116 protein-coding genes, 1 riboswitch and 1 other annotated feature (2 of these 118 only partly in view) are annotated in these 114,276 nt (G+C 44.7%); of the genes, 84 read left to right on the top strand and 32 right to left on the bottom strand.

Annotated features, from left to right (window positions below):
* The 3 genes in view from cotSA to AC07VD_RS13240 are tightly spaced (at most 14 nt apart) and all read left to right on the top strand, a layout consistent with a single transcriptional unit that may run on beyond the window.
* A protein-coding gene (gene cotSA / locus AC07VD_RS13250) for a spore coat protein CotSA (RefSeq protein ID WP_494721745.1) crosses the window boundary here: on the top strand, positions 1 to 44 show its final stretch. Its footprint begins 1,090 nt before the window's first position; 44 of the gene's 1,134 nt are visible here — the last part of the coding sequence; its start codon lies beyond the left edge, outside the window; its stop codon occupies positions 42 to 44.
* A gap of 14 nt (positions 45 to 58) precedes the next feature.
* Entirely contained in the window at positions 59 to 1,114 is a 1,056-nt protein-coding gene (gene cotS, locus AC07VD_RS13245; RefSeq protein ID WP_494721746.1) for a spore coat putative kinase CotS, read from the top strand.
* Between the two features lies 1 nt (position 1,115).
* The gene (locus AC07VD_RS13240) at positions 1,116 to 1,547 is read left to right on the top strand and encodes a hypothetical protein (RefSeq protein ID WP_461728839.1); all 432 of its coding nucleotides are present in this window, start codon (positions 1,116 to 1,118) and stop codon (positions 1,545 to 1,547) included.
* Positions 1,548 to 1,620: 73 nt separating this feature from the next.
* Here the strand turns inward: AC07VD_RS13240 and AC07VD_RS13235 are convergent, their stop codons facing one another.
* From AC07VD_RS13235 to AC07VD_RS13225, 3 genes are read right to left on the bottom strand one after another with little or no spacing between them, the layout of a single operon-like run.
* Positions 1,621 to 2,844: a glycosyltransferase family 4 protein gene (locus tag AC07VD_RS13235; protein ID WP_124058893.1), complete on the bottom strand. Its 1,224-nt coding sequence runs from the start codon at positions 2,842 to 2,844 to the stop codon at positions 1,621 to 1,623.
* A 2-nt stretch (positions 2,845 to 2,846) separates the two neighbouring features.
* Positions 2,847 to 3,797, bottom strand: a complete 951-nt coding sequence (locus AC07VD_RS13230; RefSeq protein WP_494721747.1) for an NAD-dependent epimerase/dehydratase family protein — start codon at positions 3,795 to 3,797, stop codon at positions 2,847 to 2,849.
* Entirely contained in the window at positions 3,794 to 5,080 is a 1,287-nt protein-coding gene (locus AC07VD_RS13225; RefSeq protein WP_485919048.1) for a UDP-glucose dehydrogenase family protein, read from the bottom strand. Before AC07VD_RS13225 ends, AC07VD_RS13230 begins: the two co-directional genes overlap by 4 nt.
* A gap of 171 nt (positions 5,081 to 5,251) precedes the next feature.
* Between AC07VD_RS13225 and AC07VD_RS13220 the strand changes: the two genes are divergently transcribed.
* Positions 5,252 to 6,070, top strand: coding sequence for a UTP--glucose-1-phosphate uridylyltransferase (locus tag AC07VD_RS13220; RefSeq protein ID WP_003229044.1), 819 nt, complete (start codon positions 5,252 to 5,254; stop codon positions 6,068 to 6,070).
* Positions 6,071 to 6,078: 8 nt separating this feature from the next.
* On the opposite strand, the gene AC07VD_RS13215 is transcribed toward AC07VD_RS13220, so the two are convergent.
* Positions 6,079 to 6,798, bottom strand: a complete 720-nt coding sequence (locus AC07VD_RS13215; protein ID WP_003229046.1) for a yteA family sporulation protein — start codon at positions 6,796 to 6,798, stop codon at positions 6,079 to 6,081.
* A gap of 289 nt (positions 6,799 to 7,087) precedes the next feature.
* Here AC07VD_RS13215 and AC07VD_RS13210 point away from each other — a divergent pair, with 289 nt between their 5' ends.
* The 10 genes from AC07VD_RS13210 to mntD all read left to right on the top strand — a co-directional run bounded on the left by AC07VD_RS13210 (position 7,088) and on the right by mntD (position 18,728).
* Positions 7,088 to 8,503: an isochorismate synthase gene (locus AC07VD_RS13210; protein WP_285299628.1), complete on the top strand. Its 1,416-nt coding sequence runs from the start codon at positions 7,088 to 7,090 to the stop codon at positions 8,501 to 8,503.
* Positions 8,500 to 10,242, top strand: a complete 1,743-nt coding sequence (gene menD / locus AC07VD_RS13205; protein ID WP_015714576.1) for a 2-succinyl-5-enolpyruvyl-6-hydroxy-3-cyclohexene-1-carboxylic-acid synthase — start codon at positions 8,500 to 8,502, stop codon at positions 10,240 to 10,242. The genes AC07VD_RS13210 and menD overlap by 4 nt, the downstream gene beginning before the upstream one ends.
* Entirely contained in the window at positions 10,230 to 11,054 is an 825-nt protein-coding gene (gene menH / locus AC07VD_RS13200; protein WP_494721748.1) for a 2-succinyl-6-hydroxy-2,4-cyclohexadiene-1-carboxylate synthase, read from the top strand. The genes menD and menH overlap by 13 nt, the downstream gene beginning before the upstream one ends.
* A gap of 34 nt (positions 11,055 to 11,088) precedes the next feature.
* Positions 11,089 to 11,904, top strand: a complete 816-nt coding sequence (gene menB, locus AC07VD_RS13195; RefSeq protein ID WP_003229054.1) for a 1,4-dihydroxy-2-naphthoyl-CoA synthase — start codon at positions 11,089 to 11,091, stop codon at positions 11,902 to 11,904.
* Positions 11,905 to 11,994: 90 nt separating this feature from the next.
* Positions 11,995 to 13,455, top strand: a complete 1,461-nt coding sequence (locus AC07VD_RS13190) for an o-succinylbenzoate--CoA ligase (protein ID WP_494721749.1) — start codon at positions 11,995 to 11,997, stop codon at positions 13,453 to 13,455.
* On the top strand, positions 13,452 to 14,567 hold the full coding sequence (gene menC, locus AC07VD_RS13185) for an o-succinylbenzoate synthase (protein ID WP_494721750.1): 1,116 nt from the start codon (positions 13,452 to 13,454) through the stop codon (positions 14,565 to 14,567). The genes AC07VD_RS13190 and menC overlap by 4 nt, the downstream gene beginning before the upstream one ends.
* A gap of 279 nt (positions 14,568 to 14,846) precedes the next feature.
* Positions 14,847 to 15,767, top strand: coding sequence for a manganese ABC transporter substrate-binding protein/adhesin MntA (gene mntA / locus AC07VD_RS13180; RefSeq protein WP_494721751.1), 921 nt, complete (start codon positions 14,847 to 14,849; stop codon positions 15,765 to 15,767).
* 18 nt (positions 15,768 to 15,785) lie between these two features.
* The gene (gene mntB, locus AC07VD_RS13175) at positions 15,786 to 16,538 is read left to right on the top strand and encodes a manganese ABC transporter ATP-binding protein MntB (protein ID WP_070547671.1); all 753 of its coding nucleotides are present in this window, start codon (positions 15,786 to 15,788) and stop codon (positions 16,536 to 16,538) included.
* A gap of 5 nt (positions 16,539 to 16,543) precedes the next feature.
* Entirely contained in the window at positions 16,544 to 17,851 is a 1,308-nt protein-coding gene (gene mntC, locus AC07VD_RS13170; RefSeq protein ID WP_494721752.1) for a manganese ABC transporter permease MntC, read from the top strand.
* A complete protein-coding gene (gene mntD, locus AC07VD_RS13165; RefSeq protein WP_076458300.1) occupies positions 17,841 to 18,728 on the top strand; it encodes a manganese ABC transporter permease MntD in 888 nt (295 codons plus the stop codon). The genes mntC and mntD overlap by 11 nt, the downstream gene beginning before the upstream one ends.
* A gap of 18 nt (positions 18,729 to 18,746) precedes the next feature.
* Here the strand turns inward: mntD and AC07VD_RS13160 are convergent, their stop codons facing one another.
* From AC07VD_RS13160 to AC07VD_RS13150, 3 genes are read right to left on the bottom strand one after another with little or no spacing between them, the layout of a single operon-like run.
* On the bottom strand, positions 18,747 to 18,905 hold the full coding sequence (locus tag AC07VD_RS13160; RefSeq protein WP_003229069.1) for a DUF1540 domain-containing protein: 159 nt from the start codon (positions 18,903 to 18,905) through the stop codon (positions 18,747 to 18,749).
* Between the two features lie 53 nt (positions 18,906 to 18,958).
* Positions 18,959 to 19,999 (bottom strand): cytochrome d ubiquinol oxidase subunit II, encoded by a 1,041-nt coding sequence (locus tag AC07VD_RS13155; RefSeq protein ID WP_015714571.1) that lies wholly within the window; start codon positions 19,997 to 19,999, stop codon positions 18,959 to 18,961.
* A 43-nt stretch (positions 20,000 to 20,042) separates the two neighbouring features.
* Positions 20,043 to 21,374: a cytochrome ubiquinol oxidase subunit I gene (locus AC07VD_RS13150; RefSeq protein ID WP_003229073.1), complete on the bottom strand. Its 1,332-nt coding sequence runs from the start codon at positions 21,372 to 21,374 to the stop codon at positions 20,043 to 20,045.
* A gap of 205 nt (positions 21,375 to 21,579) precedes the next feature.
* Between AC07VD_RS13150 and AC07VD_RS13145 the strand changes: the two genes are divergently transcribed.
* Both AC07VD_RS13145 and AC07VD_RS13140 read left to right on the top strand, forming a co-directional pair.
* Entirely contained in the window at positions 21,580 to 21,828 is a 249-nt protein-coding gene (locus AC07VD_RS13145; protein WP_003219346.1) for a type B 50S ribosomal protein L31, read from the top strand.
* A 93-nt stretch (positions 21,829 to 21,921) separates the two neighbouring features.
* Entirely contained in the window at positions 21,922 to 22,485 is a 564-nt protein-coding gene (locus AC07VD_RS13140; RefSeq protein WP_003229074.1) for a beta-class carbonic anhydrase, read from the top strand.
* Here the strand turns inward: AC07VD_RS13140 and yidD are convergent.
* Entirely contained in the window at positions 22,482 to 22,709 is a 228-nt protein-coding gene (yidD, locus tag AC07VD_RS13135; RefSeq protein ID WP_003229076.1) for a membrane protein insertion efficiency factor YidD, read from the bottom strand. The genes AC07VD_RS13140 and yidD overlap by 4 nt on opposite strands.
* A gap of 128 nt (positions 22,710 to 22,837) precedes the next feature.
* Between yidD and AC07VD_RS13130 the strand changes: the two genes are divergently transcribed.
* Complete coding sequence (locus tag AC07VD_RS13130) at positions 22,838 to 23,311, top strand: S-ribosylhomocysteine lyase (RefSeq protein ID WP_003219361.1); 474 nt, start codon at positions 22,838 to 22,840, stop codon at positions 23,309 to 23,311.
* A gap of 119 nt (positions 23,312 to 23,430) precedes the next feature.
* Positions 23,431 to 23,868 carry a FixH family protein gene (locus AC07VD_RS13125; RefSeq protein WP_024573053.1) on the top strand — a complete coding sequence of 146 codons (438 nt, stop codon included), beginning with the start codon at positions 23,431 to 23,433 and terminating at the stop codon, positions 23,866 to 23,868.
* Here the strand turns inward: AC07VD_RS13125 and ytzI are convergent.
* Positions 23,862 to 24,002: a YtzI protein gene (ytzI, locus tag AC07VD_RS13120; RefSeq protein ID WP_003229081.1), complete on the bottom strand. Its 141-nt coding sequence runs from the start codon at positions 24,000 to 24,002 to the stop codon at positions 23,862 to 23,864. The genes AC07VD_RS13125 and ytzI overlap by 7 nt on opposite strands.
* 128 nt (positions 24,003 to 24,130) lie before the next feature.
* On the opposite strand from ytzI, the gene AC07VD_RS13115 reads away from it, so the two are divergent.
* The 3 genes from AC07VD_RS13115 to ytkD all read left to right on the top strand — a co-directional run bounded on the left by AC07VD_RS13115 (position 24,131) and on the right by ytkD (position 25,824).
* The gene (locus AC07VD_RS13115; RefSeq protein WP_003229083.1) at positions 24,131 to 24,568 is read left to right on the top strand and encodes a Dps family protein; all 438 of its coding nucleotides are present in this window, start codon (positions 24,131 to 24,133) and stop codon (positions 24,566 to 24,568) included.
* A gap of 165 nt (positions 24,569 to 24,733) precedes the next feature.
* Positions 24,734 to 25,138 carry a phage holin family protein gene (locus AC07VD_RS13110; protein WP_024573054.1) on the top strand — a complete coding sequence of 135 codons (405 nt, stop codon included), beginning with the start codon at positions 24,734 to 24,736 and terminating at the stop codon, positions 25,136 to 25,138.
* 209 nt (positions 25,139 to 25,347) lie between these two features.
* Positions 25,348 to 25,824, top strand: coding sequence for an RNA deprotection pyrophosphohydrolase (gene ytkD, locus AC07VD_RS13105; RefSeq protein WP_003229087.1), 477 nt, complete (start codon positions 25,348 to 25,350; stop codon positions 25,822 to 25,824).
* 26 nt (positions 25,825 to 25,850) lie between these two features.
* Here the strand turns inward: ytkD and AC07VD_RS13100 are convergent, their stop codons facing one another.
* From AC07VD_RS13100 to AC07VD_RS13090, 3 genes are read right to left on the bottom strand one after another with little or no spacing between them, the layout of a single operon-like run.
* Positions 25,851 to 26,663: an ABC transporter permease gene (locus tag AC07VD_RS13100; RefSeq protein WP_494721753.1), complete on the bottom strand. Its 813-nt coding sequence runs from the start codon at positions 26,661 to 26,663 to the stop codon at positions 25,851 to 25,853.
* A complete protein-coding gene (locus AC07VD_RS13095) occupies positions 26,638 to 27,420 on the bottom strand; it encodes an ABC transporter ATP-binding protein (RefSeq protein WP_003229092.1) in 783 nt (260 codons plus the stop codon). The genes AC07VD_RS13100 and AC07VD_RS13095 overlap by 26 nt, the downstream gene beginning before the upstream one ends.
* A gap of 12 nt (positions 27,421 to 27,432) precedes the next feature.
* The gene (locus AC07VD_RS13090; RefSeq protein ID WP_024572900.1) at positions 27,433 to 28,437 is read right to left on the bottom strand and encodes an ABC transporter substrate-binding protein; all 1,005 of its coding nucleotides are present in this window, start codon (positions 28,435 to 28,437) and stop codon (positions 27,433 to 27,435) included.
* A gap of 151 nt (positions 28,438 to 28,588) precedes the next feature.
* Between AC07VD_RS13090 and AC07VD_RS13085 the strand changes: the two genes are divergently transcribed.
* Both AC07VD_RS13085 and AC07VD_RS13080 read left to right on the top strand, forming a co-directional pair.
* Positions 28,589 to 29,362: an alpha/beta hydrolase family protein gene (locus tag AC07VD_RS13085; RefSeq protein WP_494721754.1), complete on the top strand. Its 774-nt coding sequence runs from the start codon at positions 28,589 to 28,591 to the stop codon at positions 29,360 to 29,362.
* 51 nt (positions 29,363 to 29,413) lie between these two features.
* Positions 29,414 to 29,656 carry a DUF2584 domain-containing protein gene (locus AC07VD_RS13080; RefSeq protein WP_003223304.1) on the top strand — a complete coding sequence of 81 codons (243 nt, stop codon included), beginning with the start codon at positions 29,414 to 29,416 and terminating at the stop codon, positions 29,654 to 29,656.
* Between the two features lie 38 nt (positions 29,657 to 29,694).
* On the opposite strand, the gene pckA is transcribed toward AC07VD_RS13080, so the two are convergent.
* Positions 29,695 to 31,278 carry a phosphoenolpyruvate carboxykinase (ATP) gene (gene pckA, locus AC07VD_RS13075; protein WP_029726916.1) on the bottom strand — a complete coding sequence of 528 codons (1,584 nt, stop codon included), beginning with the start codon at positions 31,276 to 31,278 and terminating at the stop codon, positions 29,695 to 29,697.
* A 196-nt stretch (positions 31,279 to 31,474) separates the two neighbouring features.
* Positions 31,475 to 31,613: riboswitch (SAM riboswitch) on the top strand.
* A 167-nt stretch (positions 31,614 to 31,780) separates the two neighbouring features.
* Between pckA and metK the strand changes: the two genes are divergently transcribed.
* The 3 genes from metK (at position 31,781) to alaP (ending at position 36,559) form a co-directional block, all read left to right on the top strand.
* Positions 31,781 to 32,983: a methionine adenosyltransferase gene (gene metK, locus AC07VD_RS13070; RefSeq protein WP_003229102.1), complete on the top strand. Its 1,203-nt coding sequence runs from the start codon at positions 31,781 to 31,783 to the stop codon at positions 32,981 to 32,983.
* Between the two features lie 149 nt (positions 32,984 to 33,132).
* Positions 33,133 to 35,031, top strand: coding sequence for an asparagine synthase (glutamine-hydrolyzing) (gene asnB / locus AC07VD_RS13065; RefSeq protein WP_494721755.1), 1,899 nt, complete (start codon positions 33,133 to 33,135; stop codon positions 35,029 to 35,031).
* Between the two features lie 136 nt (positions 35,032 to 35,167).
* Positions 35,168 to 36,559 carry an alanine permease AlaP gene (gene alaP / locus AC07VD_RS13060; RefSeq protein ID WP_038429497.1) on the top strand — a complete coding sequence of 464 codons (1,392 nt, stop codon included), beginning with the start codon at positions 35,168 to 35,170 and terminating at the stop codon, positions 36,557 to 36,559.
* Between the two features lie 245 nt (positions 36,560 to 36,804).
* Here the strand turns inward: alaP and AC07VD_RS13055 are convergent, their stop codons facing one another.
* Positions 36,805 to 37,320: a gamma carbonic anhydrase gene (locus tag AC07VD_RS13055; protein ID WP_004399093.1), complete on the bottom strand. Its 516-nt coding sequence runs from the start codon at positions 37,318 to 37,320 to the stop codon at positions 36,805 to 36,807.
* Between the two features lie 48 nt (positions 37,321 to 37,368).
* Between AC07VD_RS13055 and ytpA the strand changes: the two genes are divergently transcribed.
* On the top strand, positions 37,369 to 38,148 hold the full coding sequence (gene ytpA, locus AC07VD_RS13050; RefSeq protein ID WP_004398545.1) for a phospholipase YtpA: 780 nt from the start codon (positions 37,369 to 37,371) through the stop codon (positions 38,146 to 38,148).
* A 20-nt stretch (positions 38,149 to 38,168) separates the two neighbouring features.
* Positions 38,169 to 39,272, top strand: a complete 1,104-nt coding sequence (locus AC07VD_RS13045) for a tetraprenyl-beta-curcumene synthase (RefSeq protein ID WP_029318290.1) — start codon at positions 38,169 to 38,171, stop codon at positions 39,270 to 39,272.
* Here the strand turns inward: AC07VD_RS13045 and mnmM are convergent.
* Entirely contained in the window at positions 39,262 to 39,846 is a 585-nt protein-coding gene (gene mnmM / locus AC07VD_RS13040; RefSeq protein ID WP_494721756.1) for a tRNA 5-(aminomethyl)-2-thiouridylate-methyltransferase MnmM, read from the bottom strand. The genes AC07VD_RS13045 and mnmM overlap by 11 nt on opposite strands.
* Positions 39,843 to 40,811, bottom strand: a complete 969-nt coding sequence (mnmL, locus tag AC07VD_RS13035) for a tRNA modification radical SAM protein MnmL/YtqA (protein ID WP_494721757.1) — start codon at positions 40,809 to 40,811, stop codon at positions 39,843 to 39,845. The genes mnmM and mnmL overlap by 4 nt, the downstream gene beginning before the upstream one ends.
* 161 nt (positions 40,812 to 40,972) lie before the next feature.
* Between mnmL and AC07VD_RS13030 the strand changes: the two genes are divergently transcribed.
* The 12 genes from AC07VD_RS13030 to bceB all read left to right on the top strand — a co-directional run bounded on the left by AC07VD_RS13030 (position 40,973) and on the right by bceB (position 51,413).
* Positions 40,973 to 41,245, top strand: a complete 273-nt coding sequence (locus AC07VD_RS13030; RefSeq protein ID WP_003229117.1) for a YtzC family protein — start codon at positions 40,973 to 40,975, stop codon at positions 41,243 to 41,245.
* A gap of 154 nt (positions 41,246 to 41,399) precedes the next feature.
* Positions 41,400 to 41,537, top strand: a complete 138-nt coding sequence (locus tag AC07VD_RS13025; RefSeq protein WP_017695451.1) for a hypothetical protein — start codon at positions 41,400 to 41,402, stop codon at positions 41,535 to 41,537.
* A gap of 33 nt (positions 41,538 to 41,570) precedes the next feature.
* The gene (ytrA, locus tag AC07VD_RS13020) at positions 41,571 to 41,963 is read left to right on the top strand and encodes a GntR family transcriptional regulator YtrA (RefSeq protein WP_003229121.1); all 393 of its coding nucleotides are present in this window, start codon (positions 41,571 to 41,573) and stop codon (positions 41,961 to 41,963) included.
* Positions 41,956 to 42,834 (top strand): ABC transporter ATP-binding protein YtrB, encoded by an 879-nt coding sequence (gene ytrB, locus AC07VD_RS13015; RefSeq protein ID WP_494721758.1) that lies wholly within the window; start codon positions 41,956 to 41,958, stop codon positions 42,832 to 42,834. Before ytrA ends, ytrB begins: the two co-directional genes overlap by 8 nt.
* Positions 42,828 to 43,814: an ABC transporter permease YtrC gene (ytrC, locus tag AC07VD_RS13010; RefSeq protein WP_124058871.1), complete on the top strand. Its 987-nt coding sequence runs from the start codon at positions 42,828 to 42,830 to the stop codon at positions 43,812 to 43,814. Before ytrB ends, ytrC begins: the two co-directional genes overlap by 7 nt.
* A 29-nt stretch (positions 43,815 to 43,843) precedes the next feature.
* Positions 43,844 to 44,821, top strand: a complete 978-nt coding sequence (ytrD, locus tag AC07VD_RS13005; protein WP_086344222.1) for an ABC transporter permease YtrD — start codon at positions 43,844 to 43,846, stop codon at positions 44,819 to 44,821.
* 14 nt (positions 44,822 to 44,835) lie between these two features.
* Complete coding sequence (gene ytrE, locus AC07VD_RS13000) at positions 44,836 to 45,531, top strand: ABC transporter ATP-binding protein YtrE (protein WP_014477726.1); 696 nt, start codon at positions 44,836 to 44,838, stop codon at positions 45,529 to 45,531.
* Positions 45,521 to 46,831 carry an ABC transporter permease YtrF gene (gene ytrF / locus AC07VD_RS12995; RefSeq protein ID WP_038429494.1) on the top strand — a complete coding sequence of 437 codons (1,311 nt, stop codon included), beginning with the start codon at positions 45,521 to 45,523 and terminating at the stop codon, positions 46,829 to 46,831. Before ytrE ends, ytrF begins: the two co-directional genes overlap by 11 nt.
* A gap of 96 nt (positions 46,832 to 46,927) precedes the next feature.
* The gene (gene bceR, locus AC07VD_RS12990) at positions 46,928 to 47,623 is read left to right on the top strand and encodes a two-component response regulator BceR (RefSeq protein WP_048655237.1); all 696 of its coding nucleotides are present in this window, start codon (positions 46,928 to 46,930) and stop codon (positions 47,621 to 47,623) included.
* Positions 47,616 to 48,620 carry a two-component sensor histidine kinase BceS gene (bceS, locus tag AC07VD_RS12985; RefSeq protein WP_015384427.1) on the top strand — a complete coding sequence of 335 codons (1,005 nt, stop codon included), beginning with the start codon at positions 47,616 to 47,618 and terminating at the stop codon, positions 48,618 to 48,620. The genes bceR and bceS overlap by 8 nt, the downstream gene beginning before the upstream one ends.
* 101 nt (positions 48,621 to 48,721) lie before the next feature.
* Positions 48,722 to 49,483, top strand: coding sequence for a bacitracin ABC transporter ATP-binding protein BceA (bceA, locus tag AC07VD_RS12980; protein WP_029946123.1), 762 nt, complete (start codon positions 48,722 to 48,724; stop codon positions 49,481 to 49,483).
* Positions 49,473 to 51,413: a bacitracin ABC transporter permease BceB gene (gene bceB, locus AC07VD_RS12975; RefSeq protein WP_086344221.1), complete on the top strand. Its 1,941-nt coding sequence runs from the start codon at positions 49,473 to 49,475 to the stop codon at positions 51,411 to 51,413. Before bceA ends, bceB begins: the two co-directional genes overlap by 11 nt.
* A gap of 36 nt (positions 51,414 to 51,449) precedes the next feature.
* Here bceB and AC07VD_RS12970 read toward each other — a convergent pair whose 3' ends face one another.
* On the bottom strand, positions 51,450 to 52,196 hold the full coding sequence (locus AC07VD_RS12970; protein WP_086344220.1) for an LMBR1 domain-containing protein: 747 nt from the start codon (positions 52,194 to 52,196) through the stop codon (positions 51,450 to 51,452).
* Between the two features lie 188 nt (positions 52,197 to 52,384).
* Here AC07VD_RS12970 and AC07VD_RS12965 point away from each other — a divergent pair, with 188 nt between their 5' ends.
* The gene (locus AC07VD_RS12965; protein ID WP_017695458.1) at positions 52,385 to 53,578 is read left to right on the top strand and encodes an MDR family MFS transporter; all 1,194 of its coding nucleotides are present in this window, start codon (positions 52,385 to 52,387) and stop codon (positions 53,576 to 53,578) included.
* A 31-nt stretch (positions 53,579 to 53,609) separates the two neighbouring features.
* On the opposite strand, the gene ytvA is transcribed toward AC07VD_RS12965, so the two are convergent.
* The gene (ytvA, locus tag AC07VD_RS12960) at positions 53,610 to 54,395 is read right to left on the bottom strand and encodes a YtvA family blue-light photoreceptor (RefSeq protein WP_319620146.1); all 786 of its coding nucleotides are present in this window, start codon (positions 54,393 to 54,395) and stop codon (positions 53,610 to 53,612) included.
* A 404-nt stretch (positions 54,396 to 54,799) separates the two neighbouring features.
* On the opposite strand from ytvA, the gene AC07VD_RS12955 reads away from it, so the two are divergent.
* The 3 genes from AC07VD_RS12955 (at position 54,800) to AC07VD_RS12945 (ending at position 58,403) form a co-directional block, all read left to right on the top strand.
* Complete coding sequence (locus tag AC07VD_RS12955; protein ID WP_003246114.1) at positions 54,800 to 55,135, top strand: DUF4257 domain-containing protein; 336 nt, start codon at positions 54,800 to 54,802, stop codon at positions 55,133 to 55,135.
* 102 nt (positions 55,136 to 55,237) lie between these two features.
* Positions 55,238 to 55,452, top strand: a binding site (T-box leader).
* A 109-nt stretch (positions 55,453 to 55,561) separates the two neighbouring features.
* A complete protein-coding gene (leuS, locus tag AC07VD_RS12950; RefSeq protein ID WP_003246072.1) occupies positions 55,562 to 57,976 on the top strand; it encodes a leucine--tRNA ligase in 2,415 nt (804 codons plus the stop codon).
* Between the two features lie 115 nt (positions 57,977 to 58,091).
* Positions 58,092 to 58,403: a rhodanese-like domain-containing protein gene (locus AC07VD_RS12945; protein ID WP_004398993.1), complete on the top strand. Its 312-nt coding sequence runs from the start codon at positions 58,092 to 58,094 to the stop codon at positions 58,401 to 58,403.
* 21 nt (positions 58,404 to 58,424) lie between these two features.
* Here AC07VD_RS12945 and melA read toward each other — a convergent pair whose 3' ends face one another.
* Genes melA through AC07VD_RS12920 form a run of 5 tightly spaced genes read right to left on the bottom strand, consistent with a single transcriptional unit; the run spans position 58,425 to position 63,822 of the window.
* Positions 58,425 to 59,723: an alpha-galactosidase MelA gene (gene melA, locus AC07VD_RS12940; protein WP_024572927.1), complete on the bottom strand. Its 1,299-nt coding sequence runs from the start codon at positions 59,721 to 59,723 to the stop codon at positions 58,425 to 58,427.
* Between the two features lie 19 nt (positions 59,724 to 59,742).
* Complete coding sequence (locus AC07VD_RS12935; RefSeq protein ID WP_014480612.1) at positions 59,743 to 60,573, bottom strand: carbohydrate ABC transporter permease; 831 nt, start codon at positions 60,571 to 60,573, stop codon at positions 59,743 to 59,745.
* Positions 60,570 to 61,481: a carbohydrate ABC transporter permease gene (locus AC07VD_RS12930; RefSeq protein WP_015251409.1), complete on the bottom strand. Its 912-nt coding sequence runs from the start codon at positions 61,479 to 61,481 to the stop codon at positions 60,570 to 60,572. The genes AC07VD_RS12935 and AC07VD_RS12930 overlap by 4 nt, the downstream gene beginning before the upstream one ends.
* The gene (locus AC07VD_RS12925) at positions 61,474 to 62,754 is read right to left on the bottom strand and encodes an ABC transporter substrate-binding protein (protein WP_494721759.1); all 1,281 of its coding nucleotides are present in this window, start codon (positions 62,752 to 62,754) and stop codon (positions 61,474 to 61,476) included. Before AC07VD_RS12925 ends, AC07VD_RS12930 begins: the two co-directional genes overlap by 8 nt.
* 33 nt (positions 62,755 to 62,787) lie before the next feature.
* On the bottom strand, positions 62,788 to 63,822 hold the full coding sequence (locus AC07VD_RS12920) for a LacI family DNA-binding transcriptional regulator (RefSeq protein WP_038828885.1): 1,035 nt from the start codon (positions 63,820 to 63,822) through the stop codon (positions 62,788 to 62,790).
* Between the two features lie 218 nt (positions 63,823 to 64,040).
* Here AC07VD_RS12920 and AC07VD_RS12915 point away from each other — a divergent pair, with 218 nt between their 5' ends.
* From AC07VD_RS12915 to AC07VD_RS12870, 10 genes are all read left to right on the top strand, one after another.
* A complete protein-coding gene (locus AC07VD_RS12915; protein ID WP_167408373.1) occupies positions 64,041 to 64,940 on the top strand; it encodes a dienelactone hydrolase family protein in 900 nt (299 codons plus the stop codon).
* 209 nt (positions 64,941 to 65,149) lie between these two features.
* Positions 65,150 to 65,926, top strand: coding sequence for a 6-carboxyhexanoate--CoA ligase (gene bioW, locus AC07VD_RS12910; RefSeq protein WP_494721803.1), 777 nt, complete (start codon positions 65,150 to 65,152; stop codon positions 65,924 to 65,926).
* Positions 65,916 to 67,262: an adenosylmethionine--8-amino-7-oxononanoate transaminase gene (bioA, locus tag AC07VD_RS12905; RefSeq protein WP_326045832.1), complete on the top strand. Its 1,347-nt coding sequence runs from the start codon at positions 65,916 to 65,918 to the stop codon at positions 67,260 to 67,262. The genes bioW and bioA overlap by 11 nt, the downstream gene beginning before the upstream one ends.
* Positions 67,252 to 68,421, top strand: a complete 1,170-nt coding sequence (bioF, locus tag AC07VD_RS12900) for an 8-amino-7-oxononanoate synthase (RefSeq protein WP_494721760.1) — start codon at positions 67,252 to 67,254, stop codon at positions 68,419 to 68,421. The genes bioA and bioF overlap by 11 nt, the downstream gene beginning before the upstream one ends.
* Complete coding sequence (gene bioD, locus AC07VD_RS12895) at positions 68,418 to 69,113, top strand: dethiobiotin synthase (protein ID WP_494721761.1); 696 nt, start codon at positions 68,418 to 68,420, stop codon at positions 69,111 to 69,113. Before bioF ends, bioD begins: the two co-directional genes overlap by 4 nt.
* Before the next feature lie 2 nt (positions 69,114 to 69,115).
* Complete coding sequence (bioB, locus tag AC07VD_RS12890) at positions 69,116 to 70,123, top strand: biotin synthase BioB (RefSeq protein WP_494721762.1); 1,008 nt, start codon at positions 69,116 to 69,118, stop codon at positions 70,121 to 70,123.
* A gap of 68 nt (positions 70,124 to 70,191) precedes the next feature.
* A complete protein-coding gene (gene bioI, locus AC07VD_RS12885; RefSeq protein ID WP_494721763.1) occupies positions 70,192 to 71,379 on the top strand; it encodes a biotin biosynthesis cytochrome P450 in 1,188 nt (395 codons plus the stop codon).
* A 76-nt stretch (positions 71,380 to 71,455) separates the two neighbouring features.
* A complete protein-coding gene (locus tag AC07VD_RS12880) occupies positions 71,456 to 72,217 on the top strand; it encodes an NAD-dependent epimerase/dehydratase family protein (RefSeq protein WP_041351158.1) in 762 nt (253 codons plus the stop codon).
* 205 nt (positions 72,218 to 72,422) lie between these two features.
* Positions 72,423 to 73,283 carry a carbohydrate ABC transporter permease gene (locus AC07VD_RS12875; RefSeq protein WP_010886597.1) on the top strand — a complete coding sequence of 287 codons (861 nt, stop codon included), beginning with the start codon at positions 72,423 to 72,425 and terminating at the stop codon, positions 73,281 to 73,283.
* Between the two features lie 24 nt (positions 73,284 to 73,307).
* Positions 73,308 to 74,804, top strand: a complete 1,497-nt coding sequence (locus AC07VD_RS12870) for an extracellular solute-binding protein (RefSeq protein ID WP_494721764.1) — start codon at positions 73,308 to 73,310, stop codon at positions 74,802 to 74,804.
* A 40-nt stretch (positions 74,805 to 74,844) separates the two neighbouring features.
* Here the strand turns inward: AC07VD_RS12870 and AC07VD_RS12865 are convergent, their stop codons facing one another.
* The gene (locus AC07VD_RS12865; RefSeq protein ID WP_494721765.1) at positions 74,845 to 77,163 is read right to left on the bottom strand and encodes a helix-turn-helix domain-containing protein; all 2,319 of its coding nucleotides are present in this window, start codon (positions 77,161 to 77,163) and stop codon (positions 74,845 to 74,847) included.
* 215 nt (positions 77,164 to 77,378) lie between these two features.
* On the opposite strand from AC07VD_RS12865, the gene rmgP reads away from it, so the two are divergent.
* From rmgP to AC07VD_RS12835, 6 genes are all read left to right on the top strand, one after another.
* Positions 77,379 to 78,344: a polygalacturonan/rhamnogalacturonan ABC transporter permease gene (rmgP, locus tag AC07VD_RS12860; protein ID WP_029946384.1), complete on the top strand. Its 966-nt coding sequence runs from the start codon at positions 77,379 to 77,381 to the stop codon at positions 78,342 to 78,344.
* A 7-nt stretch (positions 78,345 to 78,351) separates the two neighbouring features.
* Positions 78,352 to 79,473, top strand: a complete 1,122-nt coding sequence (rmgQ, locus tag AC07VD_RS12855) for an unsaturated rhamnogalacturonyl hydrolase (protein ID WP_494721766.1) — start codon at positions 78,352 to 78,354, stop codon at positions 79,471 to 79,473.
* Positions 79,470 to 79,973: a rhamnogalaturonan transport/degradation protein RmgS gene (gene rmgS / locus AC07VD_RS12850; RefSeq protein ID WP_010886596.1), complete on the top strand. Its 504-nt coding sequence runs from the start codon at positions 79,470 to 79,472 to the stop codon at positions 79,971 to 79,973. The genes rmgQ and rmgS overlap by 4 nt, the downstream gene beginning before the upstream one ends.
* Positions 79,974 to 79,984: 11 nt before the next feature.
* Positions 79,985 to 81,271, top strand: coding sequence for a Gfo/Idh/MocA family protein (locus AC07VD_RS12845; protein WP_161619624.1), 1,287 nt, complete (start codon positions 79,985 to 79,987; stop codon positions 81,269 to 81,271).
* Positions 81,272 to 81,292: 21 nt separating this feature from the next.
* A complete protein-coding gene (locus tag AC07VD_RS12840; protein ID WP_015251427.1) occupies positions 81,293 to 81,961 on the top strand; it encodes a YesL family protein in 669 nt (222 codons plus the stop codon).
* 67 nt (positions 81,962 to 82,028) lie between these two features.
* Positions 82,029 to 82,211: a sporulation protein Cse60 gene (locus tag AC07VD_RS12835; RefSeq protein WP_003223398.1), complete on the top strand. Its 183-nt coding sequence runs from the start codon at positions 82,029 to 82,031 to the stop codon at positions 82,209 to 82,211.
* Between the two features lie 36 nt (positions 82,212 to 82,247).
* Here AC07VD_RS12835 and opuD read toward each other — a convergent pair whose 3' ends face one another.
* Positions 82,248 to 83,786: a glycine betaine transporter OpuD gene (gene opuD, locus AC07VD_RS12830; RefSeq protein WP_015384403.1), complete on the bottom strand. Its 1,539-nt coding sequence runs from the start codon at positions 83,784 to 83,786 to the stop codon at positions 82,248 to 82,250.
* A gap of 188 nt (positions 83,787 to 83,974) precedes the next feature.
* The gene (locus tag AC07VD_RS12825) at positions 83,975 to 85,237 is read right to left on the bottom strand and encodes a BaiN/RdsA family NAD(P)/FAD-dependent oxidoreductase (protein ID WP_072173641.1); all 1,263 of its coding nucleotides are present in this window, start codon (positions 85,235 to 85,237) and stop codon (positions 83,975 to 83,977) included.
* Between the two features lie 202 nt (positions 85,238 to 85,439).
* On the opposite strand from AC07VD_RS12825, the gene murJ reads away from it, so the two are divergent.
* Both murJ and AC07VD_RS12815 read left to right on the top strand, forming a co-directional pair.
* Positions 85,440 to 87,074, top strand: a complete 1,635-nt coding sequence (gene murJ / locus AC07VD_RS12820) for a lipid II flippase MurJ (RefSeq protein ID WP_014480588.1) — start codon at positions 85,440 to 85,442, stop codon at positions 87,072 to 87,074.
* A 68-nt stretch (positions 87,075 to 87,142) separates the two neighbouring features.
* Positions 87,143 to 87,862, top strand: coding sequence for a pseudouridine synthase (locus AC07VD_RS12815; RefSeq protein WP_017695479.1), 720 nt, complete (start codon positions 87,143 to 87,145; stop codon positions 87,860 to 87,862).
* Between the two features lie 122 nt (positions 87,863 to 87,984).
* Here the strand turns inward: AC07VD_RS12815 and AC07VD_RS12810 are convergent, their stop codons facing one another.
* Positions 87,985 to 88,206 carry a DeoR family transcriptional regulator gene (locus tag AC07VD_RS12810; protein WP_003152337.1) on the bottom strand — a complete coding sequence of 74 codons (222 nt, stop codon included), beginning with the start codon at positions 88,204 to 88,206 and terminating at the stop codon, positions 87,985 to 87,987.
* A gap of 290 nt (positions 88,207 to 88,496) precedes the next feature.
* Between AC07VD_RS12810 and AC07VD_RS12805 the strand changes: the two genes are divergently transcribed.
* Together AC07VD_RS12805 and AC07VD_RS12800 are read left to right on the top strand one after the other, a co-directional pair.
* On the top strand, positions 88,497 to 89,207 hold the full coding sequence (locus tag AC07VD_RS12805; protein WP_251233291.1) for an ABC transporter ATP-binding protein: 711 nt from the start codon (positions 88,497 to 88,499) through the stop codon (positions 89,205 to 89,207).
* The gene (locus AC07VD_RS12800) at positions 89,204 to 90,361 is read left to right on the top strand and encodes an ABC transporter permease (RefSeq protein ID WP_426723176.1); all 1,158 of its coding nucleotides are present in this window, start codon (positions 89,204 to 89,206) and stop codon (positions 90,359 to 90,361) included. Before AC07VD_RS12805 ends, AC07VD_RS12800 begins: the two co-directional genes overlap by 4 nt.
* Before the next feature lie 39 nt (positions 90,362 to 90,400).
* Here the strand turns inward: AC07VD_RS12800 and pbuO are convergent, their stop codons facing one another.
* Positions 90,401 to 91,699, bottom strand: a complete 1,299-nt coding sequence (pbuO, locus tag AC07VD_RS12795) for a hypoxanthine/guanine permease PbuO (RefSeq protein WP_003229234.1) — start codon at positions 91,697 to 91,699, stop codon at positions 90,401 to 90,403.
* Positions 91,700 to 91,795: 96 nt separating this feature from the next.
* On the opposite strand from pbuO, the gene pepV reads away from it, so the two are divergent.
* On the top strand, positions 91,796 to 93,187 hold the full coding sequence (gene pepV / locus AC07VD_RS12790; RefSeq protein ID WP_116316205.1) for a dipeptidase PepV: 1,392 nt from the start codon (positions 91,796 to 91,798) through the stop codon (positions 93,185 to 93,187).
* Between the two features lie 33 nt (positions 93,188 to 93,220).
* On the opposite strand, the gene cysK is transcribed toward pepV, so the two are convergent.
* Positions 93,221 to 94,156 carry a cysteine synthase A gene (cysK, locus tag AC07VD_RS12785; RefSeq protein WP_003229237.1) on the bottom strand — a complete coding sequence of 312 codons (936 nt, stop codon included), beginning with the start codon at positions 94,154 to 94,156 and terminating at the stop codon, positions 93,221 to 93,223.
* A 148-nt stretch (positions 94,157 to 94,304) separates the two neighbouring features.
* Here cysK and thpR point away from each other — a divergent pair, with 148 nt between their 5' ends.
* The 5 genes from thpR (at position 94,305) to AC07VD_RS12760 (ending at position 99,933) form a co-directional block, all read left to right on the top strand.
* A complete protein-coding gene (thpR, locus tag AC07VD_RS12780; RefSeq protein ID WP_128738127.1) occupies positions 94,305 to 94,856 on the top strand; it encodes an RNA 2',3'-cyclic phosphodiesterase in 552 nt (183 codons plus the stop codon).
* 25 nt (positions 94,857 to 94,881) lie between these two features.
* Positions 94,882 to 95,796 (top strand): hypothetical protein, encoded by a 915-nt coding sequence (locus tag AC07VD_RS12775; protein WP_003229241.1) that lies wholly within the window; start codon positions 94,882 to 94,884, stop codon positions 95,794 to 95,796.
* Positions 95,797 to 95,844: 48 nt separating this feature from the next.
* The gene (locus AC07VD_RS12770; protein WP_185183625.1) at positions 95,845 to 96,774 is read left to right on the top strand and encodes a YegS/Rv2252/BmrU family lipid kinase; all 930 of its coding nucleotides are present in this window, start codon (positions 95,845 to 95,847) and stop codon (positions 96,772 to 96,774) included.
* Between the two features lie 25 nt (positions 96,775 to 96,799).
* Positions 96,800 to 98,956 (top strand): type I pullulanase, encoded by a 2,157-nt coding sequence (pulA, locus tag AC07VD_RS12765; protein WP_461728867.1) that lies wholly within the window; start codon positions 96,800 to 96,802, stop codon positions 98,954 to 98,956.
* 179 nt (positions 98,957 to 99,135) lie between these two features.
* The gene (locus AC07VD_RS12760) at positions 99,136 to 99,933 is read left to right on the top strand and encodes a phosphotransferase family protein (protein WP_009967993.1); all 798 of its coding nucleotides are present in this window, start codon (positions 99,136 to 99,138) and stop codon (positions 99,931 to 99,933) included.
* Here AC07VD_RS12760 and AC07VD_RS12755 read toward each other — a convergent pair whose 3' ends face one another.
* Positions 99,934 to 100,212: a YtzH-like family protein gene (locus tag AC07VD_RS12755; RefSeq protein WP_003237926.1), complete on the bottom strand. Its 279-nt coding sequence runs from the start codon at positions 100,210 to 100,212 to the stop codon at positions 99,934 to 99,936.
* Between the two features lie 206 nt (positions 100,213 to 100,418).
* Between AC07VD_RS12755 and trmB the strand changes: the two genes are divergently transcribed.
* From trmB to AC07VD_RS12740, 3 genes are all read left to right on the top strand, one after another.
* Entirely contained in the window at positions 100,419 to 101,060 is a 642-nt protein-coding gene (gene trmB, locus AC07VD_RS12750) for a tRNA (guanosine(46)-N7)-methyltransferase TrmB (protein ID WP_021480321.1), read from the top strand.
* A gap of 69 nt (positions 101,061 to 101,129) precedes the next feature.
* The gene (locus AC07VD_RS12745; protein ID WP_024572201.1) at positions 101,130 to 101,975 is read left to right on the top strand and encodes a YtnP family quorum-quenching lactonase; all 846 of its coding nucleotides are present in this window, start codon (positions 101,130 to 101,132) and stop codon (positions 101,973 to 101,975) included.
* 82 nt (positions 101,976 to 102,057) lie between these two features.
* A complete protein-coding gene (locus tag AC07VD_RS12740; protein ID WP_494721767.1) occupies positions 102,058 to 103,758 on the top strand; it encodes an NAD-dependent malic enzyme in 1,701 nt (566 codons plus the stop codon).
* A 52-nt stretch (positions 103,759 to 103,810) separates the two neighbouring features.
* On the opposite strand, the gene AC07VD_RS12735 is transcribed toward AC07VD_RS12740, so the two are convergent.
* Positions 103,811 to 104,128, bottom strand: coding sequence for a PepSY domain-containing protein (locus tag AC07VD_RS12735; protein WP_014477682.1), 318 nt, complete (start codon positions 104,126 to 104,128; stop codon positions 103,811 to 103,813).
* Positions 104,129 to 104,286: 158 nt separating this feature from the next.
* Between AC07VD_RS12735 and AC07VD_RS12730 the strand changes: the two genes are divergently transcribed.
* Positions 104,287 to 105,360 carry a M42 family metallopeptidase gene (locus AC07VD_RS12730; protein WP_014480574.1) on the top strand — a complete coding sequence of 358 codons (1,074 nt, stop codon included), beginning with the start codon at positions 104,287 to 104,289 and terminating at the stop codon, positions 105,358 to 105,360.
* Positions 105,361 to 105,414: 54 nt separating this feature from the next.
* Here AC07VD_RS12730 and AC07VD_RS12725 read toward each other — a convergent pair whose 3' ends face one another.
* Positions 105,415 to 105,861, bottom strand: coding sequence for a YtoQ family protein (locus AC07VD_RS12725; RefSeq protein WP_003229263.1), 447 nt, complete (start codon positions 105,859 to 105,861; stop codon positions 105,415 to 105,417).
* A 79-nt stretch (positions 105,862 to 105,940) separates the two neighbouring features.
* Here AC07VD_RS12725 and AC07VD_RS12720 point away from each other — a divergent pair, with 79 nt between their 5' ends.
* The 10 genes from AC07VD_RS12720 to AC07VD_RS12675 form a co-directional block, all read left to right on the top strand.
* Positions 105,941 to 106,057, top strand: coding sequence for a hypothetical protein (locus AC07VD_RS12720; RefSeq protein WP_494721768.1), 117 nt, complete (start codon positions 105,941 to 105,943; stop codon positions 106,055 to 106,057).
* 38 nt (positions 106,058 to 106,095) lie between these two features.
* Positions 106,096 to 106,419: a thioredoxin family protein gene (locus tag AC07VD_RS12715; protein WP_024572891.1), complete on the top strand. Its 324-nt coding sequence runs from the start codon at positions 106,096 to 106,098 to the stop codon at positions 106,417 to 106,419.
* A 14-nt stretch (positions 106,420 to 106,433) separates the two neighbouring features.
* A complete protein-coding gene (locus tag AC07VD_RS12710) occupies positions 106,434 to 107,243 on the top strand; it encodes a DUF1444 domain-containing protein (protein WP_009967991.1) in 810 nt (269 codons plus the stop codon).
* Positions 107,244 to 107,258: 15 nt separating this feature from the next.
* Positions 107,259 to 107,864 (top strand): YtpR family tRNA-binding protein, encoded by a 606-nt coding sequence (gene ytpR / locus AC07VD_RS12705; RefSeq protein ID WP_003229269.1) that lies wholly within the window; start codon positions 107,259 to 107,261, stop codon positions 107,862 to 107,864.
* Positions 107,865 to 108,023: 159 nt separating this feature from the next.
* Complete coding sequence (sftA, locus tag AC07VD_RS12700) at positions 108,024 to 110,882, top strand: DNA translocase SftA (protein ID WP_494721769.1); 2,859 nt, start codon at positions 108,024 to 108,026, stop codon at positions 110,880 to 110,882.
* Positions 110,883 to 111,131: 249 nt separating this feature from the next.
* Positions 111,132 to 112,430, top strand: coding sequence for a UDP-N-acetylmuramate--L-alanine ligase (gene murC, locus AC07VD_RS12695; protein ID WP_003229274.1), 1,299 nt, complete (start codon positions 111,132 to 111,134; stop codon positions 112,428 to 112,430).
* Positions 112,431 to 112,591: 161 nt separating this feature from the next.
* The gene (locus AC07VD_RS12690; protein ID WP_024572894.1) at positions 112,592 to 113,014 is read left to right on the top strand and encodes a DUF948 domain-containing protein; all 423 of its coding nucleotides are present in this window, start codon (positions 112,592 to 112,594) and stop codon (positions 113,012 to 113,014) included.
* Between the two features lie 30 nt (positions 113,015 to 113,044).
* On the top strand, positions 113,045 to 113,500 hold the full coding sequence (locus tag AC07VD_RS12685) for a YtxH domain-containing protein (RefSeq protein ID WP_004398549.1): 456 nt from the start codon (positions 113,045 to 113,047) through the stop codon (positions 113,498 to 113,500).
* Positions 113,501 to 113,523: 23 nt separating this feature from the next.
* Complete coding sequence (gene ytxJ / locus AC07VD_RS12680; protein ID WP_014480571.1) at positions 113,524 to 113,850, top strand: bacillithiol system redox-active protein YtxJ; 327 nt, start codon at positions 113,524 to 113,526, stop codon at positions 113,848 to 113,850.
* Between the two features lie 235 nt (positions 113,851 to 114,085).
* On the top strand, positions 114,086 to 114,276 hold the start of the coding sequence (locus AC07VD_RS12675) for a bifunctional 3-deoxy-7-phosphoheptulonate synthase/chorismate mutase (RefSeq protein WP_003223454.1). Its footprint extends 886 nt past the window's final position; only the first 191 of its 1,077 coding nucleotides appear in the window; its start codon is at positions 114,086 to 114,088; its stop codon lies off the right edge, out of view.

Below are 114,276 nucleotides of genomic sequence, written 5' to 3'. Positions count from 1 at the left end.
GGGTGGCTGAAAATCTGCTCAGCGTCTATGAAAAGAACAGATAGAAGGGGTGAACAGAGTGTACCAAAAAGAGCATGAAGAACAGATTGTGTCCGAAATTCTCAGTTATTATCCGTTTCATATCGACCATGTGGCGCTGAAATCGAACAAAAGCGGGCGCAAAATCTGGGAAGTCGAAACTGATCATGGCCCAAAGCTGCTAAAAGAAGCGCAAATGAAACCGGAGCGGATGCTTTTTATCACTCAGGCACACGCCCATTTACAAGAGAAAGGGCTGCCGATAGCGCCGATTCATCAAACAAAAAATGGCGGTAGCTGCTTGGGCACGGATCAGGTTTCTTACAGCTTATATGACAAAGTGACAGGAAAAGAAATGATTTACTATGATGCAGAGCAAATGAAAAAAGTCATGTCATTTGCCGGCCATTTTCATCATGCCTCAAAAGGATATGTTTGCACAGATGAAAGCAAGAAGAGAAGCAGGCTGGGAAAATGGCACAAATTGTACCGTTGGAAGCTGCAGGAACTGGAGGGGAATATGCAGATCGCAGCATCCTATCCTGATGACGTATTTTCGCAAACTTTCTTAAAACATGCTGATAAAATGCTGGCAAGAGGAAAAGAAGCTCTCAGAGCGCTTGAAGACTCAGAATACGAAACCTGGACAAAAGAGACGCTCGAGCATGGCGGATTCTGTTTTCAGGATTTTACATTGGCACGTTTGACTGAGATCGAAGGGGAGCCTTTTTTAAAGGAGCTTCACTCGATTACCTACGATTTGCCGTCAAGAGACCTTCGTATTCTGCTGAATAAAGTGATGGTTAAGCTTTCTGTATGGGATACTGATTTCATGGTTGCACTGCTTGCGGCCTACGACGCAGTGTATCCGCTCACAGAAAAACAGTACGAGGTACTTTGGATTGATCTCGCGTTTCCGCATTTGTTCTGTGCAATCGGGCACAAATATTATTTGAAGCAAAAGAAAACATGGTCAGATGAGAAGTATAACTGGGCGTTGCAAAACATGATTTCTGTTGAAGAATCTAAAGATTCGTTTTTGGATAAACTGCCGGAACTGTATAAAAAGATAAAAGCGTATCGGGAGGCGAATTGACATGAGGTCATCGAGACAAAAAGCCTCTATTTCTAAACTGGATCTCGACCAATTCGTATTTACACCGCCTGGACCGATGGGATGGCAGGCTCATGACTCAATCTCAGCTGAGAAGGAAGAAGAGGAGAAGCATTTAGATGTGGGCAGCATTCGAGAGCTCCCTCACATCAATGCACCGAAAGAATATCAAAAAGAAACGAAGGAAAAGGAAACAGATCACAAAATCTTCGATGATGAAGAAGAAACAAAATTCGAAACCACTCTGGAGCCTGAGGAGGAGCGTGATTCGAAACGCTCAGCGCCCCCATATGAAGAAGAGGATGAAGATGAAGAACCAGACTTAGCGGAAGAAGCTAAAGTGGAAATCATCATTCTTCCAAGTGAATCTAAACCAGCTCCATGGTTTTCTCAAACCGTAAAGCGCAAGGCATAAAGTCACATTTATGCCTTTTTTTATATTTTCTGCAGCGAAAAAACAGCCCGTTTTGCAACACGAGCTGTAGGTTTTATGTTTTTGCTTTCACAAAAAGCTGATTGATAGATGATAAATCAAAATTTTGCGTCAGAAAAGGCGGCGGAAATTGTTTGTTTTTCGGGGTCAGAACGGATTGGTAAACAGTATTGAGCCTTTTGGCAGCATGGGTAAAGGTAAATAAAGCTTCTACATGCTTTCGGGCGTTTTTTGTCATTTTGTTCATTAATTCTTGATCTGTAAAGGCTCTGTCAATTGCTTTTGCAAATGAAGAAGGTTTGTTGTATCTGTCGATGACAAGGCCAGTAACTTCGTGTTTTACGACTTCACCGTTTCCGCCCCGGTTTGTGGTAATTAAGGGCGTGCCGGCCGCCATTGCTTCATAATTCACACGGGCGAGGGGTTCGTTCCACTGAGAGCTGCACACAAATACATCTGCCATCAGAAAAAGGTTTGGGATGTCGTCTGCGGGAATGAATTTTGTAAAGATTATGTGGTCTCTGTATGGCAGCGCCAGCGTGCGCAGATAGGTGACATATTGGTTTTCGCTGTCATCGCTGAACCACTTCCCGCCTGCTATGACCAGTACAGCATCAGGGTGCTGCTGCAAAATCCGTCTCATGCTGTGAATGAGAAGGTGAGGCCCTTTTGTCGGGCTTAAGCGGCCGGCGAATAAAATAACTTTTTTATCTTCAATACCGTATTTTTTCCGGTATGTTTTTCTGACAGCCGAGCCTTTCATCGTCCAGACGGGCGGATAAGAGTTTAAATCAACGCCGGAATACACAACTTTTGTGATGTCCTCGGCTTCAGGGAAACGTTCAATGACGGTTTGTTTAATAAATTCGCTCACAGTTGTGATCATGGAGACATTGTCGAGTACTTCTTTTCCTTGCGCGAAGGTCATCTTTTTTTCAGAAAACATTTCGTTATGCAGGCTCAGAACGATCTTGCTGTTTGGTGAGGCTTTTTTATATAAAGAGACATTTAAAGGCCTGTTGAACACATGAATGAGGTCAAAGGAAGAGGCTCGCAGCTCTTCGGCTACCGCCTCGCGGTAATGTTCTTTTGGCAGATGGATATAATGTACGCCGTCTTTTGTTTCTCTTTTTGGAAGCGATGGATCTTCTATTGAAAAAATGGTTAGGTCGTACCTGCTGCTGAAATAGGGCGTGACACCGTCAATCATCATTTGAATAGCGCCGCCGCGTACTGCGGGCGCCGGCAGCTTTTCTGTACAGATAAAGGCAAGCTTCATTTTTATTCCCCCTGATACAGCGACGATAAATAGGTGATTTCGTTGGTCAAGCCATCCTTTAAGGATGTAGCGGGATCATAATGCAAGAGCTGTTTTGCTTTTGAAATATCCGCCCACGTGTTGCTCGGTTCCCCTGCTATTTTGTCCGAAAAGTGCAGTGTTGCTTTTCTGCCGGAAATATCCTCAATGAGGGAGACAACCTTTAAGACTGAGGCACGCTCTGCGCCGCCGATATTTACTGTTTCACCAATAAGGTGGGGTTTCCCAAGAACAGCGGTGATGCCTTTGACACAGTCGCTGATATAAGTGAAATCTCTTGACTGCTGCCCATCACCGAAGATGGTAAGCGGCTTTTGCTGAAGGTGCTGCTTAATGAGCCGGTGAAAAGCCATATCCGGCCGCTGTCTTGACCCGTATACGGTAAAAAAACGGAGAATCACAATTGGAATGCCAAAGCTCTGTTGATACACATGGCAAAGCTTTTCTCCCGTAAGCTTTGTTACCCCGTACGGAGATAAAGGAGAAAGCGACGTGTTTTCGCTGACTTTTCCTTGTTTTTCGCCATAGACGGAAGAGGTGGATGCAAAGACGAACGTTTGAATAGAATGTTCCCGGCACGCCTCGAGGAGCCTTTGGAGCGCTTGGATATTATGTGCGGCATATGGGTGAAAATGATTGCCCCAGCTTGACCGGACACCCGGTATGGCCGCCAAATGAAAGATGACGTCCACTCCTTCCAGTAAGGGAGCAAGATCCGCTGTCAGCAGATTTTCCTTTATGAACGTAAATCGCTTTTCCGGCAGCAGGTTTTTAAGGTTTTTTAATTTCAAGGAAAATGGAGTAGGACCGATAAAGTCATCGATTCCAATAACGTTATGTTTCTTATCTTTTAGTAATTCTTCGCAGAGGTGGGAGCCGATAAAGCCCGCTGCTCCCGTGACGAGTATTTTCATGGACGGCCAACTCCCATACAGATCAGGCCGCAAGCCTCGATCAGTTCTTTTTTTAGTACGTTGCGCCCGTCAATCACAAGACGCCCTTTCATGATATCTGCAGCCTTTTTCCAATCAAACGCTAAAAACTCAGGCCATTCTGTCGCCAAAAATAAAAAGTCACTCTCTTCGATCGCATCAAAAGCTTGAGAATGCTGAGTTACATGTTGCCGCAAATGTTCTGGAAGTACAGCTTCAGGATCATATGCATGAACATCACATCCCAGCTCCGCCAGCCTTTCCATCAGTCTGACAGCCTGAGAATTCCGGATGTCATCAGTATTCGGTTTGAAGGAAATGCCGAGTACAGCCGCTTTCTTGCCTTGAAGTGTTTCGAAGAATGACTGTATTTTTTTGATATACAGGCCAAGCTGGGTGTCATTAATGTGCTGCACGGCCCGGAGCAGGAAGGTCTCCGTGTTTTTTTCCTGGGCAGCAAATTGCAGCGCCTGCAGATCCTTTGGAAAACAAGAGCCTCCGTATCCGATGCCTGCCTGCAAAAAGTGCTTCCCGATCCTTGGGTCTAGACCGATAGCGCGGGAAATATCTGAGATATCTGATTGATAGGCTTCACATATGCGGGCCATTTCGTTAATGAACGAAATTTTGGCCGCTAAAAAGAAATTGTTGGCATATTTGATCAGCTCTGCTCCCGCTAAGCTTGTAACGATAAAAGGGGTATCAATGTGTTTGTAAATGGATTTGACGATGGCTGCCGATACGTGATCTTCTTCCTGAACACCGATGACTGTTTTGTCAGGATGCAGCATGTCATATAAGGCATTGCCTTCCCGCAGAAACTCCGGATTGGATACGATATTAAAGAGGTTTTTAGACACTCCGGAGGCAATCAGCTGTTTTGCTATGTTTTCATTTGTCCCGGGCGGAACAGTGCTTTTCGTAATAATGGTTTTATACGATCGGATCGCCTCGCTTAAATCACCGATGACGGACTGCAGGGCTTTCGTATCAGCTGATCCGTCCGAACGCGGCGGAGTTCCGACTGCGATAAAAATAACGGGACATTCCTCCATGCTCGATTTCACTTCAGAAGAAAACGAGAGATTGCCGCAACGAAGTATTGCATCTGAAAGCCCAGGCTCGTAAAAGGGAATGACTCCTTTTTTCAGCTGCCCGATTTTTTTGACGTCTTTGTCTGTGCATATCATGTCATGTCCGATGGATGCCAGTGCCGCTGATAGGGTTAAACCGACATACCCGGCGCCAACCACACAAATTTTCATCACCTGAGCTCCTTTACAAGATTACTGGTCATATATCAATATCCTATTAAAAAAGGGCTGGTTCGTGATTCCGCTTTCTGCCCAGTTGCTTCCGCCTAATTTCAGATGTACAAACATCGGGATGCGCTCTTGGAATATCATGTAATAAACATGAGCTGAGGGGAAAATACCATGATAAAAAAAGCGATCATTCCTGCAGGCGGATTCGGCACGAGAAATCTGCCGGTGACGAAGGTGATTCCGAAAGAAATGTTTCCAGTAGGATCTAAGCCTGTGATTCATTATCTTGTTGAAGAATTAAAGGAGTCAGGCATTGAGGACATTTTGATGGTTGTATCGAGCCATAAAAATCTGATTGTCGACTATTTTGATTCCTCTTTGGCACTTGAGGCTTTTTTGGCCTCTAAGAATAAACTGCATTTGCTTAGAGAGCATCCCATTCCGGATATACGGATTCACTATGTGCGGCAGCCTTATGCAAAGGGTCTTGGCGACGCCATTTCTTTCGGAAAGCAATTTGCAGGCGGAGAGCCTTTTGCCGTCGTTTTGCCAGATGATCTGATTTTTTCCGCCAATCAGCCGGCTTTGGGGCAGCTGATTGAAGCATATACGAAATATCAGTCCAGTGTAATCGGCTTAAAAGAAACAAAAACGGAGGATTTACATCATTACGGGGTGATAAAAGGGGAGCCTGTTGAAAAAGGGCTTTATCGCATACAGGATATTGTGGAAAAGCCTAAACAAAACCCTCCGTCTCATTTTGCAGCAGCAGGGCGTTATATTTTCACACCGGATATTTTTAATGAGCTGGAGGCATTAGAAGCTGATAGCGGAGGAGAAGTGCAGGTAACGGATGCGATAAAAGCTTCGCTCGGGGCATGTACCGTATACGGGAAATTGCTAGAGGGCGAGCGGTATGACATCGGCCTGCAAAAGGATTATCTGAAGCTGATTTACGATATGCTGAAAACTGAAAAGAACCCCCAATAATCGGGGGTTCAATCAGCGTGGAGATCGCCGAATGTGGTCATGATTCCCTCTTCGTCAAGTTCTTCTTCATAGCGCTCATGGGCTCTGCTTTGATAAACGGTAATTTCTTTTCCAGTGATATCTGTAGCGATGAAATTTTCGTAAGACTCCGTATTGCCGATATTCTCTTCGGCATTCATCGTCATATCATCATAGCTGAGCGGAGGGTTTTCCATATCCTGCGGCGTTTGTGAGTTACCATATTTTTCGACATCCTGATAGGAATCCTCACTGTCATATGGCGCTCTGATTTCTTCATCATCATCAAATTCAAATTGCCCGAATGGTGTTTCTTCTTCAATCGGACGGTCTTTGGAAACCACGTCCTGTGACGAATACTCCGCGAGGGTTGTGGCAGTCGGAAGCGCTTCAAGTCGTTCGAAAGGGATTTCCTTTCCGCTGACTTCACAAATGCCATACGTACCGTTTTCTATCGCCTTCAATGAATGCTCAATGTCCCGAAGGTGCTCTCGCTCATGCAAGTCTAGAGCGATGTCTTTCTCACGCTCGTAAAGTTCTGTCGCCTGATCGCCGGGATGGTTGTCGTATGCCGAAAGCTCACCCCACGAATCATAAGGAAAGGCTGAGTTAAGCTGAAAATGATCATTGTCTTTGAAACGGTTTAAGATATCTTTTTTCGTTTGTTCCAGTTCATTTTTTAAATGCTGAAGCTGTTCTTTCGTAAGCAATGTGATCGCCTCGTTTCTCTGTGATGCATACCTTTAGTATGAACAGATCGCCTGAGAACTTTCATAAATGGCGGCTGGAGGAATATAGGAGGTTTTCCTTTTATGGTAAGCGGATACAACCTTTGCTATCAGTGGAGAAAGAAATTTAAGCTTTGTTTCTTTTTCATTTCTGAAATTAGGTTTATAATAGGTAAGGCAGGCCATTTGGACTGCATGATCTGTGTTTGACACAAAGGAGACACAGGTGTATGGTATTAAAAGCATTTTAAGGATTATGGAGGAATGTCTCATGGTGACAACGGTGCAGCGTACGTTCCGAAAGGAAGTTCTACATGCATTACATAAAGCCAAAGAAGTCAACCATGCTGTCTTAATAAGCTATTCGAGACAAATCGAGTCTCTTGACCCTCTATCATTTTTCAATTACGGAGCAAAAAAATATACAGGCAATCGATTTTTTTGGTCAGATCCTGAAAGTGAATTGACAATAGTCGGTCTTGGCAAAGAAGCGGTTTTCCAGACAAATCAAAAAAACAGCGAGCGGTATCGTGAGGTTTTTGAACAATGGGAGCGCTTTAAAAAGACGGCTTTTCATATTTATGAAGAAGAAAAGCTGCAGCATTCTGCAGTGGGACCTGTGTTATTCGGAGGATTTTCTTTTGACCCTTGCGAAGAAAGAGGTTCACAATGGGACCATTTCTCGGAAGGGGATTTCTTTGTGCCTGCGCTTATGCTGACGATGACTGCTGAAGGCCCGTTCTTAACAGTTAACAGATGGGTAAGCGGAGGAGAAGACGCAGAAGCTGTTTTAGAAGGTTTAAAAGCTTTTGCGGCGGAATTTATGGTTCCCGATTTCAAGCAAGAAGATCAGGCTGTGATTGCAGCAGCCGAAGAGCTGGATAAGGATGATTGGCTGAAAGCAATCGAAACGGCCACAAGCCAAATTAAAGAGAAACAATATGATAAGGTTGTTCTTGCCCGAGAGCTGCTGCTCACGTTTGACGGTCCAATCCAAATTGAACCGGTGCTTAAAACGCTTGTGGACGATCAGCAGACAAGCTATGTTTTTGCAATTGAACAAGAAGGCAAAACTTTTGTCGGCGCGTCTCCGGAAAGACTGATCAAAAGAGACGGCGGCACTGTCATGTCTTCCTGTCTGGCAGGCTCCATTAAACGAGGCGTGAATGAAGAAGACGACCGCCGGATAGGCCTTGAATTATTAAACGATGAGAAAAACCTGCTTGAGCATGATATTGTGGTAGGTATGATTCATAATGCTTTTGTATCAAGCTGTTCAGAGGTTGAAAAGCCTGATGGACCTGTTTTGTACAAAACAAAAAGCGTTCAGCACCTGTTTACGCCGATTGTCGGACAGCTGCGCGAGTCTGCTTCAATTTTTGACTTAATTGAGAAGCTGCATCCCACTCCGGCGCTCGGGGGAGCACCTCAGGAAAAAGCTGTTGACGTGATCAGAGAGATTGAACCGATGTCTCGCGGCTGGTATGCTGCCCCTATCGGCTGGATTGACAGCCAGGATAACGGGGAATTCGCGGTAGCCATTCGTTCAGGGCTGATCGAAGGAAGCACTGCAAGGCTGTTTGCCGGATGCGGTATTGTGGAAGACTCGGAACCAATCTCGGAATATGAAGAAACACAGATTAAATTGAAGCCGATGATCTCTGCATTAGGAGGTGAGAGGCGTTGACAGTCAACCCGATTACTCATTACATCGGAAGTTTTATTGATGAATTCGCCCTTTCCGGAATTACGGACGCCGTCGTTTGTCCGGGCTCAAGATCTACACCGCTGGCTGTTCTTTGTGCTGCGCATCCCGATATCAGCGTCCATGTCCAAATTGATGAAAGATCTGCCGGATTTTTTGCCTTAGGTTTGGCAAAAGCGAAGCAGCGTCCCGTACTATTGATCTGTACATCTGGAACAGCCGCGGCCAACTTTTATCCGGCTGTGGTTGAAGCCCATTATTCAAGGGTGCCTATTATTGTGTTAACTGCTGATCGGCCTCATGAGCTGCGCGAAGTAGGCGCACCGCAGGCTATTAATCAGCACTTCTTATTCGGTAACTTTGTTAAGTTTTTCACAGACTCTGCTCTTCCTGAAGAGTCTCCGCAAATGCTGAGATACATCCGAACGCTGGCAAGCCGCGCTGCCGGAGAAGCACAAAAGCGCCCGATGGGGCCTGTCCATGTGAATGTGCCGCTGCGCGAACCGCTGATGCCGGATCTTTCAGATGAGCCGTTTGGAAGAATGAGAACAGGCCGTCATGTGTCTGTGAAAACGGGTACGCAGTCTGTTGACCGAGAGTCCCTGTCTGATGTGGCTGAGATGCTCGCAGAGGCTGAAAAAGGAATGATCGTCTGCGGAGAGCTCCATAGTGATGCGGATAAGGAAAACATTATTGCGCTGTCAAAAGCGCTTCAGTATCCAATTTTAGCGGATCCGCTGTCTAATCTGCGGAATGGTGTTCATGATAAAAGCACTGTTATTGATGCGTATGATTCGTTTTTAAAAGATGATGAGCTGAAGCGGAAACTTCGTCCTGATGTTGTCATTCGGTTTGGACCGATGCCTGTTTCAAAACCGGTTTTCTTATGGCTTAAGGATGATCCTGCGATTCAGCAAATAGTGATTGACGAGGATGGAGGGTGGAGAGACCCGACACAGGCAAGCGCGCATATGATTCATTGTAATGCGTCTGTTTTTGCTGAGGAGATCATGGGAGGCCTTACTGCTGCTGCCAGATCCTCAGAGTGGCTGGAAAAGTGGCAGTTTGTCAATGGGCGGTTCCGCGAGCATCTGCAAACAATCAGCAGTGAAGATGTTTCGTTTGAAGGCAATCTCTATCGAATCCTTCAGCATCTTGTGCCTGAAAACAGCTCGCTGTTTGTGGGAAACAGCATGCCGATCAGGGATGTTGATACGTTTTTCGAAAAGCAGGACCGCCCTTTCCGGATTTATTCAAACCGGGGAGCAAACGGGATAGACGGTGTCGTCTCCTCTGCCATGGGGGTATGTGAAGGAACAAAAGCGCCTGTTACCCTTGTGATTGGAGATTTATCTTTTTATCACGATTTAAACGGCCTGCTGGCGGCCAAAAAGCTGGGTATTCCTCTTACTGTGATTCTTGTCAATAATGACGGAGGAGGGATTTTCTCCTTTTTGCCGCAGGCTTCTGAGAAGACACACTTTGAAGATTTGTTCGGCACACCGACAGGGCTCGATTTCAAGCATGCGGCTGCACTTTACGGCGGAACGTATTCATGCCCGGCTTCTTGGGATGAATTCAAAACAGCTTACGCGCCGCAGGCAGACAAGCCCGGACTCCATTTGATTGAAATCAAAACGGATCGCCAATCAAGAGTCCAGCTTCATCGCGATATGCTGAATGAGGCTGTGCGGGAAGTGAAAAAACAATGGGAACTGTAAACATAACGGTATCAGATGGTGTCCGATATGCAGTGGCAGACGAGGGACCGAATGCTTCCGAAGCCGTCGTCTGTCTGCACGGGTTTACCGGCAGCAGACAATCATGGACTTTTCTTGATGAAATGCTGCCTGATTCCCGTTTGATCAAAATTGATTGTTTAGGGCATGGGGAAACCGATGCCCCGCTGAATGGGAAAAGATACAGCACAAGCCGGCAAGTTTCTGACCTTGCCGAGATTTTTGATCAATTAAAACTTCACAAAGTGAAATTGATTGGGTATTCTATGGGAGGAAGGCTTGCTTACTCTTTTGCGATGACAAATCCCGAGCGGGTATCGGCACTTGTGCTTGAAAGCACGACGCCGGGGCTCAAAACACTTGGGGAACGGCGGGAACGAATCATGCGGGACCGGAAGCTTGCTGATTTTATTTTACGAGACGGGCTCAAAGCGTTTGTTGCGTATTGGGAGAATATCCCTTTGTTTTCATCTCAGCAGAGGCTGGCTGAAGATATTCGGCACAGGATACGATCGGGCCGTCTGCGGAACAATAAGATTGGGCTTGCGAACAGTTTAACCGGCATGGGCACCGGTTCACAGCCTTCCTTGTGGAGCCGTGTAGAGGAAATAGATGTTCCTGTGCTTCTTATCTGCGGGGAGTGGGACGAAAAATTTTGCGCCATCAATCAAGAGGTGCATAAGATGCTTCCTTCTAGTAGAATAGAGATTGTTCCAAAAGCAGGACATACGGTCCATGTGGAACAGCCGCGATTGTTTGGTAAAATAGTGAGTGAGTTCTTGACAAGCATCTGACTCATTCACATAGAGAATAAAAGGAGGTCATCATATGGCTGAATGGAAAACAAAACGGACATACGATGAGATATTGTATGAAACGTATAATGGCATTGCAAAAATAACAATCAACCGACCTGAGGTACATAATGCGTTTACCCCTAAAACGGTTGCTGAAATGATTGATGCGTTTGCTGACGCAAGAGACGACCAAAACGTTGGGGTTATCGTGCTTGCCGGTGCAGGGGACAAGGCATTTTGTTCTGGCGGAGACCAAAAAGTGCGCGGCCACGGTGGATATGTAGGAGACGACCAGATCCCGCGTCTTAACGTATTGGATCTTCAGCGTTTAATCCGCGTCATCCCGAAACCGGTTGTTGCGATGGTGTCCGGATATGCGATCGGCGGAGGCCATGTGCTTCACATCGTATGTGACTTGACAATTGCTGCGGACAACGCAATTTTTGGACAAACAGGCCCTAAAGTGGGAAGCTTCGATGCAGGTTACGGTTCTGGCTACCTGGCTCGAATTGTAGGACATAAAAAAGCACGTGAAATCTGGTACCTATGCCGTCAGTACAACGCACAGGAAGCACTGGACATGGGTCTTGTCAACACAGTCGTTCCTTTGGAACAGCTTGAAGAAGAAACGATTAAATGGTGTGAAGAAATGCTTGAAAAAAGCCCGACCGCACTGCGCTTTCTTAAAGCTGCGTTTAACGCGGACACAGACGGACTTGCTGGAATTCAGCAGTTTGCAGGGGATGCTACCCTTCTTTACTACACAACAGATGAAGCAAAAGAAGGCCGTGATTCCTTTAAGGAAAAACGCAAACCTGATTTCGGACAGTTCCCTCGTTTCCCGTGATCAGCAATACTTAGTAAACCAACAGCTTGAGACTTTGCGGTCCAAGCTGTTTTCTTTTCAATACAGACATTTTACCTCGGAGATGATGACATGCTGACAGAACAGCCTAACTGGCTCATGCAGCGGGCACAGCTGACACCTGAGAGAATCGCTCTCATCTATAGAGACCAAACAGTGACATTTGCAGAATTATTTGCCGCGTCTAAGCGAATGGCGGCACAGCTTGCCGCTCATTCGGTTCGGAAAGGGGATACTGCGGCTATTTTGCTCCAAAACCGTGCAGAAATGGTATACGCCGTTCACGCTTGTTTTTTGCTTGGTGTTAAGGCGGTGCTTTTGAATACGAAGCTGTCAACACATGAAAGGGTGTTTCAGCTGGAGGATTCCGGATCCGGCTTTTTACTGACAGATTCAAGCTTTAACAAGAAAGAGTATGAACACATCGTTAAAACGATTGATGTGGATGAATTGATGAAAGAAGCAGCACAGGAAATTGAGATCCAAGCTTATATGCAAATGGATGCAACGGCAACGCTGATGTATACGTCGGGTACGACAGGAAAGCCCAAGGGAGTTCAGCAAACGTTCGGAAACCACTATTTCAGTGCGGTGTCGTCCGCGCTTAATTTGGGTATAACAGAACAAGACCGCTGGCTTATCGCATTGCCGCTCTTTCATATCAGCGGCTTGTCCGCATTATTCAAATCTGTCATCTATGGAATGACTGTCGTGCTTCACCAGCGTTTTTCCGTAAGTGATGTGCTGGATTCTATCAATAGGCATGAAGTGACAATGATATCTGCGGTGCAGACTATGCTGGCCAGTCTTTTGGAAGAAACAAGCAGCTGCCCTGAATCCATCAGATGCATTCTTCTCGGCGGCGGCCCTGCACCTCTGCCATTGCTTGAGGAATGCCGTGAGAAAGGATTCCCTGTCTTTCAGTCATATGGAATGACAGAAACATGCTCACAAATTGTTACCCTGTCGCCGGAATTCAGTATGGAAAAGCTCGGATCTGCGGGGAAACCGCTGTTTTCATGTGAAATCAAAATAGAGCGGGACGGACAGGCATGTGAACCGTTTGTACACGGTGAAATCATGGTCAAAGGCCCGAATGTCATGAAAAGCTATTTTAACCGGGAGAGCGCAAACGAAGCCTCCTTTCAAAATGGCTGGCTGAAAACAGGTGATCTTGGTTATTTGGACAGCGAAGGCTTTTTATATGTATTAGACAGACGTTCAGATCTGATCATATCCGGCGGAGAAAACATTTATCCGGCCGAAGTGGAGTCAGTGCTGCTTTCACACCCCGCTGTGGCCGAAGCCGGGGTTTCAGGGGCTGAGGACAAAAAATGGGGGAAAGTGCCTCACGCCTATCTTGTCCTTCACACGCCTGTGAGCGCAGAAGAATTGACTGACTACTGCAAAGAACGCTTGGCGAAGTATAAAATTCCGGCAAAATTCTATGTGCTTGACCGCCTGCCGCGCAATGCGTCTAATAAGCTCTTGCGAAATCAGCTGAAGGATGCGCGTAAAGGAGAACTGTTATGATCGAAATAGAAAAAATCACGCTTTACCATTTGAGCATGAACTTAAAGAAACCGTTTAAAAACAGTATCGAAACGCTTCAAGAGCGTAAATTTCTGATCGTGGAAGCCATTGATACATCAGGTGTCACAGGCTGGGGAGAAGTTTCCGCTTTCTCTTCGCCTTGGTACACCGAGGAAACCATTGGAACATGTTTGCATCTGCTAAAAGATTTTTTTATCCCAAATGTCGTCGGCCGTGAATTCAATCACCCTTCAGAAGTGCCGGACAGCCTGGCGCGGTATAAAGGAAACCGGATGGCAAAAGCGGGACTTGAATCGGCTGTATGGGATATCTATGCCAAAAAGAAGGGCGTATCCCTTGCTGAGGCATTGGGCGGAACAAGAGATAAAGTCCCTGCCGGGGTGGTAGTCGGCCTGGCGCCTCTTGACGATATGCTGAAGGAAATTGAGAGCTATCAAAAAGAAGGTTATCAAAGAATAAAAATTAAAATTCAGCCTGGGCAGGATGTGGAATTGGTCAAGGCCATCCGCAGCCGATTCCCAAACATCCCGCTCATGGCTGATGCCAATTCATCCTATGAGCTGAAGGATATCAGCCGTTTGAAGGAGCTTGATGACTATCATTTAATGATGATTGAGCAGCCGCTCCAAGCTGACGATATCGTTGACCACCGCCACTTGCAGAAACATTTGAAAACGGCCATTTGCCTTGATGAGAGCATTTGTTCAGTTGATGATGCGAGACGGGCGATTGAGCTAGGAAGCTGCAAAATTATTAATATAAAACCTTCTCGTGTCGGCGGCTTAACAGAAGCCTTAAAAATTCATGATTTATGCAAAGAGCATCATATGCAGGTTTGGTGCGGAGGAATGCTGGAAACAGGCATATCAAGAGCGCAGAACGTGGCGCTTGCTTCACTGCCTCAATTCACAATACCTGGCGATATATCTTCATCCTCACGCTATTGGGATGAAGATATTGTAACCCCTGATATTCGTATTGATAATGGATTTATTTCTGTGTCAAAACAGCCTGGTTTAGGGGTTGAGGTAAACCAAGATATTATGCGAAAATATGTGACCAAAATGGATGTTTTCACACAGCATGGTTAAGAAAAAAGCATTTTGCTATTTTGAATAAATGACACTGTGCTGTTACAGTAAAAGTGTTCGTTGAATACATCCCTTCTCGTTTGGACCGGCTGCTGACCCAGCCGGTTTTTTTATGTAAATCAGCTTGACAAAAATGGCCAAACGCGATAATTTTGCACAAAGGAAACTTTTTGTCCTGTGTAAATAAAACATGCTTTTGGCTAATTTAATGTCACATGTCTAAGAACTGACAACATAAGATAAAACAATCGGACATTGATGGCAAAGAGGAGGAGAAATATGAGACGAGGGCTGATGGCAGCAGTACTTTTTGCGACCTTTGCTTTAACGGGATGCGGAACGGATTCAGCCGGAAAAAGCGCTGATCAGCAATTACAAGTGACAGCGACAACATCTCAAATTGCCGATGCAGCAGAAAACATCGGAGGTAAGCATGTAAAAGTCACCTCTTTAATGGGACCGGGGGTTGATCCGCACCTTTACAAAGCTTCCCAAGGTGACACGAAAAAATTAATGTCTGCCGATGTTGTTCTGTACAGCGGGTTGCATTTGGAAGGGAAAATGGAGGATGTCCTCCAAAAAATCGGTGAACAAAAACAATCGGCGGCAGTAGCTGAGGCCATTCCGAAAAATAAGCTTATTCCCGCGGGGGAAGGCAAGACGTTTGATCCCCACGTCTGGTTCAGCATTCCGTTATGGATCTATGCGGTGGATGAAATTGAAGCGCAATTCAGCAAAGCAATGCCTCAGCACGCAGATGCCTTTCGGAAAAATGCCAAAGAGTACAAAGAAGATTTGCAATATTTAGATAAGTGGTCGCGTAAGGAGATCGCACATATTCCGGAGAAAAGCCGTGTGCTTGTGACTGCTCATGATGCGTTTGCGTACTTTGGGAATGAGTATGGATTTAAGGTAAAAGGCCTGCAGGGACTCAGCACAGATTCGGACTATGGATTAAGGGATGTTCAGGATCTGGTTGATCTTCTGACAGACAAACAAATAAAAGCTGTGTTCGTAGAAAGCAGTGTATCTGAAAAATCAATCAATGCAGTGGTGGATGGCGCTAAAGAAAAAGGCCATACAGTCACAATTGGCGGTCAGCTTTATTCGGATGCCATGGGTGAAAAGGGCACAAAAGAAGGCACATACGAAGGAATGTTCCGCCACAATATCAACACGATTACTAAAGCGCTTAAATAAAGAAAAGAGGTGGAGGATATGTTCCCTGTTGAGCTTGATAATGTGACGGTTGCTTATCATAAAAAGCCTGTACTGCAGGACATTTCGCTGCAGGTGCCGGAAGGAAAACTCATTGGCATTATCGGCCCGAACGGCGCGGGAAAATCAACCTTGATCAAAACGATTCTCGGTCTTGTGCCCCGAGCTTCCGGAGACATCTCTATTTACGGCAAAGACTATAAGGATCAGCGGACCAGAATCGGATATGTTCCGCAGCGCGGCTCGGTTGACTGGGATTTCCCCACAAGCGCGCTCGATGTCGTCCTAATGGGAAGATACGGGAGAATCGGTTTATTAAAGAGGCCAAAGAAAGCGGATGTGGAGATGGCGAAGGCCGCATTAACAAAAGTCGGGATGCTTGATTATGCAAAGAGGCAAATCAGCCAGCTGTCAGGCGGACAGCAGCAGCGGGTGTTTCTTGCCCGGGCACTCTGCCAGAACGCTGACATTTATTTTATGGATGAACCGTTTGCAGGTGTCGATGCAGCGACGGAGCGCGCGATTATGACGCTGTTGGCAGAACTCAAAGAAAAAGGAAAAACCGTGCTTGTCGTCCATCATGATCTGCAGACCGCCGAGGATTATTTCGATTGGATCTTACTGCTTCATTTAAGAAAAATCGCTTTCGGACCGGCGGAAAACGTTTTTACGATCGAAAACCTGCAAAAAACATATGGAGGAAGGCTTACGTTTTTAAAAGATAAAGTGCTGGCAGAAGGACATAAGGAGTGAACGCAATGTTTGAAAGTTTGTGGCTGCAGCTCCAGCATCCGAATACACAGTGGGTGCTGGCCGGTACGCTTTTGCTCGGGACGGCAAGCGGTGTTTTGGGCAGCTTTGTGCTGCTGAGAAAGCAAAGTTTAATCGGCGATGCGATGGCCCATTCAGCTCTGCCGGGAGTGTGCCTCGCTTTTCTGTTCACCGGGCAAAAATCACTGCCTTTCTTTTTGCTGGGTGCGGCGCTAGCCGGACTGCTCGGAACGTTTTGTATTCAGCTGATTCCTCGGCTTTCAAAAACAAAGGAGGACTCGGCGATCGGGATTGTTCTTTCTGTGTTTTTTGGCGTCGGGATCATTCTGCTGACATATATTCAGCAACAGGGGGCGGGAAGCCAAAGCGGGCTTGATTCTTTTTTATTCGGTCAGGCTGCTTCATTGGTCAGGCAGGATATCATCCTTATTGCAGGGATATCCGCTGTTCTACTGCTTCTATGTATTGTTTTCTTTAAGGAATTTACATTGATTACTTTTGATATCGCGTTTGCAAAGGGATTAGGAATCCCGGTGCGTTTTTTAAACGGGCTTTTGGCTTGTCTGATTGTCTGTGCTGTCGTCATTGGGCTTCAGACTGTTGGTGTGATATTAATGGCGGCTATGCTGATTACACCTGCCATAACCGCGAGATATTGGACCGAACGATTAACCGGGATGATCGTCATTGCCGGGATTACAGGCGGGGTCAGCGGAGTGGCCGGAACCCTGCTTAGCACCACGATGAAGGGAATGGCGACAGGGCCATTAATGATCTTATCTGCAACGCTGCTCTTTCTTTTTTCAATGATTTGCGCACCTAAGCGGGGATTGGCTGCTAAAGCCATAAGGCTGATGAGGCTGCGGCGCAGAACAAGCAGGGAGCAAGTGCTTTTGGCGATTTATGAACAGTATGAAAAGAAAATTCTTTGTGTAACTGTTGAAAGTGTAAGAAAGAAAAGACGCCTATCCCCTTCATTATGCCTTAAGGCATTAAATGACTTGGAACAAGAGAGTTGCATTGAGCGTATCGAAAATGGGATTTGGGAAATCACAAGCAAAGGGATAGAAAAAGGCTATCACACAGCTTTGAAGCAGCGAATGTATGAAGTGTATCTCATGCATGAAATGGAACTTGCCAATATAGAATCCGGTCAGGACTACTTTGACCCGGACCGTTTACCGAGAGAAACGAGAGAGCGGCTTTATTCACTCTTAAAGCTGTATGGACGGATGCCTGAGCGTCGAAAAGCGTCTCATGATGCCGAGAAGGGACAGATCGCAAATGAGTTTTGAAGCATGGATTATAGCTACCGGTGTATTAGTCGGTGTAAGCTGCGGATTGATCGGCACATTTCTTGTGCTGAGAAGCATGGCGATGCTGGCCGACGCAATCAGTCATACAGTGTTGCTTGGCATTGTCGGCGCTTTTCTAGTGACGGGAAGTCTCGATGGGATTTCTATGTTTATCGGCGCAGCCGCAACCGGTCTGTTAACGGCTTTCTTGGTTCAGCTTCTTCATAGCAAGGGGGTTCAATCAGATGCTGCCATAGGAGTTGTGTTTACATCTTTATTTGCAATCGGGGTTATATTGCTTTCTGTGTATGGAGCGAATGTCCATCTCGATATTGAGCACTCGTTAATGGGAGAAATCGCTTTTGTGCCGTGGAATACGATGACGGTATTCGGGGTTGATATTGGGCCGAAAGCGTTTTGGATGCTGGCATCTGTTCTGGTTTTAAACGTAGTGTTGATCAGTGTGTGCTATAAGGAGTTTAAAATCGCTTCGTTTGATCCTCAAATGGCTTTAGCCTTGGGAATACCGGTTTTGCTCATTCATTACGTGCAAATGGGCATGCTGTCCTTGACGACTGTTGCTTCCTTTGATTCGGTGGGTGCTGTATTGGTTGTGGCCATGCTGATTGTTCCGCCTGCTGCGGCACATTTGCTGACAGACCGGCTTCTTTATATGCTGATTCTCAGCGCGTTGATTGGCGGGCTGTCGGCGGTCATGGGCTATTTCTTCGCAACGTGGCTTAATGTTTCGATTTCAGGAGCGATGGCGGCCATGACAGGTGTATGTTATGCAAGCGCCTTTTTGTTTTCACCTGCAAACGGGGTCATAACTAAAAAGCTGAGAACACTCAACATGCAAAAAGAAAGAGCTGGCTGATGCAGCTCTTTCTTTTAATTACAAATCATGCGGCTTAAACGTTTTGCAGTCTGTTTCCCGGCTGTTTTCAGCCGTTTCACCAGTATGGCTGACAACATAAATGGCATCAGCGGTGCATTTGTTACCTTTGCCCCAATAAGAACAGTTGTTGACCTCACATAGAATTTTCTGCTCCATGCCATCCCCTCCTTATAAAGGTTCTGGATTAGTATAGCCGGCTGGCTTGCCCTCTATTCCTCCTGGCGGATATAGCGTTTATCTCGCATAAACATTTTCCAGAAGAAAAAGAAGCCCGGAAATAGAATGATAAATGCAACGATATACGTTGCAAACAGCGCTCTGAACGTTGCTGGCTCTGTGAAGCCTGACATGACTGTCACATCGGGATAAATCATATACGGAAGATGCGCCCGCCCGTACGCGTAGCTTGCGAGAAAATACTGTATCCCAATCGCAACAAGTGCGAGACGCGGTTTTCCGATGTTTTGACCAAAGCTTTTGTTAGGCAGAAAAAGAGCGATTCCAGCAATGACAAATGTAATGAACGATGCAATAATCCAAGAAAAATCATTCATCATTCCGCTGTACAGCCAGTTTGCTTCATTCCGCATAGTTACCATAATGCATACAGCAAACAACAGTGAAATCGGGCCGGTAATCAGGGCGCTTTTTCTGTAGGCTCGGTACGCATCCTGTTCCTCTGCCACATTTGAAACATCTGCAAGCAGCAGCGAGGACAAAAATAAGGTGCTTAAAATCGCAAACCCGATAAATGAATAGGCGTTGGGGCTTGAAAAGATTTTAGACATATTTAAGTTATAGATTCCATCCGTTTTTTCTATAAACCCTCCGTGTGTCACAGGAAGCACCAAAATTAAAATAGCAGGAATGATAAAGCCGGAGATGCCGGAAATATATCTTAGCGTTTTCCGCTCCTTTGCTGTATTTGAAAACACGAGAAATCCGCTTCGAATCGCTAAAAGCAGTAAAATCATGCTTCCGGGAATTAATAAAACGGTGCCGAGCACAAATGTCGCGCCGGGGAAAAAACTGAAAAGCGCCACGACGATGGCCACAATAAAGACGTTTGTGACCTCCCAAGTCGGGGACAAAAAGCGATTCGCAATATCGGTGGCCTTCATATGCTCCTTGTTTAAATAGATCATAGACCAAAATCCTGCTCCAAAATCCATTGTCGCCATGACGGCGTAAATAAACACAAAGCCCCAGATAATTGAGATGGCGATCAGAGCGTCAGTTGAAATCTCCATTTGTACGATCTTCCTTCCATTTGGTTTCCTGTTTGCGGAGCCATTACGACTCCGCTGTATTTAAATCTTCGTCAACCGGGTGCTTGCGGAAATAATACAGCAGCACGTAGACGACAGCTGCGCCTAACACGGCATAAACAAATGTGAAAAATAAGAACAGCACCCCGATCGAGCCAGTCGTTGTTACGACATCTGACGTTTTCAGCAAATGATAGATGACCCAAGGCTGCCTCCCCGTACATGCGAAAATCCAGCCGAATTCAATGCCGATGAGACTAAAAGGGCCTGCTGTCATGAAAATGACCAAAAGCCACGTTGGGAAACGGTCTTTCTTGAGCACCTTTCTCCAGACCACACCAATAATAGAATAAAGAATAAGCAGCATGCCTACACCGACCATCGCATTAAACAGCGTGTGAATGAAAAGCGGCGGCCATTCATCTCTCGGAAATGCATTTAATCCTTTTACAACAGTGTCAAAACGGTTCGCTGCCAAAAAGCTTAAAGCCCATGGAATCTCGATTGCCCATTTTACTTTTTCTTCATTCGGGTCGGTAAAACCGCCGATAGCGAGCGGGGCGTGGGATCTTGTTTCAAACAGGCCTTCCGCACCGGCTAATTTTTCGGGCTGGTATTCGTACAGCATCTGTGCAGATTCGTGTCCGTTCAAAGCGGTCAGCAATGAAAAAATACCGCCGATCGTCAGTGCGAGCAAAAGGGCTTTCCGGTGAAAGCGATAGACCTTTTCCTTTTTCCTCGTCCGGATCATTTTATACGCCGCAACAGAAGCCACGATAAACGCACCGGTCATAAACGCGGACAGCACGACATGGCCGGCAGTGATAAAAAAGCTAGGATTAAAAAACGCAGCCCACGGGTCAACATCTGTAATTTTTCCGTTTAAAATTTTAAAACCGGCGGGCGTTCCTTCAAAAGCATGAACATTCGTAATCAGAACAGCGGATGCTGCTGCCCCGACTAACACAAAGAAAACAGCAACAATCCTCATTGCAGGTGACAAACGGTCTGCAGCGTATACATAAATCGACATGAATAGGGCTTCAACAAAAAAAGCATAGATTTCAATTTGAAATGGCAGGGACATCACCCGGCCGATGACTTCCATAAATCCCGGCCATAAAAGCGCGAGCTGAGTGCCCGCGATCGTTCCGGTCGGTATGGCGACCCCCAGCAAAACGGCTTGTGCTTTCGTCCATCTTTTCGCCATGATCGCATAATGGTCATCTTTCGTTTTTTGATAGATCAATTCCGCCACTAAAATCATGAGCGGGAGACCGACTCCAAGCGTTGCGAAAATGATATGAAAGCCCATTGTCGTGCCAAAGAGGCTTCTGGCCAAAACTAAATCATCCACAATCGTAAACCACCTTTCTAAAAAGACGTTCTGTATGTATTTTGGGTTTATTATTTGCTTCCTCGGTTAGATTATTCTTCCTATTCTTAAATGCCATGAGGTTTACGATGCGAAAACAGAGGGAAGGATATAAGAAGATTGACAAAACGTTTGTAAGGTTATAAAATAAAACGTAATTATTACGATTTATTGAAAGGAGATTCACATGAAAGAAGGAATTCATCCGAAGAACCACAAAGTGATATTTCAGGATGTCAACAGCGGCTACCGTTTTCTCAGCACCTCTACGAAAACATCTAATGAAACAGCAGAGTGGGAAGACGGCAACACATATCCTGTCATTAAAGTAGAGGTAAGTTCTGACACGCATCCGTTTTATACAGGCCGCCAGAAATTCAATGAAAAAGGCGGACGAGTTGAGCAGTTCAAAAAACGCTATAACATGGGGAAATAAGGCAGACCAGAGGGTTTGTCTTTTTTTATTATGACGAATAAACAAGGGTTGTGATATATTGAAGAGTAAAAAGAATAGAAAGGGACAACGAACATGAGTCTTCTAAATGATATTCTTGAATTTAACAAGACATTTACTGAACAAAGAGAGTATGAAAAGTATCAAACATCAAAATTTCCAGATAAAAAAATGGCGATTCTTTCTTGCATGGACACTCGTCTGGTTGAACTGCTGCCGCATGCGATGAATTTGCGAAATGGTGATGTGAAAATCATTAAAAGTGCCGGTGCGCTTGTGACACACCCATTCGGAAGCATCATGAGAAGTATACTCGTCGCAGTGTACGAGCTGAATGCAGATGAGGTGTGTGTGATCGGGCATCACGATTGCGGCATGAGCAAAATCAGCAGCAAAAGCATGCTTGAAAAAATCAAAGCAAGAGGGATTCCGGAAGAACGCATCGAAACAATAAAGTACTCCGGTGTAGACTTTGATCAATGGTTTAAAAGCTTTGATTCAGTGGAAGCGAGTGTGAAAGACAGCGTAGACGTTATTAAACATCACCCGCTGTTCCCGGAAAACGTTCCGGTCCATGGCTTAGTCATTGATCCTAAAACAGGAAAACTGGATCTTATCGTAAACGGCTATAACAATTAATGTTTTTGTTTTTTTTCAGGAACGGGATCGACTCCTCCCGGATGGAACGGGTGGCATTTCAAAATCCGTTTGATTGTCAGCCATCCGCCTTTTAAAGCGCCGTGCGTTTTAATCGCTTCGATTCCATATTGGGAACAGGTCGGATAAAAGCGGCATGTTGGCGGCGTCAGGGGCGAGATGAATTTTTGATATCCTCTGATCAAAGCGATGAATAGGGTTTTCATATTTCTTCAGCAACCTTTCTGATGCAAGTATAAGAAAAAAAACACAGATTGAAAAGTTAATCAATAATTCTTATCGGAAAAGTATGTTATAATAAAATTACATTTTTAAAAAAGGGGAGAGTGCCATTATGCCTTCAGTAGAAAGTTTTGAGCTTGATCATAATGCGGTTGTTGCTCCATATGTAAGACATTGCGGCGTGCATAAAGTGGGAACAGACGGCGTTGTAAATAAATTTGACATTCGTTTTTGCCAGCCAAATAAACAGGCGATGAAGCCTGACACCATTCACACACTCGAGCATTTGCTCGCGTTTACGATTCGTTCTCACGCTGAGAAATACGATCATTTTGATATCATTGATATTTCTCCAATGGGCTGCCAGACAGGCTATTATCTAGTTGTGAGCGGAGAGCCGACATCAGCGGAAATCGTTGATCTGCTTGAAGACACAATGAAGGAAGCGGTAGAGATTACAGAAATACCAGCTGCGAATGAAAAGCAGTGCGGCCAAGCGAAGCTTCATGATCTGGAAGGTGCTAAACGTTTAATGCGTTTCTGGCTTTCACAGGATAAAGAAGAATTGCTAAAAGTATTTGGCTAAAATAGAAAGGACCTTTTTGCGCTTAAGCAAAAAGGTCTTTTTTGTGACGTCTCATATTTTGTGTACCATTTGCTGTAAGCGTTTGCTACTATTTAAGTAAACGATGAAAGGGTGATGGCATGAAAAAGATGTTGGTTGTTCTGCTTTTTTCTGCTTTTTTGCTTAATGGATGCGGATCTGGTGAAAGCAAAGCAAATACAGCTGAGACGCCCGAGGTTTTGGATGTCAAGCTGACCGGGCCTGAAAAAGTAAATCCCGGAGAAAGCGCTGCTTATGAAGCAGCCGTATCATATGGTGATGAAGCTGTGACGGATGCCGATGAAGTAGAGTTTGAAGTATGGAAAGAAGGGGAAAAAGACGCCAGCCAAATGTTTAAGGCGAAACAAGAAAAAGGCGTATACCGATTGGAAACGACGTTTAAGGAAGATGGTGTATACACTGTCCAATCCCATGTCACAGCAAAAAAACAGCATAGCATGCCGACCTTAAAAGTCCAAGTCGGAGACGCCGATGCTGCCAGCAATCAGTCAGAAGTGGAGCATTCACATCATCATTGATTGTGTGAATCAGAGTGATTTTCTTGTGGTGGATCAATGGTATGCTTTACATTATAGGCTTTTACAGTCGTCCAAATGGTTACAAGCAAAACAGCCAGCACAATCAAAATACTTATCGTAATGAGAAGCGTCATGACATTCCACCTCCCGTTTTTTAACAATTGTAGCATAATAGAAGAAATCATGACAGATAAGGGTAAAAAAGAGGTTTTAGCGTACGATATTAAGGGTATACATAGTCATATAACAAGGAGGAGATACCATGTCAGAACAATTGATTCAAGCAGTGAACAAACAAGTAGCCAACTGGACGGTCATGTATGTGAAACTACATAATTATCACTGGTATGTGAAAGGAAAAGATTTCTTCACTCTTCATGAAAAGTTTGAGGAGCTGTACAACGAAACAGCAACTTATATTGATGACTTAGCAGAACGTCTTTTGGCGCTGAACGGAAAACCGATTGCAACAATGAAGGAATCCTTAGAAACGGCTTCTGTCAAAGAAGCGGCTGGAAATGAAACAGCTGAACAAATGGTTCAAAGCGTATATGATGATTTCACAGTCATCGCGGAAGAGCTGAAAAACGGCATGGATTTAGCTGATGAAGTCGGTGACGAAACAACAGGGGACATGCTTCTTGCGATCCATCAAAATATTGAAAAACATAACTGGATGCTAAAAGCTTACCTAGGTTAAGTTCAAAAATAGAACGGCCGGATGTCTTAAAAAAGACGTCCGGCTTTTCTTTTTGTATCTGAAAAATAGGCGACAACCAGTCCATTTTTCTGAAAAATCCAATCCGTTCGGCTTGTTTTCCATAGAATATCGTAAGGCCGTTTCTGTGAAAGGATGTTGGGATAAATGGATAGAGACTTTGGCATCTTTTCGTTAATAGCAGTCAGCGTTTCAGCAGCGGGTTTTTTCTTTGGAGGTTTTCAGTATTCATTTCTGATTTTGCTCTCTCTTATGGCAATTGAATTTATCAGTACGACTTTGAAGGAAACGATTATTCACAAACTGTCGTTTAAGAAGATATTTGCCCGGCTTGTCAAAAAATTAGTCACGCTGGCTCTGATCTCTGTATGCCACTTTTTTGATCAGCTGCTGAATACAGAGGGATCAATTCGTGACTTGGCTATTATGTTTTATATTCTTTATGAATCTGTGCAAATTGTTGTGACAGCCAGTTCTCTTGGCATACCGGTTCCTCAGATGCTTGTCGATCTTTTAGAAACGTTAAAAAATAAATTTAAGCGCAAACCGTAACTTTTCCCTGTTCGCGGGTCATAATAAAGCCCAGAGCGTCGGTCGCACTTTTCGGCAAAAGCTATCGCAAAAAAACTGTACGAGCTAGTCTGCATGCAGAACCTGACGGCGTGCTGGGTTTCCCTTATTTTTTGATAAAAGGCTTCCGAAGAAACGTAACTGTGGTATGATGTATGGAAGATAGCTAGGAACGGATTTGAGGGATAAACATGTACGAGTTTAAAGATTATTATCAGAATACTGTTCAGCTTTCCTTTGACGATCAGCCTTTCTCGGACAGCCCGAAGCATGTCTGGGTGATTTGCCGTTTTGGCGGCAAATGGCTTTTAACAGAACATGAGGACAGAGGCTATGAGTTTCCAGGCGGGAAAGTAGAGCCGATGGAGTGCGCAGAAGAGGCTGCGCTCCGGGAAGTAAAGGAAGAGACGGGCGCGAGAGTCAAAAGCCTCAAGTATCTCGGACAGTATAAAGTTCTCGGAAAAGAAAAAGTGATTGTAAAAAATATATATTTTGCAGATATAGAAAAGCTTGAAAAGCAAGCTGATTACTTTGAAACGAAAGGCCCGGTTTTGTTTCACGAGCTTCCGGAGAACCTTTCCCGCAATAAAAAATTCAGCTTTATTATGAAGGATTCCGTACTTCCGATCAGTTTGAAAAAACTGAAAGAATCTGGATGGATTGAATAAAAAACCCGGCACATGTGCCGGGTTTTTTATGTCCTCCCCTTCGTCCATTTCTTTTCCAGCAGCTCGACGCCCTGATACATCAGAGTGGCGAAGATGGCGATGATCAGCAGGCTTAAGAAGACGAGTGTAAAATTGAAGACTTGGAATCCGTAAATAATCATATATCCTAATCCGACCTTCGAAACGAGGAATTCCCCTACAATGACGCCAACCCATGATAAACCGACGTTCACTTTTAGTGTTGAAATAATCGCGGGGGAGGATGCAGGCAGTATGACTTCTTTAAAAATAACCCACTTTTTTGCGCCGAATGTTTTCATGACTTTCGTATAGTTTTCGTCGACCTCCTGGAAGGCGGTGTAGACAACGATGGTTGTGATAATGACGCTGATGATGGATCCCATCGCAATGATGCTGATAAAACTGGGGCCGAGCGCGACAATCAGGATCGGGCCCAGGGCCACTTTCGGCATTGCATTCAAAATCACAAGATACGGACCTAAAATTCTGGCAAGTCGGTTAGACCACCATAACAAAGCGGCGAGGCACGTGCCCATAAACGTCCCAAGCAAAAAGCCAAGCACCGTTTCAAATAAAGTGACGCCGATGTGTGACAGTAAAGAACCGTCACCAAGTTTCTCCAGCAATAATCGCCACACAGCTGATGGAGAGCTGAAGATCAGCGGATCGATCCAGCCCTGCCTGCTGGAGGTTTCCCAGCCCGAGAAAAAGAGAATAAATATGGCAAGCTGAAAGGAATGGACCTTCCACTTTTCCTTTTTCTGTTTAAATTGATACTGCTCGTGAAGCAGATCAATGGTTTCTTTGCTGTTTCTCAAGAGAATTCAGCTCCTTCCATATCGTTTGAAACAGTGTCTGGAAGGAAGGTTCCTGACGGGCGTCAAAAGGCAACATTGCGGCCAATTCCTTAGGAATGGTAAAAATCTGATGGATGGTGCCCGGCTGATTTGAAAATAAAAAGATCGTATCGCTCATCGCTATCGCTTCCCCTATATCATGAGTGACAAGCACTGCTGTTTTTTGATATTCCTTTAATGTGCGGAATACCAGGTTTTCTAAAGACAGCTTTGTCTGAAAATCAAGCGCGGAAAATGGCTCATCCAGCAAAAGCAGACTAGGGTTAGGCGCAAGTGTTCTTGCAAGCGCAGCCCGCTGGCGCATCCCGCCTGACAGCTCTTTCGGATATTTTTTCTCCACATCTATGAGGCCGAACTCCGGCAATAGACCGAGTGCAGCGGCTTTGCTTTCTTCTGTCAGCGTGTCGGCGATTTTTAAACCGAGAAGCACATTTTCCTCGATAGATTTCCAGGGAAATAAGTAATCCTGCTGAAGCATATAGCCAATATTATGTTCTTTTTGATTCGGCTCACGGCCTTCAATCAGAACTCTGCCTTCTGATGGCTCAATCAAACCGGCAATAATGGAAAGCAGTGTTGTTTTTCCGCAGCCGCTTGGGCCGAGAAATGAGATGAAATCACCTTTTTCGGCATCGAAATGAATATCCCGCACAGCCGTTGTTTTTTCTTTAATAGAAAAATAAGTATGGGTTACATGGTCGACATGTAAGAAAGACATAGATGGCGCCTCCTATTTCTCCGAGGTGACTTTTTCAGCAATTTCTTTATTTACAAGCTGATTGTATGGAATGTGCTTCGGCAGTTCTCCCGATTGATCCATAATGGTTTGGAGAAGCTCCCATTCTTTTTCGTTAAGCAGAGGGTCTGGCGAATATGAATGCTGTTTTTTATAGCGTTCAATGGATGTTTCGATGACGTCTGGGTCGGTATCATCAAATTCATCTTTAATGGCATCTGTGATGTCCTTCGCAGAATGATTTTCAACCCACTGCTGCGCCTTATAAATGGCTTTTGTAAACTTTACGGCTGTGCTTTCATTTTTCTTCAAATAGCTTTGTTTCGCCATAAAAGTCGTATAAGGAACCTCTCCTGATTCTTCTCCGAATGAAGCCACGATATGGCCGATGCCTTTTTTCTCAAAGAGAGAAGCCTGCGGTTCAAAGAGCTGTACATACTCACCGGTTCCAGAAGCAAACGCATTGGCAATATTGGCGAAGTCTATGTTCTGGATGAGGTCTATATCCTTATGCGGGTCAATCTTATGTTTGTTCAGCACATACTCGCCGACCATTTGCGGCATGCCGCCTTTTCGTTGACCGAGAAACGTTTTTCCTTTCAGCTGATCCCAGTCGAAGTGTTCAACATCTTCTCTCGCGACAAGAAACGTTCCGTCTGTCTGAGTCAGCTGGGCGAAATTAATGACGGGATCTTTAGCTCCTTGCGCTTCGACATAAATAGATGTTTCTGACCCGACAAGCGCGATGTCGGAGCCGTTGGAAAGAAGCGATGTCATCGTTTTGTCTCCGCCCCAGGTCGTATTCACATCGACATCAAGCCCTTCTTCCTTAAAAAAACCTTTAGACTCAGCAACATATAAAGGTGCGTAAAAAATTGAATGGGTCACTTCAGCTACTTTGACTTTGGTGAGCGTTTCTTCCTGCTTGCAAGCCGCCAGGGCGATCATGAGAAAGATACTGCCGACACAGGCGAAGCCCAGCCTTAACCATCTGTTCACATAGACAACCTCCTTATTTCGCATCAAGTTAATATCCTTTTTTGCTTTACATATCGTATGATGGGTATAAAAATGTGTGAATGCCTAACCAGGTTCTCCGGATGTAATTTTGGAGTAAGGAAAGCATATAGAAAAAAAGGAGGCGGCTGTTTTGATTGTAGAGAAAAGTAGATTTCCGTCGCCGAGCCAGCATGTGCGTTTGTATACGATCTGCTACCTGTCAAATGGATTACGGGTTAAGGGGCTTCTGGCTGAGCCGGCGGAACCGGGACAATATGACGGATTTTTATATTTGCGCGGCGGGATAAAAAGCGTGGGCATGGTTCGGCCGGGCCGGATTATCCAGTTTGCATCCCAAGGGTTTGTGGTGTTTGCTCCTTTTTACAGAGGAAATCAAGGAGGAGAAGGCAATGAGGATTTTGCCGGAGAAGACAGGGAGGATGCATTTTCTGCTTTTCGCCTGCTTCAGCAGCACCCAAATGTCAAGAAGGATAGAGTCCACATCTTCGGCTTTTCCCGCGGCGGAATTATGGGAATGCTTACTGCTATCGAAATGGGCAGGCAGGCAGCTTCATTTGTTTCCTGGGGAGGCGTCAGTGATATGATTCTTACATACGAGGAGCGGCAGGATTTGCGGCGAATGATGAAAAGAGTCATCGGCGGAACACCGAAAAAGGTGCCTGAGGAATATCAATGGAGGACACCGTTTGACCAAGTAAACAAAATTCAGGTTCCCGTGCTGTTAATCCATGGAGAAAAAGACCAAAATGTTTCGATTCAGCATTCCTATTTATTTGAAGAGAAGCTAAAACAACTGCATAAGCCGGTGGAGACATGGTACTACAGTACATTCACACATTATTTCCCGCCAAAAGAAAACCGGCGTATCGTACGGCAGCTCACACAATGGATGAAAAACCGCTGACAGTGAAATATGTTATGATAAAGAAAAAAGAGAACGAAAGGGGATTTCACTTTGGGAATGCCTGTTGAATTTAATACACTGATTGTGACAAAAGGAAAAGAAGTTCGCATAGATGAGAATATATTCACGTTAGAGAAGGACGGATACCGAGTATATCCGATGGAGATTCCAATGGATGTACGCAAAACAAAGTTTGGCGAAAAGTCAGGCACAGCTGAAGTGCAGAAGCTTCAATGGGAAGATGGCCGGACCATCATTACATATAAGCTGACTTCTTTGCATTCCGTCAATTAAAACAAGCCAAGAGCATAATTGCTCTTGGCTTTTGTTTTTTATACGAGAGGGCCGCCTGCCTGGGCGATGGCATCGGTATGTGCGAACTTTTTAAAGTTCTCTTTGAATTCATTTGCAAGGTAGACTGCTTTTTCTTTGTATTCTTCCTTGTTGGTCCATGTGTTTTCAGGTTGAAGGATATGATCAGGAACGCCAGGAACATGAGCCGGAATGTGCAGGCCGAAAATATCGTCAGTTATCATTTCTGCATCCTCTAATTTACCTTCAATCGCTGCTTTGACCATTGCTCTAGTGTAAGAAAGCTTCATTCGTTCGCCTGTGCCGTAGCCGCCCCCGGTCCAGCCGGTATTGACTAAGAAAACGTCTGCGCCGTGTTCATCGATCTTTTTGCCGAGCATTTCAGCATAGACGTGAGCAGGAAGCGGCAGGAACGGTGAGCCGAAGCATGTAGAGAACGTTGTTTCAGGAGACGTTACACCACGTTCGGTTCCGGCAAGCTTACTCGTGTAACCGCTCAAGAAATGGTACATCGCCTGCTCCTTCGTCAGTTTGCTGATCGGCGGCAGGACTCCGAAGGCATCAGCCGTCAAAAATACAATTGCTGACGGATGGCCAGCCATGCTTGGAGTCACGATGTTGTCAATCATATGAATCGGGTAAGCTGCCCGCGTGTTTTCAGTATAAAAGGAATCATCATAATTGGCTTCGCGTGTATCTTCATCAACAACGACATTTTCGAGAACAGACCCGAAGCGGATCGCGTTAAAGATTTGCGGCTCCTTTTCCTCGCTTAAATGAATGCACTTAGCGTAGCACCCGCCTTCAATATTAAAGACGCCTGTATCAGACCAGCCATGTTCATCGTCACCGATCAGCTTGCGGTCAGCATCTGCCGACAGGGTGGTCTTGCCTGTTCCTGACAGTCCGAAGAAAAGGGCGACATCGCCTTTTTCACCAACATTGGCGGAGCAGTGCATAGATAAAATATCTCTTTCAGGCAGCAGGAAATTCATAATGGAGAAAATGGACTTCTTCATTTCACCGGCATACTCAGTTCCGCCGATTAAAATTGTCCGCTTTTCGAAAGAGACAATAATGAACGTTTCGGAATGAGTGCCGTCTGTTTTTGGATCCGCTTTGAAGTGCGGAGCAGAAAGAATGGTGAACGGCTGCTCAACTGTTTTCTTATCATTTCCTTCCGGACGGATAAACAGCTGCCGCGCAAATAAATTGTGCCATGCGAACTCATTTACGACAGTGATCGGCAGCCTGTATTTCTCGTCTGCTCCGGCAAATCCTTCGAAAACAAACAGTTCATCTCGCTCCTTTAAATAGCTGACAACTTTCGTATACAGCCGCTCAAACGCTTCTTCTGAAATGGGCTGATTCACCAAGCCCCAATCGATCTTATTTTTCGTGCTTTCTTCCTCCACGATGAATTTATCTTTAGGTGAGCGTCCTGTGTAAGCGCCTGTTGTCGCGCGAACAGCACCTGTGGATGTTAAAATGCCTTCGTTTCGGGAAAGTACTTTTTCTGTTAGCTGTGCTGCTGATAAATTATGACGCACATTTGGACATGTTAATAAGGCTTGTAAATCAGCGGTCAAATCAACTGAGTTCATATGAAACCTTCCTTTATCGTTTTTTGTGTTTTGCTAATTGTTAATTAGTATAACATATATTTTCAAATAGTCTATACTATTTATTATTTTTTGTGTGTGCATTTCCATTGTTTTCCCTCAATATAGGTGCCTATTTCTTCTGAATCATATTGACATTGCAAACCCTTTTACGATAAGATATTTCATTGAGCGGATACTCTTATCCCGAGCTGGCGGAGGGACAGGCCCTATGAAGCCCAGCAACCGGTTTCTCTGTTATTTATTATGTTCAACTGAGTGAGACAACCAAGGTGCTAACCTGTTGCAAGGTTGTATGATTCCTTGAGCGATAAGAGTGAAAGGCACAAAGACCAAACCCTTTCCTCGATGGAAAAGGTTTTTTTATTTCATAAATATGCCAATTAACATTCTCTAATATAACTGTACATTGTATAAGAGGGAGCGAGTTCCGTATCATATATACAAGGTCTTTCGGGAGGCCTTGTGCAGGAGGAAGCAAATCATGAGTAAAAATCGTCGTTTATTTACATCAGAATCTGTTACGGAGGGGCATCCGGATAAAATCTGTGACCAGATTTCTGACAGTATTTTAGATGAAATTTTAAAGAAAGACCCTAACGCGCGTGTTGCTTGTGAAACATCTGTGACAACAGGTTTGGTTCTTGTAAGCGGAGAGATCACAACTTCTACGTATGTTGACATTCCGAAAACGGTTCGCCAAACCATTAAAGAAATCGGATACACACGTGCAAAATACGGATTTGATGCGGAAACTTGTGCGGTTTTAACATCAATTGATGAGCAGTCTGCTGATATCGCGATGGGCGTAGACCAAGCGCTTGAAGCCCGTGAAGGCACAATGAGCGACGAAGAAATTGAAGCGATTGGTGCGGGTGACCAAGGATTAATGTTCGGTTATGCGTGCAACGAAACGAAAGAGCTTATGCCTCTTCCAATTTCACTTGCCCATAAATTAGCCCGCCGCCTAAGTGAAGTCCGTAAAGAAGATATTCTTCCGTACCTTCGCCCTGACGGCAAAACACAGGTAACGGTTGAGTACGATGAAAATAACAAACCAGTCCGCATTGACGCGATTGTTATTTCAACTCAGCATCACCCTGAAATTACACTTGAGCAAATTCAGCGCAACATTAAAGAACATGTAATCAATCCGGTTGTTCCTGAAGAGCTGATTGATGAAGAAACAAAATATTTCATCAACCCTACAGGACGTTTCGTAATCGGAGGCCCTCAAGGGGATGCGGGACTTACAGGACGCAAAATCATCGTTGATACGTACGGCGGCTATGCACGCCACGGCGGAGGCGCGTTCTCAGGTAAGGACGCGACGAAGGTAGACCGTTCTGCAGCTTATGCGGCAAGATACGTTGCGAAAAACATCGTTGCGGCTGAGCTTGCTGATTCTTGCGAAGTACAGCTTGCTTACGCGATCGGTGTTGCACAGCCTGTGTCAATCTCAATCAACACATTCGGTTCCGGAAAAGCTTCTGAGGAAAAACTGATTGAAGTTGTTCGCAATAACTTTGATTTACGACCTGCCGGCATTATCAAAATGCTTGATTTGCGCCGTCCGATCTACAAACAAACTGCTGCGTACGGCCACTTTGGACGTCACGATGTTGACCTTCCTTGGGAGCGTACAGACAAAGCGGAGCAGCTGCGTAAAGAAGCGTTAGGAGAATAATTTTATAGCCGCTTACTGGTTAAGCGGCTTTCCCTTTTTTATCGTTGTATTCATGTTTATTTTTTTACATAACTGTGAAACCAAATACTATTCACAGCGTCTATAAATAGGGGTTCAATGATGACAATTTTAATTATGGAGGCAATACTATGTGTGGATTTGTCGGGGTTTTTAACAAGCATCCGTTAGCTCAAACCGCTGATCAAGAAGAACTAATCAAACAAATGAACCAAATGATCGTTCACCGCGGTCCTGACAGTGATGGATATTTCCATGATGAGCACGTCGGCTTCGGATTCAGACGGCTCAGCATTATTGATGTAGAAAATGGCGGACAGCCTTTATCATATGAAGATGAAACATATTGGATTATCTTTAACGGAGAAATCTATAACTATATTGAACTGAGAGAAGAACTTGAAGCAAAGGGGTACACATTCAACACGGATTCGGACACAGAGGTTCTTCTTGCGACTTACCGTCACTATAAAGAAGAAGCGGCGTCCAAACTGCGCGGTATGTTTGCCTTTCTGATTTGGAATAAAAACGATCATGTGCTTTATGGAGCAAGAGATCCATTCGGCATTAAACCGTTGTACTATACAACAATCAATGATCAGGTTTATTTTGCCTCAGAGAGAAAAAGTTTAATGGTTGCTCAGAATGATATTGAAATAGATAAAGAGGCATTGCAGCAGTACATGTCTTTCCAATTTGTTCCTGAACCGAGCACGCTTGATGCCCATGTGAAAAAAGTAGAGCCGGGTTCACAGTTCACAATCCGCCCGGACGGCGATATCACATTCAAAACGTATTTCAAAGCGAACCTCAAGCCGGTTCAGACTGAAGAAGACAAGCTTGTGAAAGAAGTCAGAGACGCGATCTATGACTCTGTAAACGTTCATATGAGAAGTGACGTTCCTGTCGGTTCGTTCCTGTCTGGCGGGATTGATTCTTCCTTTATTGTGTCTGTTGCGAAGGAATTTCATCCAAGCTTAAAAACATTCTCTGTCGGCTTTGAACAGCAGGGCTTCAGTGAGGTTGATGTAGCGAAAGAAACGGCAGCGGCGCTGGGCATTGAAAATATCAGCAAAGTCATTTCGCCTGAGGAATACATGAATGAGCTTCCGAAGATCGTATGGCATTTTGATGACCCGCTTGCTGATCCGGCAGCGATTCCGTTGTACTTTGTTGCAAAAGAAGCGAAAAAACATGTAACGGTTGCTTTATCAGGTGAAGGAGCGGATGAGCTCTTCGGCGGATATAACATTTACCGTGAGCCGCTTTCGCTTAAACCGTTTGAACGCATTCCGTCCGGCCTGAAAAAGATGCTTCTGCACGTTGCTGCCGTTATGCCTGAAGGTATGAGAGGAAAGAGCCTGCTTGAGCGCGGCTGTACTCCGCTTCAGGATCGTTATATCGGTAACGCGAAAATCTTTGAAGAGTCTGTCAAAAAGCAGCTGTTGAAGCATTATAATCCGAACCTTTCATATCGCGATGTGACGAAGACTTACTTTACAGAAAGCAGCTCGTACAGCGATATCAACAAAATGCAGTATGTCGATATCCACACTTGGATGCGCGGCGACATTTTGTTAAAGGCGGATAAAATGACGATGGCGAATTCTTTGGAACTGCGTGTGCCGTTCTTGGATAAAGTCGTATTCGACGTCGCTTCAAAAATTCCTGATGAGCTGAAAACGAAGAACGGCACGACGAAGTATCTTCTTCGCAAAGCCGCTGAAGGAATTGTGCCTGAGCATGTATTAAACCGCAAAAAGCTTGGTTTCCCTGTACCGATCCGTCATTGGCTGAAAAACGAAATGAACGAATGGGTGCGGAATATTATCCAGGAAAGCCAAACGGATGCTTATATCCATAAGGATTATGTCCTTCAGCTTCTTGAAGACCATTGTGCGGACAAGGCTGATAACAGCCGTAAAATCTGGACTGTACTGATCTTTATGATCTGGCACAGCATCAATATTGAAAAACGGTATATGCCTGAAGAGCTGAGCCATCAGCCTAAAGAAGTCATCTTTGTGTAACAGACAACAAGGCTTTCGAGTAGTCGAAAGCCTTGTTGTTATCCTTTTATTTCTCCATCATCATTGGTTTACCCAATTCATACGAAATATTCAGAAAAATGATTTAATGATATTTTTTTCTAGGGGAGAAGAAAGCATGCAAAAACAAAAACAAGAGCTGCACCGCGGACTCGAAGAAAGGCATATTTCTTTAATGTCTTTAGGAGCTGCTATAGGAGTAGGGTTGTTCCTCGGCTCCGCATCAGCTATTCAATTAGCAGGGCCTGGTATTTTGGTAGCGTATGCCGCAAGCGGCCTGGTCATGTTTTTTATTATGAGAGCGCTTGGGGAAATGGCCATTCAAAAACCGGTCGCAGGCTCCTTCAGCAGGTATGCGCGTGATTATTTGGGACCGCTTGCAGGCTATTTAACAGGGTGGAACTACTGGTTTTTATGGGTTGTCACCTGTATGGCCGAAATTACTGCTGTCGGCATCTATATGGGGTTCTGGTTTCCGGACGTGCCAAACTGGATTTGGGCATTATCGGCGCTGGTCATTATGACGGGTGTTAATTTCCTGGCTGTCAAAGCTTACGGTGAGCTGGAATTTTGGTTCGCATTGATTAAAATTGTTGCGATCTTATCCATGATTGCTGTCGGTTTATTGATGATTATTGCAGGAGTCGGTAATGGGGGCATTGCAACTGGAATCAGTAATTTGTGGAACAACGGAGGATTTTTCCCTCATGGTTTAAAAGGGGTTCTATTGTCTCTTCAAATGGTCATGTTCGCCTATTTAGGGATTGAAATGATCGGGGTGACGGCTGGCGAGGTGAAAAACCCGCAAAAATCGTTAGCCAAAGCAATTGATACAGTATTTTGGCGGATTTTGATTTTTTATGTAGGCGCTTTATTCGTCATTATGTCTATTTATCCGTGGCAGGAAATTGGCTCTCAGGGAAGCCCATTTGTTCTCACGTTCCAAAAAGTGGGCATTCCATCAGCTGCAGGCATCATTAACTTTGTCGTGTTGACAGCCGCGCTGTCTTCATGCAACAGCGGTATTTTCAGCACAGGGCGGATGTTGTTTAACTTGGCGGAACAGAAAGAGGCCCCACAAGCATACGGTCAGCTGACGAAAGGCGGCATCCCGGGTAAAGCTGTTCTGGCTTCTGCGGGCGCTTTATTAGTCGGAGTGCTGTTAAACTACGTTGTCCCTGCGAAGGTATTTACCTGGGTTACAAGTATTGCGACGTTCGGAGCGATTTGGACGTGGGCGATCATTTTGCTTTCTCAAATCAAATACAGGAAAAGTTTGAAGCCTGAAGAAAAGAAACAATTAAAGTACAAAATGCCTTTATTTCCGTTTACGTCTTATGTGTCATTGGCATTTCTAACATTCGTTGTCATTCTTATGGCTTACAGCCCTGATACAAGAGTAGCCGTGATTATCGGGCCGATATGGTTTCTCATCTTGCTGGCTGTGTACTATGGAAAAGGGTTTCACAAAAAAAATGCGGCTGCTGCCAGCGAACGAAATATCAGCTGACAAAAAGAGCTCCCAGTGGGCTCTTTTTGTGTGTGCTCATAGAAAATAGAGAACAGGAAAGAATAGGTATGTGTTTTTGCAGAGGCTGTTTATAGTTTTGTGATAAGATAAAAGTCATACGTTTCATGCTATATGTGAACGTTTTATGGAAAAATCGAAACCCGAACTGTGATGACGTCCGGGTTAACGATGGTTATTGCTTTCAAATATAATTTGAAAAATGGTAAAGTAAGACGAAGCAGGTCTTATGTTTGTTGAAGAAATTTATAATATTGGCCCTTTTCTACATATTCTGACCGTATTCTTTGCATATCTTTCCGGTCTTCTTCCGTCAAAGGGCGGATGACTTTTGCAGGGCGGCCAAAGGCGAGATGGCCAGGCGGAATGATTTTTCCGGGCGGGACAAGACTGCCGGCACCAATAAAAGCGCCTTCGCCAATTTCGGCTCCGTCTAAAATGATTGAGCCCATGCCGATTAAGGCGTTCTTGCGGATAACAGCGCTATGAAGTGTAACCTGATGGCCTATCGTGGCGTCATCTTCAATGAGTAGCGTCTTGTTCGGGCTTTGATGAAGGCAGCTTAAATCCTGGATATTGACTCTGTTTCCGATTCTGGTCGGTGCAACATCTCCCCTTATGACAACAGAAAACCAAATGCTGGACTGTTCTCCGATAACGACATCACCGGTAATTGTTGCATTATCAGCTATAAAGGCTGTTGGGTGGATATCTGGCTTGTGTTCCTTATAAGGGTAGATCATAAGATTCATCCTTCTTTCTCTATTTAAATTTCGTATGAGGTGAAGAGCATGTGGACCTGGAAAGCAGACAGACCTGTTGCAGTGATTGTAATCATTCACGGGGCAAGTGAATATCACGGACGATATAAATGGCTGATTGAAATGTGGCGGTCTTCGGGTTATCACGTTGTCATGGGCGATTTGCCTGGACAGGGAACAACGACAAGAGCGAGAGGGCATATTCGCTCGTTTCAAGAATACATTGATGAAGTAGATGCTTGGATAGATAAAGCGCGAACCTTTGATCTGCCGGTTTTTCTGCTAGGTCACAGCATGGGCGGTCTGGTCGCGATTGAATGGGTTAAACAGCAAAGAAATCCCCGGATTACGGGAATTATTTTATCATCACCGTGTCTCGGACTGCAAATTAAAGTCAATAAAGCGCTTGATCTTGCATCAAAAGGCCTGAATGTCATCGCTCCGTCACTTAAGGTTGATTCGGGATTATCAATTGATATGGCGACGCGCAATGAGGACGTCATCGAGGCTGACCAAAATGATTCGTTATACGTCAGGAAAGTTTCTGTCAGATGGTACAGAGAGCTTTTAAAGACAATTGAATCGGCAATGGTGCCGACAGAGGCATTTTTGAAAGTTCCGCTTCTTGTGATGCAAGCCGGTGATGACAAGCTTGTTGACAAAACGATGGTCATCAAGTGGTTTAATGGTGTTGCTTCTCATAATAAAGCATACAGAGAGTGGGAAGGGCTTTACCATGAGATCTTCAATGAACCCGAGAGAGAAGATGTCTTTAAAGCAGCAAGAGCGTTTACTGATCAATATATTTGAACTAGTAGGGGGTGCATGTGTTGACAGTACCGGAACATCCTTTTGGATTGATGACAAAGGTATATCGAGATATTTTTCCGCTCGTTCATCAAGAGCTGGACATATGGAAGCAAAAATCAGAATCGATTCATAACAGTGAATTGAAAGCACAGGCAACCGCAAGTATTCGGGACAAAACGTTTCACTGTGAAGGCGGCGGCATACTGGCCTTATTGTCAGGCAGCCAAAAGCAGAAATGTGTCGAGTTTATCATCGCGTATCAAACGATTAGTGATTATTTGGACAATCTATGTGACCGCAGCACCTCGCTGGACCCGCAGGATTTTCGGATGCTCCATGCCTCAATGCAGGACGCACTGACAGTGGGAGCGGAACTGCAAAATTATTATCAATTCAGGGAAGAACAGGATGACAGCGGATATCTGCACGAACTGGTCAAAACGTGCCAGCGTGTCCTTGGTTCCATTGAGCACTATGACATGATTAAACCTTATCTGCTTGAACTGTGCGGCTATTATTGCGATTTGCAGGTGCATAAGCACGTTATTGAGCATGAGCGTGTTCCGCGGCTTGAAAAGTGGTTTACTCAATATGAATCAGAGCTGCCTGAGATGGAATGGTATGAATTTTCAGCCTGTGCAGGCTCAACGTTAGGCATTTTCTGTCTGGTTGCGTATTCGTTCCAGCCTGATTTCACAGAAAGCACCGCTAAAAAAATCCGCGACAGTTATTTTCCTTACATACAGGGTCTTCATATTCTTCTTGATTATTTGATTGATCAAGAGGAGGACTTGCTGGAAGGAGACTTGAATTTCTGCTCGTATTATCAGTCTCATGAAGAGATGATGAATCGGCTTGAACACTTTATCCATAAAGCCGACGAGCATCTACAAGGCATTCCGCATGAAAACTTCCATCGTTTAATCAATCGCGGCTTGCTTGGTGTTTATTTGTCAGATGATAAAGTGGCAGGCCAAAAGGAAATGGGCCGGCTCGCAAAGAAGCTGATCAAAGCCAGCGGAAAAACCTCCCTTTTCTTTTATATCAACGGCAGAGCCTACCGGAAATTTCAAAAAATGTCCTGGATGAAAAACTCAAAGAAAAAAGCTCAAATCATTTGCTGATCTGAGCTTTTTTTTCGATGGCGACAATAAATGGCGGGTCATTTTGCTGATTGATAAATCCGTATGTTAATACACGGGCTGATTGCTGGTCCAAGTCCCGGCAAAACTCAAGCACGTCGTTTTTTTCAGCTTTGCCTTCCGGGTGGCCATGATAGACGACGAGAACAATCAGACCTTCATCTTTCATGGTGCTGAGAAGCTGTTCAATTGCTTTGATCGTGGAACTTCCGTTTGTCGTAATTGATTTGTCCCCGCCCGGCAAATAGCCGAGGTTAAATACCGCGGCCGCCACTTTGCCATGTGTTTCAGGCGGGAGGGATTCAGCGATTTTATCATGGCTTTTGTGAAATAACGTTGTTCGCGCTTGATACATGTCACCGAGCCGTTCCTTTGTATTGGCCACGGCTGATTCTTGGATGTCGAATGCGTACACATGGCCGTTTTCACCAACAAGCTCCGCTAAAAACTGTGTATCATGTCCGTTACCCATTGTCGCATCTACGACAATATCTCCTTCTCCCGCGGCCATTTTCAGCAGTTCTTTGCTATAAGGGAGAATTTTCTTCAAAATCATAGCGCTGATTCCTCCTCAAGGCGCTGAAAGAACTTTCCTTGATAGCTGCCTCGATTTTCTAGCTCTTTATTAATGGCGCCAAGAACTTCCCATTTGTTGACGCTCCACATTGGCCCGATCATCAACTCAATCGGTCCGTCACCTGTAATGCGGTGGACGATCATTTCAGGCGGAATGATCTCAAGCTGATCGCACACGAGCTGCACATAATCATCTTGAGAAAGAAATTCCAGCTTGCCCTTTTCATATTGCTTGACCATCGGCGTGCCTTTCAGTAGGTGAAGCAGATGGATTTTAATGCCCTGGACGTCCAAATCTGCGACGGCCTTTGCCGTTTCCATCATCATGTCCCGGTCTTCCAAAGGCAGCCCGTTGATAATATGCGAGCAGACACGTATGCCGTGTTTTGTTAATTTATTGACGCCTTCCACGTAGCAGTTAAAATCATGTGCGCGGTTGATCAGAAGTGCAGTCCGTTCATGAACTGTTTGAAGCCCAAGCTCCACCCACAAATACGTACGTTCATTCAGCTCTGCCAAGTAATCAACGACATCATCAGGCAGACAGTCCGGGCGTGTGGCGATCGAAATGCCGACCACATCATCTAAGGCGAGGACGGATTCGAATTTCTCACGAAGCACCTCAACCGGGGCGTGAGTGTTTGTGAAAGCCTGAAAATAAGCGATGTACTTGCCGTCCTTCCATTTTTCGTGCATGCGGTTTTTGATGTCATGGAATTGCGTAATTAAATCATCGGCCCGGTTCCCGGCAAAATCGCCGGAGCCTGCTGCGCTGCAAAAAGTACAGCCTCCGTGGGCTACGGTGCCGTCCCGATTCGGACAGTCAAAACCGCCGTCAAGCGCTACTTTAAACACCTTATGGCCGAAATGTTCTCTGAGATGATAATTCAATGTATGATAGCGTTTTTCCGTATTTGAATAAGGAAAAGGATTGTTCTGCATCACAATTCATGTGCCTCCTTGCGTACGATTGCATCCTAAAATTGTAGCACGCATTTCACAAGAGAACAAATGAATATCGACCATAAATTACTTTATTGAATAAAGTCAGATGAGGCTACAATATGAATGATGGATGATTTCCATTACCAAGAGGAGGGGTTACTGTGGCAACAAGACAATCAGTAGATGAACATCTCCAGCAATGTATGCAGGCCTATGATTATGCTGAAGAACAGCTGAAAATCGCTTCTAAACAAGAGCATTATAACGATCAAGAATATAGTGATGCACAAATGCAGCTAGAAGATGCGGTAAATGCCTTGAATAAACTATGGCTGTCGTCAAATGATCAGCAAAGAGAACAGCTGTACAGAATGAGACTTCAGCTTCAATCTTTGCAAAATAATATGATCCTGCAGCACCCTCTTGATGTGTAGGAAAACGGACCCTTTTAAAAGGGTCCGTTTTTTTGTAAAAAAAGGATTGACTTTGTGAGTCAAAGTATTTATTGTATTAAGTGTACTAATTGAAGTAATACACTATAGACACTAATATAAAATCTTTTATATATTGACGTTAAGGGAGGCAGTTATGAAACGTAAAAATCGAAACAAACGTAACGTGCCAATGCTGATTGCGGCATCTGTGATCGCTTGTTCTTTTTTTCTTGTTCTTGTGATGATCGGTTTTGAATGGCAAAAAAGTATAATTGATCATTTTTATCTATAAAAGGTTCAGATCGTATAGAAAGTAGGGAAGTAAATGATTCAAATCGATCCAAGAAGCTCAACACCCATTTACGAACAAATTATTCAGCAAATGAAAGAGCTTTGTTTGAAAGGGATCATGAAGCCTGGTGATAAGCTTCCTTCTGTCAGAGAATTGGCAACGATCATTATTGCGAATCCGAACACTGTCAGCAAAGCGTATAAAGAACTTGAGCGAGAGGGGATTATTGAAACGCTGCGGGGCAGAGGGACCTATATATCGGAGAATGCAAAAACGACACTGGTTGAAGGGAAGATGACGATGATTAAAGAGCAACTCAAACAGCTCATCATCGATGCACACTATGCAGGGGTTGAGCTGGAAAAACTGCACGAATGGATAAAGGAAATCAGCGCTGATGTGAAGGGAGGCAAAAAAAATGATTGAACTGCGGCAGCTGTCAAAAGTGATTGACGGCAATCAAGTATTAAAAGATGTTTCATTAACAATCGAAAAAGGAGAAATCTTTGGATTGCTTGGACGCAATGGATCGGGCAAAACGACGATGCTTCGCTTAATCCAGCAAATCATTTTCGCTGACAGCGGAACGATTTTATTTGACGGCGTAGAAATCAAAAAGCACCCGAAGGTCAAACAAAATATCATCTACATGCCTGTTCAAAATCCTTTTTACGATAAGTATACATACAAGCAGTTAGTCGATATTTTGAGAAGAATATATCCAAAATTTGATGTCACGTACGCGAATGAGCTGATGAACAGGTACGAAATTCCGGAAACGAAAAAATATCGCGAACTGTCGACAGGCTTGAAAAAACAGCTGTCCCTCGTTCTGTCGTTTGCGGCGAGACCGGCGCTGATCCTTCTTGATGAGCCGACGGATGGAATAGACGCGGTGACAAGGCATGATGTGCTGCAGCTGATGGTCGATGAAGTGGCAGAGCGTGATACGAGCATCCTGATCACCTCCCATCGCCTTGAGGACATTGAACGGATGTGCAACCGAATTGGTTTTCTCGAAGATAGTAGACTGACCAACGTCATGGATCTTGATGAGTTAAAAGAAGAATACATTAAAATTCAAATGGCTTTCGATACAGATGTCAATTTGGCCATCAGAGAGCAAAACATTCCGATGCTCGATCAGGCCGGCGTGTTTTACACAGTGCTGATTCCGAAAAGCGATGAGGAGAAAAAGAGCTTTTTGAGAGAGCTGAAGCCAAAAGTATGGAATGAGCTTCCTGTCAACCTGGAAGAAGTGTTCATTGCGAAGTTTGGAGGGAAGCGGAGATGGTAGACCGAGGTCTCCTCTATCGAGAGTGGAAACAGAATCAAGTGGTGATTTTGTTAAGTATCGTGTTTTTAGTGTTGGCAAATCCGCTTTCTATCGTTAATACGTATTTGTCTTATCAAGGGTGTCTGGCTCATCAAGACCCGCAATATTGTGAATTTATTGTGAATTATCATAGAAGCAATCTAATAGATATCAACTGGGTGCCGGGGGTCATTTTGGCGGTCTGCTTCCTCGGAATGGAACGTTCGAAAGGCACGATGGATTTTATATTAAGCCTCCCATATAACAGAAGCCAAATTTTTCAGACGAAATTTTGGTTAGGCGGTTTTGTGATTGTGGTGTCGCAATTAATTGGCTTTTTATTTGCGTGGCTGCTGATTCTTGTCTATAACCCTGAACACGTCTACTTTTTTGAGCACAGCAGCGTTGGAGTAATTGTGATTAGTTTTATGGCTTATTGTTTGTTGATGGCTGCTGGTGCATTAACGGGAAATGTTTTTGCCCAGTTATTAACGGCATTTGCTGCTGCGGTATTGCCATATTTAATTGTTGCATTGCCGGTTGGAAACTTTGAAGTTGTTTTTGGTGTGAATATATGGGAAATATTTCCTTCCCCGGAGGTGTATTTCTCTCTGACGAGCAATTTATTATATCTTGTGCCCATTGGTTATGTTGCAAGTGACTGGCTTATCGATAGTAAATATATTTTAATGATTCCAGCTGCCATGAGCATTCTGTTTTACTTGATTGGTTTGATAAGCTTCAAAAAGCATCCCAGTGAACGAAACGGACACTTTTTCTTATGGAACAGATTAGACCGTCCGGTGCAAATTCTGGTTATGGCTTTCGGCATCCTTGGATTTGGTTTATTTGGATACTATACCGGACATTCCATTATTGGTTATATTTTGGGTATGATCATTGGGGCAGTGGCTGGATTCTTTGTGAGCTACTTCTCTATTTATAAGAAAACAAAAGTGTAAGAAATGCCTTAGGTTTGGAGGGAAGTGAGTTGCCGGATTCAGGACTGCTTTACAAAGAGTGGCGGCAGAATAAAGTCGCCTTAGTTATCACCATTTTGGTTTTTATATTGGGTAATCCATTATCAATTTTAAATATGTATCTCATCTATCAAGGCTGTGTCACTGGAAAAGAAAATTGGGTCGGCCCCTGCGTATTCAGCGTTGATTATTTAAACAGCTCATTTATCTCATTGTTTTGGATTTGGGGAGTCGTTTTGGCGGTCAGCCAGCTAGGGATTGAACGAAGCAAGAGCTTTTTTGATTTTACATTAAGCCTTCCGTATACAAGAGGGCAGATATTTCATGCGAAGTTCCTTAATGGCGGAATGGTGATTGTGATACCGCAACTCATAGGTTATGTTTTATCTGTTTTGCTGATCATGCTTTTGAAGCCTGATCAGGCCGATTATTTTCACAATTACAGCCTTGGAATGATCATCATCAGCATGCTGGCTTATTCGCTAGTTATGGCAGGAGGAGCTCTGACAGGAAATATTTTTGCCCAGCTTTTGGTCTCATTTACCGTGGCCATTTCGCCATTTTTGCTCATCAGCCTGCCTGCAATCAACCTGGAGATCCTTTTTGGCGGATCAATAGATTTTATCCATGGTCCAGTACCTAAATGGGTGCAGTATTTCATTCCGATAATTTATGTAGACTCGAAATGGGCTGAGAATTCACCATATTATTTAGTCATTCCGGCTATCATGACTATCATTTTTTACATTATCGGCTATATTAGCTTTGTCAAACTGTCTAATGAAAGAAACGGATATTTCTTCTTATGGAAGCCGCTTAACCGCCCGGTGCAGATCATCGTTATTATCATAGGAATCATGGGCTTCGGCTATTTTGGTTTTACGGCAAGCGAGAGCTTTGCCGGTTATCTCATTGGCATGGGTACAGGTGCGGTAATCGGTTTCTTGATTAGTTATTTTGCGATTTATAAAAAAATGAAACTTTTGTAAGGGAGAGAGAACATATGATTGATGTTCAGCATATCGACCATTCTTTCACGATCGGAAAAAAGGGCCGTGAGAATGAAGTTCCAGTATTGAAGGATGTTTCATTACGTGTGGCGAAAGGTGAGATCGCCTGTATTGTCGGGCGAAGCGGCTCAGGGAAATCAACGCTTTTGAATTTGATTTCCGGCTACATATCGCCGACAAAAGGGCGGATTGTCATTAATGGCACTGATGTTACGGGGTTTAATGAAAAGGAATGGGCGCAATTTCGGCTTGACCATTTCGGGTTTATTTTTCAAAGCTTTCAGCTCATTCCGGGCTTAACAACGTATGAGAATGTGGAAATGCCGCTGGCGTTAAAAGGAATCAAGCCATCTGAGCGGAAGCAAAAGGTGCAGGACATGCTGAAACGCGTCGGTCTGGAAAACCATGCCGCTCATTATCCGAATGAACTGTCAGGCGGCCAGCAGCAGCGTGTCAGTATTGCTCGAGCGTTGATTTTAAATCCTTCGATTATCTTAGCGGATGAGCCGACGGGAAGCCTTGATTCAGAAACGGAACATGAAGTGCTGGAATTGATCCAGCAGCTGAATCGTGAGCGTGGCATTACATTTGTGATCATTACTCACGATGATGAAGTCGCTTCTATCGGACATTCAAAATTTCAGCTTCATGATGGTGTGCTAAAAGGAGGAATTACCGTTGAGGTTTAAGGATCAGGTTCATTTTATCAGAAGAAATATGAAGAAAAACAGACTTCGCGTCTTTATGACGATTCTTGCGACAACAATGGCGTGTGCGTTTTTGGTTGTGCTGTCGTCCGTTGGGTTTGGGATTCAAAAGACAATTACAGATATGACAATGAGCCAGCAGGTTGTAACGAAAGTCAGTGTAATGGGCAAGGAAGGAGACAAGCCTATTAAAAAAGCTGATTTAGAGAAGTATGATCACGTAAGGTCAGTTGTAGAAAGAACGCAAGTGTATGAACCAAACAAAGCTACTTTAGGCAATCGTACAAATGAAAGCTCAAATCTCATTTTTACTAATATGAATGATGAATTAAAGGCCAATATGGAATTGGAAAAGGGAAGAGTCGCAAAGTCGGAAAATGAAATCGTAGTAGGATACGACTTCGCAAAGAGATTATTAACGAAAAAAGAATCGGAAGATTATAACAAAAAAATCGAGGAAGCAAAAGGAAATCCAGAAGATATAAAAGAACCAAAGGGCTATACGAAAGATATTCTGAATAAAACAATAGAACTAAGTGTATCGAAGACAGATCCTAAAACAGGGGATGTTACAAAAACAAAAACATATGACTTTAAAATTGTCGGTATTACAAAAAAACCATCTCAAGACTGGATGGAGGACTCAAACATTTTTATCAGTGATCAATTCAAAAAAGATTTTTCGGAATTCTTAGATTTCAAAGACGGAAATGTTGAAACTAAGATTGGCGTTTTTGCTGATAAGTTTGAGAATGTGGAACAGCTGACAAATGATCTAACAGATGACGGGTACTATGTCACATCAGTGACTACCGAACTTGAGGGGGCCAACACCTTCTTCATGGTCTTCAAAATCGGACTGATCTTTGTCGGATGTATCGCAGTTATCATTTCAGCGATCGGCATTTTTAACACGATGACGATGGCGGTGACAGAGAGAACACAAGAGATCGGCATTATGAAAGCGATTGGGGCGAGTCCGTCTATCATTCGCCGAATGTTCCTGATGGAAAGCGCGTATATCGGGATTTTAGGCTGTGTGATTGGAATTATCATTTCCTACGGCGTCAGCTACCTTGTCAACCTGGCCGTTCCGATGATTCTCGCGGCCACAAGCGGAGGCGATGCGGGCGACTTGAATTACACATTCTCCTACATCCCGGCGAGCCTTGTGATCATTGCCGTTGTGATTTGCGGAGGGGTCGCAGTCATTTCCGGAATGAACCCGGCGAGAAAAGCAACCAAAACCAACGTGCTGACAGCGTTGAGAAGAGAATTATAATGTGAACGAGCCGGCTGAGACAGCCGGCTTTTTCTATAGCGCATGCTGGCGTTTTGCTATACACTTGATAAAAAAGGAAAAAGTGCGGTGAGTTGATTGTTTAAACTTTTGCTGATTGAAGATGATGAATCGCTGTTTCATGAAATCAAGGATCGTTTAACGGGATGGTCCTATGATGTATACGGCATTCAGGATTTCAGTCAGGTGCTGCAGGAATTTGCGGCGGTTAATCCTGATTGTGTCATTATTGATGTACAGCTGCCTAAATTTGACGGCTTTCATTGGTGCCGGCTGATCCGCTCCCGGTCAAATGTTCCGATTCTCTTTTTATCCTCCCGGGATCATCCTGCTGATATGGTGATGTCCATGCAGCTCGGGGCAGATGACTTTATTCAAAAGCCATTTCATTTTGATGTGCTGATTGCGAAAATCCAAGCAATGTTCCGGCGTGTGCACCATTATAATACGGAGCCGAGTACGATTAAAACGTGGTGCGGCGCTGCTGTAGACGCGGAGCAGAACCTCGTCAGCAATGACAAAGGATCTGTTGAACTGACCAAAAATGAAATGTTCATTCTAAAACAATTAATAGAGCAAAAAAACAAGATCGTCAGCCGGGAAGAGCTGATCAGAAGCTTGTGGAACGATGAGCGTTTTGTTAGTGATAATACGCTGACCGTCAATGTCAATCGCCTGCGAAAAAAACTGGACGTCCTGCAGCTTGGCGCATATATCGAGACAAAGGTGGGCCAGGGCTACATCGCGAAGGAAGAGGACAAGTTCTATGATTAAAGCATTCCTTATCGAAAGGCGGAGCTGGATTGCCGCGTTTTTGTTTCAGCAGGCTTTGATGCTGTTCATTGCTTTTGTCGATCCTTCCATATCATTCGGGAATGTACTTTATATGGTGTATTTGTGCATCTTGTTTTTTATCATATTCCTTTGGTTCCGCTATCGGAAAGAAACAGCGTTTTATAAAAGCTTGAAAACATGGGAGAACAATCTCGATGTGACAGCCATAAATGAACCGGAAACGCCGTTTGAAGCAATGGTTGAAAGAAGCATTGCCGGGCAAACAGAACACTTGAAGCAGACCGCAGCACGGCATCGCTTAGCATTGGAAAATGAAAAAGATGAGCTGATGGCATGGATACATGAGGTCAAAACCCCATTAACAGCGATGCATTTAATCATTGATAGAATGGAAGAAAAAGCACTGAAATCCCAGCTGTCATATGAATGGCTGCGTATTCACCTGCTTCTTGATCAGCAGCTTCATCAAAAACGCATTTCATTTATTGAAAACGACCTGTCAGTAGAATTCATTCAGCTTCAGCCTTTGATCTTTAAAGAAATCAAAGATTTACAATCGTGGTGTATCCAAAAAGGGATCGGTTTTGACATACAGCTCGATGCCAAAGAAGTGCTGAGCGATGCAAAATGGCTGGCGTTTATCATCAGGCAGCTGCTGACAAACGCGGTGAAATACAGCGAAGCCTCTGAAATCGAGATCAAAAGCTTTCAAAAAGGGGAACAGACGCAGCTCCAAGTGAAAGACTGTGGCAGGGGCATTGATCCAAAAGATGTACCGCGTATTTTTGATAAAGGGTTTACATCCACAACGGATCACCATGATCAAGCGTCAACTGGCATGGGCCTGTACTTGGCAAAAAAAGCAGCGGCGCCGTTATTGATCCTTATTGATGTTGAGTCGGAGTTTGGTGCGGGGACAGTTTTTACATTAACCTTTCCAATACGGAATCAATTTGAACATGTCATAAGCGTGTGACGAAAATGTCACATGCTTTTCTTTTTTGTTCGCCGTATCGAAGGAAAAGCCCGGCATTCCTTTTTATAATGAGATTATCCAATATAAAGGAGACTGCGTAAATGGTGATTTTAGAAGCGAATAAAATTCGAAAAAGTTATGGAAACAAGCTGAATAAACAGGAAGTGCTGAAGGGCATCGATATTCACATTGAAAAGGGCGAATTCGTCAGTATTATGGGTGCTTCCGGGTCGGGAAAAACCACTTTGCTCAACGTTCTGTCCTCAATCGATCAGGTCAGTCACGGAACCATTCATATTAATGGAAATGACATGACGGCTATGAAGGAAAAGCAGCTGGCTGAATTTAGAAAACAGCATTTAGGCTTTATCTTTCAGGATTACAATTTGTTAGACACATTGACAGTGAAAGAGAATATCCTTCTGCCTTTATCGATCACGAAACTATCAAAAAAGGAAGCCAATCGCAAGTTTGAGGAAGTTGCAAAGGAACTGGGAATATATGAATTACGGGATAAATACCCGAATGAAATTTCCGGCGGCCAGAAGCAGAGAACATCCGCTGGAAGAGCGTTTATTCATGACCCGAGCATTATTTTCGCTGATGAACCGACCGGCGCGCTCGATTCGAAATCGGCCTCCGATCTATTAAATAAGCTGAGCCAGCTCAATCAAAAACGCAACGCCACGATTATTATGGTTACCCATGATCCCGTCGCTGCCAGCTACTGCAGCAGAGTCATTTTTATTAAGGACGGGCAAATGTATACACAGCTGAATAAAGGGGGCCAGGACAGGCAGACGTTTTTCCAGGATATTATGAAAACGCAAGGCGTGTTAGGCGGGGTGCAGCATGAACATTAATCAGCTCATCCTGCGAAATTTGAAAAAGAATCTTCGGAATTACTATCTGTATGTGTTTGCGCTCATCTTTAGCGTGGCGCTTTATTTCGCCTTTGTCACGCTGCAGTATGATCCAGCAATTAACGAAGTGAAGGCTTCAATTAAGGGAGCTGCGGCTATTAAAACCGCTTCGATTTTGCTTGTGGCTGTGGTGGCGATCTTCATTTTATATGCCAATACGATTTTTATTAAGAGACGGAGTAAAGAAATCGGGCTGTTTCAATTAATTGGAATGACGAAGCATAAAATTTTTCGCATCTTAAGTGCAGAAAATGTCATGCTGTATTTCGGTTCATTAGCGATCGGGGTAGCGGCCGGGTTTTCGATATCGAAGCTGGTCTTGATGATTCTGTTCAAAATTGTCGATGTCAAATCGGATGCGAAACTGCATTTTTCTGAGCAGGCCTTGGTCCAAACGGTCATTGTGTTCTGCGGCATTTACCTTTTGATCATGATCATGAATTATACGTTTATCAAAAAACAGAGTATTTTATCTTTGTTTAAAGTAACGTCCTCCACTGAAGATAAAGTGAAGAGAATATCCTTTTTCCAAATGCTGATCGGCGCTTTAGGCATCGTGCTGATTTTGACAGGATACTATGTGTCTTCTGAGCTGTTTGGCGGAAAATTTAAGACCATTAACGAACTGTTTGGCGCGATGAGCTTTATCTTGGGGGCTGTCATTATCGGGACGTTTTTGTTTTATAAAGGATCAGTTACGTTTATCTCGAATATCATTCGAAAAAGCAAGGGCGGCTACTTAAATATTTCTGAGGTTCTGTCACTGTCATCGATCATGTTCAGAATGAAATCGAACGCATTGCTGCTGACGATTATTACAACCGTTTCAGCGCTCGCCATCGGGCTGTTATCTCTTGCTTACATCTCGTATTACTCGTCGGAAAAGACCGCTGAACAAAATGTAGCGGCTGATTTTTCATTCATGAATGAGAAAGATGCCAAGTTATTTGAAAACAGTTTGAGTGAAAGCAACATCTCGTTTGTAAAAAAAGCAACACCTGTCCTGCAAGCAAATGTTGACATTGCAAATATCATGGATGGAACTCCGAAAGAGATGCAGGGCGATCCCGGCAATATGCAGCTTGCTGTTGTTAGCGACAAAGATGTAAAAGGAGTCGATGTGGCGGCTGGAGAAGCCGTTTTCTCAGGATACACCGACTTGCTGCAAAAAATAATGGTTTTCAAGGACTCTGGTGTTATTAAAGTAAAAAGCAAGCATGAGGCGCAGCCATTAAAATATAAAGGATTAAGAGAAGAGTTTCTTGTATCCTACACGTTTACAAGCGGGGGCATGCCCGCTGTCATTGTGGATGACAGCCTGTTTAAACAGCTGGACAAGGATAAAGACCCCCGCATTCAGCTGGCGCAATCTACATTTATCGGCGTCAATGTGAAACATGAAGATCAAATGGAAAAAGCAAATGAGCTTTTTCAACAGGTGAACAAGAAAAACGAGCATTTATCAAGACTGGATACAAGCGCTGCGCAAAAATCACTGTTTGGTATGGTGATGTTCATCGTCGGCTTCTTAGGGTTAACGTTCCTGATTACATCAGGTTGTATCCTTTATTTCAAACAAATGGGAGAAAGTGAAGATGAAAAACCGAGCTATACAATTTTAAGAAAACTCGGTTTTACGCAGGGCGACCTGATAAAGGGGATACGCATCAAACAAATGTACAACTTCGGCATTCCGCTCGTTGTCGGCCTCTTCCACAGTTACTTTGCCGTCCAATCCGGCTGGTTCTTATTCGGATCAGAGGTATGGGCGCCTATGATTATGGTGATGGTGTTATATACTGCGCTCTACTCCATTTTTGGTTTTCTGTCAGTTCTTTATTATAAGAAGGTCATTAAATCGTCGTTGTGAAACAGAAAAAGCTCCAGACATTCTGGAGCTTTTTGTTTATCGTTTTGGCGCCCGATAACCGGCGGCTTCAGCTTCTTCAACTGAGCAAAACATTTCAGCCGGATCGGTTGTCCGGTCGTAGTATGTACTGCCTGGCGTGTGGTAGATGCCGTTTTTGCTTCCTTTGATATTACAGCCTTCTGCTTTGTCAGCTGTTTTGGTTTCATCACTTTTACTCGTATTGTTTAAAGAACTTCCAGTGTCTTCATGAGAACTGGCGGTTTGGCTTTCCGTCTCTTTTAATTGATTTTCAAGCTTTGTTTTATCTTGTCGAAGTGTTTCGTTTTCAGCCTTTGCCGTTTTTGCATCTTCTTTGAGCTGCTTTTGATTTTCTTGAAGCTCTTTAATCTCAGCTTTTAATGATTTCTGAGTCTTTTTTAGATCGCTATTTTCGTTTTTAAGCTTCTCAAGCTTGTCTTGATCTTCTTTGTTGTCTTTTAATTTCTTTGCTTCGGAGCTGACAGATTTATATTCTTTCTCAAGTTCTTCATGCTCTTTTGTGAGGTTTTTATATTCGGCGTTTAGCGCTGAATATTTTTTCTCGGCATTTGCTGCGGAAGTGTCAGGTTCTGCCAATGCTGCCCCGGTAAAGAGCAGCACAAGGCCTCCAATGAAAAGCGGCCAAAAAAGTCTCTTGGAGAAACGTTTTTCCTTTTTCAGTACATATCTGACAAGGTGATATAATCCATAGCCCAGTGCAATGAGACATGCCAGAAAACCTAAGAATGCTAATACCATTTCCATAATATGACCCCTTTTTCTATTTATTTTACATTTTTCAAACAATATTTGTTAGATTTTTTCACGCTCATCAGTTGAAAAATGTGAGAGAGACAGATAGAATGAATGTGCTATGATAACTGGATTCGTACGGAGCCGTTTTAGGTTTCGTTTTTTTCATGAGCTTTTTTAGGTAAGAAAGGGGGATGAGTATGCCGCGTGCTCTTAAAATTTTAGTCATTGGAATGTTTATCAATGTGACGGGTGCTTCTTTTTTATGGCCGCTGAATACGATTTATATCCATAATCATTTAGGAAAGTCGTTAACAGTAGCCGGACTTGTCCTGATGCTGAATTCCGGCGCCAGTGTGGCTGGTAATTTATGCGGAGGTTTTTTGTTTGATAAAATCGGCGGTTTTAAATCGATTATGCTTGGGATAGCCATTACGTTAGCAAGCCTGATGGGTCTTGTCTTTTTTCATGATTGGCCAGCCTATATTGTGCTGCTGACGATTGTGGGCTTTGGCTCCGGTGTTGTTTTTCCGGCCAGCTACGCAATGGCGGGATCGGTATGGCCTGAAGGGGGAAGGAAGGCATTTAATGCGATATATGTCGCGCAAAACGCGGGCGTGGCCGTCGGTTCAGCGCTTGGCGGTATCGTGGCATCTTTCTCGTTTTCATATGTATTTTTGGCAAATGCCGCGCTGTATCTGGTCTTTTTCTTTATTGTATATTTCGGATTTCGAAATATTCAGACGGGAGATGCGTCCCAAACGTCTGTGCTTGATTATGATGCTGTGAACAGCAAAGCAAAATTTGCCGCACTGATCATTTTAAGCGGAGGCTATGTACTCGGATGGCTGGCTTATTCTCAGTGGTCAACCACAATTGCTTCGTACACACAAAGCATTGGAATATCTCTTTCCTTATACAGCGTGCTGTGGACGGTTAACGGAATTCTCATTGTGCTCGGCCAGCCGCTCGTCAGTTTTGTGGTGAAAAAATGGGCCGAGTCGCTAAAAGCGCAAATGGTCATCGGCTTTATCATTTTTATTGTGTCTTTCAGCATGCTGCTGACTGCAAAGCAATTTCCGATGTTTCTCGCTGCGATGGTGATCCTGACTATCGGAGAAATGCTTGTTTGGCCTGCTGTGCCGACTATTGCCAATCAGCTTGCCCCTAAAGGGAAAGAAGGCTTTTATCAAGGCTTTGTCAACAGTGCGGCGACAGGCGGCAGAATGATTGGTCCCCTGTTCGGAGGAGTGCTTGTCGATCATTACGGCATTAAGGCTCTTGTTTTATCTCTGTTGGTATTGCTGCTGATCAGTATTGCCACAACGCTTCTATATGACAAACGGCTAAAATCAGCTAAAGAAACAAATAAGCAGGCATCAATCTCTTCATAATAAAAGATCCCGCCGGATGAGCGGGATCTTTTTACATAATCGGAAGCACTTTGACGGCATCCTTTACATTTGAATATGTTTTCAGCGACGAAAAATTGGCATCCAGTTTATTCATTTTCATAGCCAATTCAGGTTTAATGCCGGTAATGATTAACTCAGTTCCGGTCAATTTCAGCAAATGGCTCAGCTTGAAAATTTGGTCGGCCGTTTGTTCGTTCACTTGGGCCAATCCGGATAAATCAATGATCAAATAATCATCTTTGGATGTTGATAAGATATTCGTCAATGTGCAAACGATGGAATTAAATCGCTCCTCTGTCAGGTTTCCGACTAGCGGAAGAGCCGAAATGCCATTGCGAATCGGGACAATAGGAGTTGAAAGTGCAGTAATTTCCGTGAGGGAATCCTCGAGAAGCTTTTCATATTCTTTTTGCTTGGTGATATCATTCTGAATTCCGACAAAATACGTTTTATCCTCTATTTCCATTGGATCAATATTTAATTCATTCCAGAACATCGTTCCGTCTTTTTTGTAGTTTTGGATCTGAACGGTGACCGGTTCTTTATTTTGTAAAGCGGTTCTGATGTTGTCCACTTCTGCAGGATCTGTGTGTTTCCCCTGTAAGAAGCGGCAGTTCTTTCCTAAAATTTCCTCGGTCTTGTAGCCGGTCATTTGAACAAAGCCTTGATTTACGTAGACAATAGGATTATCTTCAAGTGCGGGATCTGTAATTACCACACCGACTCGCACGTGATCAAGCGCTTTTTTGATGACTTCCAGCTGTCCTGGTATCCCAAATGATTGAAAACTAGCCATATAAATCCCCCTTAGGCCGTCAGCTTGCTATGCGAAAGCCTGATATTCCCCTTTTTTAAAATGAATTCTACAGTAACCGTAGCACAACACATGTTCTGATTCAAGCAAGTGCAGTTTGTTGTTTGTCATTAGGGCTTGTCCTCGTATACACTAAAAATAAGAACAGAATTTGAACATATGAACGGAAAGGTTTTCTACATGCTAAATAGGTGACTAGGTCAATGTCACTGGGTGAAAAATGAATCCAATGCATCAAGCTTACCGATCATGTGTTCACATATAATGGAAGAAACAAGCTTTTTACAGATTTGCCGGTATGTAGATATCGAAAATCATCGGAATCGTTTAAGGGGGCTGGATGGCCTGAAGTCGCTTTACGAAATAAGGGCTTTAGGAAGGTGATGATGAAGATGCTGCATCAGGTACTCATTGCTTGTGTAATTGGAGGAATCATGGGGATTCTCGGTCATGTGAAAAAGAGAGGTAGGCTGGAGAAGCCCAGAATGACGAAGCGGTTTATCTACCTTGGATTTTTGGAAGATTGGTTTATCGGCATGACGGCTTCCATTTTACTTGTATTATCCGCTGACCCCGATTCAGGAATTCAACTTGTCATCTTATCCATTATCTCAGGCTACGGCGGTGAAGCTGTTCTCAGAAGTTTTGACTTTGTGAGAGAACTGAACAGCGGCGGCGAACCGGCCGAGTCCAAACGTCAAACCAAAACTCCACCCGAATAATTGTCCTCAATCTCCGCCCGTTCAGGGTACATTCCCATTGTATACAAACCTGCTTGCACTTATGAACAGAATTCTATAAAATACAGTTAGATTACGGTTGCGATAAGAACAATGAAGAGGAGCAGTAAGAAACAGATATTGTTGCAGAGAGTTGACGGCTGGTGAAAGTCAATCAAGTTTGTTTCCGAACTCACCTCAGAGTTGCAGCGGTGAAAAGCCGCTGACGCATAACTGCGTTAAAAGTATCAAGTGAGTGCGGCGTATGCCGCGCTAACGAGGGTGGTACCGCGGGAAAACGAAAGTCTCTCGTCCCTTTTTGGGATGAGGGAGTTTTTTTTAGTTTGGGAATATTCTGAATATAATCCTCTCCTTCCCGTCAATACTTGAACCATACACGCCGTATTCAATCAGAAGGAGGTTTTTACTTTGAGTTTTCAGCACAAAGAGATAGAAAAGAAATGGCAGACATATTGGCTTGAAAACAAAACATTTGCCACTCTTGATAATAATGAAAAACAAAAATTCTACGCGCTGGACATGTTTCCTTATCCGTCTGGAGCTGGGTTGCACGTCGGCCATCCTGAAGGATACACAGCTACGGATATTCTGTCCCGCATGAAGCGCATGCAGGGCTATGATGTCCTTCATCCAATGGGCTGGGACGCATTCGGCCTGCCAGCTGAACAATATGCGCTTGACACAGGGAACGACCCCGCTGTGTTTACGAAGCAGAATATTGATAACTTCCGCCGCCAAATTCAAGCGCTTGGCTTCTCATATGACTGGGATCGCGAAATCAATACGACTGACCCTGAATACTATAAATGGACGCAATGGATTTTCTTAAAGCTATACGAAAAAGGCCTTGCTTACGTTGACGAAGTGCCTGTAAATTGGTGCCCTGCGCTCGGTACTGTTCTTGCCAACGAAGAAGTCATTGACGGCAAGAGCGAACGCGGCGGCCATCCGGTAGAGAGACGCCCAATGAAGCAGTGGATGCTGAAAATCACCGCTTATGCGGACAGGCTCCTTGAGGACTTGGAAGAGCTTGATTGGCCGGAAAGCATTAAAGATATGCAGCGCAACTGGATCGGCCGTTCGGAAGGCGCTCACGTTCATTTTGCTATAGATGGACATGATGATTCCTTTACGGTGTTTACAACAAGACCAGATACGCTGTTTGGCGCTACATACACTGTCCTTGCCCCGGAACACGCATTGGTGGAAAACATCACAACGGCAGAGCAAAAAGAAGCTGTTGAAGCTTATATCAAAGAAATTCAATCAAAGAGTGACCTTGAACGCACAGATCTTGCGAAAACAAAGACAGGCGTATTCACAGGAGCGTATGCGATCAATCCTGTGAACGGAGAAAAACTGCCGATTTGGATTGCGGATTATGTTCTTGCATCATACGGAACAGGTGCTGTCATGGCAGTTCCAGGCCACGATGAGCGTGATTTTGAATTCGCCAAAACATTCGGCCTTCCGGTGAAGGAAGTCGTAAAAGGCGGGAACGTCGAGGAAGCAGCCTATACTGGCGACGGCGAGCACGTGAACTCTGATTTCCTGAACGGTCTTCACAAACAGGAAGCGATTGAGAAAGTGATCGCTTGGCTGGAAGAAACGAAAAACGGTGAGAAGAAAGTGACGTACCGTCTTCGTGACTGGCTCTTCAGCCGCCAGCGTTATTGGGGCGAGCCGATTCCGGTCATTCATTGGGAAGACGGAACGTCAACAGCTGTCCCTGAAGAGGAGCTGCCGCTGATTTTGCCGAAAACGGATGAAATCAAACCGAGCGGAACGGGCGAATCACCGCTTGCGAACATTAAAGAGTGGGTGGAAGTCACAGACCCTGAGACAGGGAAAAAAGGAAGAAGAGAAACGAATACAATGCCGCAATGGGCGGGAAGCTGCTGGTATTTCTTGCGCTATATTGATCCGCACAATCCGGATCAGCTGGCATCACCAGAAAAATTGGAAAAATGGCTTCCGGTCGATATGTATATCGGCGGTGCAGAGCATGCCGTGCTTCACCTTCTGTATGCCCGCTTCTGGCATAAGTTCCTTTATGATATCGGCGTAGTGCCGACGAAAGAACCGTTCCAAAAGCTGTACAACCAAGGAATGATTCTCGGTGAAAATAACGAAAAAATGAGTAAATCTAAAGGGAACGTTGTCAACCCTGACGAAATCGTGGCCTCTCACGGCGCTGATACGCTGAGATTGTACGAAATGTTCATGGGACCTCTTGATGCTTCAATCGCCTGGTCTGAATCAGGATTAGACGGTGCGCGCCGTTTCCTTGACCGTGTATGGCGCCTATTTATTGAAGACAGCGGTGAGCTTAATGGAAAAATCGTTGAAGGCGCGGGTGAAACATTGGAGCGCGTCTATCATGAAACGGTCATGAAAGTCACAGACCATTATGAAGGCCTTCGTTTCAACACGGGTATTTCCCAGCTGATGGTCTTTATTAATGAAGCTTATAAAGCAACAGAACTGCCGAAAGAATATATGGAAGGCTTCGTGAAGCTTCTTTCTCCTGTCGCGCCACACTTAGCGGAAGAGCTATGGGAGAAGCTTGGCCATTCCGGCACAATTGCCTACGAAGCTTGGCCTGTATATGATGAAACAAAACTTGTGGATGATGAAGTTGAAATCGTTGTTCAGCTGAACGGAAAAGTAAAAGCGAAATTACAGGTTCCTGCCGATGCAACGAAAGAACAGCTGGAACAGCTTGCTCAAGCAGATGAAAAGGTCAAAGAGCAGCTTGAAGGCAAAACGATTCGGAAAATCATCGCGGTGCCTGGCAAGCTTGTCAATATTGTGGCAAACTAAGCCTAGAAAAAATCCCCTTTGCCAAAAGGGGATTTTTTTCATCAGTCTCAGAATAGCAATCGTTCAGCTGACTTTGATATACTGAACATGATCACTGTGAATAGGAGTGTTTTCTTTGGAAATAAAAGAAATCAGCACAGCCGCTTTGAAAGAAAAAATTGAGGCGGACGAAGAATTATATTTAATTGATGTCAGAGAAGATGAAGAGGTAGCGGAAGGCATGATCCCGCAAGCCGTTCATATTCGCATGGGGGATATTCCTGAAAAAATGGAAACCCTTGATAAAGACAAAGAGTACGTATTTATCTGCCGCTCAGGAATGCGCAGCATGAACGTCTGCAAGTACCTGGATGAGCAAGGCTTTAAAACAGTCAATGTTGAAGGCGGCATGATGGCCTGGGAAGGCGAAACAAAACCAAAAAACTAGGGGAGAGCGGTCCCCTAGTTTTTATTTGTATTCCGGAAGCCAATCGCCGTGTGCTGCAAATAAATCGTCGCACATGGAGATGATGTCCTTCATGGAAAGCTCCGCGCTTGTATGCGGATCAAGCATTGCAGCTTGGTAAACCGCTTCTTTTTTCCGTGTGACAGCCGCTTCGATTGTCATCAGCTGTGTATTAATATTCGTCCGGTTTAAGGCGGCAAGCTGCTCAGGCAGTTCTCCGGCGAAGCACGGTGTAATTTTTTTTCTGTCGGCGACGCATGTCACTTCCACAACCGCTTTTGAAGGAAGGTTGGTGATCAGCCCTGTATTCAAGACGTTTCCTCCGAAGGTGAATGATTCGTTTGTTTCCATTGCTTCTATAATTCTTGAACCATATTCCTTTGAGCGTTCGTGCGTAAGGTGTTTATTATTGACTATATCATCCCGCATTTTCTCCCAATTTTCAATTTGCTTGACGCACCTTCTCGGATATTCGTCGAGCGGGATTTGCAGCTCGCTGATCAGTTCAGGGTAATTCCGTTTAATAAAGTACGGGTGATACTCTGCGTTATGTTCGGACGATTCTGTGACATAATAGCCGAACTTATCCATTAATTCAAACCGCACCATATCATGATGCTTTGTTTTTTGTTTTTCTTTCGCTCTCCTTTTGATTTCTGGATATAAATCTGTGCCGTCTTTTTTGACTTCCAAAAGCCAAGCCATATGATTAATGCCCGCAATGCGTTCCTCAATTCCGTCATGCTCCATTCCGAGAGCTTTAAATAAATCCTTCGTGCACACTTGAACACTGTGGCAGAGCCCGATTGTTTTGATATTGGTATAGCGGAGCATGGCGCCTGTAAGAGTGGCCATTGGATTTGTATAGTTTAAGAACCATGCGTCAGGGCACATTTCCTCCATATCTTTTGCGATATCAAATAAGACCGGGATTGTTCTGAGAGATCTGAATATCCCGCCGATGCCTACTGTATCGGCGATCGTCTGGCGCAGCCCATACCGTTTAGGAATCTCGAAATCGATGACTGTGCTCGGTTTGTATCCTCCAACCTGAATCGCATTGATGACATAGCCTGCGTTTTGCAAGGCGAGTTTCCTGTCATCATAGCTGTTGATGGCCACACTTGGGTTATAACGGTCTCTTAGATTTTCGAGCATGAGCTGGGATTCCTGCAGGCGTTTGGGATCAATGTCGTAAAGAGCGAACTCAAATCCATTCAGTGCCTCTGTTAACAGGCAGTCTCCCAAAACATTTTTGGCGAAAATCGTGCTCCCTGCACCGATAAATGTAATCTTTTTCATATTGCTTCCCCCTTTAATGTTAACCCTTTACCGCTCCGGAAGACAGGCCGGCAATAAAGTATTTTTGCAGCGCCAAAAACAGAACAACCATCGGCAGCATTGCCATAAGTGCCGCTGCGGCAACTAAATGAAGGTTGTTTGCGTTTTCTCCGAAAAAACCTGCCATGGCTACTGTTAATGTCTGAACCTTTTGATCTTGTAAAAAGAAAATGGCAAATTGATAGTCGTTCCAAATAAAGACACAAGAAATAATACAGATGGTCGCAGTGATCGGCTTCAGCAGAGGAAACACAATCGTAAAAAAGATTTTCAGCATGCCTGCGCCGTCAATTCTTGCGGCTTCTTCAAGCTCTTTTGGAATGGTCGATCGGATAAAGCCTGAATATAAGAATACGGTTAACGGCATGTAAGCCGCTGTATTGATGAAAATGGCGATTGCGTGTGTATTGACCATTCCGGCGTCCACGACCATTCGGTACAAAGGAACCATGGACGTTAACGGAGGGATGATCATAATGGAAATCAACAAGGCAAAAACAGCTTTATTCAGTTTCGTTTCCCGCCGGGCAAGCGGGTAGGCGGCAAGTGAGCCGAATATAATTAATAACAAGGCAGAAAAACCTGTGATGATCATGGTGTTTATAAAAGAGTTTCCTAGCGAAGCGCGCTCCCACGCCTCTGAAAAATTATGAAAGGAGATGTCGGCTGGAAATATCCATTTCGAACTGTAGTCTCCTTTTGCTTTCAATGAAGTGGTCAGCAGGATATAAAAAGGAATAAAATGCGCACAGGCCACAATGGCTGCAAGAAGTGTAATGATCCGCATGCTTTTTGTACGGGCGGCTCTCATGACATTTCCGTCTCCTTTCTTTTAAAGTACGCAAGCGCGCAAAAGCTGATGATCAAAATGACAAATGCCATAAATATGCCTTGCGTTGCGGCATAGCCGGCATCCTGCCGTTTGAAATACAAATCATACATAAACGTGGACATGGATTGTGACGCATTTCCGGGGCCGCCTGCGGTGAGTGCAATGATGACGTCAAACAGCTTTAAGCCTCCGATAATGTTGATGACCATATTAATGGTAATGGAGGGCATTAACAGCGGCAGCGTGATGGTAAAAAACTGCTGGCCTTGTTTCGCGCCATCCATTTGCGCCGCTTCATAGTAGTCTTTCGGAATGCTTTGCAGACCGGCTAAGTAGACAACCATAGCGATCCCGACATATTGATAGGTGTTAATCATGACAATGATCCATGGATTGAGCGAGGGACTGGCGAGCGCATTAATAGGGCTGATGCCGAAGACCCCGAGCAAATCGTTGAGCGCGCCTCCGTCATAGGAGAAGAAAAAGTACCAAATGTAGCCCATAATGAGCGGGCTGATCATCACCGGCAAATACACAATTGTTCTTGTTACCGCTTTCGTTTTAATGCTTTGATTCAAGAGCAGAGCGTACAGAAGACCGACCACATTTTGGAAAAAGGTGCTGCCAAGCCCGTAAAGCAGAGTGTTTTTTAAGATATGCCAAGTATCAGGATCAGAAAACAGCCTTTCATATTGCGCGAATCCAACCCATTGGTAGACTTGTGAAAAGCCGTTCCAGTTTGTAAAGGTAATCAATGTGCCTTTCACAAACGGATAAATCATAAAGACCAGAACGGAGAGCAAAGCAGGAATGTACATCCACCAAAGTGAGGACTGCTTTTTTGGCTTAACCTGTTTCACATGAACGTCCCTTGCGATCTCACTCATTGTTTTCAGCTCCCTGTGTTTCCGATTGCTCCCGGAGTCGTTTATATTCTCTTCCCAGTTTCTGCGAAATGTCTTGAGGCCCCAAAATGTCAGCCGCGAGCTCCTGCCCAACCGTGCCCAGGACATCCCACATTCCGTTTGGCAAGTATAACCGGTCGAAGTAAGGCTCGACTTTGACATCTTGATAATGCTCATAATCGTTTGCGTAGAAAATATCAGCTTTCACATTGGTCAGCCCTGAAGGAAGCGATGTGGCTTCAGCCATTTGTTTGGCATTGGCCGGGCGGGCCATAAATGCGATAAATTCTTTTGCCTCTTTTAATTGAGGCGAATCTTTCCATGCTGCAAGCGTGTAGCGTTCACCGCCGATCCATATCGGGTCATCACCGGGATGGATGGCAGGTGTCGGGATAATGCCGACCTTGACGTTCGGATTGATCTGGGCAACGTCTTGGCCGAGTGTGCCGCCTTGCATTGTAAAGGCGATTTTGTTTTGGGCCATTAATTCGATGAGCTGTGATTTTTTTGCCGTTACGGCGTCGATATTGATCAATTTTTCTTTCTGCATTTGTTTGAGGATTTTCGATAAGTAAGTAAATTTATTCCATTTGAAAGTGCCGTTGGTGAGCTGTTTTTTTTCATTCTGGGCAGGGTCTGTGATGAGAAGAGGTGTAGCGAATTGGTCGTAATATTGGGCGAATGAGCTTTTGTCATAGCCGGCAAACCAGAAGGGAACAATGCTTCCCTTGCTCTTTTCTTTAATCGTTCTCAGTGCTTTGATAAAGTCATCCATGGTTTCCGGCGGAGCAATGCCGTAACGGTCTAAAATATTGCGGTTATACGCCAGACCGTCTTTTGCCTGATTGATCGGATAGGCATACACCTTTCCGCTTTTATTTTTGAGGATGCTGTTTAAATTGGGATCAAGATCTTGAGTCCATTCCATATCCCGGAGATCTGCTGTATATTCTCCGTACCTGATTTTCCCCCAGCCATGTGTATCGAATAGATCTGGCAAATCATTGGCCGCCATTCTGACACGCATCATATTTTCATAGTCATTGCCTGGGAAATGAAGGCTGACATGAATGTCACTGTGTTCCTTTTCGAATGTTGCTGCCAGTTTTCTGAACGTATCTCTTTCACTGTCGGTTGACATTGTAGAATAAATGGTTAACGTCTTTTTTGCGGTATCTGCTGAGCTTTTCTCTGCTGAACACCCGGGCAGAACAAGCAGAATAAGAGAGAGAAATAAAACAAAAGTGTGTTTCATCTTTTCCTCCTTATCATCGTGATGAATCTTTGCTTATGTCACCTCCTTTGCTGTACATCCGCAGCTTTGTCTTACGATTAATGTTGTAGGCAGGGTGACATGGTGAGGAAGCGTTCGGCCATTGAGACGGTCAAGCAGCAGTTTTACGCCTGTCCGGCCCATTTCCTCTGTGTATACCTTCACCGTTGTTAAAGGCGTGCTGGCAAATTCAGCTTCCTCAATGCCGTTAAAGCTGACGATTGCAGTATCCCGCGGCACTTGCAGTCCGGCTTCCTGCAGCGCTTTTAATGCGCCGATCGCCATAGAATCGCTGGCAATAAAGAATGCTTCCGGCAGATGGCCTTGATCGATTGCTTTCTTCATCAGGCGATAGCCCTCACGCATGCTGTATTCTCCGATCAGCACATGCTCAGGCTGGGGGGTGGCTGACTCCAAAAAAGCGGTCAGGCGTTTGTCTTCAATCGTTCTGCGAATGCTTTGGCCGTCCTTCAGCGTATGCTCTTTTTCTTGTCCGCCAATGTAGCCTAACCGTTTGTAGCCTAAGTCGAAAAGGTGATCAATCGCCTGGCGTGAAGCCGATTCAAAATCGATTCCAATCGAATCGTATGCTTGCGGATCTGGTGAATGATTGATAAATACTGCATGCTCCAGCCTTCCGCTGATATGCTTAACCGCTTCATCATGAACACGGCCGATGACAATGACACCATCCAATTCCCGAAAGATATGTTCCTGAAAGGAGCCGAGATGAATCGAATTTGTAATGAAAATTTCCTGTTCAAAGCATTCCTTTTCAATCCCTTTCCGAATGGAAGAAAAGTAAGGGTCCTGCCTTTCCTGATCAGGGGACAGACAGCTCAGCACACCGATCAGCGGCTGAGCCCGCTGTTTTTGCCCGCGGGATTTTCGGCGTTTGGCAACGGTTTGATAACCAAGCTCTTCAGCGATGTTGATGACTCTTTGTCTCGTTTCGCCCGCAACAGAAAGCGACTCATCTTCATTTAAAATTCTGGACACAGTTGCGCTGGAAACTTTAGCTTTCAAGGCGATATCTTTAATACGAACCATGGGTATCCCTCTTATCTATTTAGTAAAATATTAACTCATCTGTTTTTGATAAATTGATACTATCATATAAAAGTAAGCGGTTACAATAATTGTTTTCGGAATATTTCGTTATATTTACTAAATATTTAGTAAATGATGTGATTTATGTTGGAAAAATAAAGGGGAACCCAGAATCTGTCTCGTAAATGTGAAGTAAGCGAATAAGGAAGGGTGATGGGATGAGAGCCGAAAGAAGAAAGCAACTGTTTCGATTGCTTGGTGATTTGCCTGATCGGAGGCCAATCAGTGTTGAGACATTACGTATTGAAGAAAGAGAAGAAAATATCGTTGAAACGCTCCTGCTCGATTTAAATGGACATGAAAAGGCGCCCGCTTATTTTGTGAAGCCGAAGAAAACAGAAGGACCGTGCCCAGCCGTATTGTTTCAGCATTCGCATGGAGGCCAGTATGATAGGGGAAAAAGTGAGCTGATTGAGGGAGCGGATTATTTGAAAACGCCTTCTTTTTCTGATGAGCTTACTTCACTCGGATACGGCGTTCTTGCGATTGATCATTGGGGATTTGGAGATCGGCGGGGAAAAGCGGAAAGCGAGATATTTAAAGAAATGCTTCTCACCGGAAAAGTGATGTGGGGGATGATGATTTATGACAGTTTAAGTGCGTTAGACTATATGCAGTCACGCTCTGATGTTCAGCCTGACAGGATCGGAACCATCGGCATGTCTATGGGAGGTTTGCTGGCGTGGTGGACAGCGGCGCTCGATGACCGGATTAAGGTGTGTGTGGATTTGTGCAGCCAGGTGGATCATCACGTGCTGATCAAAACACAGAATCTTGACAGGCACGGCTTTTATTATTACGTCCCATCGCTTGCAAAGCATTTTTCCGCATCGGAGATCCAAAGCCTGATCGCGCCGCGCCCGCACCTTAGTCTTGTTGGTGTACACGATCGGTTAACGCCGGCCGAGGGCGTGGACAAAATCGAAAAAGAATTGACAGCTGTCTATGCTGGACAGGGAGCTGCTGATTGCTACCGAGTGGTCCGTTCTGCTTCGGGACATTTCGAAACAGCAGTTATGAGGCATGAAGCTGTCCGGTTTTTGCAAAAGTGGCTGTGACTGTAAAAAGAAATCGAAAAAGACCGTTTTGTGTGAAAACGGTCTTTTTGTTTCCTTTTAACCAACTGCCATAAATCGATGCTTTCTTCTATTGACAGAAACAGGAGAGAATAATATATTCTAATTGTTAACCTTTAAATATAATTGGTTAACAATTGAGGTGAGAAGCACTACACGTTCTTCAGTTATCAGTGAAAGGGCGAGAAATGATGCAAGAAGAAACTTTTTATAGTGTCAGAATGAGGGCTTCTATGAATGGATCTCATGAAGACGGCGGAAAGCATATATCCGGCGGAGAACGGCTTATTCCTTTCCATGAGATGAAGCATACAGTCAATGCTTTATTAGAAAAAGGGTTATCCCATTCAAGAGGAAAACCTGATTTTATGCAAATTCAATTTGAAGAGGTACATGAATCGATAAAAACCATTCAGCCATTGCTTGTGTATACGAATGAAGTGAGCTGCCCGGAAGAAGGACAAAAGCTTGCCCGATTGTTATTGGAAAAAGAAGGCGTTTCACGAGACGTGATTGAAAAAGCATATGAACAAATCCCTGAATGGTCAGATGTCAGGGGTGCGGTGTTGTTTGATATTCATACAGGCAAGCGAATGGATCAAACAAAAGAAAAAGGGGTGCGGGTCTCCAGAATGGATTGGCCGGACGCTAATTTTGAAAAATGGGCGCTTCACAGTCACGTGCCAGCTCATTCAAGAATAAAAGAGGCCCTTGCGCTCGCTTCAAAGGTAAGCCGGCACCCGGCAGCCATTGCAGAATTATGCTGGTCGGACGATCAGGATTACATAACAGGCTATGTTGCGGGTAAGAAAATGGGCTATCAGCGTATTACAGCAATGAAAGAATACGGGACTGAAGAGGGCTGCCGAGTCTTTTTTATTGATGGATCCAATGATGTAAACACGTACATACATGATCTGGAGAAGCAGCCTATTTTAATAGAGTGGGAGGAAGACCATGACTCATGATTTGATAGAAAAAAGTAAAAAGCACCTCTGGCTGCCATTTACCCAAATGAAAGATTATGATGAAAACCCCTTAATCATTGAAAGCGGGACTGGAATCAAAGTCAAAGACATAAATGGCAAGGAATACTATGACGGTTTTTCATCAGTTTGGCTTAATGTCCACGGACACCGCAAAAAAGAACTAGATAACGCCATAAAAAAACAGCTCGGAAAAATTGCGCACTCCACGTTATTGGGCATGACCAATGTTCCAGCAACTCAGCTTGCCGAGACATTAATCGATATCAGCCCAAAAAAGCTCACGCGGGTCTTTTATTCAGACAGCGGCGCAGAAGCGATGGAAATAGCCCTAAAAATGGCGTTTCAGTATTGGAAGAACATCGGGAAGCCCGAGAAACAAAAATTCATCGCAATGAAAAACGGGTATCACGGTGATACGATTGGCGCCGTCAGTGTCGGTTCAATTGAGCTTTTTCACCACGTATACGGCCCGTTGATGTTCGAGAGTTACAAGGCTCCGATTCCTTATGTGTATCGCTCTGAAAGCGGTGATCCTGATGAGTGCCGTGATCAGTGCCTCCGAGAGCTTGAACAGCTGCTTAAGGAACATCACGAGGAAATTGCCGCGCTTTCCATTGAATCAATAGTACAAGGCGCGTCCGGTATGATCGTGATGCCGGAAGGATATTTGGCAGGGGTGCGCGAGCTATGTACAACATACGATGTCTTAATGATCGTTGATGAAGTCGCTACAGGCTTTGGCCGTACAGGAAAAATGTTTGCGTGCGAGCACGAGAATGTCCAGCCTGATCTGATGGCTGCCGGTAAAGGCATTACAGGAGGCTATTTGCCAATTGCCGTTACGTTTGCCACTGAAGACATCTATAAGGCATTCTATGATGATTATGAAAACCTAAAAACCTTTTTCCATGGCCATTCCTATACAGGCAATCAGCTTGGCTGTGCGGTTGCGCTTGAAAATCTGGCATTATTTGAATCTGAAAACATTGTGGAACAAGTAGCGGAAAAAAGTAAAAAGCTCCATTTTCTTCTTCAAGATCTGCACGCTCTTCCTCATGTTGGGGATATTCGGCAGCTTGGCTTTATGTGCGGTGCAGAGCTTGTCCGGTCAAAGGAAACCAAAGAACCTTACCCGGCTGATCGGCGGATTGGATACAAAGTTTCCTTAAAAATGAGAGAGTTAGGAATGCTGACAAGACCGCTTGGGGACGTGATTGCATTTCTTCCTCCTCTTGCCAGCACAGCTGAGGAGCTCACGGAAATGGTTGCCATTATGAAACAAGCAATCCACGAGGTTACGAGCCTTGAAGATTGATTCCTGGTTGAACAAGCGGTTAGACAGAATGAAAGAAGCCGGCGTACATCGTAACCTGCGGTCAATGGATGGAGCGCCGGTTCCAGAGAGGAACATTGATGGCGAAAATCAAACGGTCTGGTCCTCAAACAATTATTTAGGGCTCGCAAGCGATAGACGTTTGATCGATGCAGCCCAAACAGCATTGCAGCAATTTGGGACAGGAAGCAGCGGTTCACGTTTAACGACAGGCAATTCGGTCTGGCATGAAAAGTTAGAAAAGAAGATTACCAGCTTTAAACGGACAGAAGCGGCCCTGCTGTTTTCGAGCGGTTACTTGGCCAATGTCGGTGTCCTTTCATCCTTGCCAGAAAAGGAAGATGTCATTTTAAGTGACGAGCTCAATCATGCAAGTATTATCGACGGCTGCCGACTTTCTAAGGCTGATACAGTTGTTTATCGGCATATTGATATGAATGATCTTGAAAACAAGCTGAATGAAACACAGCGTTATCAGCGCCGTTTTATCGTAACAGACGGGGTATTCAGCATGGATGGCACAATCGCCCCTCTTGATCAGATCATCTCACTTGCGAAACGCTATCATGCCTTCGTGGTCGTTGATGATGCCCACGCAACAGGAGTTTTGGGCGATTCGGGAGGAGGAACGAGTGAATACTTTGGTGTTTGTCCCGACATTGTGATCGGCACCTTAAGCAAAGCTGTTGGCGCGGAAGGAGGTTTTGCGGCAGGATCAGCGGTCTTCATCGACTTTTTGCTGAACCATGCCAGAACATTTATCTTTCAAACCGCTATTCCGCCAGCTAGCTGTGCGGCTGCTCATGAGGCTTTCAACATCATTGAAGCCAGCAGGGAAAAACGGCAGCTTTTATTTTCTTATATCAGTACGATCAGAACCAGTCTGATGAATATGGGGTATGTGGTGAAAGGAGATCACACACCGATTATTCCTGTAGTCATTGGCGATGCCCATAAAACGGTCATATTTGCTGAAAAACTGCAGGGCAAGGGAATTTATGCTCCTGCCATTCGGCCGCCGACCGTTGCGCCGGGTGAAAGCCGTATTCGAATTACAATCACGTCTGACCACAGTATGGGTGATATTGATGATTTGCTGAAAACATTTCATTCAATCGGAAAGGAGCTGCATATCATTTGAGGGGTTTTTTTGTGACGGGAACTGATACAGAAGTGGGGAAAACGGTTATATCCAGCGGTCTTGCTGCCTTATTGAAAGAACATAATAGAGATGTCGGTGTGTATAAACCATTTTTAAGCGGGATATCGCGTCATCATCAAGATAGTGATACAAGTCTGCTGAAAGACATGTCGCAGACCAGTCTTTCTCATGAAGACATTACGCCTTTTGCCTTCAAAGCGCCGCTTGCACCATACGTTGCAGGGAAACTTGAAGGAAAGACTGTCACCATGGAAGAGGTTTTAAGCCATTGGGGGCGGATTAGAGAAAAACATGAATGCTTCATCGTAGAAGGTGCAGGCGGTATTTCTGTGCCATTGGGAGAGGACTATTTGGTCAGTCATGTCATAAAAGCGTTGCAGCTTCCCATGATTATTGTGGCACGTCCTCACCTTGGAACCATTAATCATACCTTTTTAACTGTCAAATATGCAGAAAGCATGGGGCTTCCAATTGCCGGAATTATCATCAATGGAATCAGTGACTCTCCTGATGAAGATGAAAAAACCAATCCTGAGATGATTGAGCGCTTATGCGGTGTGCCGATTTTAGGGGTTACGCCAAAGCTTGCCAATGTTACGAAAGAAACGGTTCTACATATGGTAAAAGACCATATCAATCTATCATTACTGATGAATCAAGTGGGGGTATGAGAATGAATCAATGGATGGAACTCGCAAACCGGGTGCTGGCTGGAGCAGAAGTGACTGACGAAGAGGCGCTTTCAATATTACATTGTCCTGATGAAGATATTTTGCTATTAATGCATGGAGCTTTTCACATCAGAAAACACTTTTATGGAAAAAAAGTAAAGCTCAATATGATTATGAATGCGAAATCCGGGCTCTGCCCGGAAAACTGCGGCTATTGTTCACAGTCTGCGATTTCGAAAGCGCCGATTGAGTCTTATCGGATGGTGAATAAGGAAACGCTGCTTGAAGGCGCGAAGCGGGCGCACGATCTGAATATCGGCACATATTGTATCGTGGCAAGCGGCAGAGGGCCGTCTAACAGAGAAGTGGATCAGGTCGTAGATGCGGTTCAGGAAATTAAAGAGACGTATGGACTGAAGATTTGTGCATGTCTTGGACTGTTGAAGCCAGAGCAGGCGAAGCGGCTCAAAGATGCCGGAGTAGACCGCTATAATCATAATTTGAATACGTCACAGAGAAACCATTCAAACATCACGACTTCACATACATACGATGACAGAGTCAGTACGGTTGAAATCGCAAAAGAATCGGGGCTTTCTCCGTGTTCCGGCGCCATTATCGGGATGAAGGAGACGAAACAGGATGTCATTGACATCGCCAAAAGCTTGAAGGCTCTTGACGCGGATTCCATTCCTGTGAATTTTTTGCATGCAATTGATGGCACGCCGTTAGAAGGCGTCAACGAATTAAACCCGCTGTATTGTTTAAAAGTGCTGGCGCTGTTCCGTTTTATCAATCCATCAAAAGAAATTCGCATTTCCGGGGGAAGAGAGGTCAATCTCCGCTCGTTGCAGCCATTAGGGCTTTACGCCGCAAACTCCATTTTTGTCGGAGATTACTTAACAACTGCCGGGCAAGAGGAGACGGAGGATCATAAAATGCTGAGTGATTTAGGCTTTGAAGTTGAATCAGTCGAAGAAATGAAGGCCAGTTTAAGTGCGAAAAGCTGAAAGAATCAATAAAAGCAATCGGTATGATGTCGATTGCTTTTATTTTTGAACAGAAAGGAGAAAATCACGTGACAATTGCATCGTCAACTGCATCTTCTGAGTTTTTGAAAAACCCATATTCTTTTTACGACACATTGCGAGCTGTTCATCCTATCTATAAAGGGAGTTTCTTAAAATATCCGGGCTGGTATGTCACAGGATATGAAGAAACGGCTGCTATTTTGAAAGATGCGAGATTCAAAGTCCGCACCCCGCTGCCTGAGAGCTCAACCAAATATCAGGACCTTTCACATGTGCAAAATCAAATGATGTTGTTTCAGAACCAGCCTGATCATAGACGATTGCGGACGCTTGCCAGCGGAGCGTTTACGCCGAGAGCGACAGAGAGTTATCAGCCGTATATCATTGAAACTGTCCATCATTTGCTTGATCAAGTGCAAGGTAAAAAAAAGATGGAGGTCATTTCGGACTTTGCTTTTCCTTTAGCAAGCTTTGTCATAGCTAACATTATAGGTGTACCGGAGGAAGATAGGGAGCAATTAAAGGAGTGGGCTGGGAGTCTCATTCAAACGATTGATTTTACCCGGTCAAGAAAGGCATTAACAGAGGGCAATCATATGGCTGTGCAGGCTATGGCATATTTCAGAGAGCTGATTCAAGAGCGAAAACGCCACCCTCAACAGGATATGATCAGCATGCTCTTGAAGGGGAAAGAAAAGGATAAGCTGACGGAAGAGGAAGCGGCATCTACGTGCATATTGCTGGCGATCGCCGGACATGAGACAACGGTCAATCTCATCAGCAATTCAGTCCTTTGTCTGCTGCAGCATCTAGAACAGCTTTTGAAACTGAGAGAAAATCCAGATCTTATTGATACCGCAGTCGAGGAATGTTTACGCTATGAAAGCCCCACGCAAATGACAGCCAGAGTTGCGTCAGAGGATATTGACATCTGCGGGGTGACGATCCGTCAAGGAGAGCAAGTCTATCTTTTGTTAGGAGCGGCTAATCGAGACCCTAGCATATTCACGAACCCCGATGTCTTCGATATTACGAGAAGTCCTAATCCGCATCTTTCATTCGGGCATGGCCATCATGTTTGCTTAGGGTCCTCGCTGGCACGATTAGAAGCGCAAATTGCGATTAACACCCTTCTGCAGCGAATGCCCAGCCTTAAGCTCGCGGATTTTGAATGGCGGTATCGGCCGCTTTTTGGATTTCGGGCGCTTGAGGAGCTGCCGGTGACTTTTGAATAAGCCTAAGAATGTGAGTGCCAAAAAAGTGTCAGCCCCGCCGAAAATGGGCAATCTATAAAAAAGGGGAGTGAACATAGTGAAAAAAGTGCTGATCGCCGGCGGAAATGGTGTGATTGGGAGACTGCTTGCTGAAGGGCTTATTTCAGACTATGAAGTGACAGTGCTTGATAAAGATCATTTCGATGGCAAAGCCTCTTCCATTCAGGCTGACGCGGCAAATTATGAGGAGCTGTTGAAGAAGATTCCAAAAGATACGGATGTCATCTTGAATTTACTCGCTGTTAAAATCAAATACGATATTATGGACATCGCTGAGTTTGAAAAAATGACGGATGTTTTCTATAGGGCAAGCTATTATCTGTGCCGTGCGGCAGCGGAGCTCGGCATTCAAAAGCTCGTGTTCGCCAGCAGTAATCATGTCACAGATGTCTACGAAAAAGACGGGCGCTCGCTCTTAGGACGGGAAATCACAACAAGCGATTATCCGCTGTCAAAAAACTTGTACGGTGTATTAAAGCTGACCTCTGAACAGATCGGCCATTTGTTTTATTTGGAAAATAAGCTATCAGTAATCAACCTGCGAATCGGAACAGTCGTCACAGATGAAATGGATACGCTGCATGAAAAAGAACGGACGAAAAAGACACTGCTTTCTCACCCCGATCTGCTGTCGATTTTCAAAGCCGCTATTGAGACCAATATCCGGTACGGCACTTATTACGCCGTCTCTGATAATCCGGGCCGGCCATGGTCCATTGAATCTGCCGTGAATGAACTTGGGTTTTCGCCACAAATCAATACGGCTGAACTTCTGAACGAGGAGGAGAACGGAGCATAATCATTTTCTAAGATTATGCTCTTTTTCATTTGTTATCGGTCTCAATTCGCGGCAGCCCCCGCCCGGCCGGGGACACTGTTCAAATGATTATAGACATGGCAATCACAGATTTGCTACATTTTAGACACGATATCGTCACATGCTGAGCTCGGTTTCCAAAATATGATAACGCTTACAAAGAGAGGTGGGAGCTATCGCACATTCACTGAAAAACCGTCTGTTTGATATGTTGATTTATGGTTTCTTGCTGATGTTCGCTTTAATATGCGTACTTCCGTTCATTCATGTTATCGCAGCATCCTTTGCCACAGTAGAAGAAGTCGTGTCGAAAAAATTTATTTTAATACCGACCACTTTTTCGCTAGATGCTTATCGCTACATTTTTTCAACAGATATTATTTATAAGAGTTTGCTTGTTTCTGTGTTTGTGACAGTGATAGGCACTGCGGTCAGCATGTTTCTTTCGTCACTGATGGCTTACGGGTTATCCCGCCGTGATTTAATCGGCCGGCAGCCGCTCATGTTTCTCGTCGTATTTACGATGCTGTTTAGCGGCGGCATGATTCCGACTTTCCTTGTGGTCAAATCGCTTGGATTGCTCGATTCTTACTGGGCGCTTATTTTGCCGACTGCCATTAATGCCTTTAACCTGATCATTCTGAAAAACTTCTTTCAAAATATCCCGTCAAGCTTGGAAGAGTCCGCGAAAATTGACGGGTGCAATGATCTGGGCATATTCTTTAAAATTGTGCTGCCGCTGTCTCTTCCTGCGATCGCAACGATTTCACTATTTTATGCGGTCACGTATTGGAACACGTATATGACAGCGATCTTGTACTTAAATGATTCAGCAAAATGGCCGATTCAGGTGCTTCTGCGCCAAATCGTCATTGTATCAAGCGGTATGCAGGGGGATATGTCTGAAATGGGGTCGGGCAGCCCGCCGCCTGAGCAAACCATTAAAATGGCGGTCATAGTGGTGGCGACCATCCCGGTTCTGCTTGTCTATCCGTTTATACAAAAGCATTTTGCAAAAGGAGCTTTGCTGGGATCTGTCAAAGGATAAAGAAATATGAAACGGAGGGGTACGATGGGAAACAAATGGAGGGTGCTTTTGATTGTGCTTGTACTGGCACTCGGCGGAGTGCTGGCGGGCTGTAAAGGGGCTGATCAGTCTTCGGCTGAAGGCAAAGCTGGCCCGGATTCAAAGGTAAAGCTATCTTGGATGGCGATTTTGTATCACCAGCAGCCGCCGAAAGACAGGGCGATTAAAGAAATTGAAAAGCTGACAAATACAGAACTCGACATCACCTGGGTTCCAGACGCGGTGAAAGAAGACAGGCTGAATGCAGCGCTTGCAGCCGGGAATCTTCCGCAAATCGTGACCATCCAGGATATTAAAAATTCGTCAGTCATGAATGCCTTCCGGTCAGGAATGTTTTGGGAAATTGGTGATTATATCAAGGATTATCCCAACTTAAACAAAATGAACAAACTCATTAATAAAAATGTGACAATTGACGGCAAGCTTTACGGGATATACAGAGAGCGCCCGCTTTCCAGACAGGGGATCGTCATTCGGAAGGACTGGCTGGACAATTTAAATTTGAAAACCCCGAAAACGTTGGATGAGCTTTATGAAGTGGCCAAAGCATTTACGGAGGACGACCCGGACAAGGATGGGAAAGATGATACGATCGGGCTGGCAGACCGTAATGACTTGATTTACGGCGCGTTTAAAACGATTGGCTCGTATGAAGGCATGCCGACAGATTGGAAGGAATCGGGCGGCAAATTCACGCCTGATTTCATGACACAGGAATACAAAGACACGATGAACTATATGAAAAAGCTGCGTGATAACGGGTATATGAATAAGGATTTTCCCGTCACAAGCAAAACCCAGCAGCAGGAGCTTTTTTCTCAAGGAAAAGCCGGAATTTATATTGGCAATATGGTAGATGCGGTCAATCTGCGCGACCATGCCTCTGATAAATCGATGAAGCTCGAGATCATCAACCGCATAAAAGGCCCAGATGGGAAAGAGCGGGTATGGGCATCAGGAGGCCATAACGGCGTGTTTGCTTTCCCGAAAACGAGTGTGAAAACGGAAGCTGAGCTTAAACGGATCTTGGTGTTTTTTGACCGAATTGCCGAAGAAGATGTCTATAGCCTGATGACTTATGGCATTGACGGCGTTCATTACAACAAAGGTGAGGACAAAACGTTTACACGCAAAGAAAGCCAGGTGAAAGACTGGCAGACTGATATTCAGCCGCTGTCCGCTTTAATTGCCATTGATAAAGCCTACTTAAAAAACACTGGAGATCCGCTTCGGACGGCGTACGAGGAGCTGACCGAGGACAATGAAAAGATTATCGTCTCAAACCCGGCTGAAAGCCTGTATTCCGCATCGGAGTCGGAACGGGGTGATGAACTGAAGAAAATCATTGATGACGCGACCTACAAATATATGATTGGAGACATCACAGAAAGCCAGTTCGATAAAGAAGTGGAAAAATGGGAGTCAAGCGGAGGAAAACAAATTATTCAGGAATACGAAGAAGCGTTTAAACAAGCAAAATAACATTGGAAAAACCCAAAACGCGCAAGCGGTTTTGGGTTTTTTACATGCTTCTTTTTTGCTGGCGGTAGTTTCCCGGTGTAATCCCTTCCAGCTTTTTAAATGATCTGATGAAATTTTGCGGGTTTTTATATTTCAGCTTTTCGGCAATGTCCTTGACCGCCATGTCGGTTTCGGCAAGCCAGCTTTTCGCCATATGGTGTCGGTAGCTTGAGACATACTCGCTGAATGAAATACCCATTTCTTTTTTGAAAATGCTGCTTAAATAATTTGGGTTGTAATGCAGCCTGCGCGCGATTTCGTCCAGTGTCAATTCGGATTCAAACTCATGATGGATGATATGAATGATGTTGTCGGAAATATTTTTGTACTGGGCATCCGCGCGGGCGTTCACTTTGTCTGTCATCGGATCAATAAACTCATTCTTTAGCCAGTTTTCGGTATCCTCGAACGTTTTCAGCTCAAAAATTTGGTCATACAGCATTTTGTTTTCTTCAAGCTCAAACAATTCGATCCCGAGCACATGCATCAGCTCAATCACATGGTTCAAAAAACGGGCGATGGCGATTTGAAATTGATACGGGTTGGTGTTCTGGGTGAAGATGGCTTGCAAAATCGCGTGCAGGCATTTATCCGCTTTCTCCTTGTCTCCTGCTTTAACGGCATCGAACAGCTCATGCTGAAGCTGCTTTGGAAAATGGGTTTTGAAGGTTTTTTTCTGGTCAAGGTCTTCGTAAAAGATGATCGACTTGTTTTCCGCTTTAAGCCGGTATTTCAACGCTTCTGAGCCTTCCGCATAGGCTGTTTTCGCTTTTGTCAGCACATCAAACGGCTGGCTGATGCCGATGCTGACAGACAGCTGCAGCTCAGCTTCCGCTTTTTCCTGAATCATCCTTGCAGTCTCATTCAGCTCAGCCATGAATTCTTCCTTTGTCCCGCTTTGATTGATCAAAATCGTCGCCTGCTGTTTGTCAACTACGGCGGGGGCAAGATGTTTGTCCGTCGGGATGCTGCGCTCAATCAGGCTATTGACGGCAAACAAAAGCAGATCCATATCTTTTTTCTCATAAGGCGTATGATTCAGTGTGTCAATTTGGAGCACAAGCAAGGCAAGGTGCCGCCAATTTTGCTTTAAGCCGAGGCTTTCAAAGCGGTTATCGACCTCCTCATCCGTCAGTTTTCCAAGCATAAGCCTGACCATAAAATATTGCTGCAGATGAGTGGCCTGCTGCTTCATCGTTTCCTCAAGGTCGTCATTTCGGTCCTTCAGCTGCTTAAAGCTCTGTTCAATTAACTCAAATTCATTTTGAGGAGGCTGTTGTTTCTCTTGTATGGCTCCATGTCTTGCGAATGATTCGTAAAGCACCCTGATCGGCTTGTAAAAATGGCGGGAGCCCAGCCAAGAGAACAATAATGAAAGCGTTAACAAAATAAGGCATACTGCAAAAGTGATCCAGCCGATTGATTTGGCTTCTTTTTTTAGCTCAGGCAGGGAAACGAGAGAAAAATAAGTCCATGTATTATAGTCAGATTTTTGATAGGTGACTTTATAATGAATCCGGTCAATAACTGTTTCAAACTGTCCGCTATTGGCGGTTTGCGCCAGCACTTTTTGGACAAAGCCGTCGTTATGAAGAGTTTCACCAACGTCAGACATATTGTTATGAAGGATGATGCGGCCTTTTTCATCGATGATAAACAGGTTGTTGGCGTTTGAATAGCCAGGCATATTTTTGACAAGCGAGCAGCTCGGGATGCTTGCGGCGGCCAATCCCTTTGTATTTGTGCTGTTCAAAGGAAGCTGCTTAATTAAATTGATATTGTAGCGGCAGTTTTCTGATGTGCCTTCTTTGGTTGAAATCAAATGATTGTTTTCCTCAAGCGTCCAATATGAACGGCTCGCTTTGTGTTTCGTGTATGCTGAGGCTGCTTCATGAAGAGTATCTGTATTCAAACGGTACAAACCAGAATTGTTCATGTACCATTTTTTCGTATAACTGACTAACGTCATGTTGGACAGATCGGTATCAAAGCTTTGCAGATAATTGAGCTCTTGGTTCACTTGGTTATAGATTTGAAATTGGTCTGAGTGCAAAGGCTCGGACAATGTGCGAAGGAGAGGCGGCGAACTCACATAGTGGGTTAAAGAGTGATCGACGGTTTTCAATATATGCTCGATGCTTTGCTGGGTCTGCTGGAGTGTGTCGAATTTTTCCTCTGAAACGTTGGATATAGCCGTTTTCTGAGAGTGCTCGTACGAAAACAATCCGACCAAAATAACCGGAATGGTGCTGAGCAGGCAGAAAAACGTGATCAGTTTGTAGTAAAACTTGTATTGGCTTCTTTTCATAAAACCCCCCATTTCATAACATCCACTTCACCTTAATACAATTAATCCAAAGATTGATAGATATTGTCAATAATCATTTTCTAATATCGGTGTCTTTTTTTCAGGTGGACCGGCTGAACCCTTGATTATAAAGGGATAAAACAGGATGTGATCATATGATTGTAGACGGACTTTTGCCTACTGCGCTACAGTGAATGCAAGAACCCGTGAAAGGAGGCTAGGAAAAAATGAAAACAGCAGAAGCGCAAGCGCCGGCTGTTGATACAGTCATTTTTAAAAAAGAAAAAAGAAAGCGCTTACTAATCAAGCTGATTCAACAAAAATATTTGTACTTGATGATTTTGCCGGGGTGTATTTATTTTTTGCTTTTTAAGTATGTCCCGATGTGGGGAATTGTGATTGCGTTTCAGGATTATCAGCCGTTCCTCGGCATTTTGGGCAGTGAGTGGGTGGGGCTGAAGCATTTTATCAGGCTGTTTACTGAGCCTACATTTTTTCTCTTGTTAAAAAACACGCTCGTGTTATTTGCTTTGAACCTGGCCATATTTTTCCCGGTGCCGATACTGCTGGCGCTTCTATTGAACGAAGTGCGGATTGCTCTCTTTAAAAAATTTGTTCAGACGCTGATTTATATCCCGCATTTTATGTCTTGGGTCATTGTTGTATCGCTTTCGTTTGTGCTTTTAACGGTAGACGGAGGCTTGATTAATGAACTGATTGTGTTTTTTGGCGGTGAAAAAATCAATTTTCTGCTGAACGAAGAATGGTTCCGGCCCCTGTATATTCTGCAGGTTATCTGGAGGGAAGCAGGCTGGTCGACGATCATTTATCTGGCGGCCATTACAGCGGTTGACCCCCAGCTGTATGAAGCGGCGAAAATGGACGGAGCGGGACGGCTGCGGCAAATGTGGCATATTACGCTGCCCGCCATTAAAAGCGTTATCGTCGTTTTGCTGATTTTGAAAATCGGAGACACGCTGGAGCTTGGCTTCGAGCATGTGTATTTGCTGTTAAATGCGACTAACAGGGAAGTGGCGGAAATTTTTGATACGTATGTTTATACTGCAGGGCTGAAACAGGGCCAATTCAGCTACAGTACAGCAGTCGGCGTATTTAAAGCGGCGGTCGGGCTGATTTTGGTCATGCTAGCGAATCGTTTAGCGAAGAAATTTGGCGAGGAAGGAATTTATTAAGAAAGGGATGGGATCAATGGATCAATCAATCGCTGTAAAATCGCCTCTTACGTACGCGGAGGCATTGGCAAAAACCATTATGAATACGTACACAGTCGAGGAGCTGCCTCCTGCAAACCGCTGGCACTACCATCAGGGTGTTTTCTTATGCGGTGTATTGCGGCTGTGGGAAGCAACCGGGGAAAAGCGGTATTTTGAGTATGCGAAGGCTTATGCAGATCTCTTAATCGATGATTATGGCAATCTATTATTTAAAAGAGATGAACTGGATGCCATTCAAGCGGGTCTCATTCTTTTTCCATTATACGAGCAGACGAAGGATGAACGGTATGTCAAAGCGGCAAAAAGGCTGCGCGGCTTATATGGAACACTGAACCGGACGTCTGAGGGCGGTTTTTGGCACAAAGACGGTTATCCTTACCAAATGTGGCTTGATGGCTTATACATGGGGGGGCCGTTCGCACTGAAATATGCCAATCTGAAGCAGGAGCCGGAGCTGTTTGATCAGGTTGTGCTGCAGGAGTCATTGATGAGAAAGCATACGAAGGATGCAAAAACCGGACTCTTTTATCACGCCTGGGATGAAGCGAAAAAAATGCCTTGGGCCAATGAAGAGACAGGCTGTTCACCGGAATTTTGGGCACGTTCCATCGGCTGGTACGTCATGTCTCTTGCTGACATGATTGAAGAGCTGCCGAAGAAGCATCCAAACCGTCATGTGTGGAAAAACACGCTGCAGGACATGATGGAAAGCATCTGCCGCTATCAAGACAAAGAGACGGGGCTATGGTATCAGATTGTTGATAAGGGAGACAGGTCTGATAACTGGCTGGAAAGCTCAGGATCCTGTCTGTACATGTACGCAATCGCAAAAGGAATCAATGAAGGCTATCTAGACAGAGCTTTCGAAACAACACTACTTAAAGCGTATCAAGGCTTGATTCAGCATAAAACCGAAACATCAGAAGACGGCGCGTTTCTCGTCAAAGACATATGTGTCGGAACGTCAGCCGGTTTTTATGACTATTATGTCAGCCGCGAAAGAAGCACAAACGATCTGCACGGGGCTGGTGCGTTTATTTTAGCTATGACAGAGCTGGAGCCTCTTTTTAGGTCAGCGGGGAAATGACAAAAAGGATACGGACGGCTTTGTGTGTGATCGTCTCAGTGCTCTTTTTGGCATCATGCTCAAGCAGGCCGGACGGAATGCATGTCATTCTCTTTTCTGATATGCAGGCTGGCGTACAGGAAAAAATAAAAAAGGCCGCCGAGCAGAATGCCGGGAAGGTCGATATCTTTCCAGCTTTTCAGGAAAAACTGCTGACTGAAATTACCGCCCATGAGGGGGATGTTTTTATCGTGCCTGAAGACATGTTTCAAGCTTACGATGATCCGGAAAATTTTCAGCCGTTAAACGGATTGCCTCCTGAAAAAACATCTCCTTATACAACTGTTAATAAAAAAACAGGAGAAAAAACGATCTATGCCGTTCAGATCGAAAAAGGGAAAAAACAGCTGAACGGCTATTCTTTTCAATTGAATCGCGATATGGCGGCGTTTATCCCTGTGTATGCTGAAAAAACAGAGGAAGCGCTGCAGCTGATTTCTCAACTAACTGAAGCCCGATAGAGGTGAGGATATTGAAGAACATCGTCTTTTGCGGATTGAGCAGCAGAGCATTCAGTATGTTTATCAAACCGCTGTTGGAGCGGTTTTCAACTCATTATGAGATTACGGGATTGCTGGATGCCGATCCGAAACGTTTTGCCGTTTGCAAGAAGAAATTTCCCGAGCTGGCCCACGTGCCCGAGTTTAGCGAAGATGCTTTTGACGAGATGATGCGCGTGTCAAAGCCTGATATCGTCATTGTGGCAGGCAGGGACGATACGCATGTCACATATATTGTAAAAAGTCTTCAGTGGAATACAGATGTGATTACTGAAAAACCAATGGTGACAACAGTGCAGGATGCGAATCGGGTGCTTGAAGCGGAGGCCAAAAGCGAAGGAAAAGTCACCGTCGCGTTTAACTATCGCTACAGCCCGTTTCATCGGAAAATAAAAGAAATGATTCTGGACGGAAAAATAGGCAGGGTCACCTCCGTTGATTTAAATTGGTATATTGATACGTATCATGGCGCCAGCTATTTTAAACGCTGGAACAGGTCGAGACAGTTTTCCGGGGGCCTTTCTGTCCATAAATCAACACATCACTTTGATCTCGTCAATTGGTGGCTCGGGCAAAATCCGGAAGAGGTATTTGCTTATGGCGCCTTGAATTACTATGGGCCGGACAGTGAGTGGAACCCCTTGCCGGAAGAAGACGGGCGTTTTTGCGAAACGTGCCGGGTCAAAGAAAAATGCCACTACTATTCAAGGTGGCATCCCCGTTCCTCTAAAGCTTCTATAAAGGATGATCATCTCGAAGCAGGAGACCAGTCCAGCTTATATACTGCATACAGGCCTGACGCGTGTATTTTTGACGAGGAAATTGACATCGAGGATACGTACGTGGCGGCAGTCAAATATGATGGCGGCGCACTGTTAAGCTACTCGATTATTTTTTCGGCCCCGTATGAAGGCTACCGGCTGACGATCAACGGCACAAAAGGGCGTATTGAATCAAATGAATTTCACGAACCTTCCAGAATTCCGTTTGCTTTTCCTGAGCAGACAATCGATTACTATCCGCTTTTTGAATCAAAGCAGACGATACAAGTGGTCAAAAATGAAGGGGGGCATGGCGGAGGTGATCCGCTTTTGCTTGAGGATCTTTTTTTAGGAAAAGACCCGCTGCGCCGCTATGATATTTTAGCCGGGGCTGAAGCTGGAGCCTACTCCATCGCGGTTGGTGAGGGAATGTGGCGCTCGGTTGCCGAAAAGAAGCCGATCGGCATGAAAGAGCTTTTTCAGATGCAGAATGTATAATGCAAAAAAGGAGGGGGCGCCATGGAACATGATGGCTCACTGGGACGGATGCTGCGTTTTTGCGAATGGATTATGAGATTTGCGTATACAAACTTGCTGTGGCTGTTTTTTACGTTACTCGGTCTCGGCGTGTTTGGCATCATGCCCGCGACCGCGGCTTTATTCGCTGTCATGCGGAAGTGGATCCAGGGGCAGGACAACGTTCCGGTGCTCAAAACGTTTTGGCAGGAATATAAGGGTGAATTTTTTCGTTCAAATCTGCTCGGCGCTGTACTGGCGCTCATCGGAGTGATCATTTATATTGATTTGGCCTTCATCTATCCAAGTCATTTCCTTCTGCACATCCTGCGCTTCGCCATTATGATATTTGGCTTTTTGTTCGTATCCATGCTTTTTTATGTGTTTCCGCTGCTTGTCCATTTTGACTGGAAAAAACGTCTGTATGTGAAATTTTCGCTCTTGCTCAGTGTGGCGTATTTGCAATATACGCTTGCTATGCTTGCGCTGACTGTTGCTCTCTTTTTCTTGCTTGCGTACCTGCCGGGCATTGTCCCTTTTTTTAGCGTCAGCCTTATCAGCTACTGTCATATGCGCATTGTTTATGCCGTGCTGCTGAAAGTGGAGCAGCACGGCGGCGAGCCACAGAGGAAATCCCATATACGGAAAGCTTTTTATCCGGAAACGAGATAATCATCATTTCTCTATCATAACGCTGTTCCAAACGGAATAGATTGATAGAGAAAGGAGAGCGGATAAAATGCTGAAGGTAGCGGTATTTGATGAAGAGCATGAAAAAGACTTACAAACGGAAATCAATTCATTTTTAAAAGGGATATCGGAGGAGCAGCTGATTGATATCAAATATACGGTTTCGGCGGCGTGCGACCCAGACGGCGAGCAGCTTTACTGTTTTTCCGCCCTTATTTTATATCGCAAATAAAAAGATCTTTCCGCAGGCGCGGAAAGATCTTTTTTGTTAATATGCTTTTTTCACTCTTGGACTTCTCGGTTTATCGAGTTTCTCCGCTTTTTTGATCTCTCTTCTTTCTTTTGAGAGCGATTGATAGAGAGAGGCAATCATCAGCAGGATAACGATAGAAAACGGCAGCGCTGCCAGAATCGCTGTGTTCTGCAAAGCGGCAAGCCCTCCGGAATATAGGAGCACAGCCGCCATGGCGGACTGAATGATACCCCAGCTGAGTTTCACAGAATTCGCCGGATTTAAAGAACCGTACGACGTCTGCATGCCCAGCACGAATGTAGCTGAATCAGCAGACGTGATAAAAAATACTGCGATCAGAATCAATGCAAGGATCGATGTCACCATTGTCAGCGGATAGTGATCAAGTGTTCCGAACAGCATCGTTTCAGTGGACAGCTTTGCTACATTGAACGTGCCTTTTTGCTGGAGATCCATGGCTGATACGCCGAAAATGGAGAACCATAGAAATGTCAAAATACAAGGTGTCACCAAGACGCCGATTAAAAATTCGCGGATCGTCCGGCCTCTGGATACACGGGCGATGAAAATGCCGACAAATGGAGACCAGGAAATCCACCATGCCCAATAGAAAATTGTCCAGCTGTTAATCCATTCGCGTTTTTCAGGATCATTCGGTGTCAGTCTGAAGCTCATTTGAACGATATTTTGAATGTATTGTCCGATAGAATCTGTAAATGAGTTCATGATCAGCACTGTAGGCCCGACAACGAGCATAAACAACATTAACAATCCGGCCAATACCATGTTTGTGTTGCTTAAATACTTAATTCCTTTTCCGAGTCCGCTCCACGCAGAAAGTAAAAAGAGCACTGTCACAATAATGATTAAAACCAATTGGACGATAAACGCATTCGGAATGCCGAACAGGTAATTCAAACCGCCGTTAATTTGGGTTGCGCCAAGACCAAGACTTGTTGACACCCCGACAACAGTGGCGAAAACTGCAATACAGTCAATGGCCTTTCCGATCGGTCCGTTTACTTTATCCCCGAGAATCGGTGACAGTGTGCTGCTGATTAACCCGGGTGCGCCTTTGCGGAATTGGAAATAGGCAATGCATAATGCCACAATGGCATAAATGGCCCAAGCGTGCAAACCCCAGTGGAAAAACGTATAGCGGAGTGCATCTCTGAAGGCTTGGGGGGTTTCTGTTTCACCTGATGGAGAGCTAATTGCGTAATGGCTGATCGGTTCAGCCGCACCGTAGAATACTAAGCCGATTCCCATGCCTGCGCTGAACAGCATGGCAAACCATGATAATAACCCGAATTCCGGTTTTTCATCAGGCTTTCCGAGTTTGATTTTTCCGATCGGGCTGAAAATCAAAAAGAGACAAAACCCGACAAACAAAGAGACAACTAAAAGATAATACCAACCAAATGAATCGGTAATAAATGCTTGTGCCGATTGAGACACATTTTGCAGGCTGTCAGGAGAAATAACACCCCATAATACAGCTGCAGCTGTGATTGCAATCACAATCCAAAATACACTAGATATATGTTTCAACATTTCTCACCCTCTAATTTTTTGTGTACGCCTATATCTTGCTCGCAGGCTTAGTATGGTCGTACGATGGCAGCTCATTCCTCTCTTAAAATTACCCCGCAATCAGGTGAAACAAAACAAGTCTCACCCTAACATGAATGCGGGGAATGTTCAAATGTGAGTTTGGCGGCAAGAGATTTAAAGAGTAATGATTAAGAACGGGCGTATTGCCCGGCATTTAGCCCTGCAAGCCTGCCTGTGACAAGGGCGGAGGTAATGTTGTATCCGCCTGTGTAGCCGTGGATATCCAGAATTTCACCGCAAAAATAAAGCCCCTCCATTTTTTTAGAAGCCATTTTTTTCGGGTCAATTTCTTTTACAGATACCCCGCCTCCCGTGACAAATGCCTTATCAAGCGACAGTGTGCCATTTGCGAGGACAGTAAACTGCTTGCAGTCCCTTACAAATTGTCTGAAAGGATCCTTCGGCAGCTCAGAAAACGATACGTTCGGAGAGATGCCGTTTTTTTCGAGCAGGAATAGGAGATAGCGCTCCTGCATCCAAGGCTTCAGCACGTTTTTAATGGTTTTTTTCGGTGCTTCCTTCAGTTCTTTATACATCTTTTGGAAAAGCGTTTCTTCATTGATATCCGGATACAAGTCGATTCTGATCGGCACTTGAGGCTGTTTTTTCAGCTCTTTTACGACAAATTGGCTGCATCTCAGAATGGCAGGTCCTGAGAGGCCGAAATGGGTAAACAGCATGTCCATTTTATGTGTGATAATCGGTTTGCCTTTTTTATTTAACACACTGACGGCTACATCTCTTAGTGATAAGCCCTGAAGTGTTTTTTGCTTAATGAACGGTTCGCCAGAAGTGACGGGAACCTCTGTCGGAAACAGCTCTGTTATGGTATGGCCCGCGGCTTCAGCCCATTCATAGCCGTCTCCCGTGCTTCCGGTATGAGGCACGCTTTTACCGCCGACAGCGATAATGACTGCCTGGCTATGGATCATTTCGCCATTATTCGTCACAATCCCTGCTGCCTGTCCATCTTCATATATAACAGATTTAATTTTCTCGTTCGTTCTGATTGTTACGCGGAGCTGCTTTAGCCTGTTTAACAGCGCGTCAACGACACTTTGGGCTTTGTCGGTCACAGGAAACATCCGGCCGTGATCCTCTTCCTTCAATTGAATGCCGAGGTTTTCAAAAAACTTGATAATGTCCTCATTATTAAATTCAGAAAACGCGCTGTATAAAAAACGCCCGTTGCCGGGAATGTGCTTGATAATTTCTTCCACAGGAAGGCGGTTCGTCACATTACAGCGGCCGCCCCCGGAAATCGCGAGTTTCCGTCCTAATTTATTTCCTTTATCTATCAGCAACACGCCAGCGCCCTGTTCTCCTGCTGCAATCGCAGCCATCAAGCCTGAAGGGCCTCCGCCGATTACGATTACGTCATATTGTTTCATCTTTATCATCAACTTTCTTTTCATTTCGTGTGCGGACACCCCGTCCGCAGTACTATTATAGCGAAAGAAAGCCGCTCCTTAAACGTCTTTTGCCGCGGACATGAATGTTCACAGGATTGCTTTTGTATTTATTACCGTCTAAATGCCCAGTTGTGGTAAAATAGAAAAGTTGAATCTTCGTAGAAAATGGTGATGAAGAAACATGTCAAGCAAACTGTTAAGAGGCACGTTTGTATTAACGCTCGGTACATATATATCGCGGATTCTGGGGATGGTCTATTTAATTCCCTTCAGCATTATGGTCGGGGCGACAGGCGGTGCATTATTTCAATACGGATACAACCAATACACTTTATTTTTGAATATTGCTACGATGGGCTTTCCGGCCGCTGTTTCTAAATTTGTTTCCAAATATAATTCAAAAGGGGATTATGAGACAAGCAGGAAAATGCTCAAGGCGGGCATGTCGGTTATGCTCGTCACAGGAATGATAGCCTTTTTCATTCTGTATCTATCGGCTCCGATGTTTGCGGAAATATCGCTGGGAGGCAAGGATAATAACGGCCTGACAATTGATCATGTTGTTTATGTCATCCGCATGGTCAGCTTAGCGCTTTTGGTCGTACCGATTATGAGCCTTGTCCGCGGATTCTTTCAAGGGCACCAAATGATGGGTCCGACAGCTGTTTCCCAAGTCGTTGAACAGATTGTCCGCATCATCTTTCTATTGAGTGCGACATTCTTGATTTTGAAGGTTTTCAACGGCGGCCTTGTCATCGCTGTGGGCTATGCAACCTTCGCAGCGCTGATCGGTGCCTTCGGGGGGCTGGTCGTGCTTTATATTTATTGGAACAAACGGAAGGGCAGCCTGCTGGCGATGATGCCGAATACGGGTCCGACAGCAAACCTAAGCTACAAGAAAATGTTTTTCGAGCTGTTCAGCTATGCTGCTCCGTACGTTTTTGTCGGACTAGCCATCCCTTTGTATAACTATATTGATACAAATACGTTTAACAAAGCGATGATTGAAGCCGGTCATCAAGCCATCAGCCAGGACATGCTTGCGATTCTAACCCTGTATGTTCAGAAGCTCGTGATGATCCCGGTTTCCCTAGCAACTGCTTTCGGACTGACATTAATTCCAACGATTACTGAATCGTTTACAAGCGGAAACTATAAGCTGTTAAATCAGCAGATTAATCAAACGATGCAGACGATCCTGTTTTTAATTATTCCGGCTGTTGTCGGGATCTCTCTATTGTCAGGACCGACGTATACGTTCTTTTACGGGTCAGAGAGCCTTCATCCTGAACTGGGGGCAAACATTTTGCTATGGTATTCGCCAGTCGCGATTTTGTTCTCTTTGTTTACAGTCAACGCAGCCATTCTGCAGGGCATCAATAAGCAAAAATTTGCGGTTGTCAGCCTTGTGATCGGTGTCGTGATCAAGCTTGTGCTGAATGTTCCGCTGATCAAACTGATGCAGGCTGACGGAGCGATTTTAGCGACGGCGCTTGGATATATCGCTTCCCTTTTATATGGGTTTATCATGATTAAGCGCCATGCAGGCTATTCGTATAAGATACTTGTTAAACGAACTGTTTTGATGCTGGTCTTATCAGCCATTATGGGTATTGCCGTGAAAATCGTGCAGTGGGTATTAGGCTTCTTTATTTCCTATCAGGATGGCCAGCTGCAAGCTGCGATTGTTGTGGTGATCGCAGCCGCTGTTGGCGGAGCAGTCTACCTGTATTGCGGCTACCGATTAGGATTTTTGCAGAAAATTTTAGGCCGCCGTTTGCCAGGTTTCTTAAGGAAAGGCAGACATGCAGGCTGATGAACTAGATATGATGAAACTGAGGGCTCGCATGCTGCGGGCTTTCTTTTATAAAGGAGAGATTGGGAATGAGACTTGATAAGCTGCTTGCCAACAGCGGGTATGGTTCCAGAAAAGAAGTCAAAGCCGTTGTGAAGGCTGGAGCCGTTATGATCGACGGCAAACCTGCCAAAGATGTAAAGGCGCACGTTGATCCTGATACGCAGGAGGTGACCGTATACGGGGAACCGGTTGATTATCGAGAGTTCATTTATCTTATGATGAATAAACCGCAGGGCGTGCTGTCGGCGACTGAGGACAGCCGGCAGCAAACAGTGGTCGATCTGCTGACGCCGGAGGAGATGAGATTTGAGCCATTTCCAGCCGGCAGGCTTGATAAAGATACAGAGGGCTTTTTGCTGCTCACAAATGACGGCCAGCTCGCACATCGGCTCCTTTCTCCTAAAAAGCATGTTCCAAAAACGTATGAAGTCCATTTAAAATCACAGATTTCTCGGGAAGACATTTCCGATTTGGAAACGGGTGTCTACATAGAGGGCGGCTATAAAACAAAGCCGGCAAAAGCGGAAATCAAAACAAACGACAGTGGCAATACCGTTATATATCTGACAATTACAGAAGGAAAATACCATCAAGTCAAGCAAATGGCAAAGGCAGTCGGCAATGAAGTGGTTTATCTGAAGCGGCTTTCGATGGGACGCGTTTCCCTAGATCCGGCCCTGGCACCCGGAGAATACCGTGAGCTGACAGAGGAAGAGCTTCATTTGCTCAATGAGCCGCAAGCATGACAAAAACCCCGCATACCGAATGCGGGGTTTTATTTATAAGCACACAAAAACAAGGCTCAGTAGGTTTCTTCGCCCTGTTATCTATCGGACCGCTCTCAGGCGGCCCTATGTAATTTTTCAATTTATGAGGTAATCTTTACTTTCTTTCTCGTTGTCTCCCACTTGCCACGGCTTGGACTATGAACAAGATCATTATATGCCAACACATTTAAGTCTCTTTGAATCGTTCTAGGTGTAATGCCGAATTCGTCAACCAGTTCCTGTGTTGTCACAAGACCTTTTTCTTGAATAAACATGTAAACTGATTTGATTCGAGTTAGCATACGGTTTGTTGAAGGTTTCAAAAAACCACTCCCTATCATAAGATCGGATGGACTTGACTAACCACAACTCACGACTATCAACTGCGTACGAAATAGCAACAAAGGCAGACATCTGTAATTGTTAAAATAATTCGCCCTCATTATACACGATATTGCAGTGATGAATCTAGGGATAACTCCTATTAATTTTTTCCAATTTCGCGTTGGGCAGCCATCCTTGTTGGATTACTATGTATTTCGGCTCAATATTATTATGGTTAAAGAAACTTTTTTTATTCTGTTTCGTAGTAAATTTTGGAGGTGAGTGAGTTTTGACAAATTTGCTTGAAGCTTCAATAGAACAGGCCGGGTATACAAGCCGAAAAAAAGTGCTCACCGATGTTTTTCTGGAAGTAAGAAAAGGGGAACTGGTTGGACTGATCGGAGCTAACGGCGCCGGAAAAAGCACCGCAATCAAGGCGATACTCGGCCTTTCAGAAGATTTTAAAGGGCATATTGCCTGGAACGACTGTTCATTTGCATATATTCCGGAGCATCCGTCCTTCTACGAAGAACTGACGCTGTGGGAGCATTTGGATCTGATCAGCACACTTCACGGCATTGAAGAGAGTGAATTTGCGCATCGGGCCCAAAGCCTGCTGCAGACGTTTTCGCTAGATCATGTCAAACATGAGCTGCCTGTCACCTTTTCGAAGGGCATGCAGCAAAAACTAATGCTTATCCAGGCCTTTCTCTCTAAGCCGGATATGTATGTGATTGATGAACCGTTTATCGGCCTTGATCCGATATCGACGAAACGCTTTGTGGACATGCTTAAGGCTGAAAAAGAACGTGGAGCCGGAATTCTTATGTGCACGCATGTACTCGATACCGCGGAAAAAATCTGTGACCGGTTTTATATGATTGAGAAAGGTTCATTATTTCTCCAAGGCACGTTAAATGATATTCAGGACAAGACCGGATTAGAGGGGCAGTCATTGCTTGACTGTTTTTATAAGGCAGTTCAAGGTGATCGGCTATGAACGGGCGTACGCTCTTTTTTCGAAGGCTGTTTGACTATTATAAGTATCAGTTTAAAGTATTGCATGCGGTCATTGACTGGACAGTCGCTCTCTATATCGTTTTGCCGGCGATTGCTTTTGTCATCTATCAGTATATTGATTTGATGAACGGAAGTGGCCTTCTTTATGAGTGGTCTGAAGTGGCGGAATGGAGATGGCTGTATGCTGTGTGTGTGCTGATCATGTTTACAGGTTCGATTCGTACATTTTTAATGGAAGCGGACAAAGTGTTTTTGCTGCAAAAGAAGGAAATCATCTATCAGCTCAAACGGTACGCGCTTTTGTATTCTTTTCTGGCCACGCTGGCTAAATGGCTGCTTCTCTTTTTCATTGTCCTTCCCTTGATCAGTCATTCTGTTCTCATCACATTCGCAGAAAGCACTGCTCTATTGTGTTATTTGTTTGGCCTTCATATATTCTTTTTATCCTTAAAGCAAGACAGGATCAGAAAGCCGCGCTCCATTTCGAGATGGATTGGCGATACCCTTGTCAGAGCTATTCTTTTTGCTGGTTCTGCTATCCTGATTGTTTTTACTGAGTGGCACTTGCTTGCGCTTTTTGGCATTTTATATTTGCTTTTTTCAGTCGCCCGCAGTTTGAAAAAGACAGCCTCGTTCACGGCTTTTGAAGCTGAGGTGACTGAAGAGAAAAAAAGCAGGCTTGCCCTTGCAGGACTTGTGATGATGATGAGTCAGGAGGCGGGAATGCCAAAAGTAAAAGACAGGATGAGAAGAAAACCATTATTATACCGAAATTCAAAAAGGATATTTAAAAGACGAACGATCTGCACAGGCTATAAGGAGTTGTTTTTTAAAGTCATGCTGAGGAATGGCGAGTATGCAAGGCAGATGTACATGCTACTGTCAGCTTTCACCGTTCTCATATTTGTTTCCCCAATTTGGCTGAAGGTGATTGCGCTGCTGGTATACACAGGGGTTTGCCGTTATATCCTGACGCTTATTTTTGACAAGGTCATGGATGCCCCTTTTTTAATTGGCACCGATAAGGAAAGTGATGAATATTATCGGGCCAGAAAAAGCTGTATCAACATCCTGCACTATGCGTTTGCCGCCTGTTGTTTTTTAGCGGCCGCTGTCTCTTTATTGTTTACATAAAAAACCCAAACGGCGACGTTTGGGTTTTTTGGTCTATCCTTATAAAATAAACAGCTGGATGAAAAACAGAATGGCGAAAACGATGACGAGTGGATGAATCTCTCTCCATTTTCCCCGCGCTGCTTTTACTATTGGGTACGAAATAAAGCCAAGCGCGATTCCTGTAGAAATGCTCGAGGTCAAAGGCATGGCTAGAATGACGAGAAACGCAGGAAATGCCTCGTCCATCTCTTTCCAATTCATATTGGAAACTGAACCCATCATCAGGCTGCCGACGATAATCAAAGCAGGCGAGGTGATGGCGGCTATACCGGACAAGGCGCTGACAAGCGGACTGAAAAACATTGAAGCCGCAAACATCACCGCGACAGTCAAAGCCGTAAGCCCCGTTCTTCCCCCGGCTGCGACACCGGCGGAAGACTCGATAAATGCAGTCGTCGGACTTGTGCCGAAAACAGCTCCTACTGTCGTCGCGGTTGAATCAGCAAGCAGCGCTTTTCGCACGTTCGGCAGCTTGTTGTTCTTCATCAGCCCGGCTTGCTCGGCAACTCCGATCATCGTGCCTGTCGTATCAAATATTGTGACTAATAGAAAAGAAAAGACGACAGCGTACAGGCCGTGATGAATGACATCGCCAAAAGCGGTAAATGGATTTGAGATCATCAATCCTTCCGGCAAATGAGGAAGCGACATAAATCCCTTTGAAAAATGGAGCTGACCGGTGAAAAAGGCGATCAAAGCGGTAGCTGCCATTCCGATAAATAAAGCGCCGCTTACATTCAGCACCATCAGGACCACGCTGATCAAAAGGCCAACCAGCGTTAAGATAACACCAGGTGAATGCAGATTGCCGAGAGTGACCAGGTTTGACTCATCAGCTGCCACAATTCCCGCTTGACGCAAACCGATAAAAGCAATAAACAGCCCGATCCCTGTTGTGATCCCGTATTTTAAATTGTTTGGAATCGCTTCTATAAGTTGTTTTCTTAAAGGCGTTAACGATAGAATAATGAAGAGAACCCCTGCTGTAAATACTGCGCTGAAAGCTGTTGCGTACGTGATGCCGCCATCGCTTGCGCTTACGACATGAAAGGCTAAATAAGCGTTCAAGCCCATGCCGGGCGCAATAGCAATCGGATAATTTGCTGCCAGGGCCATCCACAGCGTTCCGACAATGGAGGCAATAATCGTTGCGGTGAAAACCTGGTCGAAAGGAACCCCGGCGTTAGCCAGAATGACCGGATTGACCACGACGATATAGACCATTGTGAAAAAGGTCGTCAGCCCTGCTATGATTTCTTGCTTTATGGATGTTTGCTGCTCTTTTAGATGAAACATAGTATCCTCCAATTACGAACGTTTTAACAAAACACCATTAATATTATTCGTTTTATTTGGTTTTTGCAAGTCATTTCTTGCGGAAAGGGGATCATTATGAACTGGGAAGTTGAAGTGATCAGAAAAAAAGAGGATTTAATTCGTGATACGCAGGAATTTTTGAGAATCAACAGTGTCATGGACGAAACAACCGCCGGACCCGGTAAACCGTTTGGAGAAGGGGTAAACGCCAGCCTGACTTCATTGCTGGAGCTTGGAGAAAAAGAAGGCTTTACAACAAAAAATCTTGACGGCTTCGCAGGTCATATTGAATGGGGGGAGGGCGATGACATTATCGGCGTACTTTGCCATGTTGACGTCGTGCCGCCGGGAGATGGGTGGACGAGTGATCCATTTTCAGCTGAAATCCGCAACGGACGGATTTATGCAAGGGGCGCCATTGATGACAAAGGCCCGACAATGGCGGCATTCTACGCGCTGAAAATCGTGAAAGACATGAATTTGCCCCTGTCCAAGCGAGTCAGAATGATTATCGGAACAGATGAAGAAAGCGATTGGAGATGCGTAGAGCATTATTTCAAGCATGAAGAAATGCCAACAATGGGCTTTGCGCCTGACGCCGATTTTCCGATCATTAATGCGGAAAAAGGGATCATCGATGCTTCTTTACTTATTCCGCACCGCCCAAATCAAGCAGAACCAAAGGCAGTGCTTGTCTCGTTTCAATCAGGCCTTCGCTTAAACATGGTGCCTGACGCTGCGGAAGCTGTCATTGAAGGGCCGAAAAAAGAAGAGATTATGTCTTCATTTAAAGACATGCTCCGCACGACGGACCAAAAAGGGGAAGCTGCAATAGAGAACGGACAGCTCATTTTGCGTATGTACGGTCTTTCCTGCCATGCGATGGAACCGAACAATGGGATCAATGCCGGCATTTTATTGTGCGAATTTCTCCAGCAGACTGAGCTTGACGATGCAGGAAAGCGGTTTGTGCAAGTTGTGACAGATAAGTTCTCAGGTGATACAAGAGGAAAAAAACTGGACATCGACTGTGAGGATGAAATCAGCGGAGAGCTGACATTAAATGTCGGAACACTGCGCTATAAAGAAGGGCAAGGAGGCGAGCTCGGGATCAATATCCGCTATCCTGTGACAGCAGAAAGCAAAGTGATCCGCGATACATTCGAAAGCGCATCTGAATTTGAGCTGGGAGAATTCAAAGACAGCAAGCCGCATCACGTGTCCGCAGATCATCCGTTAGTCAAAACCCTGCAAAAGGTTTATGAAGGCCAGCTGGGTAAAAAAGCTGACTTAATCTCAATCGGCGGGGGGACTTATGCGAGATCCTTAAAAGCCGGTGTCGCGTTTGGCCCGCTGTTCCCCGGACGCCCTGACAGCGCACACCAAAAGGATGAATATATCGAAATTGATGACCTGCTGAGATCGACAGCGTTATATGCTCAGGCCATTTACGAGCTTGCAAAATAAAAGGACCGGCTTCTGCTGAAGCCAGTCCTTTTTTTAAATAAATGACCATAAATCAGTTGATAAGTACCGTTCTCCTGTATCAGCTGTCATGCAGACCACAACTTTGTCAGGAGAGAGGCGTTTCGCTGTTTCGATTGCCGCGAAGCAGGCAGCGCCTGATGAAGGACCGACAAGAATTCCTTCTTCAGCAGCGAGCCGTCTTGTCGTCGTATACGCGTCTTCATCAGAGATTTTGATAATTTCATCATAAACGTCTTCGTTTAAAATCGGCGGTATAAAGCCTGGACTCGTTCCTACAAGTTTATGCGCGCCAGGTTTACCGCCGGATAATACAGGCGAACCCGCTGGCTCAACAACATGAACCGTGATATCCGGAAAAAGCTCTTTGAGCGCCTCACCTGTTCCGGTAATGGTTCCGCCCGTTCCAGAGGAGGCTACAAAAGCGCCGAGCGGTTTTCCGATTTCCTCTATTGCCCGGGCGATTTCAGGCGCTGTTGTTTTCCGGTGCGCATCAGGATTGGCAGTGTTATCGAACTGCATTGGAATATAGCTGTTCGGAATTTGTTCGGCAAGCTCCTTCGCTTTTTTGATGCTGCCCGGCATTCTTTCCTCTCCGGGAGTTAATACAACCTCTGCGCCGTAAGCTTTAAGCAGGTTGATCCGTTCCTTTGTCATTGTATCAGGCATCACTAAAATTGCTTTATATCCGCGTGCTGCCGCATTCATGGCGAGCCCGATGCCGGTATTTCCGCTTGTCGGCTCTATAATAACTGATCCCGGCTTGAGTAAACCGTTTTGTTCAGCTTCTATGATCATTTGATAAGCGGCTCTGTCTTTCACACTGCCGCTCGGATTGAAAAATTCAAGCTTTAAATAGACTTGTGCCGCATTTTCCGGCTGAAGCCGATTCAATCTCACTAGCGGTGTATCTCCTATCAGATCAGCTGTGTTTGCAACGATTTTCAACATTGTCATTCCTTTCTGAATAAAACAAGTGTCATATAATATCCTAACATAATAAACGTTTGTGCGAGAGTGTTTTCATACACTGTTCCTCTATCCGCACAGCCTCTTTATTGATAAAATAATAGCTGTCAAAGAAGGGAGTGTCAGACGGATGCCAGATATACGGCCTCATTATTTCATCGGCGTTCCCATACCTGAGGGAATTGCAAATCCGATCTACCAGGCTGCGAAAAACGAACCGATATTGACGTTTCAAAAATGGGTGCACCCGCTTGACTATCATATCACGTTAATTTTTCTCGGAGCGGCGGATGAGACACAAATAAAGAAGCTTGAAGGTTCGCTAGCCGAGATTGCTTCAGAAATCGATCCATTTTCAATTGAGTTTGGCAAGATAGATGTATTCGGCGACCGCAAAAGGCCGCGCGTTTTACATCTGGAGCCAAAGAAAAACAAAACGCTTGATAGACTGCGGGAACATACGAAGCAGGCTGTACTTCAGGCCGGCTTTCAAGTGGAAAAAAGACCGTATCATCCTCATATGACGCTGGCAAGAAAATGGACAGGCGAAGATGGATTTCCGGCTCATGTTCCGTTTGAAAGCGGCGAGGTTTCGATGATGGCTGAACGATTTTCGCTCTTTCAAATACACTTGAACCAATCACCAAAATACGAGGAAATATTCAAATTTCAATTATCTTAATTCATTGCGGAGTGGAGAAACAAACATGGCACAAATCATCAAAATTCATGATTATATATCGAGATATGAGCTTGATCCGTACCATTATATCAACCAGTTTGTACGTCTGAAAAAAGAGCGCTGGCTTTCACTAGTAGAAGCAGCGGAGCGCCAGCATGAAGAAAGGCAAGCCAGTGCTGAAGAACCGGAACCGGTGCAGAAACGAAAAAAATTTTCATTGAAAAGAAGAAAAGAAGAGATAAAAGCCGATATACAAGAAGAGAGACACCAATGGTTTGAGGACGAAGAAGATATTCATGTAAGGCTCCCGAAGAGCAGGGTGGCGCTTGCTTCTTTTTATAAAAGGCATTTATATGATTTTCAGCTCAAATGGGCAAGCTCTACTCTTTCAGAAATATCTCAACTCTCAAATCAGGTGAAGCAGGACCGCATTTTGCGTTATCTGACCCAGCAGCTGCCCGATTCTTATTTTATTATGTATAAGCCTGTGCTGAAAATTCAGCAGGCGGCGGTTGAATTAAGCATTGTGATTATTTCTCCTCTGGAAATTTATTGCGTTTCTTTTTTAGAGGCTGAGGAAGACAGTGTCTACATAGGGTCTAAAAATCGTTTTTGGGACAAGAAAACAGCCTCTCAGACTGCATCAGTGTTAAATCCAGGGCTTAGCCTGTTTCGTACGGACTCGGTTGTGTCGAAGATCGTAAAGGAAAAACAGGCTGAGATCCCGGTTCGAAAATTGCTTCTGAGCAGAACGTCGTACATCGATTACCCGGAGCCGCCATACGGCTTAGAAATAGCGGATAAGCGGAGCGCGGAAGAATGGATTGAGCGGCAGAAGAAAAACACTGCTCCGATCAAACATCATCAGGTAAAGGCTGCAAAGGCTCTATTGTCTTACTGCATGTCTGACTCCTATCGCAGACAGGAGTGGCTGGAGTAAAAGAGAACGATTTGAGCGGTTTTCTCATAACATAAGCAGGTGAGAAAGATGAGCCATTGGTTTTTTATTATTAATCCGACAGCAGGACATCGAAACGGCCTGCGTGTTTGGAAGTCCATTCAAAAAGAATTGATCAAACGAAAGGTTGAGCACCGTTCATTTTTAACTGAACATCCGGGACACGCGGAGGTGCTCGCCAGACAGATTTCAACGATACAGGAATATAAGCTGAAGCGCCTGATTGTCATTGGCGGAGACGGAACCATGCATGAAGTTGTCAACGGGCTGAAAGATGTTGACGATATTGAGCTGAGCTTTGTGCCGGCGGGCGCGTATAATGATTTTTCGCGAGGATTCTCTATTAAAAAAATCGATCTGATACAGGAAATCAAGAAGGTAAAGCGCCCGTTAACAAGAACCTTTCATTTAGGGAGCGTCAATTTTCTTCAGGATAAATCACAGATTCTTTATTTTATGAATCATATCGGGATCGGGTTTGACGCATATGTCAATAAAAAGGCGATGGAATTTCCGTTGAGACGGGTTTTTCTTTTTCTCCGCCTTCGATTTCTTGTGTATCCGCTTTCTCATTTGCACGCTTCGGCAACCTTTAAGCCGTTTACGTTAGCTTGTACGACGGAAGACGAGACGCGCGAATTTCATGATGTCTGGTTTGCCGTTGTATCCAACCATCCGTTTTACGGGGGAGGCATGAAGGCGGCGCCCCTAGCAAATCCGCGCGAGAAGACATTTGATATCGTAATCGTTGAAAACCAGCCGTTTTTGAAAAAATATTGGCTTTTATGTCTCATGGCATTGGGAAAACATACAAAGATGGATGGCGTTACGATGTTTAAAGCGAAGGACATTACATTTTACACGAAGGACAAAATCCCGTTCCATGCTGACGGAGAAATCATGGGCACTACCCCGTTTCGTCTGGCATCTAGTCCTTCACCCCTAAGAATCAAAACATAAACGTGTTTGGAGGAGAGAGCTTCCGATGGTCAGCATCCGCCGCAGCTTCGAAGCGTATGTCGATGACATGAATATCATTACTGTTCTGATTCCTGCTGAACAAAAGGAAATCATGACACCGCCGTTTCGGCTTGAGACAGAAATAACAGATTTTCCTCTGGCTGTCAGGGAGGAATACTCCCTTGAAGCAAAATACAAGTACGTCTGCGTATCCGACCATCCTGTGACATTTGGAAAAATCCATTGCGTCAGAGCATCCAGCGGCCACAAAACGGATCTCCAAATTGGCGCGGTCATCCGGACGGCAGCGTTTGATGACGAATTTTATTATGACGGAGAGCTGGGCGCCGTTTATACCGCGGATCATACCGTATTTAAAGTATGGGCGCCTGCTGCAACCTCAGCTGCTGTCAAGCTTTCACACCCCAATAAAAGCGGGCGCACATTCCAAATGACTCGGTTGGAAAAAGGCGTCTATGCCGTTACGGTCACAGGTGACCTTCACGGATATGAGTATTTGTTTTGCATCTGCAACAATTCAGAATGGATGGAAACCGTTGACCCGTATGCCAAGGCTGTGACTGTAAATGGAGAGAAGGGCGTCGTCTTGCGCCCGGATCAAATGAAATGGACTGCTCCTCTTAAACCATTCTCACACCCTGTGGATGCCGTCATCTATGAGACGCATCTTCGTGACTTCTCCATCCATGAAAACAGCGGCATGATAAACAAGGGAAAATACTTAGCATTAACGGAAACTGATACACAAACCGCAAATGGCAGTTCTTCTGGACTGGCGTATATAAAAGAGCTCGGTGTTACACATGTGGAGCTTCTGCCGGTGAATGATTTTGCCGGAGTTGATGAAGAGAAGCCGCTTGATGCATACAATTGGGGATATAACCCGCTTCATTTCTTTGCCCCGGAGGGAAGCTATGCCTCAAACCCTCATGATCCTCAAACGAGAAAAACAGAGCTGAAACAAATGATCAATACCCTGCATCAGCACGGTCTGCGAGTCATTCTGGATGTTGTTTTTAACCATGTGTATAAGAGGGAGAATTCCCCCTTTGAAAAGACAGTGCCAGGTTATTTTTTCCGGCACGACGAATGCGGGATGCCGTCAAACGGCACCGGCGTTGGCAATGATATTGCATCAGAAAGAAGGATGGCGAGAAAATTCATTGCGGATTGCGTGGTCTATTGGCTTGAAGAATACAATGCCGACGGCTTCCGCTTTGATCTCCTCGGGATTTTAGATATTGACACCGTGCTTTATATGAAAGAGAAAGCAACTAAGGCAAAGCCCGGAATCCTGCTTTTTGGAGAAGGGTGGGATCTGTCTACACCGCTGCCGCATGAACAGAAAGCTGCTTTGGCGAACGCGCCAAGAATGCCGGGCATCGGTTTTTTTAATGATATGTTTCGTGACGCTGTAAAAGGGAACACCTTTCACCTTATGGCAGCAGGGTTTGCGCTCGGCAGCAGTGAATCAGCACAAGCTGTGATGCATGGAATTGCCGGGTCTTCCGGATGGAAGGCATTAGCACCGATTGTTCCGGAACCAAGCCAGTCCATCAATTATGTCGAATCACACGACAATCACACCTTTTGGGATAAAATGAGCTTCGCGCTTCCTCAAGAAAATGACAGCCGAAAGCGAAGCAGGCAAAGGCTTGCAGCCGCGATTATTTTGCTTGCCCAAGGGGTGCCGTTTATTCACAGCGGCCAGGAATTTTTCCGGACGAAGCAGGGAGTGGAAAACAGCTATCAATCCAGTGACAGCATCAACCAGCTCGACTGGGATCGCCGTGAAACGTTCAAAGAAGATGTTCACTATATCCGCAGGCTGATCTCGCTGAGAAAAGCGCATCCTGCATTCCGTCTTAGGTCCGCTGCAGACATCCAGCGCCATCTTGAATGCTTGACGCTAAAAGAACACCTTATCGCATACAGGCTTTATGATCTTGACGAGGTTGACGAATGGAAAGATATCATTGTTATCCATCACGCGAGTCCAGACTCCGTCGAGTGGAGGCTGCCAAACGACATACCTTATCGGCTTTTATGTGATCCATCAGGATTTCAGGAAGACCCGGCAGAAATCAAGAAAACGGTTGCAGTAAACGGCATCGGAACGGTTATCTTATATTTAGCATCAGATCTTAAGAGTTTTGCTTGACGAAGTTTGTGCTATAGCGCTAAAATTTAAAGGACGGCTATTGATTAGCATATGAGACTCTCAATAGCTGTCTTTTTTATTTTTATACGATTCGTACGAAAAAGGCATTCGCTGGATAGACTAGAAACGATTAGCCTTAATTCTAAAATATTTTAAGAAATGATGGGTTGAACATTGATATGAACTGGTTGGGACAATTACTAGGTAGCGATTGGGAGATCTTCCCCGCCGGAGGAGCTACAGGAGATGCATATTATGCGAAACATAACGGGCAGCAGCTTTTTTTAAAACGTAATAGCTCACCTTTTTTAGCTGTTTTATCCGCCGAAGGCATTGTTCCGAAGCTGGTTTGGACAAAACGGATGGAAAATGGGGACGTCATTACGGCCCAGCACTGGATGACCGGCAGAGAGCTGAAGCCTAAAGACATGAGCGGACGGCCCGTTGCTGAATTGCTTCGTAAAATACACACATCAAAAGCCTTGCTGGACATGCTGAAGAGACTTGGAAAAGAACCGCTGAACCCGGGGGCTCTTTTGTCTCAGCTGAAGCAGGCTGTATTTGCTGTGCAGCAATCTTCGCCGCTGATTCAAGAAGGGATCAAGTATTTGGAAGAACACCTGCATGAAGTGCATTTCGGTGAGAAAGTCGTTTGCCATTGTGATGTCAATCATAATAACTGGCTATTGTCTGAAGACAACCAGCTGTATTTAATTGACTGGGACGGCGCCATGATCGCTGATCCGGCGATGGACCTCGGGCCTTTGCTGTACCACTACGTCGAAAAGCCAGCTTGGGAGAGCTGGCTGAGCATGTACGGCATAGAGCTGACAGAAAGCCTTCGGTTGCGAATGGCTTGGTATGTGTTATCTGAAACAATTACTTTCATTGCCTGGCATAAAGCAAAAGGCAATGACAAGGAATTTCATGATGCAATGGAAGAGCTGCATATCCTCATGAAACGAATTGTTGATTAATCAGGAATACGAATCCATTTGCTCTACCCATTGAGACAGGCTGTTCTGATGCTCTTGTATGTGTGAGTCGATGGATTTGGACGATATTCCTGATTGGCTGTAGCGGTAAACATCTTCAAGCACGTTTTTGAAATTTGAATCAAGCTCGGTGTTTGCCATCAGTGATTTAATCACACGCTCAAGCTGCTCGTACTCTGCGACTGTTCCGCAGCAGTCCAATTGATGGTCAGTCAAGATATCCTTCAATAAATGAACTTGATGCTCATAATGTAAACCCATAACGGTACACATCCCTTCAGTATCATACGGGTTAAATTGTTCAAAACAGAGCGTTTTTATACATGTGAAAGGAGTGTTCCAGCAGACGGGACCCTCTTTTTTTATGCGCTCGGCCTTAAGAGAGATACACTGGAAAAACGAGCTTGCGGGTCTTTTTAATTCATGGTATGTTGTTAGTCGAAATAATAGATAGAGGTGTCAATCATATGAGAATGCGCCACAAGCCTTGGGCTGATGACTTTTTGGCTGAAAACGCAGATATTGCCATCAGCAATCCTGCTGATTATAAAGGGAAATGGAACACAGTGTTTGGCAACGACAATCCGATCCATATCGAGGTTGGTACAGGAAAAGGCCAATTTATTTCTGGTATGGCCAAACAAAATCCCGACATCAATTATATTGGTATTGAGTTATTTAAAAGCGTCATCGTGACAGCCGTCCAAAAAGTAAAAGACAGCGAAGCGCAGAATGTAAAGCTTCTGAATATAGATGCGGACACGCTGACGGATGTGTTTGAGCCGGGGGAAGTGAAACGGGTCTACTTGAACTTTTCTGATCCTTGGCCGAAGAAACGGCATGAAAAACGCCGCCTGACATATTCCCACTTCCTCAAAAAATATGAAGAAGTAATGGGCAAAGGCGGAGCGATTCATTTTAAAACGGACAACCGAGGTTTGTTTGAGTACTCTTTGAAGAGCTTCTCTGAGTACGGCCTGCTGCTGACATACGTCAGCCTCGATTTGCATAACAGCAATCTGGAAGGCAATATTATGACAGAATATGAAGAAAAATTCTCTGCACTCGGCCAGCCGATCTATCGGGCTGAGGTTGAATGGAGAACGTAAAGACAGACTCTGACAGGAGTCTGTTTTTTTTATGGGCCGTTTGCTACCATGATGACAGGGGGGATGAAAATGGAAACAATGAAAATTGGTAATATCACGTTGACCTGGCTTGACGGGGGCGTGACGCATATGGACGGAGGTGCCATGTTCGGCGTCGTTCCAAAGCCGCTTTGGTCTAAAAAATATCCAGTCAATGAAAAAAACCAGATTGAACTAAGAACAGACCCTATTTTGATTCAAAAGGATGGGCTCAATATCATCGTTGACGCCGGAATTGGGTACGGCAAGCTGACTGATAAACAAAAACGAAACTATGGCGTGACACAAGAGTCGAATGTGAAACCATCATTAGCAGCACTCGGATTAACGGTTGCCGATATAGATGTGATCGCAATGACACACCTTCATTTTGATCATGCATGCGGTTTAACGGAATATGAAGGTGAACGGCTCGTCTCTGTCTTTCCGAATGCAGTGATTTATACATCAGCTGTTGAATGGGACGAAATGCGCCATCCGAATATCAGGTCGAAAAATACGTATTGGAAAGAAAATTGGGAGGCTGTAGCTGGCCAAGTCAAAACCTTTGAAGACACCTTAACGATCACAGAGGGTATTACAATGCATCACACCGGAGGCCATAGCGACGGACACAGCGTCCTGATATGCGAGGATGCGGGTGAAACTGCCGTACATATGGCAGATCTGATGCCGACACATGCCCACCGCAATCCGCTATGGGTGCTGGCTTACGATGATTATCCGATGACCTCTATCCCGCAAAAGCAGAAATGGCAGGCGTTCGCAGCAGAAAAAGACGCTTGGTTTATTTTTTATCATGATGCCGAATATCGCGCGCTTCAATGGGAGGAGGACGGAAGCATCAAAAAGTCAGTTAAGCGAATGAAGCAATAGCATATTTTTATGTTTACCCTGCATGTTTTCCGGCTAATAATGCAAACCTAGTACTAATTATGCTCAGAAAGGAAGAGGCAGGGTGAAACAATTCAGAGTAACAAACGAAGGAGACATTCAAACAACATTAAGAGGCCTTGAAGTGCTCTCTGTTCCTTTTTTGAACAAAGGTGTTGCTTTTACTGAGGAAGAAAGAAAAGAACTTGGTTTAAAAGGCTTTCTGCCGCCCAAGGTATTAACAATTGATGATCAGGCGAAAAGAGCGTATGAACAATATTCCGCACAGCCTGACGATTTGAGCAAAAATGTCTATTTAACGGCGCTGCACGATCGGAATGAAACGCTGTTTTACCGCCTGTTAAATGACCATTTAGGGGAAATGCTCCCGATTGTCTACACACCGACAGTCGGAACGGCAATCCAGAGATACAGCCATGAATACAGAAAACCACGAGGGCTCTATCTGTCAATCGATGACCCGGACGGTATGAAAGAAGCATTTAAACAGTATAAAGATCAAAGTGATACGATTGATTTAATTGTTGCAACTGATGCGGAAGGAATTTTAGGAATCGGTGACTGGGGCGTCGGAGGAATCGCGATTTCTATTGGCAAGCTGGCGGTTTATACAGCGGCTGCAGGCATTGATCCGAGCAGAGTGTTGGCTGTTGTTTTAGATGCTGGGACAAATCAGGAGAGCCTCTTGAACGACCCGCTTTATGTCGGCAACCAGCATTCCAGAGTGCGCGGGGAACGCTATGACCAATTTATTGACGACTACGTTGCGCTGGCGAGAGAAACATTTCCGAATGCATTGCTGCATTGGGAGGATTTCGGGGCGAAAAACGCGCGAAGCATTTTGAAACGCTATAAAGATAAAGTGTGTACCTTCAATGATGATATCCAAGGAACTGGCGCTGTTTCTTTGGCCGCAGTCTTATCCTGTGCAAAAGCGTCTAAAGTTCCGCTGAGAGATCACAGAGTTGTTATATTCGGAGCGGGAACGGCAGGAATCGGAATTGCCGAACAGCTGCGGGAAGCATTGGTGCGCGAGGGACTGAGTGAAGAAGAATCATACAAGCGCTTCTGGTGCATAGACAGAAACGGGCTGTTAACAGATGATATGGATCAGCTTCTTGATTTCCAAAAGTCGTATGCTCGTTCGGCTGAAGAAGTGAAGGATTATCAGCGGAACGGAGACGGCGGAGGCATTGATCTTCTTGAAGTGGTCCGGCAGGCAAAACCCACGATCCTGATCGGCACATCTACGGTTTCCGGCGCTTTCACTGAAGAAATTGTAAAAGAAATGGCGTCACATGTGAAACGGCCGGCGATTTTGCCAATGTCAAATCCGACAACTCTTTCTGAAGCAAAGCCGGAGGATTTAATCGAATGGACAGAAGGCCGTGCGCTGATCACGACAGGAAGCCCGTTCCCGCCAGTTGAATATAACGGAGTTACGTATCATATCGGGCAGGCAAACAACGCGCTTGTCTTCCCTGGTCTCGGTCTTGGAACGATTGTTACCAAATCAAAATTAATTACCGACGGCATGTTTGAAGCATGTGCCCGGGCAATCGCAGGTATGGTCAATGTCGGGGTGCCTGGCGCGCCGATGCTTCCAAAAGTTGAAGATTTGCGCACTGTTTCGGCAACCGTTGCTGTTGAAGTTGCAAAAACCGCAATGAAGGAAGGCGTCGCTACGGAAGAGCCTGAAGACATTATACAGGCAGTGCAGGATGCGATGTGGTATCCGGTATACAAACCGATTCGCGCGATATAATAAAAAAGAGCCGCTGCGTGGGCAGCGGCTTCTATTTTTTGCTTGTCCGGTGTTAAGAGGCGATTGTATCAATGACATCAACAATTTCTCCCGTTTTGGCATCCACCATGACTTCATACTGTTCTAATTCTCCGAAAGCTGATCGTGTAATGCCGGTTTTGTATACCTGTACCGTTTCTCCGTTAATATTGTAAGGCTCCGGCTGGGTGTAAATCCATGATCCGTCAATCGGGCCCCGCTGCTTAAAAGCAGACTTTACAATTCGAAGCGCTTTTTCTGAAGAAATATAAGGCTTCATCACATATTGTTTCACAACGACAGCCGTACAAATTCCAAGTCCTGCTCCTAAAAGAAGATGACGCAATTTCAAAATAAAGCACCTCCTGGTTGATCGTACTTTTCATTATACAGAAACAGCCAAATCCTGTTAAGCAATACGCGGCTGATTGAGCAGATTGGGTCAGGGTGCTTGGAAAACTTCATTGTTTCTAATAAAATAAAAGGACTACATAGAAATGAGGGGAAAACATGAATCAAGAAACGAAAGCGCTTTTCCAAACACTGACGCAGCTTCCCGGCGCGCCGGGCAATGAGCATCAGGTTCGTGCTTTTATGAAGCAGGAGCTAGCCAAATATGCCGATGACATCGTTCAGGACAGACTGGGAAGTGTTTTCGGAGTCAGACGAGGCGCAGAGGACGCACCGAGAATTATGGTAGCCGGGCACATGGACGAAGTCGGCTTCATGGTGACATCCATTACAGACAACGGGCTGCTCAGATTCCAGACGCTCGGAGGCTGGTGGAGCCAAGTTTTGCTTGCGCAGCGGGTTGAAATTCAAACAGATAACGGGCCGGTTCCGGGTGTGATTTCAAGCATACCGCCGCATTTATTGACAGATGCGCAGCGAAACCGTCCGATGGATATCAAGAACATGATGATCGACATTGGAGCGGATGATAAGGAAGACGCCATCAAAATCGGCATTAAACCGGGACAGCAGATCGTGCCTGTTTGTCCGTTTACGACGATGGCGAATGAAAAGAAAATTTTATCAAAAGCATGGGATAACAGATATGGATGCGGCTTAAGCATTGAACTTCTGAAGGAATTACACGGTAAAGAGCTTCCGAATACACTCTATGCGGGTGCAACGGTTCAGGAAGAAGTAGGGCTAAGGGGCGCGCAGACGGCTTCTCATATGATTAAACCGGACTTGTTTTTCGCCCTTGACGCCAGCCCGGCAAACGATATGAGCGGAGACAAAAATGAATTCGGCCAGCTTGGAAAAGGCTTTTTGCTGCGCATTCTTGACAGAACGACAGTCATGCATCGCGGAATGAGGGAATTCGTTCTTGATATGGCTGAAACGCATGATATTCCATATCAATATTTTGTATCCGGCGGGGGAACAGACGCAGGCAAGGTTCATATTTCGAACAGCGGTGTGCCGTCAGCGGTTATCGGAATATGTTCCCGCTATATTCATACAAACGCTTCTATCATTCATATTGATGATTATGCTGCTGCTAAAGAAATGCTCATCAAACTTGTAACAGCCTGCGATAAGCAGACAGTGGATGCGATTAAAGAAAATATGTAGGTTTCATAAAAGCTTGTTGAACGAGCAGTAAGCCCGGATCGACAAGCTTTTTTCTTATTCTGTTTCAAATAGATAGGAAAGGGCCTTAATGGCTTGGTTAACGGTTTCAACCGTAATATTCGCTTTATTGGAAAGCTCTTTTAAAGGATGGTGGAGCGATTCCGGCCGGATGATAATCAGGGGTTTTCCTTTTGCGATCGCATATGATGCATCCATTGCCGTGTTCCACTGTTTGTACTTTTCGCCAAACAGGGCGATCACAAAGTCTGCTTTATTCATCAGGACGGCGGTTCTGAAGTTGTTGATGTCAGAGGCTTTGTCATCCTTTAAAACGGCATTTGGCTGTACGCCCATAATTTCTTCACCAATATTGTCTGAGCGGTCATGATTCTCCATCGGGCCAACAAACGTAATCGGGAGCTTCAGTGATTTTGTTTTTTCTTTAATTTCCTCGCGCCAATTGCTGTGGATTTCTCCTGCTAAATAGACGATAAACTCCATAATAAAAATCCCTCCTTATGTATATCCATCTGTAAATTTCACCTTCATGTACACGATGTTAAACGAAACGAGCTTGATAATGCAAATAAAATATGATAATGATAATGGGAAAGCCAATCTTACATATTCATTCGTTGCATATAAGTGGTTTTGCCTCAAGCAGTTTGGTATGATCCAAATGAACGAGTATCGATAAAAAACATGTAAGAACTTAAACAACTGGAGGGATATGAAATGAAAAAAATTGAATCAACTCAAGAGTTGGAAAAAGCGGTACAGGATGATTGGGCTGTATTTATGTTTTCAGCCGATTGGTGCCCGGATTGCCGTTTTGTAGAGCCTTTCCTGCCTGAACTGGAAGCGAATTTTCCTGAATTCACCTACTACTACGTAGACCGTGACAAATTCATTGATACATGTGCAGAGTGGGAAATTTACGGAATCCCAAGCTTTGTGGTGTTTAATGAAGGAAAAGAAGTAAATCGTTTTGTGAGCAAAGACCGCAAAACAAAAGAAGAAATTGAACAGTTTTTAACAGACTCTCTCGCTAAAGCGTAAAGGAGGACATCGGTTTGAAAATGACCTCAAGGAAGCTGTCAGATATACTGAAACAGCGCCTTCAGCACGAGAATCGCTCCTTTCTGTTTGACAGAGAAAAAGACACCCTCCGTGTTGAGGATCAAACGACTAAAAAAGGGATTACGCTCGATTTACCGCCGATTATTGCAAAATGGGAACTGAAAAAAGACGAAGCCATTGATGAGATCGTGTACTATGTCTCCGAAGCGATGACGGCAATGGAAGGGAAGGCTCAGGAAATGACCGGGAAAGAAACTCGCATTTATCCGGTCATCCGCTCGACTTCCTTCCCGGACAAGTCCAGCGAAGATATCCCGCTCATTTATGACGATCATACCGCAGAGACAAGAATTTATTACGCGCTAGATCTCGGGAAAACCTACCGTTTAATTGACCAGCGCATGCTTGAGAAAGAAAACTGGACAAAAGAGCGGATCAGAGAGACGGCCGCATTTAATCTCCGTTCCCTGCCGACGGTTGTCAAAGAGGATACGGTTGCCGGCAATTACTTTTATTTCTTCAGGGCAAACGACGGATACGACGCAAGCCGGATATTGAACGAAGCGATCTTAAATGAATATAAGCAGCATGCAGAAGGTGAGCTGGCGATCTCTGTTCCTCATCAGGACGTTTTGATTCTTGCTGACATCCGAAATGAATCGGGGTATGATATTCTAGGACAAATGTCGATGAGCTTCTTTGCAGGCGGCACCGTCCCGATTACCGCCCTATCATTTTTGTACAATGAAGGAAAGCTGGAACCGGTGTTTATCCTGGCGAAAAGCCGTCCGAAAAAGGATTAGAAAGGATTTTTACTTATGAACGCTTTTTATAATAAAGAAGGTGTGGGAGACACGCTCCTGATCTCTCTTCAAGATGTGACACGCGAACAATTAGGCTATGAAAAACACGGCGATGTCGTCAAAATTTTCAATAACGAAACAAAAGAAACAACGGGCTTCAACATTTTCAATGCGTCTTCTTACTTGACCATTGATGAAAACGGCCCTGTTGCGCTCTCAGAAACATTCGTGCAAGATGTGAATGAGATTTTAAACAGAAACGGCGTTGAAGAAACATTAGTCGTTGATTTATCTCCGAAGTTTGTTGTGGGTTATGTAGAATCAAAAGAAAAACATCCGAATGCGGATAAATTAAGCGTATGTAAAGTCAACGTAGGAGAAGAAACGCTTCAGATCGTCTGCGGCGCGCCTAACGTTGACCAAGGCCAAAAAGTTGTCGTTGCCAAAGTCGGTGCTGTGATGCCTAGCGGACTTGTCATTAAGGATGCAGAGCTTCGCGGCGTTCCGTCAAGCGGGATGATCTGCTCAGCGAAAGAGCTTGATTTGCCGGATGCCCCTGCTGAAAAAGGAATCCTTGTGTTAGAAGGAGACTATGAGGCGGGAGACGCATTTCAGTTTTAGACTCCCATAAATCCGCCAAAAAAAACGAATCATGTGAAAAGCCGCTAAGCCCTTGTTTAGCGGCTTTGTTTCTGCTGATAGCTTAATCTTTTCTGGGCCGACCAGCAGTGGTATACTAAAAACCGTCCCAGAAAACTATAAGGGAGTTAGAGATAAATTATGAGTTGGCTTCATAAATTTTTTGATTTGTTTTTAGGCGAAAGCGAAGAGGATGCTGAACGGGAGACAAAACCCGCTCAAATTCCGCAGCAACAAGAAGTACATCATCCTGAAGGACAATTAAAAAGATTGGAAGATCCTAAAATATATTATGAATATCCAAAAGGCAAATTCCGTTTTCCAGTCGTGCCTGACGGATACAAAAATCATGACCTGAGAAGGCGCCGCACACCATCGGACGAACCGAAATCCGCGCCTCGTCCAAGTGCTGCACCTTACAGAGAGCGTCCCAGAAATGAAGAAGAGCAGCATACATATCAAGCAGCAGAGCCGGCGAAGAAACCGTTTAAACCGACAAATATCCCTTCGCCTGTCTATGGATTCAATCAAAAACCATCTGTTAAAAAGGATGTGCCGAAAAAGCCTTCTGAAACATTGAACGAACCGGATAAATCGGTAAAAGAGAAGGTAACACTGCTGTCAGAAGAGATCGAACGTGAACGCGGCTATCCTGCTTCAGACACACAGGCGCATTCCAAAAAAGAAAGTCCTTTCTTCCCGGATACCCAATTTGAAAAACAGCCTTCTGGCGTTTTAAACAGAAAGGATACGGAGCATGATGAGGCGCTGGCGAAACGGCTAGCCGAGCCGTCAGGTAACAAAGTGCCATTTGAGTCAGGCGTTCAACAGCCGGAAAAAGAGGAGCCTTTCTTCCCAGCTGAACAAGCCGAAGAGCAAACACCGCCTGAGATGCTCACAGATACGGCGGCTGAAGGGCTTTCAGACAGTGAAGTAGGCCGCGAAGAGCCTGCAACGGCTGAGGAAGAACAAAGGGAGCAGCAGTCAGAGAAATTTGAAGAGCCTGTTTTCTCCGCTGAACTTGATGAAGAGCAAACAGCTCCTGAATCTCAGACAGAGGCAGTATCTGAGGATGAAAAAGCAAAAGAGCCGTCAGACAGCCCAGTATACAATCATCATGAAAACGCGGAAGAAGGTGCTGAGTCCCCGTTCGTTCAAGAAGAACGAATGGAAATTCGTCAGGAAGAGCCTTTATTTACTGATCATGAGTATTCATCAGAGGCTCTGGCTCAAGCAGAAACTGTGGCAAAAGAATCAGAAGAGCCATCAGACAGCATAATAAATAATCATTATGACATCCTGGGAGAGGCTCAGGAAACGAAGATAGATGTTCAGCCAGACAGCCATACAGAGCTTGGGAAAACTGAACACATGGAGCAGGGTTCCAAATCGTTTTCTGCAACTCTTGAAAACCGGCAGGGAATTCGCGCAGACAAACCTCGCGAAGCTTCAGAAGAGCCGAAAAAAAGGCCTGGTGTACAGGAGAAAAGGACCGAACAAAGCGCATCTTCTCAAAAAGGGCCATCCGTTCCTTTTAATGTGATGATGCTGAAAAGAGATACGCATAAACAGCAAAAAGCAGAGGAGCGCCGCGGCAGCTATGTATTTCCGAATGTTGCACTGCTTGATGTCCCGCCAGCGCAGGTTCAAGATGATACTGCGTGGATCGAAGAACAGCGTCAGCTTCTTGATTTAACCTTGAAAAACTTCAATGTCCGCGCCAATGTGGTCCATGTAACCCAGGGTCCGTCTGTCACGAGATTTGAAGTGCATCCTGAACCAGGTGTAAAGGTGAATAAAATCACCAACTTGTCCGATGATATTAAACTCAGTCTCTCAGCGAGAGATATTCGGATTGAAGCGCCGATTCCGGGGAAAAACACGATCGGAATTGAAGTGCCGAACCGCACGAGCAAGGTGGTTGATTTGCGCCAAATGATTCGCAGCTCAGCTTTCAGGACAAGCAAGTCACCGCTCACAGCTGCGCTGGGATTAGATATTTCAGGAAATCCTGTTGTTATCGACTTGAAGAAAATGCCGCATGGCTTGATTGCCGGCGCTACAGGCTCCGGAAAAAGCGTATGTATCAATACAATATTAGTCAGCCTGCTTTATAAAGCTGACCCGAGTGAGGTAAAGGTGCTGCTGATTGATCCGAAAATGGTAGAGCTGGCCCCTTACAATAAAATTCCTCACCTCGTCAGCCCGGTCATTACTGATGCTAAAGCGGCTACAGCTGCTTTGAAATGGGTCGTTGAGGAAATGGAGCGCCGCTATGAGCTTTTTGCCCATTCAGGTGTCCGCGACATTGACCGCTTTAATCAATTAACCGCTGAACACCAAATGGGTGAAAAGCTGCCGTATTTAGTTGTCATTATTGATGAGCTTGCAGATTTGATGATGGTGGCTCCAAACGATGTGGAAGAAAGCATTGCGCGGATCGCCCAAAAAGCCAGAGCGTGCGGTATCCATCTTCTCGTCGCCACTCAGCGTCCGTCAGTCGATGTCATTACAGGTCTGATTAAGGCGAATATCCCGACAAGAATCGCCTTTTCTGTCTCAAGCCAGGTTGATTCCCGAACAATTATTGACATAGCCGGTGCAGAAAAGCTTCTCGGAAAAGGGGATATGCTCTTTTTGGAAAACGGATCGGGAAAACCGGTACGTCTGCAAGGTAACTTTGTGTCAGACCGGGAAATCGACCGCGTCGTTTCCCACGTCAGAAGCCAAATGCCGCCGACCTATTTATTTGAACAAGAAGAGCTCGTAAGACAAGGATCAGCCCTGAAAGAAGAGGACGAACTGTTTTACGAAGCGTGTGAGTTTGTTGTAGAGCAAAACAGTGCGAGCACTTCAAGCCTGCAAAGAAGATTCAGAATCGGTTACAATCGTGCGGCAAGGCTGATCGACATGATGGAAGCGGAAGGCATGATCTCTGAGGCAAAAGGAAGCAAGCCTCGGGAGGTGCTGATCACAGCAAGTGATTTAATAAACGAATAATATGGGTTCATTTTCACACCAAACATGGTATGATAGTGTTTAGAGCATTTAACAGCTATGCCGCTTTACAGCAGCTGTGCATAGACAAATCTTGATATCTGGGTTTAATCGGAAAGAAATAACCTGATACTAAACATAACAAAACATATAAAATACGCCGCTAAGGGAGGCTTTTCAGCCGCCGCGGTCGCAAATTGAAATGAGCGTCATATACTGGGGAACAGATAGACGTTTGTTGGAGGTACAATTATGACTGTTTATCATTTTGTTGGAATAAAAGGGACCGGTATGAGTCCGCTTGCCCAAATACTTCATGATAATGGATATACTGTCCAAGGATCGGATATCGAAAAATTTATTTTTACGCAAACAGCGCTTGAAAAAAGAAATATTACGATTCTTCCTTTTAGCGCGGAAAATATTAAACCCGGCATGACAGTCATCGCCGGAAACGCATTCCCAGACACGCATCCTGAAATAGAAAAAGCGATGTCTGAGGGAATTCCGGTGATACGTTATCATAAGTTTTTAGGCGACTACATGAAAAAATTCACGAGTGTTGCCGTTACGGGCGCACACGGCAAAACGTCGACTACGGGTCTGCTGGCTCACGTGATCCAAAACGCAAAACCGACGTCTTTCTTAATCGGAGACGGAACAGGCCAGGGAAATGAAAACAGCGAATACTTTGTGTTTGAAGCGTGCGAATACCGCCGCCATTTCTTAAGCTATCAGCCAGATTACGCGATTATGACGAATATTGATTTTGATCACCCTGATTACTTCTCAAGCATTGACGATGTATTTGACGCTTTCCAAGAGATGGCTCTTCAAGTCAACAAAGGCATTATTGCCTGCGGAGACGATGAGCATCTGCCGAAAATCCATGCGAACGTCCCGGTTGTGTATTACGGCACGGGGGAAGAAAATGATTTTCAAGCCAGAAACATCGTAAAAAGCACGGAAGGGACAACTTTTGATGTCTTTGTCCGCAATACGTTCTATGATACGTTTTATATTCCTGCGTACGGCCACCACAATGTATTAAACTCATTGGCGGTCATTGCGTTATGCCATTATGAAGAAATTGATTCCAGCATCATTAAGCATGCTCTCAAATCATTTGGGGGCGTCAAACGCAGATTCAATGAGAAGCAGCTTGGGGATCAAGTGCTGATCGATGACTATGCTCATCATCCGACAGAAATAAAAGTGACAATTGAGGCGGCAAGACAGAAATATCCTGATCGGGAAATTGTCGCGGTATTCCAGCCTCATACATTTACACGGACGCAGCAGTTCCTTGACGAATTTGCAGAAAGCCTGAGCGGCGCTGACTGTGTGTATTTATGCGATATTTTCGGCTCAGCCCGTGAGAATGCCGGAAAGCTGACGATCGGCGATCTCCAGGGAAAAATTCATAATGCCAAGCTGATTGAAGAAGATGACACATCTGTTTTAAAAGCTCATGATAAAGCCGTTCTCATCTTCATGGGAGCAGGAGATATCCAAAAATATATGAGAGCCTACGAAAACGTCATGGCATAATAAAAAGCAGTGATCTCACTGCTTTTTATTTATCTGATGGAAAAGCTTATTAAAGGATTTTCTTACATAACGGAGAATAGTATGTATACAGCCCAGTACACATGTTTATGATTGAAGAAAACGGGTAAACAGCAGTATATCCTGCAGCAAGGAGGTTTGAGATGATTATTATTCTTTATTTGAGCGTTGCACTCATCGCAGTTGCATTTCTCGTATTAGTGATCTACTTGTCTAAAACATTGAAGTCACTGCAGCTGACACTAAAAAACGTCGCATCCACTCTTGAAGGGCTGGAGGGACAAATGAAGGGCATCACAACTGAAACAGCCGAGCTTTTACATAAGACCAACCGCCTGGCTGAAGATATTCAGGAAAAATCAGAAAAGCTGAATACGGTCGTTCATGCTGTTCAAGGAGTGGGAACTTCTGTACAGCAGTTCAATACATCCATGAAACAAGCGGCAGGGTCTGTATCGGCATCAGTTAGAGAAAATCAAGATAAGATCAATCAAGTTGTCACATGGAGTCAAGCAGCAATGGAAATTTGGGAGAAATGGAAGCAAAAGAAAAAATCAGCCCTATAAGAGAAAAAAATACTAAGAGGAGGAATAATGATGAGCAAAGATGGAATTAATAGTAAAGATTTTTTAATCGGAACTTTAATCGGGGGAATCATCGGTGCCACTACAGCTCTTTTTCTAGCGCCTAAATCAGGCAAAGAACTTCGCGACGATCTTGGCAGCCAAGCTGTTGCTTTACGGGACAAAACTGATAAAATGACGGCAGATGCGAAGGAAAAAGGCACGCAATATGTCAGCATCGCAAAAGACAAAACTTCCAACATCACACAGCTTGTAGCGGATCAGTCTGGGCAGATCATGAACAAGGTAAAGGATTTAAGAGACCGTTCCAAATCTGACAAAACGGATTCATCGACTGCAATGCAAGATATGAGGGAAGAAGCGATGCAGGCAGCCGATGAAACAAAAGATCAAGTCCTCCAGACGAAAGAAGATGTAAAAGACGAACTGAAAGATGCACAAAAACAGGCTGAGCAGTTGAATCGCTGAGCAGGGAAGGAAGAGCTTGAGTCATGGCTAAACAGCTTATTCAATCTGAGGAAGAATTTAAACGGATTGCAGAACAGGAAGGCGCTTTCGTCTTCTTTAAACACAGCACCACATGCCCGATCAGCCAGGCAGCATTTCATGAGTTTGATGCCTTTGCAAATCAGCATGAGGATGTGCCGGCTTACTATCTTCAAGTACAAGAAGCCCGGCCGCTGTCAAATTTCATTGCAGAAACATATGGGGTCAAGCATGAAAGCCCTCAGATATTCATCATCCAGAACGGTGAAGTGAAATGGCATACCTCACATTCACAAATTACAGAAGCCGCTATTGAGCAGCATTTGTCATAGAAAAAAGCGTCCAGATATCATCTGGCGCTTTTTTTTGTAAAAAACCCTTGAACATTGCCCTCACATCATGTAGGATAGCTTCATAGATTACTTTATCACTTAAAAGCGTTTGGGTAATAAAGTAGAGTTTTTATAAAATTTTTTGTATTTCAGTATTTCCATTTGGAATTACTTATAGTAAGATGCATGATAACTACAAAATAAAAAATGAATGTGCAGGGAAAGGATGAAAAAAATGAGCAACACAGAGTTAGAGCTTTTAAGGCAGAAAGCAGACGAATTAAACCTACAAATTTTAAAACTAATCAACGAACGCGGAAATGTTGTAAAAGAGATCGGTAAAGCGAAGGAAGCACAGGGTGTCAACCGATTTGACCCTGTCAGAGAACGCACAATGTTAAACAATATCATTGAAAACAATGACGG

It is taken from the genome of Bacillus sp. GW821-FHT01G09, assembly GCF_059422205.1.
This window is presented reverse-complemented; position numbering and strand designations above follow the sequence as displayed.

What these genes read in the sequence shown, in the direction of transcription:
- AC07VD_RS13240 (WP_461728839.1), top strand. Translation starts at nt 1,116, where the DNA reads ATGAGGTCATCGAGACAAAAAGCCTCTATTTCTAAACTGGATCTCGAC.
- AC07VD_RS13235 (WP_124058893.1), bottom strand. Translation starts at nt 2,844, where the DNA reads ATGAAGCTTGCCTTTATCTGTACAGAAAAGCTGCCGGCGCCCGCAGTA.
- AC07VD_RS13230 (WP_494721747.1), bottom strand. Translation starts at nt 3,797, where the DNA reads ATGAAAATACTCGTCACGGGAGCAGCGGGCTTTATCGGCTCCCACCTC.
- AC07VD_RS13225 (WP_485919048.1), bottom strand. Translation starts at nt 5,080, where the DNA reads ATGAAAATTTGTGTGGTTGGCGCCGGGTATGTCGGTTTAACCCTATCA.
- AC07VD_RS13220 (WP_003229044.1), top strand. Translation starts at nt 5,252, where the DNA reads ATGATAAAAAAAGCGATCATTCCTGCAGGCGGATTCGGCACGAGAAAT.
- AC07VD_RS13210 (WP_285299628.1), top strand. Translation starts at nt 7,088, where the DNA reads ATGGTGACAACGGTGCAGCGTACGTTCCGAAAGGAAGTTCTACATGCA.
- menH (WP_494721748.1), top strand. Translation starts at nt 10,230, where the DNA reads ATGGGAACTGTAAACATAACGGTATCAGATGGTGTCCGATATGCAGTG.
- menB (WP_003229054.1), top strand. Translation starts at nt 11,089, where the DNA reads ATGGCTGAATGGAAAACAAAACGGACATACGATGAGATATTGTATGAA.
- AC07VD_RS13190 (WP_494721749.1), top strand. Translation starts at nt 11,995, where the DNA reads ATGCTGACAGAACAGCCTAACTGGCTCATGCAGCGGGCACAGCTGACA.
- menC (WP_494721750.1), top strand. Translation starts at nt 13,452, where the DNA reads ATGATCGAAATAGAAAAAATCACGCTTTACCATTTGAGCATGAACTTA.
- mntA (WP_494721751.1), top strand. Translation starts at nt 14,847, where the DNA reads ATGAGACGAGGGCTGATGGCAGCAGTACTTTTTGCGACCTTTGCTTTA.
- mntB (WP_070547671.1), top strand. Translation starts at nt 15,786, where the DNA reads ATGTTCCCTGTTGAGCTTGATAATGTGACGGTTGCTTATCATAAAAAG.
- mntC (WP_494721752.1), top strand. Translation starts at nt 16,544, where the DNA reads ATGTTTGAAAGTTTGTGGCTGCAGCTCCAGCATCCGAATACACAGTGG.
- mntD (WP_076458300.1), top strand. Translation starts at nt 17,841, where the DNA reads ATGAGTTTTGAAGCATGGATTATAGCTACCGGTGTATTAGTCGGTGTA.
- AC07VD_RS13160 (WP_003229069.1), bottom strand. Translation starts at nt 18,905, where the DNA reads ATGGAGCAGAAAATTCTATGTGAGGTCAACAACTGTTCTTATTGGGGC.
- AC07VD_RS13155 (WP_015714571.1), bottom strand. Translation starts at nt 19,999, where the DNA reads ATGGAGATTTCAACTGACGCTCTGATCGCCATCTCAATTATCTGGGGC.
- AC07VD_RS13145 (WP_003219346.1), top strand. Translation starts at nt 21,580, where the DNA reads ATGAAAGAAGGAATTCATCCGAAGAACCACAAAGTGATATTTCAGGAT.
- AC07VD_RS13140 (WP_003229074.1), top strand. Translation starts at nt 21,922, where the DNA reads ATGAGTCTTCTAAATGATATTCTTGAATTTAACAAGACATTTACTGAA.
- yidD (WP_003229076.1), bottom strand. Translation starts at nt 22,709, where the DNA reads ATGAAAACCCTATTCATCGCTTTGATCAGAGGATATCAAAAATTCATC.
- AC07VD_RS13130 (WP_003219361.1), top strand. Translation starts at nt 22,838, where the DNA reads ATGCCTTCAGTAGAAAGTTTTGAGCTTGATCATAATGCGGTTGTTGCT.
- AC07VD_RS13125 (WP_024573053.1), top strand. Translation starts at nt 23,431, where the DNA reads ATGAAAAAGATGTTGGTTGTTCTGCTTTTTTCTGCTTTTTTGCTTAAT.
- ytzI (WP_003229081.1), bottom strand. Translation starts at nt 24,002, where the DNA reads ATGACGCTTCTCATTACGATAAGTATTTTGATTGTGCTGGCTGTTTTG.
- AC07VD_RS13115 (WP_003229083.1), top strand. Translation starts at nt 24,131, where the DNA reads ATGTCAGAACAATTGATTCAAGCAGTGAACAAACAAGTAGCCAACTGG.
- AC07VD_RS13110 (WP_024573054.1), top strand. Translation starts at nt 24,734, where the DNA reads ATGGATAGAGACTTTGGCATCTTTTCGTTAATAGCAGTCAGCGTTTCA.
- ytkD (WP_003229087.1), top strand. Translation starts at nt 25,348, where the DNA reads ATGTACGAGTTTAAAGATTATTATCAGAATACTGTTCAGCTTTCCTTT.
- AC07VD_RS13095 (WP_003229092.1), bottom strand. Translation starts at nt 27,420, where the DNA reads ATGTCTTTCTTACATGTCGACCATGTAACCCATACTTATTTTTCTATT.
- pckA (WP_029726916.1), bottom strand. Translation starts at nt 31,278, where the DNA reads ATGAACTCAGTTGATTTGACCGCTGATTTACAAGCCTTATTAACATGT.
- metK (WP_003229102.1), top strand. Translation starts at nt 31,781, where the DNA reads ATGAGTAAAAATCGTCGTTTATTTACATCAGAATCTGTTACGGAGGGG.
- asnB (WP_494721755.1), top strand. Translation starts at nt 33,133, where the DNA reads ATGTGTGGATTTGTCGGGGTTTTTAACAAGCATCCGTTAGCTCAAACC.
- alaP (WP_038429497.1), top strand. Translation starts at nt 35,168, where the DNA reads ATGCAAAAACAAAAACAAGAGCTGCACCGCGGACTCGAAGAAAGGCAT.
- AC07VD_RS13055 (WP_004399093.1), bottom strand. Translation starts at nt 37,320, where the DNA reads ATGATCTACCCTTATAAGGAACACAAGCCAGATATCCACCCAACAGCC.
- ytpA (WP_004398545.1), top strand. Translation starts at nt 37,369, where the DNA reads ATGTGGACCTGGAAAGCAGACAGACCTGTTGCAGTGATTGTAATCATT.
- mnmM (WP_494721756.1), bottom strand. Translation starts at nt 39,846, where the DNA reads ATGATTTTGAAGAAAATTCTCCCTTATAGCAAAGAACTGCTGAAAATG.
- AC07VD_RS13025 (WP_017695451.1), top strand. Translation starts at nt 41,400, where the DNA reads ATGAAACGTAAAAATCGAAACAAACGTAACGTGCCAATGCTGATTGCG.
- ytrA (WP_003229121.1), top strand. Translation starts at nt 41,571, where the DNA reads ATGATTCAAATCGATCCAAGAAGCTCAACACCCATTTACGAACAAATT.
- ytrB (WP_494721758.1), top strand. Translation starts at nt 41,956, where the DNA reads ATGATTGAACTGCGGCAGCTGTCAAAAGTGATTGACGGCAATCAAGTA.
- ytrC (WP_124058871.1), top strand. Translation starts at nt 42,828, where the DNA reads ATGGTAGACCGAGGTCTCCTCTATCGAGAGTGGAAACAGAATCAAGTG.
- ytrE (WP_014477726.1), top strand. Translation starts at nt 44,836, where the DNA reads ATGATTGATGTTCAGCATATCGACCATTCTTTCACGATCGGAAAAAAG.
- bceS (WP_015384427.1), top strand. Translation starts at nt 47,616, where the DNA reads ATGATTAAAGCATTCCTTATCGAAAGGCGGAGCTGGATTGCCGCGTTT.
- bceA (WP_029946123.1), top strand. Translation starts at nt 48,722, where the DNA reads ATGGTGATTTTAGAAGCGAATAAAATTCGAAAAAGTTATGGAAACAAG.
- bceB (WP_086344221.1), top strand. Translation starts at nt 49,473, where the DNA reads ATGAACATTAATCAGCTCATCCTGCGAAATTTGAAAAAGAATCTTCGG.
- AC07VD_RS12970 (WP_086344220.1), bottom strand. Translation starts at nt 52,196, where the DNA reads ATGGAAATGGTATTAGCATTCTTAGGTTTTCTGGCATGTCTCATTGCA.
- AC07VD_RS12965 (WP_017695458.1), top strand. Translation starts at nt 52,385, where the DNA reads ATGCCGCGTGCTCTTAAAATTTTAGTCATTGGAATGTTTATCAATGTG.
- ytvA (WP_319620146.1), bottom strand. Translation starts at nt 54,395, where the DNA reads ATGGCTAGTTTTCAATCATTTGGGATACCAGGACAGCTGGAAGTCATC.
- AC07VD_RS12955 (WP_003246114.1), top strand. Translation starts at nt 54,800, where the DNA reads ATGAAGATGCTGCATCAGGTACTCATTGCTTGTGTAATTGGAGGAATC.
- melA (WP_024572927.1), bottom strand. Translation starts at nt 59,723, where the DNA reads ATGAAAAAGATTACATTTATCGGTGCAGGGAGCACGATTTTCGCCAAA.
- AC07VD_RS12935 (WP_014480612.1), bottom strand. Translation starts at nt 60,573, where the DNA reads ATGAGAGCCGCCCGTACAAAAAGCATGCGGATCATTACACTTCTTGCA.
- AC07VD_RS12930 (WP_015251409.1), bottom strand. Translation starts at nt 61,481, where the DNA reads ATGAGTGAGATCGCAAGGGACGTTCATGTGAAACAGGTTAAGCCAAAA.
- AC07VD_RS12925 (WP_494721759.1), bottom strand. Translation starts at nt 62,754, where the DNA reads ATGAAACACACTTTTGTTTTATTTCTCTCTCTTATTCTGCTTGTTCTG.
- AC07VD_RS12920 (WP_038828885.1), bottom strand. Translation starts at nt 63,822, where the DNA reads ATGGTTCGTATTAAAGATATCGCCTTGAAAGCTAAAGTTTCCAGCGCA.
- AC07VD_RS12915 (WP_167408373.1), top strand. Translation starts at nt 64,041, where the DNA reads ATGAGAGCCGAAAGAAGAAAGCAACTGTTTCGATTGCTTGGTGATTTG.
- bioW (WP_494721803.1), top strand. Translation starts at nt 65,150, where the DNA reads ATGCAAGAAGAAACTTTTTATAGTGTCAGAATGAGGGCTTCTATGAAT.
- bioA (WP_326045832.1), top strand. Translation starts at nt 65,916, where the DNA reads ATGACTCATGATTTGATAGAAAAAAGTAAAAAGCACCTCTGGCTGCCA.
- bioB (WP_494721762.1), top strand. Translation starts at nt 69,116, where the DNA reads ATGAATCAATGGATGGAACTCGCAAACCGGGTGCTGGCTGGAGCAGAA.
- AC07VD_RS12870 (WP_494721764.1), top strand. Translation starts at nt 73,308, where the DNA reads ATGGGAAACAAATGGAGGGTGCTTTTGATTGTGCTTGTACTGGCACTC.
- AC07VD_RS12865 (WP_494721765.1), bottom strand. Translation starts at nt 77,163, where the DNA reads ATGGGGGGTTTTATGAAAAGAAGCCAATACAAGTTTTACTACAAACTG.
- rmgP (WP_029946384.1), top strand. Translation starts at nt 77,379, where the DNA reads ATGAAAACAGCAGAAGCGCAAGCGCCGGCTGTTGATACAGTCATTTTT.
- rmgQ (WP_494721766.1), top strand. Translation starts at nt 78,352, where the DNA reads ATGGGATCAATGGATCAATCAATCGCTGTAAAATCGCCTCTTACGTAC.
- rmgS (WP_010886596.1), top strand. Translation starts at nt 79,470, where the DNA reads ATGACAAAAAGGATACGGACGGCTTTGTGTGTGATCGTCTCAGTGCTC.
- AC07VD_RS12840 (WP_015251427.1), top strand. Translation starts at nt 81,293, where the DNA reads ATGGAACATGATGGCTCACTGGGACGGATGCTGCGTTTTTGCGAATGG.
- AC07VD_RS12835 (WP_003223398.1), top strand. Translation starts at nt 82,029, where the DNA reads ATGCTGAAGGTAGCGGTATTTGATGAAGAGCATGAAAAAGACTTACAA.
- opuD (WP_015384403.1), bottom strand. Translation starts at nt 83,786, where the DNA reads ATGTTGAAACATATATCTAGTGTATTTTGGATTGTGATTGCAATCACA.
- AC07VD_RS12825 (WP_072173641.1), bottom strand. Translation starts at nt 85,237, where the DNA reads ATGAAACAATATGACGTAATCGTAATCGGCGGAGGCCCTTCAGGCTTG.
- murJ (WP_014480588.1), top strand. Translation starts at nt 85,440, where the DNA reads ATGTCAAGCAAACTGTTAAGAGGCACGTTTGTATTAACGCTCGGTACA.
- AC07VD_RS12815 (WP_017695479.1), top strand. Translation starts at nt 87,143, where the DNA reads ATGAGACTTGATAAGCTGCTTGCCAACAGCGGGTATGGTTCCAGAAAA.
- AC07VD_RS12800 (WP_426723176.1), top strand. Translation starts at nt 89,204, where the DNA reads ATGAACGGGCGTACGCTCTTTTTTCGAAGGCTGTTTGACTATTATAAG.
- pbuO (WP_003229234.1), bottom strand. Translation starts at nt 91,699, where the DNA reads ATGTTTCATCTAAAAGAGCAGCAAACATCCATAAAGCAAGAAATCATA.
- pepV (WP_116316205.1), top strand. Translation starts at nt 91,796, where the DNA reads ATGAACTGGGAAGTTGAAGTGATCAGAAAAAAAGAGGATTTAATTCGT.
- cysK (WP_003229237.1), bottom strand. Translation starts at nt 94,156, where the DNA reads ATGTTGAAAATCGTTGCAAACACAGCTGATCTGATAGGAGATACACCG.
- thpR (WP_128738127.1), top strand. Translation starts at nt 94,305, where the DNA reads ATGCCAGATATACGGCCTCATTATTTCATCGGCGTTCCCATACCTGAG.
- AC07VD_RS12775 (WP_003229241.1), top strand. Translation starts at nt 94,882, where the DNA reads ATGGCACAAATCATCAAAATTCATGATTATATATCGAGATATGAGCTT.
- AC07VD_RS12770 (WP_185183625.1), top strand. Translation starts at nt 95,845, where the DNA reads ATGAGCCATTGGTTTTTTATTATTAATCCGACAGCAGGACATCGAAAC.
- pulA (WP_461728867.1), top strand. Translation starts at nt 96,800, where the DNA reads ATGGTCAGCATCCGCCGCAGCTTCGAAGCGTATGTCGATGACATGAAT.
- AC07VD_RS12760 (WP_009967993.1), top strand. Translation starts at nt 99,136, where the DNA reads ATGAACTGGTTGGGACAATTACTAGGTAGCGATTGGGAGATCTTCCCC.
- AC07VD_RS12755 (WP_003237926.1), bottom strand. Translation starts at nt 100,212, where the DNA reads ATGGGTTTACATTATGAGCATCAAGTTCATTTATTGAAGGATATCTTG.
- trmB (WP_021480321.1), top strand. Translation starts at nt 100,419, where the DNA reads ATGAGAATGCGCCACAAGCCTTGGGCTGATGACTTTTTGGCTGAAAAC.
- AC07VD_RS12745 (WP_024572201.1), top strand. Translation starts at nt 101,130, where the DNA reads ATGGAAACAATGAAAATTGGTAATATCACGTTGACCTGGCTTGACGGG.
- AC07VD_RS12730 (WP_014480574.1), top strand. Translation starts at nt 104,287, where the DNA reads ATGAATCAAGAAACGAAAGCGCTTTTCCAAACACTGACGCAGCTTCCC.
- AC07VD_RS12725 (WP_003229263.1), bottom strand. Translation starts at nt 105,861, where the DNA reads ATGGAGTTTATCGTCTATTTAGCAGGAGAAATCCACAGCAATTGGCGC.
- AC07VD_RS12720 (WP_494721768.1), top strand. Translation starts at nt 105,941, where the DNA reads ATGCAAATAAAATATGATAATGATAATGGGAAAGCCAATCTTACATAT.
- AC07VD_RS12715 (WP_024572891.1), top strand. Translation starts at nt 106,096, where the DNA reads ATGAAAAAAATTGAATCAACTCAAGAGTTGGAAAAAGCGGTACAGGAT.
- ytpR (WP_003229269.1), top strand. Translation starts at nt 107,259, where the DNA reads ATGAACGCTTTTTATAATAAAGAAGGTGTGGGAGACACGCTCCTGATC.
- sftA (WP_494721769.1), top strand. Translation starts at nt 108,024, where the DNA reads ATGAGTTGGCTTCATAAATTTTTTGATTTGTTTTTAGGCGAAAGCGAA.
- murC (WP_003229274.1), top strand. Translation starts at nt 111,132, where the DNA reads ATGACTGTTTATCATTTTGTTGGAATAAAAGGGACCGGTATGAGTCCG.
- AC07VD_RS12690 (WP_024572894.1), top strand. Translation starts at nt 112,592, where the DNA reads ATGATTATTATTCTTTATTTGAGCGTTGCACTCATCGCAGTTGCATTT.
- AC07VD_RS12685 (WP_004398549.1), top strand. Translation starts at nt 113,045, where the DNA reads ATGAGCAAAGATGGAATTAATAGTAAAGATTTTTTAATCGGAACTTTA.
- ytxJ (WP_014480571.1), top strand. Translation starts at nt 113,524, where the DNA reads ATGGCTAAACAGCTTATTCAATCTGAGGAAGAATTTAAACGGATTGCA.